Annotated in this window: 97 protein-coding genes, 2 tRNA genes, 6 pseudogenes and 1 riboswitch; of the genes and pseudogenes, 56 read left to right on the forward strand and 49 right to left on the reverse strand. The window is 69.6% G+C overall.

Features of this window, described 5'->3' with window-relative positions; genetic code table 11:
* Positions 1-78: 78 nt before the first annotated feature.
* Positions 79-2,214, reverse strand: coding sequence for an SPFH domain-containing protein (locus AB0C75_RS01005; RefSeq protein ID WP_362886145.1), 2,136 nt, complete (start codon positions 2,212-2,214; stop codon positions 79-81).
* A gap of 37 nt (positions 2,215-2,251) precedes the next feature.
* Entirely contained in the window at positions 2,252-3,541 is a 1,290-nt protein-coding gene (locus tag AB0C75_RS01010; RefSeq protein ID WP_362885783.1) for a peptidoglycan-binding protein, read from the reverse strand.
* 169 nt (positions 3,542-3,710) lie between these two features.
* On the opposite strand from AB0C75_RS01010, the gene AB0C75_RS01015 reads away from it, so the two are divergent.
* The 3 genes from AB0C75_RS01015 to AB0C75_RS01025 all read left to right on the forward strand — a co-directional run bounded on the left by AB0C75_RS01015 (position 3,711) and on the right by AB0C75_RS01025 (position 7,943).
* Positions 3,711-3,784, forward strand: a tRNA-Lys gene (locus AB0C75_RS01015).
* 317 nt (positions 3,785-4,101) lie between these two features.
* The gene (locus AB0C75_RS01020) at positions 4,102-6,012 is read left to right on the forward strand and encodes a cellulose synthase catalytic subunit (RefSeq protein ID WP_362885784.1); all 1,911 of its coding nucleotides are present in this window, start codon (positions 4,102-4,104) and stop codon (positions 6,010-6,012) included.
* Complete coding sequence (locus tag AB0C75_RS01025; protein ID WP_362885785.1) at positions 6,009-7,943, forward strand: galactose oxidase-like domain-containing protein; 1,935 nt, start codon at positions 6,009-6,011, stop codon at positions 7,941-7,943. The genes AB0C75_RS01020 and AB0C75_RS01025 overlap by 4 nt, the downstream gene beginning before the upstream one ends.
* Before the next feature lie 33 nt (positions 7,944-7,976).
* Here the strand turns inward: AB0C75_RS01025 and AB0C75_RS01030 are convergent, their stop codons facing one another.
* The 3 genes from AB0C75_RS01030 to AB0C75_RS01040 form a co-directional block, all read right to left on the reverse strand.
* Positions 7,977-8,999: a glycoside hydrolase family 6 protein gene (locus tag AB0C75_RS01030; RefSeq protein ID WP_362885786.1), complete on the reverse strand. Its 1,023-nt coding sequence runs from the start codon at positions 8,997-8,999 to the stop codon at positions 7,977-7,979.
* A 273-nt stretch (positions 9,000-9,272) separates the two neighbouring features.
* Complete coding sequence (locus AB0C75_RS01035) at positions 9,273-9,965, reverse strand: class F sortase (RefSeq protein WP_362885787.1); 693 nt, start codon at positions 9,963-9,965, stop codon at positions 9,273-9,275.
* A gap of 1 nt (position 9,966) precedes the next feature.
* Positions 9,967-10,533 carry a hypothetical protein gene (locus AB0C75_RS01040; RefSeq protein WP_362885788.1) on the reverse strand — a complete coding sequence of 189 codons (567 nt, stop codon included), beginning with the start codon at positions 10,531-10,533 and terminating at the stop codon, positions 9,967-9,969.
* Between the two features lie 185 nt (positions 10,534-10,718).
* On the opposite strand from AB0C75_RS01040, the gene AB0C75_RS01045 reads away from it, so the two are divergent.
* Complete coding sequence (locus AB0C75_RS01045; protein ID WP_362885789.1) at positions 10,719-11,498, forward strand: HAD-IIA family hydrolase; 780 nt, start codon at positions 10,719-10,721, stop codon at positions 11,496-11,498.
* A 1-nt stretch (position 11,499) separates the two neighbouring features.
* Here the strand turns inward: AB0C75_RS01045 and AB0C75_RS01050 are convergent, their stop codons facing one another.
* Positions 11,500-12,384 carry a hypothetical protein gene (locus AB0C75_RS01050; protein WP_362885791.1) on the reverse strand — a complete coding sequence of 295 codons (885 nt, stop codon included), beginning with the start codon at positions 12,382-12,384 and terminating at the stop codon, positions 11,500-11,502.
* Between the two features lie 234 nt (positions 12,385-12,618).
* Entirely contained in the window at positions 12,619-13,755 is a 1,137-nt protein-coding gene (locus AB0C75_RS01055) for an ROK family transcriptional regulator (protein WP_362885793.1), read from the reverse strand.
* Positions 13,756-13,811: 56 nt separating this feature from the next.
* Here AB0C75_RS01055 and AB0C75_RS01060 point away from each other — a divergent pair, with 56 nt between their 5' ends.
* A complete protein-coding gene (locus tag AB0C75_RS01060; RefSeq protein ID WP_362885794.1) occupies positions 13,812-14,930 on the forward strand; it encodes a Gfo/Idh/MocA family oxidoreductase in 1,119 nt (372 codons plus the stop codon).
* A complete protein-coding gene (locus tag AB0C75_RS01065; RefSeq protein WP_362885796.1) occupies positions 14,927-15,406 on the forward strand; it encodes a heme-degrading domain-containing protein in 480 nt (159 codons plus the stop codon). The genes AB0C75_RS01060 and AB0C75_RS01065 overlap by 4 nt, the downstream gene beginning before the upstream one ends.
* Positions 15,407-15,517: 111 nt before the next feature.
* On the opposite strand, the gene AB0C75_RS01070 is transcribed toward AB0C75_RS01065, so the two are convergent.
* Positions 15,518-16,378, reverse strand: coding sequence for a fumarylacetoacetate hydrolase family protein (locus tag AB0C75_RS01070; RefSeq protein WP_362885798.1), 861 nt, complete (start codon positions 16,376-16,378; stop codon positions 15,518-15,520).
* 267 nt (positions 16,379-16,645) lie between these two features.
* Here AB0C75_RS01070 and AB0C75_RS01075 point away from each other — a divergent pair, with 267 nt between their 5' ends.
* Positions 16,646-18,334 (forward strand): hypothetical protein, encoded by a 1,689-nt coding sequence (locus tag AB0C75_RS01075; RefSeq protein WP_362885799.1) that lies wholly within the window; start codon positions 16,646-16,648, stop codon positions 18,332-18,334.
* A gap of 21 nt (positions 18,335-18,355) precedes the next feature.
* Here AB0C75_RS01075 and AB0C75_RS01080 read toward each other — a convergent pair whose 3' ends face one another.
* The 3 genes from AB0C75_RS01080 to AB0C75_RS01090 form a co-directional block, all read right to left on the reverse strand.
* Positions 18,356-19,129, reverse strand: coding sequence for a YidC/Oxa1 family membrane protein insertase (locus AB0C75_RS01080; protein WP_362885801.1), 774 nt, complete (start codon positions 19,127-19,129; stop codon positions 18,356-18,358).
* A gap of 105 nt (positions 19,130-19,234) precedes the next feature.
* On the reverse strand, positions 19,235-19,567 hold the full coding sequence (locus AB0C75_RS01085; RefSeq protein ID WP_362885802.1) for a DUF6412 domain-containing protein: 333 nt from the start codon (positions 19,565-19,567) through the stop codon (positions 19,235-19,237).
* Between the two features lie 45 nt (positions 19,568-19,612).
* Positions 19,613-20,146: a helix-turn-helix domain-containing protein gene (locus tag AB0C75_RS01090; protein WP_362885804.1), complete on the reverse strand. Its 534-nt coding sequence runs from the start codon at positions 20,144-20,146 to the stop codon at positions 19,613-19,615.
* A 128-nt stretch (positions 20,147-20,274) separates the two neighbouring features.
* Between AB0C75_RS01090 and AB0C75_RS01095 the strand changes: the two genes are divergently transcribed.
* Together AB0C75_RS01095 and AB0C75_RS01100 are read left to right on the forward strand one after the other, a co-directional pair.
* On the forward strand, positions 20,275-21,678 hold the full coding sequence (locus tag AB0C75_RS01095; RefSeq protein ID WP_362885806.1) for an MFS transporter: 1,404 nt from the start codon (positions 20,275-20,277) through the stop codon (positions 21,676-21,678).
* A 121-nt stretch (positions 21,679-21,799) separates the two neighbouring features.
* Positions 21,800-22,807, forward strand: coding sequence for an SEC-C domain-containing protein (locus tag AB0C75_RS01100; protein ID WP_362885807.1), 1,008 nt, complete (start codon positions 21,800-21,802; stop codon positions 22,805-22,807).
* A 48-nt stretch (positions 22,808-22,855) separates the two neighbouring features.
* Here the strand turns inward: AB0C75_RS01100 and AB0C75_RS01105 are convergent, their stop codons facing one another.
* Genes AB0C75_RS01105 through AB0C75_RS01120 form a run of 4 tightly spaced genes read right to left on the reverse strand, consistent with a single transcriptional unit; the run spans position 22,856 to position 27,640 of the window.
* Positions 22,856-24,325 (reverse strand): extracellular solute-binding protein, encoded by a 1,470-nt coding sequence (locus tag AB0C75_RS01105; protein ID WP_362885809.1) that lies wholly within the window; start codon positions 24,323-24,325, stop codon positions 22,856-22,858.
* Entirely contained in the window at positions 24,322-26,457 is a 2,136-nt protein-coding gene (locus tag AB0C75_RS01110) for a VWA domain-containing protein (RefSeq protein ID WP_362885811.1), read from the reverse strand. The genes AB0C75_RS01105 and AB0C75_RS01110 overlap by 4 nt, the downstream gene beginning before the upstream one ends.
* A 59-nt stretch (positions 26,458-26,516) precedes the next feature.
* Entirely contained in the window at positions 26,517-27,134 is a 618-nt protein-coding gene (locus tag AB0C75_RS01115; RefSeq protein ID WP_362885813.1) for a caspase family protein, read from the reverse strand.
* 5 nt (positions 27,135-27,139) lie between these two features.
* Positions 27,140-27,640 (reverse strand): hypothetical protein, encoded by a 501-nt coding sequence (locus AB0C75_RS01120; protein ID WP_362885815.1) that lies wholly within the window; start codon positions 27,638-27,640, stop codon positions 27,140-27,142.
* A gap of 242 nt (positions 27,641-27,882) precedes the next feature.
* Here AB0C75_RS01120 and AB0C75_RS01125 point away from each other — a divergent pair, with 242 nt between their 5' ends.
* Positions 27,883-28,089, forward strand: coding sequence for a DUF4287 domain-containing protein (locus AB0C75_RS01125; RefSeq protein ID WP_362885817.1), 207 nt, complete (start codon positions 27,883-27,885; stop codon positions 28,087-28,089).
* 9 nt (positions 28,090-28,098) lie between these two features.
* Here AB0C75_RS01125 and AB0C75_RS01130 read toward each other — a convergent pair whose 3' ends face one another.
* On the reverse strand, positions 28,099-30,489 hold the full coding sequence (locus AB0C75_RS01130) for a SpoIIE family protein phosphatase (protein ID WP_362885819.1): 2,391 nt from the start codon (positions 30,487-30,489) through the stop codon (positions 28,099-28,101).
* 178 nt (positions 30,490-30,667) lie between these two features.
* On the opposite strand from AB0C75_RS01130, the gene AB0C75_RS01135 reads away from it, so the two are divergent.
* Positions 30,668-31,228 carry an SMI1/KNR4 family protein gene (locus AB0C75_RS01135; RefSeq protein ID WP_362885820.1) on the forward strand — a complete coding sequence of 187 codons (561 nt, stop codon included), beginning with the start codon at positions 30,668-30,670 and terminating at the stop codon, positions 31,226-31,228.
* Between the two features lie 69 nt (positions 31,229-31,297).
* On the opposite strand, the gene AB0C75_RS01140 is transcribed toward AB0C75_RS01135, so the two are convergent.
* On the reverse strand, positions 31,298-32,815 hold the full coding sequence (locus AB0C75_RS01140; RefSeq protein WP_362886147.1) for an MFS transporter: 1,518 nt from the start codon (positions 32,813-32,815) through the stop codon (positions 31,298-31,300).
* Positions 32,816-33,045: 230 nt separating this feature from the next.
* Here AB0C75_RS01140 and AB0C75_RS01145 point away from each other — a divergent pair, with 230 nt between their 5' ends.
* The 5 genes and pseudogenes from AB0C75_RS01145 (at position 33,046) to AB0C75_RS01165 (ending at position 40,470) form a co-directional block, all read left to right on the forward strand.
* Positions 33,046-34,011: a TetR/AcrR family transcriptional regulator C-terminal domain-containing protein gene (locus AB0C75_RS01145; protein ID WP_362885822.1), complete on the forward strand. Its 966-nt coding sequence runs from the start codon at positions 33,046-33,048 to the stop codon at positions 34,009-34,011.
* 104 nt (positions 34,012-34,115) lie between these two features.
* Entirely contained in the window at positions 34,116-35,645 is a 1,530-nt protein-coding gene (locus AB0C75_RS01150) for an ATP-binding protein (RefSeq protein WP_362885824.1), read from the forward strand.
* A gap of 60 nt (positions 35,646-35,705) precedes the next feature.
* Positions 35,706-38,624: pseudogene (locus tag AB0C75_RS01155) on the forward strand (Z1 domain-containing protein).
* 20 nt (positions 38,625-38,644) lie between these two features.
* Positions 38,645-39,169 (forward strand): very short patch repair endonuclease, encoded by a 525-nt coding sequence (locus AB0C75_RS01160; protein WP_362885826.1) that lies wholly within the window; start codon positions 38,645-38,647, stop codon positions 39,167-39,169.
* A gap of 83 nt (positions 39,170-39,252) precedes the next feature.
* Positions 39,253-40,470, forward strand: coding sequence for a DNA cytosine methyltransferase (locus AB0C75_RS01165; protein WP_362885828.1), 1,218 nt, complete (start codon positions 39,253-39,255; stop codon positions 40,468-40,470).
* On the opposite strand, the gene AB0C75_RS01170 is transcribed toward AB0C75_RS01165, so the two are convergent.
* The 4 genes and pseudogenes from AB0C75_RS01170 to AB0C75_RS01185 all read right to left on the reverse strand — a co-directional run.
* Positions 40,401-41,294, reverse strand: coding sequence for a DUF6339 family protein (locus AB0C75_RS01170; RefSeq protein ID WP_362885830.1), 894 nt, complete (start codon positions 41,292-41,294; stop codon positions 40,401-40,403). The genes AB0C75_RS01165 and AB0C75_RS01170 overlap by 70 nt on opposite strands.
* Positions 41,291-42,283 carry a hypothetical protein gene (locus AB0C75_RS01175; RefSeq protein WP_362885831.1) on the reverse strand — a complete coding sequence of 331 codons (993 nt, stop codon included), beginning with the start codon at positions 42,281-42,283 and terminating at the stop codon, positions 41,291-41,293. Before AB0C75_RS01175 ends, AB0C75_RS01170 begins: the two co-directional genes overlap by 4 nt.
* A complete protein-coding gene (locus tag AB0C75_RS01180) occupies positions 42,280-44,364 on the reverse strand; it encodes a transcriptional regulator (protein ID WP_362886149.1) in 2,085 nt (694 codons plus the stop codon). Before AB0C75_RS01180 ends, AB0C75_RS01175 begins: the two co-directional genes overlap by 4 nt.
* Before the next feature lie 246 nt (positions 44,365-44,610).
* Positions 44,611-45,807 (reverse strand): annotated as a pseudogene (locus AB0C75_RS01185) (sigma-70 family RNA polymerase sigma factor); the annotation flags it as partial.
* A gap of 85 nt (positions 45,808-45,892) precedes the next feature.
* Between AB0C75_RS01185 and AB0C75_RS01190 the strand changes: the two are divergent.
* From AB0C75_RS01190 to AB0C75_RS01210, 5 genes are all read left to right on the forward strand, one after another.
* Positions 45,893-47,518 (forward strand): NERD domain-containing protein, encoded by a 1,626-nt coding sequence (locus AB0C75_RS01190; RefSeq protein WP_362885833.1) that lies wholly within the window; start codon positions 45,893-45,895, stop codon positions 47,516-47,518.
* Positions 47,515-50,676 (forward strand): helicase-related protein, encoded by a 3,162-nt coding sequence (locus AB0C75_RS01195; protein ID WP_362885835.1) that lies wholly within the window; start codon positions 47,515-47,517, stop codon positions 50,674-50,676. The genes AB0C75_RS01190 and AB0C75_RS01195 overlap by 4 nt, the downstream gene beginning before the upstream one ends.
* 4 nt (positions 50,677-50,680) lie before the next feature.
* Positions 50,681-52,555, forward strand: a complete 1,875-nt coding sequence (locus tag AB0C75_RS01200) for a DUF1998 domain-containing protein (RefSeq protein WP_362885837.1) — start codon at positions 50,681-50,683, stop codon at positions 52,553-52,555.
* Positions 52,552-53,655: an AAA family ATPase gene (locus tag AB0C75_RS01205; protein ID WP_362885839.1), complete on the forward strand. Its 1,104-nt coding sequence runs from the start codon at positions 52,552-52,554 to the stop codon at positions 53,653-53,655. Before AB0C75_RS01200 ends, AB0C75_RS01205 begins: the two co-directional genes overlap by 4 nt.
* A 217-nt stretch (positions 53,656-53,872) precedes the next feature.
* Positions 53,873-54,127, forward strand: coding sequence for a hypothetical protein (locus AB0C75_RS01210; RefSeq protein WP_362885841.1), 255 nt, complete (start codon positions 53,873-53,875; stop codon positions 54,125-54,127).
* Between the two features lie 49 nt (positions 54,128-54,176).
* On the opposite strand, the gene AB0C75_RS01215 is transcribed toward AB0C75_RS01210, so the two are convergent.
* Together AB0C75_RS01215 and AB0C75_RS01220 are read right to left on the reverse strand one after the other, a co-directional pair.
* Positions 54,177-54,368 (reverse strand): DUF397 domain-containing protein, encoded by a 192-nt coding sequence (locus AB0C75_RS01215; protein WP_362885843.1) that lies wholly within the window; start codon positions 54,366-54,368, stop codon positions 54,177-54,179.
* Positions 54,365-55,222 carry a helix-turn-helix transcriptional regulator gene (locus AB0C75_RS01220; RefSeq protein ID WP_362885845.1) on the reverse strand — a complete coding sequence of 286 codons (858 nt, stop codon included), beginning with the start codon at positions 55,220-55,222 and terminating at the stop codon, positions 54,365-54,367. Before AB0C75_RS01220 ends, AB0C75_RS01215 begins: the two co-directional genes overlap by 4 nt.
* Before the next feature lie 197 nt (positions 55,223-55,419).
* On the opposite strand from AB0C75_RS01220, the gene AB0C75_RS01225 reads away from it, so the two are divergent.
* The 5 genes from AB0C75_RS01225 to AB0C75_RS01245 all read left to right on the forward strand — a co-directional run bounded on the left by AB0C75_RS01225 (position 55,420) and on the right by AB0C75_RS01245 (position 59,223).
* On the forward strand, positions 55,420-55,923 hold the full coding sequence (locus tag AB0C75_RS01225; RefSeq protein WP_362885847.1) for an ATP-binding protein: 504 nt from the start codon (positions 55,420-55,422) through the stop codon (positions 55,921-55,923).
* Positions 55,924-56,000: 77 nt separating this feature from the next.
* Entirely contained in the window at positions 56,001-56,261 is a 261-nt protein-coding gene (gene tgmA / locus AB0C75_RS01230; RefSeq protein ID WP_362885849.1) for a putative ATP-grasp-modified RiPP, read from the forward strand.
* Positions 56,262-56,315: 54 nt separating this feature from the next.
* Positions 56,316-57,275 carry an ATP-grasp ribosomal peptide maturase gene (gene tgmB / locus AB0C75_RS01235; protein ID WP_362885851.1) on the forward strand — a complete coding sequence of 320 codons (960 nt, stop codon included), beginning with the start codon at positions 56,316-56,318 and terminating at the stop codon, positions 57,273-57,275.
* Complete coding sequence (gene tgmC, locus AB0C75_RS01240; RefSeq protein ID WP_362885853.1) at positions 57,272-58,396, forward strand: ATP-grasp peptide maturase system methyltransferase; 1,125 nt, start codon at positions 57,272-57,274, stop codon at positions 58,394-58,396. Before tgmB ends, tgmC begins: the two co-directional genes overlap by 4 nt.
* Positions 58,397-58,491: 95 nt before the next feature.
* The gene (locus AB0C75_RS01245) at positions 58,492-59,223 is read left to right on the forward strand and encodes a hypothetical protein (protein ID WP_362885855.1); all 732 of its coding nucleotides are present in this window, start codon (positions 58,492-58,494) and stop codon (positions 59,221-59,223) included.
* A gap of 302 nt (positions 59,224-59,525) precedes the next feature.
* Here AB0C75_RS01245 and AB0C75_RS01250 read toward each other — a convergent pair whose 3' ends face one another.
* On the reverse strand, positions 59,526-59,828 hold the full coding sequence (locus AB0C75_RS01250) for a hypothetical protein (RefSeq protein WP_362885856.1): 303 nt from the start codon (positions 59,826-59,828) through the stop codon (positions 59,526-59,528).
* A gap of 204 nt (positions 59,829-60,032) precedes the next feature.
* Between AB0C75_RS01250 and AB0C75_RS01255 the strand changes: the two are divergent.
* Together AB0C75_RS01255 and AB0C75_RS01260 are read left to right on the forward strand one after the other, a co-directional pair.
* A pseudogene (locus AB0C75_RS01255) lies at positions 60,033-60,179 on the forward strand (ATP-binding protein); the annotation flags it as partial.
* 180 nt (positions 60,180-60,359) lie between these two features.
* Positions 60,360-60,920 carry a DinB family protein gene (locus AB0C75_RS01260; protein WP_362885858.1) on the forward strand — a complete coding sequence of 187 codons (561 nt, stop codon included), beginning with the start codon at positions 60,360-60,362 and terminating at the stop codon, positions 60,918-60,920.
* Positions 60,921-61,114: 194 nt separating this feature from the next.
* On the opposite strand, the gene AB0C75_RS01265 is transcribed toward AB0C75_RS01260, so the two are convergent.
* Entirely contained in the window at positions 61,115-61,846 is a 732-nt protein-coding gene (locus tag AB0C75_RS01265; protein ID WP_362885859.1) for an alpha/beta hydrolase, read from the reverse strand.
* A gap of 156 nt (positions 61,847-62,002) precedes the next feature.
* Here AB0C75_RS01265 and AB0C75_RS01270 point away from each other — a divergent pair.
* Positions 62,003-63,146, forward strand: a pseudogene (locus AB0C75_RS01270) (IS630 family transposase).
* A gap of 7 nt (positions 63,147-63,153) precedes the next feature.
* On the opposite strand, the gene AB0C75_RS01275 reads toward AB0C75_RS01270, so the two are convergent.
* Positions 63,154-63,744, reverse strand: coding sequence for a hypothetical protein (locus tag AB0C75_RS01275; protein WP_362885861.1), 591 nt, complete (start codon positions 63,742-63,744; stop codon positions 63,154-63,156).
* Positions 63,745-64,008: 264 nt separating this feature from the next.
* Here AB0C75_RS01275 and AB0C75_RS01280 point away from each other — a divergent pair, with 264 nt between their 5' ends.
* Complete coding sequence (locus AB0C75_RS01280) at positions 64,009-64,836, forward strand: M55 family metallopeptidase (protein ID WP_362885863.1); 828 nt, start codon at positions 64,009-64,011, stop codon at positions 64,834-64,836.
* 38 nt (positions 64,837-64,874) lie between these two features.
* Here the strand turns inward: AB0C75_RS01280 and AB0C75_RS01285 are convergent, their stop codons facing one another.
* Complete coding sequence (locus AB0C75_RS01285; protein WP_362885864.1) at positions 64,875-66,143, reverse strand: MFS transporter; 1,269 nt, start codon at positions 66,141-66,143, stop codon at positions 64,875-64,877.
* A gap of 333 nt (positions 66,144-66,476) precedes the next feature.
* Here AB0C75_RS01285 and AB0C75_RS01290 point away from each other — a divergent pair, with 333 nt between their 5' ends.
* Together AB0C75_RS01290 and AB0C75_RS01295 are read left to right on the forward strand one after the other, a co-directional pair.
* Positions 66,477-67,133: an RNA polymerase sigma factor gene (locus AB0C75_RS01290; RefSeq protein WP_362885866.1), complete on the forward strand. Its 657-nt coding sequence runs from the start codon at positions 66,477-66,479 to the stop codon at positions 67,131-67,133.
* Entirely contained in the window at positions 67,130-68,206 is a 1,077-nt protein-coding gene (locus AB0C75_RS01295; protein ID WP_362885868.1) for a CU044_5270 family protein, read from the forward strand. The genes AB0C75_RS01290 and AB0C75_RS01295 overlap by 4 nt, the downstream gene beginning before the upstream one ends.
* 169 nt (positions 68,207-68,375) lie before the next feature.
* Here the strand turns inward: AB0C75_RS01295 and AB0C75_RS01300 are convergent, their stop codons facing one another.
* Entirely contained in the window at positions 68,376-69,209 is an 834-nt protein-coding gene (locus tag AB0C75_RS01300) for an ABC transporter permease (protein WP_362885870.1), read from the reverse strand.
* On the reverse strand, positions 69,206-70,132 hold the full coding sequence (locus AB0C75_RS01305) for an ABC transporter ATP-binding protein (protein ID WP_362885871.1): 927 nt from the start codon (positions 70,130-70,132) through the stop codon (positions 69,206-69,208). Before AB0C75_RS01305 ends, AB0C75_RS01300 begins: the two co-directional genes overlap by 4 nt.
* Positions 70,133-70,432: 300 nt before the next feature.
* Here AB0C75_RS01305 and AB0C75_RS01310 point away from each other — a divergent pair, with 300 nt between their 5' ends.
* Complete coding sequence (locus AB0C75_RS01310; RefSeq protein ID WP_362886151.1) at positions 70,433-72,646, forward strand: helicase; 2,214 nt, start codon at positions 70,433-70,435, stop codon at positions 72,644-72,646.
* Between the two features lie 142 nt (positions 72,647-72,788).
* Complete coding sequence (locus AB0C75_RS01315; protein ID WP_362885873.1) at positions 72,789-74,192, forward strand: RICIN domain-containing protein; 1,404 nt, start codon at positions 72,789-72,791, stop codon at positions 74,190-74,192.
* Here the strand turns inward: AB0C75_RS01315 and AB0C75_RS01320 are convergent.
* Complete coding sequence (locus AB0C75_RS01320; RefSeq protein WP_362886153.1) at positions 74,173-74,592, reverse strand: beta-propeller fold lactonase family protein; 420 nt, start codon at positions 74,590-74,592, stop codon at positions 74,173-74,175. The two genes, AB0C75_RS01315 and AB0C75_RS01320, sit on opposite strands and share 20 nt — an antisense overlap.
* Here AB0C75_RS01320 and AB0C75_RS01325 point away from each other — a divergent pair.
* Positions 74,506-74,880: a VOC family protein gene (locus AB0C75_RS01325; RefSeq protein WP_362885874.1), complete on the forward strand. Its 375-nt coding sequence runs from the start codon at positions 74,506-74,508 to the stop codon at positions 74,878-74,880. The two genes, AB0C75_RS01320 and AB0C75_RS01325, sit on opposite strands and share 87 nt — an antisense overlap.
* Before the next feature lie 113 nt (positions 74,881-74,993).
* Here the strand turns inward: AB0C75_RS01325 and AB0C75_RS01330 are convergent, their stop codons facing one another.
* Positions 74,994-75,935: an SDR family oxidoreductase gene (locus AB0C75_RS01330; protein WP_362885876.1), complete on the reverse strand. Its 942-nt coding sequence runs from the start codon at positions 75,933-75,935 to the stop codon at positions 74,994-74,996.
* Between the two features lie 277 nt (positions 75,936-76,212).
* Between AB0C75_RS01330 and AB0C75_RS01335 the strand changes: the two genes are divergently transcribed.
* The 3 genes and pseudogenes from AB0C75_RS01335 to AB0C75_RS01345 form a co-directional block, all read left to right on the forward strand.
* Positions 76,213-77,061: a helix-turn-helix transcriptional regulator gene (locus tag AB0C75_RS01335; RefSeq protein ID WP_362885878.1), complete on the forward strand. Its 849-nt coding sequence runs from the start codon at positions 76,213-76,215 to the stop codon at positions 77,059-77,061.
* 182 nt (positions 77,062-77,243) lie between these two features.
* Positions 77,244-77,831, forward strand: a complete 588-nt coding sequence (locus AB0C75_RS01340) for a hypothetical protein (protein WP_362885879.1) — start codon at positions 77,244-77,246, stop codon at positions 77,829-77,831.
* A gap of 167 nt (positions 77,832-77,998) precedes the next feature.
* Positions 77,999-79,039: pseudogene (locus AB0C75_RS01345) on the forward strand (glycoside hydrolase family 5 protein); the annotation flags it as partial.
* Between the two features lie 297 nt (positions 79,040-79,336).
* On the opposite strand, the gene AB0C75_RS01350 reads toward AB0C75_RS01345, so the two are convergent.
* Positions 79,337-79,699 (reverse strand): hypothetical protein, encoded by a 363-nt coding sequence (locus AB0C75_RS01350; RefSeq protein WP_362885881.1) that lies wholly within the window; start codon positions 79,697-79,699, stop codon positions 79,337-79,339.
* 154 nt (positions 79,700-79,853) lie between these two features.
* Here AB0C75_RS01350 and AB0C75_RS01355 point away from each other — a divergent pair, with 154 nt between their 5' ends.
* Both AB0C75_RS01355 and ligD read left to right on the forward strand, forming a co-directional pair.
* Positions 79,854-80,447 (forward strand): dihydrofolate reductase family protein, encoded by a 594-nt coding sequence (locus AB0C75_RS01355; protein ID WP_362885883.1) that lies wholly within the window; start codon positions 79,854-79,856, stop codon positions 80,445-80,447.
* 46 nt (positions 80,448-80,493) lie between these two features.
* Positions 80,494-81,453, forward strand: a complete 960-nt coding sequence (ligD, locus tag AB0C75_RS01360) for a non-homologous end-joining DNA ligase (RefSeq protein ID WP_362885884.1) — start codon at positions 80,494-80,496, stop codon at positions 81,451-81,453.
* A gap of 132 nt (positions 81,454-81,585) precedes the next feature.
* Here ligD and AB0C75_RS01365 read toward each other — a convergent pair whose 3' ends face one another.
* Positions 81,586-82,551, reverse strand: a complete 966-nt coding sequence (locus tag AB0C75_RS01365; protein ID WP_362885886.1) for a Ku protein — start codon at positions 82,549-82,551, stop codon at positions 81,586-81,588.
* A gap of 235 nt (positions 82,552-82,786) precedes the next feature.
* Here AB0C75_RS01365 and AB0C75_RS01370 point away from each other — a divergent pair.
* Together AB0C75_RS01370 and AB0C75_RS01375 are read left to right on the forward strand one after the other, a co-directional pair.
* Positions 82,787-82,882: pseudogene (locus AB0C75_RS01370) on the forward strand (excalibur calcium-binding domain-containing protein); the annotation flags it as partial.
* Positions 82,883-83,032: 150 nt separating this feature from the next.
* Positions 83,033-83,875, forward strand: a complete 843-nt coding sequence (locus AB0C75_RS01375; protein ID WP_362885887.1) for a class II fructose-bisphosphate aldolase — start codon at positions 83,033-83,035, stop codon at positions 83,873-83,875.
* A 92-nt stretch (positions 83,876-83,967) separates the two neighbouring features.
* On the opposite strand, the gene AB0C75_RS01380 is transcribed toward AB0C75_RS01375, so the two are convergent.
* Entirely contained in the window at positions 83,968-84,861 is an 894-nt protein-coding gene (locus AB0C75_RS01380) for an alpha/beta hydrolase (protein WP_362885888.1), read from the reverse strand.
* 96 nt (positions 84,862-84,957) lie between these two features.
* Between AB0C75_RS01380 and AB0C75_RS01385 the strand changes: the two genes are divergently transcribed.
* Positions 84,958-85,434, forward strand: coding sequence for a MarR family transcriptional regulator (locus AB0C75_RS01385; protein ID WP_362885890.1), 477 nt, complete (start codon positions 84,958-84,960; stop codon positions 85,432-85,434).
* Between the two features lie 55 nt (positions 85,435-85,489).
* Positions 85,490-86,269, forward strand: coding sequence for a DeoR/GlpR family DNA-binding transcription regulator (locus AB0C75_RS01390; RefSeq protein ID WP_362885891.1), 780 nt, complete (start codon positions 85,490-85,492; stop codon positions 86,267-86,269).
* A gap of 11 nt (positions 86,270-86,280) precedes the next feature.
* On the opposite strand, the gene AB0C75_RS01395 is transcribed toward AB0C75_RS01390, so the two are convergent.
* Together AB0C75_RS01395 and AB0C75_RS01400 are read right to left on the reverse strand one after the other, a co-directional pair.
* Positions 86,281-86,874 carry a TetR family transcriptional regulator gene (locus tag AB0C75_RS01395; RefSeq protein ID WP_362885893.1) on the reverse strand — a complete coding sequence of 198 codons (594 nt, stop codon included), beginning with the start codon at positions 86,872-86,874 and terminating at the stop codon, positions 86,281-86,283.
* Complete coding sequence (locus AB0C75_RS01400) at positions 86,871-88,340, reverse strand: MFS transporter (protein ID WP_362885895.1); 1,470 nt, start codon at positions 88,338-88,340, stop codon at positions 86,871-86,873. Before AB0C75_RS01400 ends, AB0C75_RS01395 begins: the two co-directional genes overlap by 4 nt.
* A 149-nt stretch (positions 88,341-88,489) precedes the next feature.
* On the opposite strand from AB0C75_RS01400, the gene argG reads away from it, so the two are divergent.
* Complete coding sequence (gene argG / locus AB0C75_RS01405) at positions 88,490-89,938, forward strand: argininosuccinate synthase (protein ID WP_362885896.1); 1,449 nt, start codon at positions 88,490-88,492, stop codon at positions 89,936-89,938.
* 144 nt (positions 89,939-90,082) lie between these two features.
* A complete protein-coding gene (locus AB0C75_RS01410; protein WP_362885897.1) occupies positions 90,083-90,388 on the forward strand; it encodes a hypothetical protein in 306 nt (101 codons plus the stop codon).
* A 123-nt stretch (positions 90,389-90,511) separates the two neighbouring features.
* Here the strand turns inward: AB0C75_RS01410 and AB0C75_RS01415 are convergent, their stop codons facing one another.
* Entirely contained in the window at positions 90,512-91,843 is a 1,332-nt protein-coding gene (locus tag AB0C75_RS01415; RefSeq protein ID WP_362885899.1) for a DUF445 domain-containing protein, read from the reverse strand.
* Positions 91,844-92,008: 165 nt separating this feature from the next.
* Between AB0C75_RS01415 and AB0C75_RS01420 the strand changes: the two genes are divergently transcribed.
* Positions 92,009-93,271 carry an SGNH/GDSL hydrolase family protein gene (locus tag AB0C75_RS01420; RefSeq protein ID WP_362885901.1) on the forward strand — a complete coding sequence of 421 codons (1,263 nt, stop codon included), beginning with the start codon at positions 92,009-92,011 and terminating at the stop codon, positions 93,269-93,271.
* 52 nt (positions 93,272-93,323) lie between these two features.
* Here AB0C75_RS01420 and AB0C75_RS01425 read toward each other — a convergent pair whose 3' ends face one another.
* The 4 genes from AB0C75_RS01425 to AB0C75_RS01440 all read right to left on the reverse strand — a co-directional run bounded on the left by AB0C75_RS01425 (position 93,324) and on the right by AB0C75_RS01440 (position 96,732).
* Positions 93,324-94,016, reverse strand: coding sequence for a DUF1707 domain-containing protein (locus tag AB0C75_RS01425; RefSeq protein ID WP_362886154.1), 693 nt, complete (start codon positions 94,014-94,016; stop codon positions 93,324-93,326).
* A 66-nt stretch (positions 94,017-94,082) separates the two neighbouring features.
* The gene (locus tag AB0C75_RS01430) at positions 94,083-95,051 is read right to left on the reverse strand and encodes an ATP-binding cassette domain-containing protein (RefSeq protein ID WP_362886156.1); all 969 of its coding nucleotides are present in this window, start codon (positions 95,049-95,051) and stop codon (positions 94,083-94,085) included.
* Positions 95,052-95,069: 18 nt separating this feature from the next.
* Entirely contained in the window at positions 95,070-95,939 is an 870-nt protein-coding gene (locus AB0C75_RS01435) for an ABC transporter permease (RefSeq protein WP_362885902.1), read from the reverse strand.
* Positions 95,932-96,732: an ABC-2 family transporter protein gene (locus tag AB0C75_RS01440; protein ID WP_362885904.1), complete on the reverse strand. Its 801-nt coding sequence runs from the start codon at positions 96,730-96,732 to the stop codon at positions 95,932-95,934. The genes AB0C75_RS01435 and AB0C75_RS01440 overlap by 8 nt, the downstream gene beginning before the upstream one ends.
* A gap of 147 nt (positions 96,733-96,879) precedes the next feature.
* Between AB0C75_RS01440 and AB0C75_RS01445 the strand changes: the two genes are divergently transcribed.
* Positions 96,880-99,300 (forward strand): transglycosylase domain-containing protein, encoded by a 2,421-nt coding sequence (locus AB0C75_RS01445; RefSeq protein WP_362885906.1) that lies wholly within the window; start codon positions 96,880-96,882, stop codon positions 99,298-99,300.
* Between the two features lie 339 nt (positions 99,301-99,639).
* Positions 99,640-101,481, forward strand: coding sequence for an asparagine synthase (glutamine-hydrolyzing) (asnB, locus tag AB0C75_RS01450; RefSeq protein ID WP_362885908.1), 1,842 nt, complete (start codon positions 99,640-99,642; stop codon positions 101,479-101,481).
* A gap of 48 nt (positions 101,482-101,529) precedes the next feature.
* Here the strand turns inward: asnB and AB0C75_RS01455 are convergent, their stop codons facing one another.
* From AB0C75_RS01455 to AB0C75_RS01465, 3 genes are all read right to left on the reverse strand, one after another.
* Positions 101,530-101,850, reverse strand: coding sequence for a multidrug efflux SMR transporter (locus tag AB0C75_RS01455; RefSeq protein WP_104786197.1), 321 nt, complete (start codon positions 101,848-101,850; stop codon positions 101,530-101,532).
* Between the two features lie 36 nt (positions 101,851-101,886).
* Positions 101,887-101,952: riboswitch (guanidine-III (ykkC-III) riboswitch) on the reverse strand.
* Positions 101,953-102,011: 59 nt separating this feature from the next.
* Positions 102,012-102,347 carry a co-chaperone GroES gene (locus AB0C75_RS01460; RefSeq protein ID WP_362886158.1) on the reverse strand — a complete coding sequence of 112 codons (336 nt, stop codon included), beginning with the start codon at positions 102,345-102,347 and terminating at the stop codon, positions 102,012-102,014.
* 76 nt (positions 102,348-102,423) lie between these two features.
* Positions 102,424-102,771 carry a DUF3618 domain-containing protein gene (locus AB0C75_RS01465; RefSeq protein ID WP_362885910.1) on the reverse strand — a complete coding sequence of 116 codons (348 nt, stop codon included), beginning with the start codon at positions 102,769-102,771 and terminating at the stop codon, positions 102,424-102,426.
* A gap of 129 nt (positions 102,772-102,900) precedes the next feature.
* On the opposite strand from AB0C75_RS01465, the gene bcp reads away from it, so the two are divergent.
* The 4 genes from bcp (at position 102,901) to AB0C75_RS01485 (ending at position 106,700) form a co-directional block, all read left to right on the forward strand.
* The gene (gene bcp, locus AB0C75_RS01470; protein ID WP_362885911.1) at positions 102,901-103,368 is read left to right on the forward strand and encodes a thioredoxin-dependent thiol peroxidase; all 468 of its coding nucleotides are present in this window, start codon (positions 102,901-102,903) and stop codon (positions 103,366-103,368) included.
* A gap of 143 nt (positions 103,369-103,511) precedes the next feature.
* Complete coding sequence (gene proP, locus AB0C75_RS01475) at positions 103,512-105,008, forward strand: glycine betaine/L-proline transporter ProP (protein ID WP_362885913.1); 1,497 nt, start codon at positions 103,512-103,514, stop codon at positions 105,006-105,008.
* Positions 105,009-105,772: 764 nt separating this feature from the next.
* Positions 105,773-106,648 carry an HNH endonuclease gene (locus AB0C75_RS01480; RefSeq protein ID WP_362885915.1) on the forward strand — a complete coding sequence of 292 codons (876 nt, stop codon included), beginning with the start codon at positions 105,773-105,775 and terminating at the stop codon, positions 106,646-106,648.
* Positions 106,626-106,700: transfer RNA gene (locus AB0C75_RS01485), tRNA-Leu, on the forward strand. Before AB0C75_RS01480 ends, AB0C75_RS01485 begins: the two co-directional genes overlap by 23 nt.
* Positions 106,701-106,752: 52 nt before the next feature.
* On the opposite strand, the gene rdgB is transcribed toward AB0C75_RS01485, so the two are convergent.
* The 4 genes from rdgB to AB0C75_RS01505 all read right to left on the reverse strand — a co-directional run bounded on the left by rdgB (position 106,753) and on the right by AB0C75_RS01505 (position 109,018).
* The gene (rdgB, locus tag AB0C75_RS01490) at positions 106,753-107,355 is read right to left on the reverse strand and encodes an RdgB/HAM1 family non-canonical purine NTP pyrophosphatase (protein WP_362885917.1); all 603 of its coding nucleotides are present in this window, start codon (positions 107,353-107,355) and stop codon (positions 106,753-106,755) included.
* 21 nt (positions 107,356-107,376) lie between these two features.
* A complete protein-coding gene (locus AB0C75_RS01495; protein ID WP_362885919.1) occupies positions 107,377-107,763 on the reverse strand; it encodes a hypothetical protein in 387 nt (128 codons plus the stop codon).
* A gap of 101 nt (positions 107,764-107,864) precedes the next feature.
* The gene (gene rph / locus AB0C75_RS01500) at positions 107,865-108,602 is read right to left on the reverse strand and encodes a ribonuclease PH (protein ID WP_362885921.1); all 738 of its coding nucleotides are present in this window, start codon (positions 108,600-108,602) and stop codon (positions 107,865-107,867) included.
* A gap of 167 nt (positions 108,603-108,769) precedes the next feature.
* Positions 108,770-109,018, reverse strand: a complete 249-nt coding sequence (locus tag AB0C75_RS01505) for a PTS glucose/sucrose transporter subunit IIB (protein ID WP_362886159.1) — start codon at positions 109,016-109,018, stop codon at positions 108,770-108,772.
* Between the two features lie 204 nt (positions 109,019-109,222).
* Here AB0C75_RS01505 and AB0C75_RS01510 point away from each other — a divergent pair, with 204 nt between their 5' ends.
* Together AB0C75_RS01510 and AB0C75_RS01515 are read left to right on the forward strand one after the other, a co-directional pair.
* Positions 109,223-110,482 carry a PTS transporter subunit EIIC gene (locus AB0C75_RS01510; protein ID WP_362885923.1) on the forward strand — a complete coding sequence of 420 codons (1,260 nt, stop codon included), beginning with the start codon at positions 109,223-109,225 and terminating at the stop codon, positions 110,480-110,482.
* A 300-nt stretch (positions 110,483-110,782) separates the two neighbouring features.
* A complete protein-coding gene (locus AB0C75_RS01515; RefSeq protein ID WP_362885924.1) occupies positions 110,783-112,048 on the forward strand; it encodes a PTS transporter subunit EIIC in 1,266 nt (421 codons plus the stop codon).
* Between the two features lie 82 nt (positions 112,049-112,130).
* Here AB0C75_RS01515 and AB0C75_RS01520 read toward each other — a convergent pair whose 3' ends face one another.
* Positions 112,131-112,883: an MBL fold metallo-hydrolase gene (locus AB0C75_RS01520; RefSeq protein ID WP_362885926.1), complete on the reverse strand. Its 753-nt coding sequence runs from the start codon at positions 112,881-112,883 to the stop codon at positions 112,131-112,133.
* Positions 112,884-113,055: 172 nt separating this feature from the next.
* Between AB0C75_RS01520 and AB0C75_RS01525 the strand changes: the two genes are divergently transcribed.
* A complete protein-coding gene (locus AB0C75_RS01525; RefSeq protein ID WP_362885928.1) occupies positions 113,056-113,526 on the forward strand; it encodes a type II toxin-antitoxin system PemK/MazF family toxin in 471 nt (156 codons plus the stop codon).
* Positions 113,527-113,603: the final 77 nt, after the last annotated feature.

A 113,603-nucleotide genomic window follows, 5' to 3' on the forward strand; every position in this document is an offset into this window, starting at 1 on the left:
AGAACGCGTCAGACATGTCCATGTCCAGCCCCATGTGGATCAGGTTTTCGGCGCGTGCTCCGGTGCGCGGGGAGCCCGTCAGACACCGTCCGCGCCGCCCCGGCCGGTGTAGAAGGCCACGGTCAGATCCCTGACCAGCGCCTTGTGCTCGTAGGCGTCGAGCTCGACGATGCCGCGTGCCGTCAGCCGTCCGACGGTGTCGTCCACCGCGTCGACCACGGAGGTCAGCACCCCGTCGCGGTGCTTCGCGTCGATGGCCGCCACCCGGCACCTCTGCATCGCCGCCGCGACCTCGGGGGCGTACTCGATCCCGGTCGGCTGCGCGGAGTAGACCTCGATCCCGACGGGCACGCAGTCCGCCTTCACCATGCGCGTCAGCGCGTCGCCCACCGCCTCCGCGTCACGCAGGGTGCGGGTGGTCTCGTCGAAGGCGTCGGCGGGCAGCTGCGAGAGGACCCGGGCCAGCGCCGCCTCCACCTGGTCGCGCAGATACCATTCGTGGTCCGCGACGCCGAACGTGGCCCTCGCCGTGTCCCGCACCCGCCAGACGACGAGTACCACGGCCCGCAGCGCGGTACCGCTCGCGTCCACGGCGGACAGCGGCTCGCTCCGCCAGTGCCGCAGGCGTACGTCGACCCGGCGGCGCCGCAGCAGCGGCGAGATCCACAGGAGGCCGGTGCGCCGGACGCTGCCCCGGTAGTCACCGAAGAGCGTCAGCACCGAGGCGTGTCCCGACCGGCCCCGGCCGAGACCGCAGAGCGCGAACAGCACCACCGCCACCGCCAGGCCGAGCAGCGCCCAGCCCACGGTGCCGATGCCGTCGTAGGTGCGCGCCCCGAGTCCGAGCCGGCCGGTTACCGCGGCGGGCAGCGCGCCCTGCCATCCCAGCACCCCGAGTCCGGCGACCGCCGCGGTGGCCGCGGTGAACAGCGCGGCCCAGCCGGGCAGTTCGGGTCCCGGCCGCTCGGTGAGCCGGAGGTCGGCGAGAGGCGCGGGCCTGGTGGGCCGCTGCGGCGCCCGGCGGGAACGCGGCAGGGGCGGACGCCGCGCGGGTCCGGTGCCGGTGGCCGTGGCCGTGGTGCCGCCCGGGGTCCCCGGCCCGCCGGTGGGCGGCCCGTCCCGGTCGTCGTCGCGGAAGAGCAGATGCACGGGGATGGGCGCGGTGGTCTCGGTGGTGATGACGGGCTGTCTGCGCCCCGCTCCCCACCAGGCGACCGGGTCCGTGGCGCCGGCGGCGAGCGTCACCGGGGCGCTCTCCTCGCCATGGAGCGGCCGCGCTCCACCGGCGTCCGCCTTCCGGAGATCCGGCACCTCACCCCAGGCCCAGGCCCGCGGGCCGGCCAGGGGAGGCTCCACTTCCACGCCGTCCTCACCCGACACGGCAGGGACCTGCTCCTGCTCCAGCTCCAGGTCCGGCCCGAGCTCCAACGACTCGGGGCCGGGCCCCGGGTCCAGGTCCACCCGACCGGACTCCGGCACCGACGCCGCGGGCAGGTCCGAACCCAGCTCCACCGGACCGGCGAACCGCTCCGGCCCCAGCGACTCGGAGCCACGCAGCGGCTCCCGGCCCAGGCCGAGGCCCAGATCCGGGTCCAGGTCCCGATCCCCGTCCACCGGACCGGACTCCGGCACCGTCGGCAGGCCCAGGCCCAGATCAGCGGGGCCGGTGAGCTGCCCCGGCCCCAGCGGCTCCGGACCACGCGCAGGCTCCCGGCCGAGACCCAGGTCCAGGTCCAGGTCCACATCCAGTCCTCTGCCCGCCGGACCGGGCTCCGGCTCCGACGTCGCTGACAGGTCCGGGCCCAGCTCAGCCGGACCGAAGACCTGCTCCAGCCCCAGCGGTTCGGATCCACGCACCGGCTCCCGGTCCAGGCCCGGCCCCCGGTCCGCCGGGCCCGTCGTCGGCTCCGGCTCCCGCTCGCCACCCAGGCCCAGGCCCAGATCCGGGCCCGGGCCCGGGCCCGGGGCGGCGGCGGTTCTGCCCACCCCGGCCACGGCATCCAACGCCGGACCCAGATCCGCCGGAATGTCGTCCTCCACAGCAGCCGTACCCACCACCGGCGGCACAACCACCGGCACCACCTCGCCCGACGTCTCGCCCTGCGCGTTCCCCACGCCGGGGCCGGGCACGATCACCCGCGTGTCCCGTGCGTCCCCCGCCGCACGCTCGCCCAGCTCGTCCCACTCGCCCCGTACGTTCTCCGTTGACCGCATTGCCGCCTCCGTCATGTCCGTTCCGTCGCTTCACCCGTCACGCGAACAGCCGTCGCCATGTCTCGGGCCCCGGGTACCCGTCGGCCGCGCTGCCGCTCCAGCCCTGGGCCCGCTGGAACGCCTCGACGTTGCGGCGGTCCGCCTCCGTCCAGCGCGGTCCTGGCCCGGTCACGTAGTGGGTGCCGTATCCCTTCTTCACCAGCCGGCTGCCGAGCCGCTGGACCTGGCTGCTGGAGCGCCCCGGCTGGAAGAGGCTCCGCCCCGGGTACGCCTCGGCCTGGTTCGGGCCGCCGCCCGCTCCGGCGGCGGCGGGGATCTTGTGTCCGGTGCCCTTGATCAGCAGACTCCAGGTGTCGGGGCCCGGGATGCCGTCCGCCTCCTCGCCCTTCCAGCCCTGTGCCTGCTGGAACGCCTGCGTCGCCCGCTTGTCCGCGTCGCTCCAGCGCGGTCCCTCGCCCACCGTGTAGAAGCGCTTGCCGCCCTGCGCGATGAGCAGCTTCCCGAGCTGGGTCACGTACGCGTTGTCCGCACCGGGACCGAACTTCGCCGCCCCGGGGAACGCCGTGTTCGAGCCGCTGCCGCTCGCCCCGCTGACGATGCCGTTGTAGCGGTAGGCCACGTACTTCGACGAGTTGCTCCAGTACGCCATCGGCGTCGTCGCCTGCCGCGTGTTCGGGCGGGTCTGCTCGTAGGCCACGTAGTGGGTGTGCGCGCTGTCGGTCCAGCCGCCGAAGACCGTGACGTGCGAGCCCACCGCGGGGTCGGCCTGATTGTGGAAGAGGAGGATGTCGCCCGGCTCCAGGTCCGCCCTGGCGATCTTCGTCCCGAAGGCGGCGAGGCTGCCGGTCCACTCGTTGGTGCCGAGGTTCCACGCCATCGACACGAAGCCGGAGCAGTCCTGCCGGTAGCCGTCCGACCAGTACGCCGCCATGTTGTACGGGACCTTCGCGGCCACCCACTTCTTCGCGCGCTTGATGATGTCGGTCCTGGTCGTCGTGCGCGGCGCCGTGTCCGGGGCGGAGGGCGGCCCGGATGCTCCGTCGCTGTTCAGCGGCCCGACCTGCCCCTGCGGGTTGACCGGCTGCGGATCGACCGCCGTGGCGCCCCCGGTGGCCCGTCCGGCGGCGTGCGCGGCTGCCTGGGCCGCCCCGCAGGTCAGCACCATCCCCGCCGCGGTGGCCAGCACCAGCGCCCGCCGGGCACCGTGTGCGGCCGGGTGCCCGCCGTGGCGTACGGGCAGTGCGGCGGCCGTGCGGCGACGTTGCGCGCAGCCCCGGCATCCGCAGTCGGCGGCGGGTTCGTACTCCTCGAAGACCGGCACAGTCATGCGACTCCTCTTCCTCTGGACAGGCGCGCAAATCTTCCGTACATCAACTTTCCCGGCATATCTCATGGTGACGGACTAAAGAGAAAAAACGACCATCCGACAGGCCGTACCGGAGAGGAATTGGTCGGAAGCACTCCCCCACATCGGGTAAAGTTCTTCAGGTCAGCAGGCGCCGTTAGCTCAGTTGGTTAGAGCAGCTGACTCTTAATCAGCGGGTCCGGGGTTCGAGTCCCTGACGGCGCACGCAACAGCGAGGCCCCTTCACCACAGGTGAAGGGGCCTCGCTCGTGCTCCCCTGGGCGCCGTAGCGACCCCGGGCGCCTTCGCCGCCCCTGCGCGCCTCCTTCACGGTATTCCCTCAAATCGCACGTATGGCGGGTAAACAGCCTGTTTCGCCCTTGCGTTCACGCCGCGTATCGGACAACCTGACCTGGTGTCGTCCGGAGGTCCATGGGATCCCGGCCGGGGGAACACTGATCGGCTTTCTCGCGAGGTGGGGACCTCGCAGGCGTACGCAGGGACAGAATTCACGCAGAGTTGCTGCGTGCGGGGGGATGACCATGACGTCGACGCCGTCAGGCGACCGGCAGCACCACGACCCTGCTCACACGGTTCAGCTGCGGCTGCCTCCGCAGCCCCGTCCCGGCAGATCGAGACGGCAGCCGAAGAAGCCACTGCCGCGCTACGACTACGAGCACTACAGCCGGCTCGCCGGGCCTCTGACCCAGCCTGACCCCTCCCGGCCGTATACCGTGCGCTACCGCTCACTCCTCTCCCAGGAGACCCGCCGGATCCGCGCGGCCCTGCTGCTGGGTGCCGCGCCCCTCGTCTCGCTGGGTCTCTTCGTCTGGCTCATGCAGCCGGGACACTGGACGGAACGCGACCCGAACCTCAAGAACGACACGCTGCTCGTCCTCGACGTCGTGATGCTGGTGTCGATCGGCCTCATCGAGCTCTTCCGCACGATGAACGTCCTGTCGAACGCGCATGCCACCCTGGTGGCCCGCGACCCGGTCCCCGTCATACCGGAGAGCGGCACGAAGGTCGCCTTCCTCACCTCCTTCGTCCCGGGCAAGGAGCCCCTGGAGATGGTGACGAAGACGCTGGAGGCCGCCGTGCGGATCCGGCACCGCGGGCAGATGCACGTCTGGCTGCTCGACGAGGGCGACGACCCCGCCGTGAAGGAGGTCTGCGCCCGGCTCGGAGTGCACCACTTCTCCCGCAAGGGCGTCGCCCACTGGAACCAGGCCAAGGGCCCCCACCGGGCGAAGACGAAGCACGGCAACTACAACGCCTGGCTCGACGCGCACGGTGACGCGTACGACTTCTTCGCCTCCGTCGACACCGACCATGTGCCGCTGCCCAACTACCTGGAGCGGATGCTCGGTTACTTCCGCGACCCGGACATCGGCTTCGTCATCGGCCCGCAGGTCTACGGCAACTACGACACCTTCGTCACGAAGGCGGCCGAGTCCCAGCAGTTCCTCTTCCACGCGCTGATCCAGCGCGCGGGCAACCGCTACGGCGCCCCGATGTTCGTCGGCACGAGCAACGCCGTACGGATCTCGACCCTCAAGCAGATCGGCGGCCTCTACGACTCGATCACAGAGGACATGGCCACCGGCTTCGAGATCCACCGCCACCGCAACCCGCTCACCGGCCGTAAGTGGCGCTCGGTCTACACCCCCGACGTGCTGGCGGTCGGCGAGGGGCCGGCCGCGTGGACCGACTTCTTCACCCAGCAGCTGCGCTGGTCCCGGGGCACCTACGAGACGATCCTCAAGCAGTACTGGAAGGGCTGGTTCTCCCTCCCGGTGGGCAAGCTCTTCAACTACACGATGATGATCATCTTCTATCCGATGTCGGCCATGAACTGGATCCTCGCCGCCCTGAGCTGCGCCCTGTTCCTCGGCATGGGCGCATCCGGCGTCCAGATCGACCCGGTGATCTGGATGATGCTGTACGGCAACGCCACGGCCCTCCAGGTCGGCCTCTACGTCTGGAACCGCCGCCACAACGTCTCGCCGCACGAGCCCGAGGGGTCGGGCGGCCTCGCCGGTATGGCGATGTCCGCGCTCTCCGCGCCGATCTACGCCCGCTCCCTGCTGGACGCGGTGCTGCGCCGCAAGAGCTCCTTCGTGGTGACGCCCAAGGGCGACTCGTCCAGCCCGGACACCCTCTTCGGCACCTTCCGGATCCACCTCTTCTTCATCCTGGTCTTCGGCGGTTCGATCATCGCGTCCTACGTCCTCGGACACAGCCACCCGGCGATGCTCACCTGGGCCTCGTTGGCGCTGCTGATCACCGCCGCTCCCATCATCGGCTGGCGGTACACCGTCCGCGCCGAGCGGAAGAAGCGCCGCGCCGGACCACCCGCGCCGCCGCCCCAGCCCGTGCCGGGACCCGAGCCCGCCTCCTGGGCGGGCAACGAAGACACCATGCAGATCGCCCTTGGGGGACGTAACCGATGAAGTACCGTCCGAGCCGCCGTACCCGCCGCCTGGCGATCAGTACGGCGGTTGTTCTGGCGCTCGTGGGGGCGAACGGGCCCTGGGTGTACCGCTTCGCCACCGAGCGCTACCACACGTACGCCATCAACCGGCCGGACTACAAGGCGGAGAACGGCCACTGGGACTTCCTCGACGTCCCCTCCGAGTTCAAGATCAACACGATCCACGCCGCCCTGCTGCACACCGGCAAGGTGCTGCTCGTCGCGGGCTCGGGCAACAACCAGAAGAACTTCGACGCGAAGAGCTTCCGTTCGGTGCTGTGGGACCCGGACAAGAACACCTACAAGAACATCCCCACGCCCAAGGACATGTTCTGTGCCGGCCACACCCAACTGCCGGACGGGAAGCTCCTCATAGCCGGCGGCACGAAGCGGTACGAGAAGCTGGAGGGCGACGTCACCAAGGCCGGCGGCCTGATGATCGTCCACAACGAGAACCCGGACAAGCCGATCACCCTGCCCGCGGGCACCCGCTTCACCGGCAAGGCCAACGGAAAGTCCTTCGTCACGAAGGACCCGGTGCTCGTGGAGAAGGCCACCAAGGTCTTCGACAAGGAGACCGGCGCGTTCCTGCGCAACGACCCGGGGCTCGGCCGGATCTACGTCGAGGCGCAGAAGTCCGGGGCGAAGTACGAGACGGGCACCGAGGACAACTACCGGATATCGGGGCTCTCCGGCTCCGATGCCCACAACGTCTACGGGATCGCACAGAAGCTGGCCCTCGACAAGAAGGACTTCCAAGGCATCAAGGATGCCTACGAGTTCGACCCGGTGGCCGAGAAGTACATCAGCGTGGACCCGATGAACGAGGCCCGCTGGTATCCGACGCTCACCACCCTGGAGGACGGCAAGGTCCTCTCCCTGTCCGGTCTTGACGAGATCGGGCAGATCGTGCCGGGCAAGGACGAGATCTACGACCCGGAGACCAAGAAGTGGGACTACACCGGCATCGTCCGGAAGTTCCCCACCTATCCCGCCATCTTCCTCATGAACAACGGCAAGCTCTTCTACTCCGGCTCCAACGCCGGCTACGGGCCCGCCGACGTGGGCCGCGACCCGGGCGTCTGGGACCTGGACACCAACAAGTTCGAGAAGATCCCCGGGCTCAGCGACCCGGACAAGATGGAGACCTCGGCGACCGTACGGCTGCCCCCGGCCCAGGACGAGAAGTTCATGGTGATCGGCGGAGGCGGCGTCGGTGAGTCCGACAAGTCCAGCGAGAAGTCACGGCTGGTCGACCTCACGAAGGACGACCCGCGCTTCACGGACGGCGCCGGCCTCTCGGACGGCACCCGCTACCCGAGCGCCTCCCTCCTCCCGGACGACTCCCTGCTCGTCACCGGCGGCTCCAACGACTACCGGGGCCGCGGCGGTTCGAACATCCTGCAGGCCCGTCTCTACGACGCGAAGTCGGACACCTACAAGCGGGTCGCGGACCCGGCGGTGGGCCGCAACTACCACTCGGGCTCCGTGCTCCTGCCCGACGGCCGGGTCATGATCTTCGGCTCCGACTCCCTGTACTCCGACGCGGCGAACACACGGCCCGGCACGTTCGAGCAGCGCATCGAGATCTACACCCCGCCGTACCTCTACCGCGAAGGGCGCCCGGAGCTGACCGCGGGCCCCAAGCGCATCTCACGGGGCGGCACCGGGCTGTTCACGACGCAGCACGCCTCGTCGATCACCTCGGCGAAGCTGATGCGCCCCAGCGCGGTCACCCATGTCACGGACACGGACCAGCGGTCGATCGCGCTGGACCTGAAGAAGTCCGACGACAGCGTCAGCGTGACCGTCCCGAAGAACAAGGCCCTGGTCCCGTCCGGCTGGTACATGCTCTTCGTCACCGACGCCGACGGCACACCCTCCGAGGGCATGTGGGTGGAGATCCCCTGACACGGGGCTCTCCACCCCCTGGGGCCGGCCCGCCTACTTCATGGCGCGGGCCAGCCCCAGTGCGTACTCCGGCCACCAGTCCCCGGCCTTCGGCCCGCCCTTGCAGTCACCGTCCGACTCCCCCGGACGCTTGATCCACAGGTAGGCGTCGACCAGCTCGTCGCCCGTCTTCGTCGTCGGGGACTCGCCGAGCGCACGGCCCGGCGGGTTGCACCAGTTCTCCGCGGGGTCACCCCCGTCGTACGGGCCGTTGCCGTTACGACTGGTGTCGATCACGAAGGGCTTGCCGCCCACCTTCGCCGACAGCTGTTTGCCGAACTCCGTGCTGGCGGCCGTCGTCTGGAAGTTGGACACGTTCACCGCGAAGCCGTCCGCCTCCGCGATCCCCGCCCGCTGCAAGGGCTCGAACAGCGCGTCAGGCGACTGCCAGCCCGCGTTGCCCGCGTCCACGTACACCGTGGTCGCGGGCTGCTGCTTCAGGCGCTCGACGGCACCCTTCAGCAGGTCGTACCGCTCCTCGTGGAACTCCTGCGGCGTGCACCCGTCCACCAGGTGCAGCAGCGCGTCCGGCTCCAGGATCACCGTCGCCCGGCGGTCCCCGATGCCCTCGGCCACACCGTCCAGCCACGTCCGGTAGGCGTCGCCGTCCGCCGCCCCGCCCTTCGAGAACTGACCGCAGTCCCGGTGCGGGATGTTGTACAGGACCAGCAGCGCGTCCCGGTCGGCCTGCTCGGCCGCCTCGGTGAAGCCCTTCGCCGCCTCCTGCGGATTGTCCGGGCTGAGCCACTCCGCCACCGGCTGCTCCGCGATCTTCCGGATCAGCGCGGCGTTCTCCTTCTCGCCGTCCTTCGCGTAGGACGCGGCCTGACGCGCGGCGTTCCCGTCGGGGTTGACCCAGTACGGGTCGTCGCTCCTGGGCCGCTGCTCGACCTCGGCCGGCGCGCCCTTCCCCCCGCCGTCGCCGTCGCCGGACGACGAACACCCGGCCAACAGCAGCAGAACCGCCGCCGTACCGGCCGTGGCACCCGCCTTCAGTCCGGTGTAACTGCCGTACATCCACTCCCCCTTGGTACCGGTGCACTGCCGGTCGGAGCCATCCTGGCACAGCGATCCGGGCCCCGGACGCCCCGCCCGGATCCGGACATCCTGCCAAAATCCGTCCGGGGCACAGGCACCGTCCGCCTACAGTGTCGTCTCAGTACGAACGACCCGACCTCCCGCGTCGTGCCCGGGTCACTCCCGCGGCCAGGACACCGCGGTGGAGGACCGGTCCGGCCGGCGGCTCCGAGGGGGAGCGGGCGCCGGCCGGGCCAGGTGACACCGCCCGCTTCAGGCGCCGCTCCGCGCAGTGCTCCCGGCCTTCGTCGCGTCCTTTTCCGCCGTCAGGTACGCGGAGACCACGACATTGGCCGTGTACGCATGGGACGCGTGGTCGTACGTACCGCCGCAGGTGATCAGCCGGAGCTCGGCCCGCCCGTCCTCACGGGGCCCGTACGCCTTCTGCGCGTCGAAGCGTTCCCGGGTGAACACCTGGACGTCGTCGATGGTGAATTCGGCGACCTTCCCGTCGGACCTGTCCACCCGGATCTTCTCGCCCGGTCTCGCGGCGCTCAGCCCGTAGAAAACGGCCGGCTTCGTCTCGGTGTCCACATGGCCGACGAAGAGCGCGGCGCCCTTCGTGCCGGGCTCGGTGCCCTCGCCGTACCAGCCGACCGCACCCGGAGTGTCGAACGGCGGGGGCTCGATCGCCCCTTCGTCGTCAAGACCGCGCCGCACGATGTCCGCGTCGATCCCGACGGAGGGGATCTCGACCCGCTGCGGCGCGGCGCCGTCGAGCGGATCGTGCGCGGGGGGCAGGGGGACGCCCAGCGGGCGGCCGACCGCCGCGACATCACCGGTCGTCGGGGCCGAGTTGCCCGCGGTGGCCGCACGGCCCCAGAGCCACAGTCCCAGCAGCAGTACGGCCCACGCGACCCCGGTCAGCAGGCGTCCGGTTCCGGCGGGTCGGTCAGGGGCTGCCATGTCAGTGCTGCGCCGGGCGGCGGCGTCGGGCGCTGCGGAACGCGACGGCGACCGCCGCGACGGCGCCCAGAGCGAGGCCGAGCACCGCGTGCCGGGTGCCGGGGCCCTCACCGGCCGCGGCGTCCTCGGCGAGCGCCGCGGTCCCTCCGCCGCCGGCCCGTACGGGGGCGACGGGTGAGGGACGGCTGTGCCGGCTGACGGTGACCGTGCCGGTGGCCGACACGCGGCGGCCGTCCTTGCAGGTCACCTGGATCTCGTAGGTGTCGGGCGCGGCGTCCGAGCGGATCCGGGCCTCGGCGACGAGGCCCTTGCCGTCGGCCGGCTCGAAGCGCGCTTCGGAAGCGAAGGCCTCGGAGCTGCCCCGGGCCGACCTGCCCTTGCCGCAGGCGTCGGTCCGGAGCTCCACCTCCCCGCCGGGGGAGACACGGGACGGGCTGACCGAGACCGTGCCCGGGCGCTTCTCCTCCCTGGAGTCATCACCTTTGGAATCGGCCTGCGCGGCGGACGCGGGAAGGGCTATCGCCCCGGCCACCAGTGCGGCACAGAACGTGAGGGACAGTGAACGCATCGTAAACCTCCTGAGGGAAGGTTCACGCGTGGGGCGGCACCCCGCATCCGCTGTAGCCCGGTCGGGTCACGGCAGGGGTGGGTGGTCGGTACACACGATCACCCCTCGGCGCTCGAAACGCCGCGAGCGGTCAGTGAATAGCATGGGCCGTCCCTTCGAGTTCCCGTCCGGCAGGAGCCGCATCCATGACAGACCAGAAGCCCATCGAATCGTGGCTCACCGATATGGACGGGGTGCTGATGCACGAAGGTGTGCCGGTCCCTGGTGCGGATGCCTTCATCAACAGGCTCCGCGATTCGGGCAAGCCGTTCCTCGTCCTGACGAACAACTCGATCTACACGGCCCGGGATCTGCATGTGCGGCTCAACAGGATCGGTCTCGAGGTGCCGGTCGAGAACATCTGGACGTCCGCACTCGCCACCGCCGCGTTCCTGGACAACCAGCATCCCGGCGGTACCGCCTACGTGATCGGGGAGGCCGGGCTGACCACTGCCATGCACGAAGCCGGGTACGTACTGACCGACTCCGAGCCCGATTTCGTGGTCCTGGGCGAGACACGGACCTACTCGTTCGAGGCGCTGACCAAGGCGATCCGGCTGATCAACAACGGTGCGCGTTTCATTGCCACCAACCCTGACAACACCGGTCCCTCACCCGAGGGGGCACTGCCTGCCACCGGCTCCGTAGCCGCGTTGATCACGAAGGCGACCGGCAAGGAACCGTACTTCGTGGGCAAGCCCAACCCGCTGATGATGCGCAGTGCGCTGAACACCATCGGTGCCCACTCCGAGAGCAGCGCCATGATCGGCGACCGGATGGACACGGACGTGCTGGCTGGGCTGGAAGCGGGGATGGAGACCTTCCTGGTCCTCACCGGATTGACGGACAAGGACGACGTCGGCCGTTTCCCGTACCGGCCGACCCGGGTCGTGGACTCGATCGCCGACCTCGTCGAGCTCATCTGACTCAGCGGCGGCCCGCGCGCAGCCGCCGGCCGAGGAGCAGGGCGGCCGTTCCGCCGAGGACGAGAGCGCCGGAGGCCAGGCCGGTCCTGAGGGTGCGGGGGCGGCCGGTGCGGGCGAGTCCGGACACGGGGTCGCCCTCGGCGTCCATCGTGGTCCCCGCGCCCCCGGGTGCGTCGAGGCCGCCGTCGACGATGACGAAGGGGTACGCCGCCGACTCCCCCACCCACTCCCCGTCGGCGCCCTTGCCGGCCTGTCCGGCCTGGTCCTGGGCGCTGCGCCGCTGGACGATGGCGGCGTGGGCCGCGACCTTGCCCGGCCGGGTGTCGGAGGTGAACGCCATCCGGACCTCGACCGTGACGGTCTTGTTCGCGGGGACGGTGAAGCCGGGGAAGTCGTCGTCCTGCTCCCCGCTGCCGAACACGCCGATCTGTTCGTCGCGGTCGGTGGACTCCCAGCTCACCCGGTGTTCCTCGTCGGGGTGCGACCGCTCGGTGAACTGCAGCTGGATCTGCTCGGCCGTCAGCGTGCGGTCCTCGTCGGTGAGCACGAGGACGGGGTGGATGGAACGGCACGGCTCGGCGGTGGTGTTGGTGAGGTCGAGGTACCAGGTCCCGTAGCCGCCGCCGGACGCATAGGTGTCGGGGCCGCCGTGGATCCGCGTCTCGATGGGGAAGTCCTCACCGTCCGGGTCGCCGCAGGCGGGAAGGCCCTGGCCCGCGTCGGCCACGGTGCCGGCCGCGGCACCCGCCACCACAGGGGCGGTGACCGGGATGGCGATGGCGGCCGGGACACCGAGGAGGCCGGCCGGGACGACCAGCCCCGCGGCCAGTCCGAGGCGGGTCAGTGCACGGCCGTCGCGCAGCCGTGCGGGGGGTCTGGTCGGCATGGGGATCACCCTTCGCTACTCGCGAACGACCGGGAACGGAGGGGGCCGCCGGCTGGAGCCGCGCCGCCCCTGGAGTGCGGGTCGGTCTCAGTCCGAGACGCTGTCACGCGCGCGCGTGGGGCCGCCACCTGCCGGGGGCGTACACCGCCCGTTCGGGGGCGGTAATCCGCTCGATCGGCTGCGTGCGGTGGCCCCGGGACCGGTTCCGTGCGGCGCCGGTGGCGCGGGCCCCGCTCAGTCTCGTTCGCCGCCGGCCTCGCCCGCCCGGCCGAAGAGCGGGGCCAGGACCAGCTGGGCGGCCCCTTCGGCGACGGGACGGTCGCCGCCGGCCACGGTGACGGGGGCGGGGGCGTCGGCGCCCTCCCGCCGGGCACGCTCCTCGATGACGGCGCGTACCCCGCTGACGTAGGCGTCCTCGGCGGCGGCGACGGTACGGCCGCCGAGGACGACCCGGTCGATGTCGAGCAGTCCGACGAGGTTGGCGGCGCCCGCCCCGAGGATCCTGGCGGCCTCGGCGACGTCTCCGCGGGCGGCGGCGGCCAGGCACAGCGCCTCGATGCAGCCGCGCCCGCCGCAGTCGCACGGGGGACCGTCCAGCTGGAGGGTCTGGTGGCCGAACTCTCCGGCGGCCGTACGGGCACCGCGGTGCAGCGTCCCTCCGAGTACGAGACCTGCGCCGAGGCCGGTGCCCAGGTGGAGATAGGCGAAGTCGGTCCCGTGGGGCTCACGCAGGGCGAGGCCGAGTGCGGCGGCGTTGGTGTCCTTGTCGACGACGACGGGCAGTCCCGTCTGTGCGGCGAGTGCGTCGCGCAGCGGGTAGCCGTCCCACTGCGGGAAGCCGGTGACCCGGTGCAGCACCCCGTCGCGGTGGTCCAGCGGGCCCGGCAGGGCGGCGCCCACACCGAGGAGCCGCCGGGCCGGCGTCCGGGGGGCCCGGGGGTCCTGCGCCCGTACCGTCCGCACCGCGTGGGCCGCCATGGCGAGGACGTCGGCGGCCGGAGCGCCGAGGTCGAGCGGGAAGGTACGGGTGGCGACCGTGGTGCCGGCGAGGTCGGCGAGGACGGCGGTGAGCTCGTCGCGGTCCAGGTGCAGCCCGACGGCGTGTCCGGCGTCCGGGACCAGCCGCAGGACGGTGCGCGGCTTGCCGCCCGTGGAGGCGAGCCGGCCGGCTTCGGCTGCGAGGCCCTCGGTGCGGAGCCTGGCGGTGATCTTGCTGACGGCCTGCGGGGTGAGCCCGGTGCGCTCGGCGAGCGCCGACCGGCTGATGCCCCGCTCACCCGCGACGCGCAGCAGGTCGAGGACGAGCGACGCGTTGTGGTGGCGCAGGGCCGGCAGATTCGCTCCGCCGCTCCTGCTGTTGCTCCTGTTCACCACACCATTGTCCCCTTCGCTTGCACTTTGGCAACAGCGTTGCTTAAGTGGATCGCATGACTGCCAACACTCCTCTCCGCGTCGGGCTCGTCGGCTACGGCCTGGCGGGTTCCGTATTCCACGCCCCGCTGGTCTCCGCGACCGACGGCCTCGTCCTCGACACGGTCGTCACGTCGAACGAGGAGCGGCAGTCACAGGTCGGCGCCGAGTACCCCGGCGTGCGGGTGGCGGCCTCGCCCGACGAGCTGTGGACGCGCGCGGACGAGCTGGACCTGATCGTGATCGCCTCGCCGAACAAGACGCACGTCCCGCTCGCGAGGGCGGCGCTCGAAGCCGGTCTGCCGGTGGTCGTGGACAAGCCGCTCGCCGGTACGGCCGCTGAGGCCCGCGAGCTGGCCGCGCTGGCCGAGGAGCGCGGGCTGCTGCTCTCGGTCTTCCAGAACCGCCGCTGGGACAACGACTTCCTCACGCTGGCCGGTCTGATCGAGGACGGCGAGCTCGGTGAGGTGCAGCGCTTCGAGTCCCGCTTCGAGCGTTGGCGTCCGCAGCTGAAGGGCGGCTGGCGGGAGTCGGGCGCCCCGGAGGAGATCGGCGGGCTGCTGTACGACCTGGGCAGCCATGTCGTCGACCAGGCGCTCGCGCTGTTCGGTCCCGCGGTGCGGGTGTACGCGGAGTCCGACGTACGCCGCCCTGGTGCGGCGGCCGACGACGACACCTTCATCGCGATCACGCACGCCGGCGGGGTGCGCTCACACCTGTACGTGAGCGCGACCACGGCGCAGCTCGGCCCGCGTTTCCGGGTGCTCGGCTCGAAGGCGGGCTATGTGAAGTACGGCCTGGACCCGCAGGAGGCGGCGCTGCGTGAGGGTGCGCGTCCGGCGGCCGGCGTGTCGTGGGGCGAGGAGCCGGAGGAGCTGTGGGGCAGGATCGGTTCCGGTGAGTCCCCGCAGACCGGCGGGGGCGACCCGGTCCGTACGCTGCCGGGCGACTATCCCGCGTACTACGCCGCTGTGGCCTCCGCCCTGCGCGGCGAAGGCGGCAATCCGGTGACGGCGGCGCAGGCCGCCGCCGCGCTGGACGTCCTGGAGGCGGCGCGGCGCTCGGCCCGCGAGGGAGTGTCCGTGGCCCTCGACCCTCACCACGACACCCGTGACGACAAGGAGCCCCACGCATGAGCCCCAGCGCTCCGACCATCTCCGAGCTGATCGCGCAGGAGCGGCGTCTGACGCTGCCGCGCTTCGGCTACGACGACGCGTACGCGCTGGGCGGTGTGCTCGTCGCACTGGCCCGTGAGCGGCACGCCCCGGTGGCGATCGACATCCGGCGCGGCAGTCAGCAGCTGTTCCACGCCGCGCTGCCGGGTTCGAGCGCGGACAACGACGCCTGGATCGACCGTAAGCGCAAGGTGGTCGAGCGGTACGGGGAGAGCTCCTACCTGGTCGGCACGCGGTTCCGGGCGAAGGGCACCACGTTCGAGGAGTCCTCGCGGCTCGACCTGGACACCTATGCCGCGCACGGCGGCTCGTTCCCGATCGCGGTGGAGGGTGCCGGCGTGATCGGGTCGGTCACGGTGTCGGGTCTGCCGCAGGCCGAGGACCACGCGCTGGTGGTGGAGGCCCTGGAGCGGTTCACGGCAGGCCCGCAGGACTGACCGACGGCCGGTCACGGCCGCCGGATCGCCGGTCACGGCCACGGCCGCCGGATCGGACCCCGGCGGCCGTGGCCGTACGTCCTCAGGCGCTCCCCTGCGCCTCAGGCACCCTCAGGCGTCCTTGAGCTCCTGGCGCTGGCGCCCCAGTCCCTCCACCTCCAGCTCCACCACGTCTCCGGCCCGGAGGTACGGCTTCGGCTCGGGTCGGCCCATGGCCACGCCCGCGGGGGTGCCGGTGTTGATGACGTCGCCCGGGTAGAGCGTCATGAAGTGGCTCAGATAGCGCACGACCTCGCCGACCGGGAAGATCTGCTCGGCCGTGGTGCCGTCCTGCTTCAGCTCCCCGTTGACCCAGAGCTTCAGCGGCAGCGCCTGCGGGTCGGGCACCTCGTCCGCCGTGACGAGCCAGGGGCCCAGCGGGTTGAACGTCTCGCAGTTCTTGCCCTTGTCCCACGTGCCGCCGCGCTCGATCTGGAACTCTCGCTCGGAGACGTCGTGCGAGGTCGTGTATCCGGCGACGTGTCCGAGTGCCTCATCGGCGGATTCCAGATAGCGGGCGGTGCGGCCGATCACGACGGCGAGCTCGACCTCCCAGTCCGTCTTCCGGCTGCCGCGTGGCACCAGCACCGTGTCCTCGGGGCCGACGACGGTGTCGGGGGCCTTGAAGAACAGGATCGGCTCGTCGGGGATCGCCGCCCCGGTCTCGGCGGCGTGGTCGTGGTAGTTCAGCCCGATGCACACGATCTTGCCGATGCGCCCGAGCGGCGGCCCGATGCGCAGGCCCTCCGCATCGAGCGGGGGCAGGACGTCGGGCGTCTGGGCCGCCTGCCGCACCCGCGACAGGGCCGAGGCATCGGCGAGGAGCTCGCCGTCGATCTCGGTGACGAGGCCCGAAAGGTCCCGCAAGGTCCCGTTCCGGTCAAGCAGTGCGGGGCGTTCGGAGCCCGCCGTACCCACGCGAAGAAGCTTCAACGGTCCATCTCTCCTTGGTCGAGATCGAGCCCGTCGGTGGGTTGCGGCCAGCGAAAGGCTCGGTTGATCCTCCAAGACATCGGATCACTACGCAAGACCCACCCCGGCAGCACCCGGCCGGGAACCGGTCCCAGGCGCGGGATTTGGGCCCCTCTATGGGCCTGCGGACCCTGGGAGTGGGCCCGGGTCGGGCCGTTATCGTGCAGGTCCCGGCAGGCGTACGGCCCCGGGACCCCGAACGGGCCACGGCGAGCGGCGAGGTGACGCGTGAAGCACAGCGACCGGATACTCCGAGGCTTACGCACGGGCACGGGGCTGGCATCGACCGAGTACCTGGGCGTACTGGGAGTCGTCGGCCTCGTGGTCACAGCGCTGCTCGCCACCGGCATCGGCGGCGACATCGCCACCTCCACCTCCCAGCAGATCTGCCGCGTCGTGAAGATGGGCGAGGGCACCGACGGCAGCGAGTGCGTCGATGACAACGATGCCGGGGACGACTCCGATGACTCGTCCGGTTCGGACGGGTCCGACGACACGGGCGACGACGACACCGAGAGCACGTCCGCATCGGACGACGACTCCGGCGACGACTCGGACGACGGGTCCGACGACTCGGAGGACACCTCGGGCACGCACGACGGGAACGCGCTTCCCAGCCTGTGCTTCGAGCCCCGGGAGCGCGTCTCGTCCGTGGACGGCCAGTCGCAGCTCCTGACGAACGACGGTCTGGACCAGCTGGGGCGCGGCGAGGCCGCCGGGATCGGTGCTGTCGCGGCGATCAACTGGGGGTTCGACTATCTGGTCGACTTCATCGCCACGAAGATCAGCAACGAGAAGAACAAGGAGAAGCGGGTCAAGGCGGCGCTGGACGACCTCGCCTACTGCCTTCCGGACTACAACATCGTCATCGCGCAGCCGCATGAGGGAAACCTCCAGCAGATGGACGGTGCGGCGATGATCGAGACGATCGAGATCAGCGGCACGACGTACCGTGTCTACGCGTTCAAGACCGGCAAGTTCACCTGGGCGGACGACGCGGACCTCGGCTGGAAGAACCGGGCGTTCCACGGCTATTACGACATCAGCGACGACAAGCGAACGGTCACGTTCAACGAGCCTCCCCGCCCCAAGCGCAAGAAGGACTGGAAGCCCGGCGACGAGGGCTGCCAGATCGAGGGGGCGGAGCTGCCCGACCGGGACCGGTACTACAACACGTACTCCCCCCTGGACTCGGACGGCTCGACCACGGCGGTCCGGATGCTGGTCAACGACCTGCGGCGCTGCTACCCCGACTACAACGTGGTCGCGATGCACTCGGAGCAGAAGTCGCACTGGGTCGACAAGCCGGACACCATGGTCCACGAGGGCAGGTACCGGCTGAACTCCAACGAGTACTACGAGGACGAGGAAGGCGACGACATCGCCTCGGGCCGGGCCGTGTTCGACGTGTACGTCTTCGACAAGGGCACCTTCAAGAACGACGGCGACGGCGGTTTCACCAACTGGGCCCTCTACGGCGACCTCACCCGCGACGGGATGGAGGCGTCCTTCGAGAAGCCGGAACCCGCGGACCTGGACGCCGATTCCATCTCCAACGGCACGGAGTCGGTCGACTTCAACGACGGGGCGCCGAAGTACACGGACGGGACGTATCCCGGCACCGACTTCTCCGGCAAGAAGCCGAAGGACAAGGCCGAGCTGACCCATTCACTGCTCGACGAGTACGGCAAGGCCTTCCCCGGCAAGAACATCATCACGGCCAAGTCCTTCAACGAGCTCTCCTTCGCAGGGGTGTCCGGCCTGGAGCACCTCGCGGAGGTGGACGGTGTCGACGTGTTCTCCATCGAGGACGGGACCATCGCCAACAACGGTGACGGCGGCTGGAAGAACTGGGGCTTCACCGGCAACTTCAACTACGACGAGGACGGCAAGAAGGTCACCTTCAGCAGCAAGTGAGCCGCCGCGCTCCCCCGGCGCCTACGGGGTGGCCGCCAGGGCCGGCTCCTTCGCCGGGGCGGTCTCCCGGTAGAGGCAGGCGCGTTCGACGGCGGTCCAGGTGGTGCTGGTGACGATGTACAGAGCGGCCGCGAGCGGCACGTAGGCGACGGATACGAGGGTCAGGAAGGACATCAGCGGCATGACCTTCGTCATCGCGCCCATGCCGGGGACGGGCTGTCCGTCAGGGCCCGTGGCCGGTGTCACCGGGTTCGCGGCCATCTGGCGCTTGGTGCGGCCGTAGTTGAACGTGGCGACGGCGGCGACGATCACGAAGAGCGCGAGGTAGACAAGCCCCTGCTCGCCGAAGGGGCCGCCCTCGGCGAGCGCGTCGCGCCAGCGTTCGCCGAGCGGGGCCCCGAAGAGTTCGTGACCGAGCAGCGAATTGGGGTCGCCGCCGATCCTCTGGCTGGAGAAGAGGTGGTAGAGCAGGAAGAAGGCCGGCATCTGGAGCAGGCTCGGCAGGCAGCCGGAGAGCGGTGAGACCTTCTCCTTCGCGTGGAGCTCCATGAGCGCCTTCTGCATCCGGTCAGGGTTCTTGGCGTGCTTCTTGCGCAGTTCGGCGATCTGCGGCTGGAGCTTGGTGCGGGCCTTCTGCCCACGGGCCGCCGCCCGCGAGAGCGGATGGACCGCGAGGCGTACGAGGGCGGTGAACAGGACGATCGCGGCGGCGGTGGACGCGGTCTGGAAGAGGGGGTGGAGCGCGTCGGCGAATGCGCCGACCAGGCTCGCGAAAGCGGACATGAACGCGGACATGGGTGAGCCCTCCGGGGGTCTCGTCGTGCCGGGGAGTGACGACCGGTGCGGTCGTGGTGAACTCGGCAGGACGACCCGCGCAGGGGGTCGTGGAAGGTGCGCCCTCTACGCGGCCGTCAGGAGGGCGGCCCCGGGTGCTCGGGGCCTGGTGCGGCCCCGGGCGTCGGGGTCCCGCTGCGGGAGGAAGGCGGTGCGCTTCTCCCGGTCGCGGATGGCTGTGCGCACTCTCGTACGGGGTACGGGGCAGGCGCAGCGCGCGCTGATGACGGAGCAGACGAGGAGCGCCGAGCCGGCGGCCGCGGTGGCGGCGAGCGCGACGGCGGCGGAGAGGCTGCCGCCCTCGGCGAGGAGGATCTCGGCGAGGAACAGGACGACGAAGGCGGCGGGGCGGAAGAGGCGGGCGACCGCACGGCGTAGACGGTTCATTTCGTCGTTCATCGGCCCTCCTTCTCGCTCCGCGTTCCCGATGGTGTCCTTCAGCCGTTATACACGATCGGTGTCCAGCGGCTGAAGGAGCCGGCGGGGAGCGAGCAGCGCACGGCTGACGGGGTCGTCGGGGTCCGGGTCCAGTCCCGCACCCGGCCGCATCTCCACGTCCTCGGGTGGTACTCCGATGTTGCCGCAGGCCGGGCACTGTCCGAACTCGCCCAGTTCGGTGCCGCACGTGGCGTGGACGAAGTGGCGCAGGGGGAGCGCGTCCCGGATGTGCTCGCGGCCCCAGAAGCCGAGGGAGCGCAGGACGGGCCAGAGGTCCTTGCCCCTGTCGGTGAGGACGTACGCGTCGCGCGGGGGTGACTCCTGGTAGCGCTCCTTGGTCAGGACCCCGGCCTCGGTGAGCGCCTGGAGGCGGGCGGCCAGGACGGCGCGCGGGATGCCGAGGTGGCTGAGGAAGTCGTTGTACCGGCGTACGCCGTAGAAGGCATCGCGCACGACGAGGAGGGTCCAGCGCTCGCCGACCACTTCGAGTGCGCGGGCCATCGAGCACTGCTGGGCCGCGTAATCCTTGCCGAGAGCCATGGGAATCACTTTACTCCCTAGGTTCGGTGAATGAACTCACCCGTGCTAGCGTGCTGCGCCTCAGTAGGTTCATTCACCGAACCTTGGCCATGGCCTGGACCCCAGGCGGGCCGAACCGGAGGGACGTCATGACCCAGCAGTCCGCACGGACCGGCACAGCGCCCGCACCGCCCCCCGACCTCCACAGCCCGCCGCACCGGCCAGGCGCGACCCTCGCCGTCACCAGCGCGGCCACCGCCGTCGCGCTGATGAACTACACCGCGCCGATGACGACGCTCCCCACGCTCTCCGCCGCCTTCTCCACCCCGCCCGCCGCCCAGGCCTGGCTGCTCAACGGGACCCCGCTCGGTCTCGCCGTACTGTTGCTGATCGCCGGCAGCCTCGCCGACGACTTCGGCCGCCGCAGGCTCTTCCTGATCGGCACCCTCGGCCTCGGCGTCACCGCGGCGCTCGGCACCCTCACCACGAGCACCCTCGGCTTCACCCTCGCCAGGGCCGGCCAGGGCGCAGCCGGCGCGGCGATCCTGGCCACCAGCCTCGGGCTGCTGGTCAGCGCCTATCCGGTCGGCCCCGCGCGGATCAGGGCGATGGGGGTGTGGGGAGCGTCCGTGAGCGCCGGGATCGCGCTCGGCCCGCTGCTCGCGAGCTCGCTCGACACGGTCGACTGGCGACTGACGTATCTCGCCCTGGGCCTCGGCTCCCTCGTCACGGCCGCCTTCGCCTCCCGGGTGCTCACGGAGTTCCGCGCACCCCGCGCCGGCCGCCCCGATCTGGCCGGCGCCGTCGTGCTCGGCCTGGCGATGACCGCACTGCTGACGGCTCTGACGCTCGGCAGGGACGGCTGGCTGCGCGCACCGGTCGGCCTGCTGCTGCTCGCGGCACTGGCGCTGACCGCCGCGTTCACCGCCGTGGAGCGCCGGGCATCGGCCCCACTGATCGCCCTGTCGCTGCTGCGCAGCCGCGCCTTCCTGGCGTCGGCGGTGGGCGCCCTGTTCAGCGGGCTCGCGGTGGTCGGCCTGTTCAGCTATCTGCCGACCCTGCTCCAGCACGCACTCTCGCTGTCGGCGCTCGACGCGGCCTGGCTGTTCCTGCTCTGGTCAGGTACGTCGTTCTTCGTGGCCCTGCAGTCGCGGCGGCTGACCGACCGGGTCACGGCCCGGCACCAGCTGGCGGCCGGCTTCGTGCTCCACGCGGTGGCGGTGCTGCCGATGCTGGGGCTCCTGACCGGCGCACCGGGCGACGCGGGGGCATCGGTGTGGGCTCGCCTCGTCCCGACCCTGATCGTGGCCGGCGCGGGCAGCGGCCTGATCAACACGGCGCTGCCCCGCCTCGCGGTCGAGTCGGTGCCGCCGGAGCGGGCCGCCACGGGTTCCGGCGCCAACAACACGGCCCGCTACCTCGGATCGTCGGCCGGCGTCGCCGTGACGATCGCGGTGGCGACGACCTCGGCCGGCGTCGACGGTGCCGTGCTGCTGTCGGCCGCCATGGCGCTCGCGGCCGCGGCGGGCGTCCTGTTCCTGCGGGAGCGCTGAGTGTCCCCCTCGCCGCTTCCTGCGGGAGCGCCGAGTGTTCTCCTCGCCGTCCTCCCGCCTTCATCAGCACTCCGGTCCGCTCCCTCTCACCTCACCCCTGTCCCGCAGTACCGTGTGGTCCATGCGCCCCGACACGCCTGCCGACCACATCACCGAAGCCGAGCGCCTGCTGCGCACCGCGGCGCAGTATCCCGAGGACCACGAACCGCTGTTCCTCCAGGCCGCGGCCCATCTGGAGCTCGCCGGTGAGCGTGCTCGCGCGAGCACGCTCTATGACGAACTGCTCGGATCAACCGAACTCCCCATCGAGCACCCGCATCTGGTCAAAGCACTCAAAGCGGCCAACTTGTGGGAGTACGGCCACGAGGCGGAGGCCCGCGCGATCATCGACGGGATCGGCGCCGCCGGTCCGCTCGACGCCGCTCCGTGGGAGATCGCCGCGGAGACCCTCGAAGCGCACGACGAGCTGGAGGCGGCCCACGACTTCTTCTCGACCGCGCTGACGCTGCTGCTCTCGCCCGGCGAGGAAGTCCCGTACTCCGTCCAGTCGCTGGTGACCGGGCGGCACCGGGTGCGCAGGCTGATGGGCGTCGCCCACGACGCGTGGGACGAGCTGGCCGACACGCTGCACACGGCCGCCGTCCCCCTCGACGAGCTGCACGACCCGAAGCGCCTGTGGTCCCTCGGCTCCTCGGACCCGGGCGAACTCCAGGCGGAGATCAACCGGCTCCGCGCCGAACTGGGCACCTATCGCAGCGCGTTGTCCCGCCCGTTCCCCGTCGCGGTGCTGCGCTGGCCCGAGGACGAGCTGCGCGAACTCCTCGCCGCCTACCCCGGGCTGGCCCAGGAGTACCTCTCGCACCAGGACCATCTGGCGCGCCTGGAAGCGGCGTTGCGGGACCTGCATGCCACGGGCACCCCGAATCTCGGCATCGTGACGGGCACGGTCCCCTCCTACGAGGCGTTCGCCGCGTCGGAGGCCGCGTCCCCCTCCGACCCCGACCTGCTCCCCCAGTACGCCACGACGCTGGCGGCCCGTGGCCGCGCCGTCCCGTGGCCCCCGGCGCGCAGCGCGGCGTGCTGGTGCGGCTCGGAGCGTGCGTACCGCGAGTGCCACGGAGCGGGCTGAGGCCGGGGTCGGGGCACGTCCGCCCCGGCTCACCGTCCGCCCCGGCTCTCACCTGCCCGCGAACACGTCCCGCAGCTCCTTGTCGAGGCCCTGGGCGGCCTCGGCGGTGTCGGGTCGCTCCTCGGTCAGCAGCGCGTGCACACGGGACTGCAGCACCTGCGTGAACGCGCCGTAGTAGGGGGTGCGCGGCCGCTGCACCGCTTCGGTCAGTGCCGCGCCCAGTATCCGGATGTACGTGGCGCGGGCCTGGGCCCCCTGCCCCTTCGGGCCGCCTTCCCCGGTGGTGGCCGCCGCCTTCGGCGCGTCCTCCCCGGCCGGGCGGAGCGCGGCGGCGACGCGGGGCCAGCAGGGTTTCGCGGCGCTGCCGTACACGGAGGCCCGGGTCGCGGCGAAGCCCGCGTCGAGCAGGCAGCGTTCGCTCTCCCGCGAGGTGAGGAAGGTGATCAGCGCGCGGGCGTTCGCGGCGCGAGGCGAGTCGGCGGTGACGGCGAGATCCTGCCCGCCGAGCACGGCCTTCCCCGGCAGCGGGTTCACTGCGTAGGCCTTCGGGTCCATCAGGCTCCCCAGGGCCCCGTACGCGTACGGCCAGTGACGCAGGAAGACGGCGCGGCCCTCGGCGAAGTCGGTGAGGGCCGCGGTCTCGTCGGAGCTGAGCGCCGCGGGCTGCACCCTGCCCCGGTCGACGCGGTCCAGGAGCGAGTCGAGCCCCTTCTTCAGCTCGCCCGGGCTGGAGCTGTACTTCCCCTCGCTGTCGGTGAGTTCGACGCCCGCGTCGGCGAACGCCTCGACGGTGTTGACGGTCAGCCCCTCGTACTGCTTCAACTGTGTTGTCCAGCCCGCGAGTTCGTCACCGCGGACCGGGTTGAGCCCGAGGGTCTTGACGGAGGCGTAGAGCTGGTCCCACGTCCAGTGGGCGTTGGGCTGCTTGTCGACCGCGATGTCGGCCTTCGTCAGGAGGTCGGGCCGGTAGTAGAGGAGCCCCACATCGGTGTTGAACGGCCGGGCGTAGGAACGGTCCTTCCAGACGGTGGTGGCGTGGACCCGCCGGATGAAGTCGCGGTCGTCGTCGGCGGCGGGGCCCGACTCCTCGACGGGCATCGGCCGGATCAGCCCGGCCTCGGCGAATTCCGGGATCCAGGTGATGTCGAGGTTCACCACGTCGTAGCGTGCGCTGCCCGACTGGAGGGCGCCGAGGAGCTGGCTGCGCTGCTGGTCGGCGCCGCCGGGCAGCTCGACGAGCTTGGCCTGCTGGGCCTTCGAGCCGGCGTGCCTGCGGTTCCACTCCTCTATGAGCTGCTGGCGCACGCTCCCGGAGCCGGTGACGTCGAGCCCGCTGGCGACGACGATGGGCCCTTCGGCCGCCGGCTTCCCGTCTCCGGACTCCTGTGCGTCGCCCCCGGGCCCTCCCGTACAGCCGGCGGAGACCAGCGTGAGCAGGCAGCCGAGGGCGAGCGCCGCCCTGACACGGCGGGTACGGGCACGGGTGCGGGCGTGCGTGCGGTGGTCTCCGTAGGTCATTCCGCGTCCCCCGTACCGGTCTTGGCGACCTCCGCCGCCAGCTCGGCCGCGATGTCGTCGGCCGGGTCGAGGCAGCGTCCACCGCTCGCCCCCGCGAGCCGCTCGCCGAATCTGCCGGGTGTGCACGCCCCGTCCTGGAGGGAGACCGTCACGATCCTGACCAGCGGTGTCTCCGCCGCCTCCCGGACCAGCCGCTTCTGGTCCTTGTCCCCGACGGCTTCGAAGTCCTCGCCGTCGGTGACCAGGACGAGGAGCCGTGGTTGTTCCACCCCGGTGGAGCCGCCGCGCAGGGTGCCGAGCGCCGTGTCCAGGCCCGGCGCGATGCGGGCGTCGTAAGCGGCGGTACGCGCGTCGGCGACGGCCTTCTGCGCACCGGCCCTGGTGTTCGGCCCGAACGGGACGAGTTCCGCGGCGGGTTTCCCTTCGCCGACGGCCGCCGTCAGCACCCCGTACGAGTCCCCGGCGCCCAGGGAGCTCATCGAGCGGGCCATCAGTTCCTTGGCGCCGCCGGTGCCGTCCCAGACCCGTTTGTCCTCCATCGAGGTCGAGTTGTCGAGGAGATACAGCACCCTGCCCGGCCCGAGGGCCCCCCGGTAACGGCTCAGGGTCTCGCTCAGCGACCCGGAGACGTCGGCGCCAGGGGCGGTCGTCGGGATCTGTTCGCGCACGGCCGTCGTGTTGTCCTCGCTCCGCAGCACCGAGTCGTCGGCGGGCGGCGCGGGGGCACCCACGTCGACGCCCCGGAAACCGTCGTCGGTGAAGCACCTCTGCGCGTCGGGGTCCGTGGCCAGCCAGTCGTAGAAGTCCTCGACGGCCGCCTTGCGCGCGTCGGCGTCCCGGTCGGCCCCGGCCCAGGTGACCCGGACGAAGGGGAGGTCAAGCATCGGCACGTCGGAGGGGTAGTGGGCCACCCGGTGCGCCAGCGCCTCGGTCGCACAGCCGGGCCGGCCCGGCTCCCCCGCCGACAGGTTGAACTGCGCGAGGGTCTGCTCCGGCACGAGTACGGCCGCCCGGTCCTCCAGGCTGTTGTGCGCACCGTCGGCCAGTACGCACATGAGTTCCCGCGCGGTGGAGGGCATCGGCCGCAGCGCCTGCGCCATGCCCTGCTCGACCGTGGCCGCGCGCCCGGAGCCGGACGATGCGTAGAGCGCGTCGGTCGCCAGCAGAGCGCCCTCGGTGTCCTCGGGGTCGGGGCGCAGGATCTCGACCTTCTGCGCGGCTTCGAGCCCGGAGACGATCGCGTCGAGCGGATCGTCGGTCTGGAGGGACTGCGCCAGGGCCATGGTGTCCGGCACTCCGAGGACCATGGGGGTGTAGGCGACGGAGCCCAGCCGGTCGAGGCGCACCACGCTCCTGCCCGCGCCCCCGCCAGGCCCATCGGCTTCGGCCGATACCCCTTGGGTGGAGGCTCCTTCGGCCGAGGCGCTGCCGCCGCTCGCCCCGTCGGCCGTCGCCCGCTGCCACGCACTGCCCGCCGCCGGGATCCAGATGTCCGGCTGTGCGCCGACGTCCCGCTGGGGCCGAGGACAGTCGCCGGACTCGGGACAGGTCGCGGGCGGTTCCTGCCAGAGCGAGGAGGACCGCAGGGCCGCGACGGCGTCGGTGGCCTTGGCGTCGTACACATTGATGCCGACGGTCCGGCAGCCTTCACCGTCCCGCTTGGGGTAGGCGTCTGCGGCCTTCTGCACGGTCGGCCGCAGATCGGGGTCGGTGAGCACCCGCAGCTCCAGGGGCGACGCGCAGGCGCCGCCCGAGGAGGAACCCAGGACGTACCAGGTGCCCGCCCCGGCGAGTGCGACGACGCCGGCCAGGGCGGCGGCGGTCGTACGCGTCATACGGCGCGCCAGGACGGGAAGCAGGCCGCGCGGTAAGTCAGGGGCGGGCAGCCGCGACCACCACGCGGCGACCCGCGTCCGCCAGGTGCCCTCCGGTACGGGCTCCGGCAGCGGCGGTGGGGGTGCCGGCTCCGGGTCCGGCAGCAGCGGTGCGGGCACGGGCTCCGGCTCCGGGTCCGGCGGCGACGGTGCGGGTGCCGGCTCCGGGTCCGCCGCGTGGGCGAGCACCACGTCGTCGCCGTGCCGGCGCTCCTCCGGGATCCACGGGTGTCCGTCGACGGCCTTCAGCGGCGCCATCGCCTCGCGTATCCCGACGACGATCCGGGTGAAGGTGACCGGCTCGCCCTCGCCCGTGGTCAGCAGCCGGTGGAGGGCCGCCGTGAACTCCGTACCCGTACGGGGTCACCGGGCGGGATCTCCACGCCCGGCTCAGCCGCGGTGAGCAGCGCGAAGTTCTGCCCGGCGGCCGGGCTGAAGGCCCAGAGCGCGTTGCCTGCGAAGCAGCAGTCGAGGATGACGACGACCCAGTCGGCGCGGGACTTGCGCAGGTCCGGCATGACGTCGCCGCGCCAGGACAGGGTGTCCACGAAGGGGTGCTCGGTGTCCCGGGTGACCCCCGAGTCGGTGAACATCAGGTTGAGGTCGCTGCCGTCGGGGCGCACGATGCCGTGCCCGGCGAAGTAGACGACCAGCAGGCCCGTCACGTCCTTGCGGGCGGCGGTGAGCGCCGCCCGCACCTGGAGCGGGTCGACGGTGGCGTCCGGGCCGCCCTTGCCGTCCGCGGGAATCACGACGAGGTCCTCCGCGGCGAGCACCCCGGTGTGTTCGGCGGTCAGGGCCTCGCGCATGAGGCGGAGGTTGGTGGCGACGGCCGGAAGGTCGTTCCGCGTGCCGGTGTAGTGCTCCACCCCGATGAGTACGGCCCTGTGCCGTTTCGCTCCGTTCTCCTCGCCGCGCGTGTCGTACGGCGGCACGGCCGTTAGACCTCTCCGGGCTCGTCGTCGCCGCGCGTCCGGTTCGGGCCACCGCCTTCGGGCGCCGCGCCGCCGTCCCCGCCGGGGGCGTGGTGGGCGTCGTCGTCGGTGTCGCGGCTCAGGCCGGCACCCGGCCCCTGGGACGGCCCGTCCAGGGTGACGCGTGGGGCCTCCTCCGGGTCGGCGAACCGGCGGCGGTTGCGCAGCCAGGTCCCCACCGACCGCCATGCGTTCTCGGCCACGGAGCGCGCCACCTCGGCGGAGACGACCAGGATGATGTCCTGGATCAGCTCCCCGCCCATCGCCTCGGACTGCGTGGGCGAGTCCGCGCGGACCAGGGTGACTTCGCCCCGCTCCAGCGCGTCCTCGATGACCGGCGCGTTCCTCAGCCAGGTGTCCAGGGCTTCGAGGTCGTCGCGCCGGGTGTGCGTACCGCTGAGGCCGATCCGTAGCTCGACCCCCTCCTGCCCCTGTTCCCGCCCGCCGGTGTCCGCCCCGTCCGCCATGCTGCCCCCATCGCCCCCATCGGCCCCGTCGCCCCCGCCCACAAGGGAAGGGTCACTGAACACGGGAGTATTTCACGGGCGTTGACACGGGGCACCCCTCTGTTCCGCCTCATCTGGCGGTCGTTGCGCGCCGACCGATCAGTTACGCCCCCGTCGGCAGTCATAAGAGCTGACAGACACCGGACCACCCGGGAAACACCGGCCGCCGCCCATCCGGCCACCGACGACAGGACGCGAGAGACATGACCGAAGCAGTGAAAGGCCCCGCGAGCTACTTCCCCGCGATCGAGAAGAAGTACGGCCGCCCGGTCACGGAGTGGAAGGGCCTCATCCGGTCCTCCCCCCTGACCAGGCACATGGAGCTGGTCTCCTGGCTCAAGGCCGAGCACGGCATGGGCCACGGCCACGCCAACGCCTTGGTCGCCCACACCCTCGCGGAAGACAAGTAAGTCCCCGTCTCAGGCCTCTTCCGCCCCTTCCGCCCCTTCCGACCCTTCCGCCGGCATCGCCTGCTCCGACCAGACGGTCTTGCCGTCGGGGGCGTACCGGGTGCCCCACACCGAGGCGAGCTGGGAAATGATGAACAGGCCCCGCCCGCCCTCGTCGACCGCTCCGGCGTACTTCATGTACGGGGCTGTGGTGCTGCCGTCCCGGATCTCGCAGGTCAGGCCCCGGTCGAGGATGAGGCGCAGCTCCACCGGCGGGCTCCCGTAGCGCACGGCGTTGGTCACCAGCTCGCTGACGATCAGCTCGGTCGCGTCCCCGGTCTCGCCGGCGACGTGCCAGCCGGCCAGCGTGCTGGACGTCAGCCGGCGCGCGGTGGAGGGCGCCGACCTGTCGTACGGGAGCTCCCAGGCGGCGTACCGGTCCTCGGGCATGGCATGGATCCTGGCCAGGAGCAGTGCGGCGCCCCGGAGTTCGGCGGAGTCGGGCAGGGCGTAGGCCACCGCGTCGCAGAGTTCCCGCAGCGACCGCTCCGGGCGGGCGAGCACCTGGCGCAGCACGCCTGTCGGGATCTCGGCGTGGCTGCGCAACGCACCGCTGTGCAGCGCGAGCAGGCTGCCGTCCAGGACCGGGAAGGAGGCCGCCGCGACGGGACCACGGGCGACGGCGCCGAGCGGCGGCCCCTGCGGCACGCTCGCCACGGCACCAGTGCCGTCAGGTCCGACGAGCAGGGGCGCGGGGTGCCCGGCGGAGGCCACGGTGCATGTCCTGGCGAAGGGGTCGTACACGGCGTACGCGCAGGTCGCGCTCAGTGGTTCCCGGTGCAGCGGGTCGCTCTTCGGCAGTTGCGCCCGCTCCTGCGCCAGCCGGGCGGCGGTGTCGTACAGGCGCGCGAGCAGCTCGTCCGGTTCCAGGTCGAGGGCGGCGAGTGCGTGGACGACGGTGCGCAGCTGCCCCATGGTGGTGGCCCCGTGGATGCCTTCCTCGGCCACTTCCCCGACGACGAGGGCGGTACGTGCCCCGGGCAGCGCGATCGTGTCGAACCAGTTGCCCGCGCTGCCGCCCGGGAGCAGCAGATGGTTCGTCTCGACGGCGGGCTGGGGCACCGGGTGCTGGGGCAGCAGCCGGCGCTGGAGGGCGCTGGCGATGGTGTACTCGCGCACGTACCGGCGGGCGTTGTCGATGGCCAGAGCGGCGCGGGAGCCCACCGCAGCCGCCACGCGCATGTCCTCATCGGTGAAGGATTCGGAGTCGCCGCAGCGGTAGAGGCTCACCAGCCCGAGGACGGCTCCGCGCAGCGCCACGGGCACCAGCAGGAGCGAGTGGGCGCCGGTCTCCTTGATGGAGCGCGCACGCGCGGGGTCGGCGTCGGCCCAGGGCGCGTCCTCGACCGGGACGACGCGGGCCCGCAGGTCGGAAAGACCGCGCTGGAAGGGCGTCCCCGGCGGCACCGCCCGCACATCGCCGACCGGGTGCGCGGACAGGCTGCCGCCGCCGTACGCGGCGCGGCGCAGCGGTACGTCGCGGCCGAGCGGCGCCGGCTGCGGGGGCTCACCGCGCAGGACCGCGTCGACGACCTCGACGACGCCGACGTCCGCGTAGAGCGGGACCAGCGCCTCGACGAGGTCCCGGCAGGTGGCCTCGATGTCCAGCGTGCGGCCGGCACTGTCGCGTACCGCGGCGAGCGCCTGGCTCCGGACGCGGCGCCTCACCCGCTCGGTGACGTCCTCCACGGAGACGGCGACACCCAGCACGGAGCCATGGGCGCTCTGCCGCGCCCCGTGCCCCTCCTGGAGCCGGAACACCGTGAGGGAGAGGGTGCGCCGCCCGCCGGGTACATCGCCGGGGCGGGCCCGGAACGAGCGCTCGACGCCGGGCACCCCGGTGCGCAGGACCTCCCGTACGTAGCTCTCCACCCGCTCGGGGTCCTCGAAGGCGCACACCTCGCGGAACGGGCGCCCGCGCAGCCGCTCGGTCTCGTCCGTGTCGGGGTCCGGGGAGGGATCGCTGACCCTCAGGAGACGGAGTTCCGGATCGAGCACAAGGACCCGTACGTGCCCCTGCGTGAACATCACGTCCAGCAGCGCCTGCCCGACGGGGTCCGCCCCGTCCCCCGCGCCCGCATCGCCCTCCCGCACGGCCCAACGCGCCCCGGCGAGGGGCTCCAGCCGCAGCCCTGCGCCCGCGGCCGTGTCCCCCGCGCTCCCCCCGCCATCGGCGCCGTCGCCACCACCGCCGTCGCCGTCGGCCTCGCCGACCGCGCGCCGGGTGTCACGGGCGAGTACGTCCATCAGGTGCATGCCCAGCGCATCGGCGGTGGCGGGCCCGAAGCGCTCCTCGGCCGCCCGGCTCCACCCGGTGACCAGCCCGGCGCCGTCCACGACCATCAGGGGCGCGTCAGCCATGAGCCCAGCTCCTTCGCCCACCGTCGCGGGGCCCGGTGCGGGCACCCGGACGAGCAGGCCTCCGCACACGTGGACACGTACGCAACCAGCATCGGCCCCGGGCTCACCGGCCGCTACCGGAGCGGGCGGCGGCTTCTCGCGGGTCCGTGCTGTCGGTGGGGCCGCATAGCCTGCGTCCATGAACGACGACATGGGCGGGACCGACCGCACCTTCCCGGCAGCCCTGGCCGAGGTGGCCGGGGTCGACTTCCACGACGACCGCTACCTCGCCGTCGACGCGGCCGGGTACGAGTACCTCCGCTTCGACTTCGAGCCGAGGGCGGACTTCGAGTCCGCCGAGTGGACGACCGGTCTCCTTCGGAGCTGGACGGGAAACAACGACACTGACGGCGACGCCTACCTCGTCTTCGGCCAGGACGGCACGGGCGGCCAGGCCATGATCTGGCGTGTCCGGCCGGGCCGCCCCCTCGCCGACCAGCCGATCGTGTTCCTGGGCTCGGAGGGCGAGCGCGGCGTGATCGCGGGCAGCCTCTCCGACTTCCTCTGGGTCCTGGCCGACGGCTACGGTCCGATGGAGGCAGCCGAGGGCGACGACTTCGAATCCGAGCCCGACGAGCTCCTGATCCGCATCGCCGAGCGCCACGCGACGACGCCGCGCCGTACGGCGCAGGAGATCGTCACCGAGGCCCGGGCGGAATTCCCGGCCTTCTCGGATGACCTCGACGCGCTCTGCCGCTGAACAGGCGGTCGAACAGCACGGCTCCGCCTAGCGACACGCTGCCTGCCGCGGCAGCCCGGGCCCCGTCGATCAGCGTGCCACAGCCGTCGGACGGCTGTCCCCGTCGTGCTCCGAGGCCGGTGGCACGACCCCTGCCGGCCTGCCCAGGCCCCGCAGGAAGCCGGCCGACAGGACACCCGCCCCCGCCATGACCACGGCCGCGCCGATCGCCGCGATGCCCAGCCCGTGCGTGAACGCCTCACGCGCGGCCGACAGCACGGTGTCCGCCGTCGCCGCCGGCAGTTCGGCCGCGACCGCTGCCGCGCCGCCCAGGGTCTCGCGTACCGCGTCGGCGTGCGGTGTCCCGGCCGGCAGGGCGTCGGCCATGTCCCGGCTGTAGACCGCGGCGCCGATGGAGCCCAGGATCGCCATGCCCAGGGCGCCACCCAGCTCCTGGCCCGATTCGAGCACGGCCGCCGCCGAACCCGCGCGCTCCGGCGGGGCAGCGCCCAGCGCGAGTTCGTTGGCCAGGGTCATGGCGGCGACCAGCCCACCCGCGTACACGGCGCCGCCGGCCAGGGCGAACCACAGCGGCGAGTCGGTACGCACCTGCGACAGCCAGAGGAACCCGCAGGCAGCGAGCAGGAACCCGCCGCCCATCACGTACGCGCGATCGGTCCGCTGCGCGAGCGCGGCCCCGGTCGGCGCCATGAGGGCCACACCCGCGGCCGGCACCAGGCTCCACAGGGCCGCGGTGAGGGGGCTCTGACCGAGCACGGACTGCAGGTACTGGGTGAAGAAGACGGCCATACCCACCGTGGCGAACATCGCGAGCAGGTTGGCGAACACCGGCCCGCCGAACGCACGCCGTCCGAGCAGACCGAGGTCGATCATCGGGTGGGCGAGACGCCGCTGCCGGCGTACGAAGACGGCGCCGAACACCAGCCCCGCGACGACGCAGAGCGCGGGCAGCGGTTCGTAACCGTGCCTGGCCCACTCCTTGATGCCGTAGATGACCGCGAGCAGGGCCCCGAGCGAGAGCAGGGCACTGAGCAGGTCGAAACGACCGCCGCGGGTGGTGGTCGCGGTCTCCGGCACCAGGAAGGGGACCAGCAGGAGCAGCAGCACCATGGCGGGCAGATTGATGAGGAAGACCGAGCCCCACCAGAAGTGTTCGAGCAGCAGCCCGCTGACGACGGGCCCCAGCGAGATGCCGGTGGTCATGACACCGGTCCAGAGGGTCACCGCCTTCGCGCGCTGCCTCGCGTCGAGGAAGAGGTTGCGGATCAGGGCGAGGGTCGAGGGCATGAGGGCGGCCCCGCCGAGCCCCAGCAGCGCGCGTACGCCGATGAGCACTTCGGCGGAGTGCGCGTAGGCGGCAGCCACCGAGGCCGCACCGAAGACGGCGGCACCGGCCAGCACGAGCGTGCGCCGCCCGATGCGGTCACCGAGGTCGCCCATGACGATGAGCAGACCGGCGAGGACGAAGCCGTACATGTCCAGGATCCACAACTGCTGTGTGGCGCTGGGCTCCAGGTCCTGGCTGATGTAGGGGATCGCGAAGTAGAGGACGGACACGTCCATCGAGACGAGGAGCAGCGGCAGCATCAGGACGCCGAGGGCGGTCCATTCCTTGCGTCCGGCGAGGGGACCGGGCGCGTCCTCAGCATTCTCGGTGTTCTGAGAGCTCTGGGTTCTCTGGGTGTTCTGGGTGTTCTCCATACACAGCACGGAAGCGCCCCGCCACGTACACCACAAACGGCTACCTAGTGCACTCCGCAGTATCCCCCAGCTGGCAGGGGTGGAGGCCCCTCAGGTGCACTAGTACGGTAGCCCTCATGAGCACGGAACCGCCCTACCTCCGCATCGCGGGCGAGATCCGCCGCCGCATCGCCTCGGGCGAGCTCCGCCCGGGAGACCCGGTGCCCTCCACGCGCCGGATCACCCAGGACTGGGGCGTCGCGATGGCCACGGCGACGAAGGCACTGGGCGCGCTGAACCAGGAAGGGCTGGTGCGCCCCGTACCCGGCGTCGGCACGGTGGTCGCGGAGACCGGCCGGGAACGCGCGACGGCTCCAGGACGACAGCTCAGCCGGGAGCGCATCATCCGCACGGCGATCGTGCTGGCCGACGAGGAGGGCCTCGCCGCACTCTCGATGCGGCGCCTGGCAACGGAGTTCGGCACCTCCACCATGGCGCTCTACCGCCACGTCCCGAACAAGGGCGAGCTGGTCCGGCTGATGTCGGAAGCGGTGTTCGGCAGCGGCCCACCCGGCCCGCAGCCGACGGGCTGGCGTCCCCTGCTGGAGCGGGAGGCGCGCTGGCTGTGGAGGCAGTACGAGCAACACCCGTGGCTGGCACGGGCCATGGCCGGCATCACCCGCCCCATGGCCTCCCCGAACGCCATGCACTACCTGGAACGGGTCCTGAGCGCACTGACGGGCCTCGGCCTCACCCCGGAACAGATGCTGCACACCCACCTCACGGTGCTCGGATACGCCCAGGGCATCGCCATGGCGGTGGAGCTGGAATCCCAGGCGCGGCAGGACAGCGGCATGACGGCGGACGAGTGGATGACGGCGATCGAACCGCGGATGAACGCGATCCAGACGACGACGGCCTACCCGGTCCTGTCCACACTCTTCGACGACGCCCCCGACGGCTTCGAACTGAACCTGGACGCCCTCTTCGAGTTCGGGCTGGGGCGCGTGCTGGACGGCGTGGAGGCGCTGGTGGCGGGGGCGCGAGGGGCGTCAGGTCAAAGTCCCGGTGGCCACAATCGCATCAGCCACTGGCCGAATTAACCAAGGATTCCCCTATGTCGCACCTTTGCAATACGATCACATTCAACAATTAGCTTCGGGCCACTCCCCCACGCAGGCCCCGTACCGTCTGTGCGAGGAAGCCCATGCCGCCCTATCAGCCGTCCTCGGACTGGCAGTACGAGATCCCGACGACCGGCAGCAAGCGGCTGCCGCCCGCCGCCCGCTATGTCGAGTCGCTGGCGCACCAGGGGTACGGTTTCGAAGCTGCGATAGCCGACCTCGTCGACAACTCCATAGACGCCGGTGCGCACAACGTCGTCATCAGCTTCCTGCGGGATGAGGACCGCCTGGTCAGCCTCCTGGTCGTCGACGACGGGCAGGGCATGAACGACGAAGCACTCGACACCGCGATGACGGTGGGCGGACGTCAGGGCTATGAGAAGAATTCGCTCGGACACTTCGGCGCGGGCCTTAAGGCCGCGTCTCTCTCGCACGCCGATTCGCTCACGGTGATCAGCCGGACCAAACGCAGCCCGTCCACCGGCCGCCGGTGGCTGACAGCTCGCGCCCAGGCCGATTTCACCTGCGACATCGTGGACCCCGGCTACTGCCAGGACCTCGTCGACCGTTACGACGGCCTGATCGAATGGCAAGGCACAATCGTCCGCTGGGACAAGGTCCGCGCCTTCGACACGGTCACCAAGGGACAGGCCGACCGCTATCTCGACGACGCGATCGAGAAGCTAGAGACCCATCTCGGGCTCCACCTGCACCGTTTCCTGGCAGATGACAGCTTCAACGTCGACATCGTGGTCGAGGACGTCGCCACCACAGAGGAACTGGACCACCGGGGTGTCGAACCGATCGACCCCTTCGGCTACCGCGTCCCCGGCCGGGCCGGTTACCCGCGTACGTACACCGCCCCCGTCGAGGGCGTCGGGGACGTGGCGCTGACCGCGCACATCTGGCAGCCTAAGTCGCCGCTGGTCAGCTTCCGCGGGATCGGACCACTCGCCGAGCGGCAGGGCTTCTACATCTACCGCAACAACAGACTCGTGCAGGCCGGTGGCTGGAACAGCACCCGCAGCGCCGAGGGGCACCTCGCGCTGGCCCGTATCGCGATCGACCTGCCGGCCGAGTCGAACGACGTCTTCAGCCTCACGGTCAAGAAGGACGGCGTAACGGTTACCCCCGCCTTCGCGCGCGGGCTCGAACGGGCGACGGACGTGTCGGGGAACGGTTTCGCCGATTACGTCCTGGAGGCGCAGACGACGTACCGGGAGGCTGCCAAGCGGACCACCGAAGTGACCCGTGACGCGGTCATCCCCGCCGGCAAGGGTCTCGATCCGAAGCTTCGGCGGGCTCTCCGGGACGAGCTGCCGGAGCTGAAGGGAGAGGACCCGATCGCGTTCCGCTGGACCTCCCTGACTCCGGACCTGTTCTTCGAACTCGACCGCGAAGAACGCGAGATCAAGCTGAACAAGGTGTACCGGCCGGCCTTCAACGGCGGGCGCAGAGGCGGCCTCAACGACGCCCCGGTCGTCAAGAGCATGCTCTACCTCATGGTCGAGGAGATCTTCCAGAAATCACGGGTCAGGGCCGTGCGCGCGGACAAGATCGCCCTGTGGAACGCCGTCCTGGTGACGGCGGCCCGCTGCGAACTGTCCCGCTGAGACCACCTTTCCGCCTGTACTTCTGGCATCTCCTGATCACCCGAGGAAGCACACACCGTCATGACCGACCACCTGTTCAACCTGCACGGCGACGTCCTGGCTGCCATGCGCCGGGGCCCGAAGGCGTTCGCGAAGCTGGCCTTCGCGCTCTCCGACGCTGGCGAACCGGCCGATACCGACGTCGGCCACTTCCGCGACCGGATCGTCGGGGCGGGCCCCGGCGACGAGTTCACCGCGCTCTGGCACCGCACACTCACCGCCTGGGACCTCGCCGAACAGGCGGACTGGTCCGCCTCCCCCGCGCGTACGGACTCCCGGCGCTCCGACGCGTACAACCGCCTCGGCTTCCGCGTCGACCTGCGGAAGGCCCTCGACCAGGCGGTCCCGGTGTTCAAGGGGCCGGGTGCCACGGTCATCAGCAAGGAGTTCACGTCCTGGTACTCCAGGGACATGGCGGCGGCACGCGCCTTCTACTGGAACTCGTACGAGCAGACGCTGCGCCGCAAGGGCTGGTCGGACGCTGCCGTGTCGAGCCTGGACGAAGCCAGCCACGCCGTGGTCGAGCGTCTCTCCGATCCCACCCGCACGGAGGCATAAGGGGCCCGGGGCCTGGTCGTCGGCTACGTCCAGTCGGGAAAGACGGCCAACTTCGCAGGTGTCACCGCGAAGGCCGTCGACGCGGGCTACCGCCTGGTCATCATCCTGGGTGGCACCCTGAATCTCCTGCGGGGCCAAACCCAGCGCCGACTGGACATGGAGCTGATAGGACAGGAGAACATCCTGCGCGGCGCCGACCCGGCCGATACGGACGCGCTCGTCGGTGTCGACTACCAGGACGACGAGGACTGGCCGGCGAAGTTCGTCAGCCACGGCGGCCGTCCGTCCACCCTGGGTGCGTTCGACATCGAGCGCCTCACGACTCGCGACGACGACTACAAGAGCCTGCTGAACGGCATTCGCACGCTCGAATTCGAGAAGCAGGCCCGCACGCAGCCCCTGTACGACCCGGCCAATCTGCACCATGCCGCCGCACGCGTGATGGTCGTGAAGAAGAACGCGGACGTGCTGGACAAGCTGCTCAGGGACCTCAAGAAGATCGGCCAGATCCTCTCCGAGATCCCGGCACTGATCATCGACGACGAGTCGGACCAGGCGTCGGTGAACACGACGGACCCGAAGAAGCGGGAGAACGGCAAGGTCGCCCGCAAGGCGATCAACGGCCAGATCACGCAGCTTCTCGGTCTGCTTCCGCGCGCCCAGTACGTCGGCTACACGGCGACGCCGTTCGCCAACGTCTTCGTCGACCCGGGCGACGAGGAGGACATCTTCCCCCGCGACTTCCTGATCTCGCTGCCCCGGCCGACCGGTTACATGGGCGTGCAGGACTTCCACGACCTCGAAGGCGAGGGCTCGGCGGAGGAGACGCACGTACGCGGCATCTACGACGACACCGGGGACCGGCTCCAAGAAGCCATGGACGCCTTCGTCCTCACCGGAGCACTGAAGCTGTACCGGGCGGCAAACGGCGTTCCCGAAGGGCCGTTCCGCCACCACACGATGCTCGTCCACGAGTCCGTGCAACAACGGGAACACGCGGCCCTCGCCCTGCGGATCAACTCGATGTGGCACCGGTCGGCGTACACGGGCCAGGAGGGACACGCACGCCTCGCCACCCTGCTGACCACTGATTTCCAGCGCTTCGGGGACGACGGCCTGCCGGCCCCCACGTCGTACGACGACCTGAAGCCGTACGTCTCCCGGGCCCGCCAGCTCATCAACTCGGGCGGCGAACCGGTGATCATCGTCAACGGGGCCACCGAACGCGACTACGAGCAAGCGGAGCTCGACTTCGACCGGACACCGCACGTGTGGAAGATCCTGGTCGGCGGCACGAAGCTCTCCCGCGGCTTCACGATCGAGGGCCTCACGGTTACGTACTACCGCCGCAGGGCCCAGCAGGCCGACACCCTCATGCAGATGGGCCGCTGGTTCGGCTTCCGGCCCGGATACCGCGACCTGGTACGCCTCTACATCGGCCGCGAAGTGCCAATGGGTAAGAAGAAGACCGTCGACCTCTACGAGGCCTTCGAGGCGATCTGCCGCGACGAGGAAACCTTCCGCGCCCAGCTCACCCGCTACGCCTCCCTGATCGACGGCAAATCCCAGGTCACCCCGGCACAGATCCCGCCGCTGGTCTCGCAACACCTCTCCTGGCTCAAGCCGGCGGCCCGGAACAAGATGTTCAACGCGGAGCTGGTGGAGATCCGCTCGCCAGGGCAATGGGTGGAGCCGACGGCGTACCCGACGGGCGCAGCGGACCTGCGGCACAACACAGAGGCATGGCGCCCCGTCCTCGACGCTCTGGATCCGTCCACTGTGACTCTGGAGTTCTCATCCCTCGCGAACGGTCGTGCCGACAGCTACGAAGTGGTGCTCGGGTCCATCGAGCACGGTGCGCTGCTGGGCATTCTGCGCGACTTGAAGTGGTCGACTCCCACGCAGTTCTCACCGCACCTGGAATACCTCGCTGCGTCCGCCGAGGCCGGACACGAAATAGCCGACTGGCTGGTGATCGTCCCGCAACAGACGTCCGCGCGGCGGGTCGATGCGAGCATCCTGGGATCCCGTCCACTCTCGCTGGCGAGCCGTACCCGGCGTCGCGGTGACCTGTTCGGCGCTGTCAGCGAACCCGGACACCGCGGCATCGCCCTCCGCGTGGCCGGCGCGCTCAAGGACTCCGGGGGCTCTCTCGTCGAGTCACTCGTGCAGGAACGGCGAGGCGTCCTGGTCCTCTACCCCATGGTCGAGAAAGAGCCCCGGCTCTCCTCGGCCGGCAAGATCGATCCTGGAGACGTCGTTATGGCGTTCTGCTTGGTCGCCCCGACCTCGCCGAACGGCGGGCAGCGAAGCCTGGTGCGCTTCCGGGCCATCGATTCGAGCAGGAGTAATTTCGCCGTCATTGATCGCGAAGTTGGCTGAGCGTAGGAAAATGGGCAGTGATGAGCACCGCCAAACCGTCCTCTCCTGCCGTCTCGGCCCGGATGAGCCGCCAAGCCCGCCGTGACACCGCCCCCGAGGTGGCGGTTCGGAAGCTACTGCATGCCTCCGGTTACCGCTATCGCCTCAACGAGCGCGTGCCGCACATGGCCCGGCGCACGATCGACATCGCCTTCACACGGGCCAGGGTCGCTGTGTTCCTGGACGGGTGCTTCTGGCACGGCTGCCCCGAGCACGCCACGCAACCGAAGTCGAACGCGGAGTGGTGGCGGCAGAAGCTCGATCGCAATATGACGCGGGACGCGGAGACAACGGCGCATCTGGTGACCGAGGGGTGGACGGTGCTGCGCTTCTGGGAACACGAGAATCCGAGCTCGGTCGCGAAGCAGGTGGCGGAGGCCATCGAACAGGAGCGGCCTGGGCGGCGGACACAACACGGGGACAAGGATCTGCGAGCGACGTCGCGCGGTGCGGCAGAGAGCGATGTCGCCGGAGGACCCCGCTCGTCACCGCTGGCGGCGGGATGACTGGAACCGGGTGATCGCGGGCGTTTCCGTTGTGATCACGCACTGATCTCCGGAACATTCCTCGCCGGCTACACTTCAACCCCATGACCAACACATCCCAGAATCCGCTCCGCCCTGCGGATGTGCGCATTGTCGACCTTTTCGCCGGGCCAGGCGGTCTGGATGTGGCGGCTCACGCGCTGGGGGCCGCATCCATCGGAATCGAGTGGGACGCGAGCGCTTGCGAGACCCGCCGAGAGGCGGGCTTGCCCACCGAGCAGGGTGATGTCCGCGCCTTCGACGCGGCCAAGTTCCCGGAAGCCAATGTCCTGGCTGGCGGTCCGCCGTGCCAGACCTACACCGTCGCCGGGAAGGGCGCCGGTCGTCGAGCCCTCGACGAGGTACTGGGTTTCGTGGAGCGCCTGGCGAACGGTGAGGCCTGGCCATACATAGAGGCCGATCTGGCTGTATTGGAGGACGAGCGCACCGGGCTCGTCCTCCAACCTCTCCACTGGGCGCTGGACGCGCTCCTGAACGGCAGCCCCTACGAAGCCATCGTTCTGGAGCAGGTCCCTGCGGTCCTGCCTGTGTGGAGAGCGTTCCGTGACGTACTCCACGAAAAGGGCTACTCGGCCGAGTGTGGCATCCTCCGAACCGAGGAATTCGGCGTTCCTCAGACACGGCGAAGGGCTGTCCTCATTGCCCGATACGGGAAGAAGAACAAGGTCGCGTTGCCGAGTCCGACCCATCAGCCCTACCGCAAGGACATACGGCCGACGCTCACTCCGACTCCGACCGATCCCTGTCTGTGGCAGGAGCAGACGGACGGCAGGGACGGCCCACCGCTCCCCTGGGTCTCCATGGGGGAGGCACTCGCGGATCACCGCACCGGACCGTTCACCGTGATCTCGAACTATGGCACGGGGGGGGATCCCAAGGCACGTGGCCGCCGAAGCTCTCGCGCCCCCTCCGCGACGGTCACGGGAAAGGTGTCCCGGAACAGAATCGTCGCCGGGGAAAGCGGCCCCGATCTTCCCCGCTTCAGCTTCCGGGAAGCAGGCATGCTGCAGTCCTTCCCGGAAAAATACCCCTGGTCCGGGAAGGACGTATCTCAGCAGATCGGCAACGCCGTTCCACCGCTCCTGGGCCTGCACATCCTGAGCGCGACTCTGGGGCTGGGCAAGCCTTCCGAAGAAGCCCTCAAGCGTCTCAAGCAGTGGCAGCCCCCGAAGAGGGAGCGGGGCGCCGAGACTCAGTCGTCATCCGACGCCTTGTCAACCCGCCCGCGGACGCGGGCGTCTTCGAAGAGCTCCGAGAAGTAGTCGACGAGACGATCCACTGATTCCTCTGGCGCGGGCACTTCATCCGGACCCTCCGGAAGGATGTCGCGTGTCACCGGACCAGCCCACTCCGCCGCCTCGATCCACTGACGCAATGGCTCCCCTTCCCGCTCCGCGTCCGGGGCGATGACGTCATACATCAGAGTGGCGGCGGATGTGTTCACCACGCTGGCCAGGGCGTTGATCTCGCGGCCGGTTCTGACCGTGCCGCGCTCGATGAGGCGCACCATCGCCTGGGCCGTCGGTCGGTGGTCGATGACGTCCAGCCGCAGCACAGTGTTGAGCATGTCCTGGTGGGCGCAGGCGGTGACAACCGGTCCGTAGTCGGGACCGTTCCGAAATAGCTCGGCCGCCCACCACAACCGAGCGAAGGCCTGGGTGTAGTGGGCGCCGCGAAATCGGTTGGCCGTGACCATCGGTGCCTTCCCGTCCTGCTTGGGCTCAGGCATGTGACGCCAGGTGACGTAGTCGGGAGCAACACCCAGGGCGAGATGATTCCACCTCCCGCGGTCGGCGGCCTCGCGACGATCGAACCGCACAGTGGCATGAAGCCGAGGGGCGAGCCAGGCATCGGCCTTGGTCGGCTTGTCAGCTCGACACCGGTACATCGCTTCGTCGAAGAGGTCGCGCACCGGCCCGAGCGCCAGGCGTGCTTCGTCGCCAGGAAGGGGCTCGGCGATTCTGCCGAGCGCTATGGCCGGTGCGTTCTCCTTGCCTGCGAGCAGCCCTTCGGTGAGGTATGAGGCAGCGTTGAGATCGGAGAGCACGGCAAGTCGCTCGGGCAGGTGAACGGGCTTGTCGGTCATGCGTGGATCCCCTGGTGGAGTCGGTCCAGGCCACGGATGGCTGTGGCCAGGGCTCTGGGCACCTCGGCCCTGCGGGTGGCGGCAAATTGGATACGGGGTTGGAGGTCGATCCAGCCGAAGGTTCCGGTACGCCGCCGATGAACCTCGCGCAGAGCCTCCTCGACGGGGCGGCCAGGTACGACGTCCGGGAGCATCTCGCGTAGCACCTCTCCTCGCCAGTCGTGCGGGAAGAGTGGCGTACCGTCTTCCTCGACCTCCAGATCTCCGATGGCGGTGTGGAACACGGCGGTCCACACATCTGTGCACATCTGGGCAATCAGAAGGTCTCGGACCAGAATCTCGGCTGCAGAACCGTCGCCACCGACGAGGTCGGTGATTCCTTCGAAGTCGGTGTTCACGTGCACAGCCGGCAGTTCACCGGAGGTATCGACGATCCACGGCACATCCCGGAAGGGGCGCAGCCATTCCGGGCCCTCGCGGAAGCCAACCTCGAGAACGTCGAGTTCACGCTGACGCAGCGGGGTATCTGCCGTCAGATCAATGACCCATTCCTTCTCCGAAGTGGCGATCACGCGACCCGGCACCCCGTCGACGGTCGCCACGACGTGGACAGATAGAGCGGCACGGTCGAGATGATCGGCACGCCACAGTTCGACGGAGCCGATCCAATCCCGACCGCCCTCGGTCTCGGGCTCCAGCTGGACGGTGATCCGTGTGTTGGTGATCTTCTCTGCAAGCACCGCGACAACCGTCACGTCGGACCAGTAGCCGTTGGGTTCGGTCGCCCTGGCCGGAACCGTGGCTGACAGCTTGATCCGAGCGCTCTCCCAGTCAACGCGCTCCGCCCGCCCCAGAGCCACCACCTGCTCGACTACCGAGTACGCCTTGGTGTCGAGCGATTCACGGCTGTCCCCAGGCCCTTTCAGACCCACCGCCGTCACGCGCAGTGAGACGACGCCGGGGAGCCGCTTGTACGGATATGCCCTCACGGCTTCTCTCCCTGTTCTGTGCGGAGTTCGACGACCAGGCCGGTAAGCGCAGTACGTACCGGGTGCGTTGACACGTCGGTGACACCGCGGAAAGTCGCGTTCCGCGCGCCGGGCTCGAACCGCAGCACACCGCTCACCAATTCACAGTTGCGCACGGCGACGAGTTCGGCCCAGGCCACCGTCGGCCTAGGACCGGATCGCACGTCCAGCTTGGCCACCGGGGTCAGGTGCACGGCTTCGCCCCCTGCGGGAACTTTCACCTCGGCAGTGACGCACCATGCACCATCGGCGCCGATCTGGGCATCAAGCTCGTCGAGGATCGGTACCCCGGCCTTGCCGGATGTCCGAGACACCCCCTTGCCCGATACCGTGAGCCGCTTGCGCAGCCTGTCGGTCGCGCCGCGACGCTTCGCCTTGGGCAGCGTCACGAGTTCGCGCACCGCCCTGTTCGTGTCGCGGGTAAGCGTGGCAATCCTCCGGTAGGCGGACGGCGAGTACCGCATGCGCAGCTCCTCGGTCTGCCCCCATTTGTTGTGTTCGGGCGGCTCCGAGGTGCGAAGAAACGCCTCGGCCTCGTCGGCGAAGGGCTGTTCGTCGCCCGCGGCGTGCCCAACGAGAAGCACCGCCTGGAAGGGGTTGGTGCCCAGAGCGAGGTCCGGCACACGGCTCGTCCTGACCGTCATGCGGTTACCTCGCATCGCCACCACTGTGTTCGGTCGCCCGTCGGCGTCGTCGGCCTCGGTCACTAGGAGCACCGCTCGGTGCTCACCACCGTTCTTCTGCCCCCCGAGACCTGGCACGTTCAGCGGTACGGTCGCCATGGCCACCTGGCCGGACTCGGTCAGACGCTCTACGGTCGTGCCGTTCAGGAACGCCTGGAGCGCACGGCTCCGCGAGGGTTGGGTGACCCGGGGATCGACACTCTCCTCCTCGATGATCTCGACACCGTTGCGCAACGTGCGGACGGAGGCCTCCAGCAACGGCTGTCCGTCATCACCTGCGGTCATGGCGGCCCAAAAATTCCGTCCGAGCGCATCGAGGAGACGCTTGTGCATGCGATGCACGCTCTCCTCGTCCTCACCAGCGTCGCCTTCAGCCGACGCGGCGTCGGCGAGGCTCGCCACGTCGTGTGCGCCGACAATGAGGAACGAGGTACCGGGATCGTTACTTTCCCGCGTGAGATGGAGCCGCTCGACACTCTCCTCGTCGGCCCACCACGAGCGCGCGACGTCGGGTCTGTCGGCATCGGGATCGGGCCGGCCGAACCAGGCGGGGCCGGCCCAGGGCGTGCCTTCGACCTCGCGCCACGGCAGATCGAGTCGGCCGATGAGTCGCCTCTCGGCACGCCCCTCATGCGGTTCGGACAGCGTGGAATTCATGAGCACCAGACCGAGCCGGCTGGTCGCCCACAGGGTCGCCTTGCCGAGGCCGTATGAACCACCGGCACCGGCGCCGGACTTGTGACTGTCCAGCTGGCGCCGGACGACGGCAGCGAACCGACCCGTCTCGTAGTCATCGCCGGTGAGGCCTGAGGCGTTGTAGTCGTCGACCCGCAGCAGAACAAGCCGGTCACGCTCGCGCATCTCCCGCAGCCCGGCGTCGATGACTCGGCCGACCTTCTGATCCTGAGCCGCCGCGACCTCGTAGTGCGGGGCGAGTTCGTCCCAGTGGATCGCTTCGCGAAAGCTTGCCAGAGCATCACCCGTGAGCTCGTGCAGCGTGTACCGGACACGGACCGGCCGGGTGCCGTCATGACACTCGTCGAGGCTGTTCTGGGTGGCCTCACGTGCCAGGACCTCCACGTCCGCCTCGAAAGCAAAGGCTGCCGCATTTCCGAAGTCCCGCCCGCCATCGGTGTACGCGGGGCGGTGATACCAGGCAGGACTCCCGATCAACTCGGACAATTCCTCGCCGGTCTCCTCGGGAAGTCCCGACACATCACTCAACTCCGGAATGGATCGGATCACCATCCGCATTCCCTCATCCGGCGATGATCGCCCGCCAGCCCATTCCGCGACGAGTCCGACCGACACACCCAGACGGCCCGCAAGCTCGATATCCTTCATTCCACTTTCCTGCATTCGGTCACTCAGCCAGCTACTGAATGATCCCTCGATCGATGCCACCGCTCCCTCTTTCTTGTCCGAGCGACCACCCGTGGTAGCGCCGAGATTTCCCGGCGCGGGTGCCGGCCCACCTGCCGCTGCGGCCCTTCGGCGAAGCCTTCCCAACTTCTCGCGGCTCCGCCTCAGCCTTTCTCTCACGTCCTGCTGTCGGCGCTCGGTCGCGACCGCAGGGTCCGACTCCAGGTCAAGAGCGATGCGGAGGTCCTGCATCCCCCGACGCTCGAGCTGGCGAATCCGCTCACGCGTAACTCCGAACCGGTTCCCCAGCGCCTCGAGCGTCCAGCGCTCGCCGTCCACGACCCCGTGACGGTGGAGGATCACAAGCAGGGTTCGCTCCGGCAGGATGCCCAACAGCGGCCTGAGCTCCTCCACAGCGAAGTACCCTCTCAACGCCTGGTAGGGATCAGGTGCACCACTATGTGCCCAACGGATCGCTTCATTCGACGCCGGACTTTCGACGAGGCCTTCGAGCGACTGGACACCGCGCATTAGCTTGAGATACTCGACGACCTTTTTGTAATCCATGTCGCACTCGGCCGCCAGATCCACCTCATCCGGCTCCCTTCCCAGACTCTGGAACTTCCGCTGGGCCTTCCGAACCTTCCTTATAGCCTCTCGCACGTAGACCGGATAGCGGATCACGGACCCATGGTCCGCTACTCCGCGGTCGGCAGATTGCCTGATCCACCATGTCGCATAGGTAGAGAATTTCAACCCCCTTGTGACGTCGAACTTCTCCACGGCGCGAATCAGTCCGAATTCGCCGAACTGGATGACTTCCTCACGGTCCAATCCCTCCCCGTCAGGAACCTTGTCCTTCACCGTCGCGTAAATAAGCCCTTGATTGTGCATCACCAAAGCCTCGTAGGCACGACGCGCTTCGCTTCCGTCCCCCAAACCACGCAGGTAACCCTCCGGAAGGTCTCCGGTCAACGGGAGGTCGGATCTCAGAAGCCAGAAGAGGCCGGCCTCCTCCTCAGCAGTCAGGATCCGCTTCTGCGGCCTGCTGTCCCATCTGTCGTTCTCCAGAACCCGCCTGGCCGCCGCGACGGCAGAGTCGAAAGCTCCTGCCGTTCGCGCAACCCCGGCGAACCCGGCAGCACCCGGCGCATCGAGCGGAGGATCACCGACAACCTCCGCCGGAACGGTAGACACGGACTGCCAACTTGCGCTCGGTACGCCAAGGTCCGCCCGATCGGCTGTCCATCCTTCGGCCTCCATCACGGAAGTCAGCACACGACGGGCATCGGGGTCGAGAAGCGCTGCGGCCGCCACCTGCGAAACGGCGAAGCCGCGGTCGATCCCCTCGGCCCGGAATCGACGCAACAACCGCTCGACCCGGGCCGAATCGGCCGGATACGCACGCTGACTGGCTGTAAGTCGATGCTCCGAGCTCATGGCTCTCCCCTGCGCACTTTCTCCGTGACTGTTCCCAGGTCATATCGCTATCTTGACCTTGTTGATGCGACCGCGGGGAGAGTTGATGAGGATCGTTCCGAGCGAAATCTCGAGCAGGACCAGGAGTGTCGCCGAGCGAAGCGTCTTCGCTGCACTCAAGGCGATCCCCGACAAGGAGAGCGTCGCCTTGCACTCCGTGCATCTACCGGCGCACCGTTACAAGCGGGTCGGGGAGGTCGACTTCGTCGTCATCACACCCCAGCTGATCCTGTTCATCGAGGTGAAGGGAGGTGGAGTCGCCTTCCGTGACGGCAGGTGGCAGTACGGTCGGGGTGACGGGCACATGGACACGCGGGCAGAAGGCCCCTTCGAACAGGCCAGCAGCGGCATGCACGAACTGGAACGGGAGTTCCAAACAGCGGTCGACGGTCTCCGTGGTCGCAGCGCGGTGGGTGGATACCTGGTCATCACCCCGAATGTCGATCTCCCCCCCATGACGACATACGAACCCGAACAGTATCTCGGCCAGACTGCGTACGCCGGTGGGAAGGGGCTCGAAGCAGCGATCCGGCGGGCTGGCCGTTACTGGCCCAGCAAGGGCAGAAACAAGTCGGCCATCACACCAATCTCCGCCCAGCTGCGCGGGGACATCCTGAGGGCCGTACGCCCGGAATTTGATCTGGTCCCCAACCTCCAGTCCAGGATCACCGATCTCGAGGCGACCTTCGAGCGCCTGACCACTGAGCAGTTGGAACGCATCGACGAGCTGGAGGACAACCCGAGGCTGATCTGGACAGGGGGGGCGGGAACGGGCAAGACATTCCTCGCGGCAGAGGCTGCCCGTCGTAAGTCTGCCCGCGGCACGATCCTCCTTACGTGTGCAAGTCGCACGCTGGCAGCACATCTCTCCAGCATCTTGTCGGGGGAGTCCGTCGTCGTGCTCCCCTTCGATCGCCTCGACGAGATACGAGGGCGATCCTTCGACCACCTGATCGTCGACGAGGCTCAGGACTTGATGAGCTTCGAGCACCTGGGAAGACTCGATGAACTCGTCCGAGGCGGATTGGGCAAGGGTCAGTGGATCTTCATGCTTGACCAGAACAACCAGGTTCTCTCTCCCGAGGGCTACGACCCCGAAGCGTGGAAGTACCTTCGCGAACTGGGCGCGATGACGGCCTCCCTGAGGCGCAACTGCCGCAACACCAAACAGATCGTGAAGCAGGTACAGCGCTACACAGGTGCCGATCTGGGAGTCGCGATGGCCGGGCAAGGAGAGCAGGTAGCCTTCGCGAAGGTCACATCCAGGGAGGACGAGGCGGTGGCTCTGGACTCACATCTGAAGCGCCTCCTGGATGACGGAGTGGCTCCTCGGGACATCACTCTGGTGTCCGCCTCGGGCAATTGGGAGAAGACCTCCGCCCGGCTCTCGAACCGCTTCTCCAAGATTGAGCGATACGCGGACACTGTCGGCACCGGCCGCTCGAGAAATCGCATCACCTGGTCCTCGGTGGTGGACTTCAAGGGCCTTGAGAACCAGGTCGTGTGCCTCATCGACCTTGATATCGAAGTGCTCGAAGGTCGACTCGACGCAATTTACGTCGCCTGGACCCGCGCCCGTGCACACCTGTGGATCGCCACTCTGCCCGGCGTCAACCGTGTGCTGAGAGAAATTGGCGCTGCCGGACTCGAGCGGGAGGGTGAGACGGGATGACTGCCTCCGAGCAGGAACTCGCGGCGCACCGGGAAGAATTCGTCGAGTATCTGCACAGGCAGCTCGTCGGACCGCATCCGGACGCGGAGGAGACACTCGTCGACCCACCGGATCGACGCTATCTCATGGGCACTCTCTACCCGCGTGGCACGGACTTCCACGACCGCACATCAGCTGCCGGTGAGCAGGAGCTGTCCGAAAACGTCGCAGGGGTCGGCGAGGAGGACGGGTTCGCCGACGATCCCGTGGCCGAGGCGAACGCGTGGATGCCGTCATCACTCGGGTTCTCGTTCTTCACCGATGCCACGACCATCACAGTGACCGGTTCTGCTGCGCGGTACGAAACAGTGCGTGAGGGCGGGCGCAGGATCTGGATCCGACGGCCGAGCCGTTCCCAGACGGTCCCGGTCACCCAGGGTTCGACCAGCAGTGAACTCGTCCTGGACGGGCACGCGCGTCTCTACGTCCGGTGGCGTCGGCATGGCGTGGGCCGTCTTGTCACGTGCGTGCTCGCGAACGCTCACCACGAGGACGAAGACCCCCGGAACTCGTGGAACCTCATGCTCTTTCAAGCCGGGCTCGAGGTCACGGTGCTGGACGGGAGGGTACTTGAGTACCCGAGTACTCGCCTAAACAGCCGGGACCCAGAGGAAGAGGAGCTCCGGGTTCAGTACCGGCACATCGCGACGCGGGCCGTCGGACACGGTTGTGCAGTCGAGTGGAAGGAGTCGGACGAGCAGGTCACTACGCTTCGCGCGGAGGTCATGCCGCAGCAAGTGGTCGACCACATCCGTCCGGACGGCCCCACAGATCTGCCGGTGCTCAACCTCGCTCGCCTGTACCGGCGGGATCTTCCCGTGGATAGGTTCCGCGCTGACCTCGAAGCGTTCGTCGCGGGCTATCGCACCTGGTACGAGTCCCGCGTGGTCGAGGCGACCACCAAGCTACCAAAGTGGAGCCAGCCACCCGCTTCACGCATCCTCGAACGTGTTGAGACCGCCGTCAGGCGCATGGAGTCCGGTGTCGAGATCCTCAGCGCGGAAGGCGTCGGAGGGGACCACGCGCGGGAGGCGTTCCGGCTGGCCAACCGAGCCATGGCCCTGCAGATGCTGCACAGCCGGAGTGAACTTGCCGGTACCCGACGCCGTAGGACCGACGACGTCGTCGAAATCTCCGAGCCCGACGCAGAGGCGGCATGGCACCCCTTCCAGCTCGCCTTCTTCCTGCTGGTGGTCGAGGGGCTCATGAACCCCGGCCACGAGGACCGTGACACGGTCGACCTCATCTGGTTTCCCACAGGCGGCGGTAAGACCGAGGCGTACCTACTCACCGCGTGTTTCGAGATCGCCTGGCGTCGGCTGCACCACGGGACCGCAGGTGGTGGTACGGCAGTCATCAGTCGGTACACGCTCAGCCTTCTCACCACCCAACAATTCCAGCGGACAGCGACGGCCATCTGCGCTCTCGAGTACATGCGTCTTGGGCACGACGGACCAGAAGCGCGACAGCTAGGGGATGAAGCGATCACCGTTGGCCTGTGGGTGGGCAGGGACACCACACCGAACTCGTACGCCGAGGCCGAGACCGCCCTCGGCGAGCTCAAGCAGATGAACGAACCTGACGATCGGTTCCTCCTGGAACGTTGCCCCTGGTGCGGGACCGAGATCGTCCCCCAGCGCCACACCCGCGACGGTGACTTCGGGATCTCCGCGGACTCTGTCAGCTTTTCGTTCCTCTGTCCTCGGGACACATGCCACTTCCACGACCGTCTACCAGTCTCCGTGGTCGACCAGCACATCTACGAGCAGCCGCCCACCTTTCTGCTCGGCACCGTGGACAAGTTCGCGCGACTGGCCTGGGAGCCGAAGGCCGGCCGCATCTTCGGGGGCAGGGGCAAGCGCAGGCCGTCACTGGTGATTCAGGACGAGCTGCATCTGCTGGCAGGTCCGCTGGGCACGACGGTCGGCCTCTACGAGGCTGCAGTCCTGGAACTCTGTGCATGGGACGGCATCAGGCCGAAGGTAATCGCGTCGACGGCAACGATCCGCCGGTCACAGGAACAGATCCAGAGCCTCTACGGTCGTCGAACGCAGCTCTTCCCACCGGCAGGGACCGACGCCCGCTATTCCTACTTCGCCTCCCCCGACCATGACCGCCCGGGGCGGCTCTACGTCGGTGTCATGGCTCAGGGACACACGTCCTCCACTGGGACGGTCCACGTCGGGGCAGCGGCCCTCCAAGCCCCCAACGACGTCTGCCGGGACGACGAGCTCCGTGATGCCTACTGGACCGTCGTTGCCTATCACAACAGCCTCCGTGAACTCGGGCGCACTGTCACGATCGCCAGAGACGACATCCCGGCCAGGCTTGAACACCTCACACAGGACGAGTCCATGCGCCGTGAACTCCCCGACCACGCAGTCGTTGAACTCACGAGCAACATTCCGCGCGCCTCACAGCCCAGACTGCTCGATCGGCTCGGCCGGCCGTTCACGGACAAGGAGAGCGTCTCCTTTCTGGCGACAACCAACATGTTGTCCGTAGGCGTCGACGTGCCGCGCCTGGGTCTGATGCTGATGAACGGGCAGCCCAAGACAACCTCCGAGTACATCCAAGCGACCAGTCGGGTCGGTCGCCGCAAGGTCCCCGGATTGATCGTCACTCTCTTCCGATCGAGCAAACCCCGTGACCGTTCTCACTATGAGTCCTTCGGGGTCTACCACTCCTCGCTCTATCGGCACGTGGAGCCCACGAGTGTCACGCCGTGGTCGCCACCGTCCCGGGATCGGGCGCTGCATGCAGCACTCACCATCCTCGTACGCCATGGCGTGGGACTGAGCTCCGAGGACAGTGCCGGGGACGTGCCCGATCATAAGGAGGAGGTCCAGCGCGTGCGGGACAGAATCGTGGCGCACGTGCAGAGATCCGATCCGGACGAGAGCGAAGCAGCCGGTGAGCAGTTGGACGAGCTCATCGCGAGCTGGATGCAGGAAGCCGCCATCGCCCGCGGAGAGGGCAGTCGCCTCTACTACCGGCCACAGGGACTCGGGCATGCCTCTCTGTTGACCGACTTCGGCAAGGGACAAGGGCTGTGGGAGACCGCACAGTCCATGAGAAATGTCGACCGGGAATGCCTGGTCGCGGTCAGGGGGGCATGACCGGATGAAGGACATCAGGCGGAAGGTCCGCAGGGCACAAACCGTCTCGCCGTTCGGCGTCGGCGGCATCATCGATTTGCAAGGTGAGTCGTTCGTTGCCGCCGACATCCGAAGTTGGGGCAACCTGGGCGATCCGGTGAACTCCCCACGGCTGGCACGGAAGCTGGGGGTAAGGGGATTCCGCGCGGCTGCGGTGATCCCGTCCGGCAAGGCCCAGTACGTGTCCCGTCGCGGTCCTGGCTATGTGCGTTTCCCTCGTTGGCTGTTCTGCCCGAAGTGCAGGATGATGACCCTTTGGCGTCCCGAGGCGGAGCAAAGGGACAAGACCCCAAAATGCGGCCGGTGCTCGAACGCCCCCCAGTTGGCCCCCATGCGTTTCATTCAGGTCTGCAGGGCCGGCCACATGGCCGATGTCGACTGGCAGCGATGGGCACATTCACGCGCCGAAAGCCACGATCAACGTCAGTGCCGGATGAAGAGCCTCAAGTTCATCGCCACCCCCGACTCCTCCGGCCTCGACGCCCTGAAGGTGTCGTGTATTACCTGCGACTCATATCGGACACTCGAAGGAATCAGCCAGAAGTACATACTGAAGAAGGTGGGCGCACGTTGCTCGGGGAGCCAGCCCTGGCAGACCTCCGACGATGAGCGCGACGACTGCGAGGAGACGCCACGTGCAGTCCAACGCGGCGCGTCCAATGTGTATTTTCCACTGATTCATTCTGCTATTGAGATCCCCTCCCCACCGGACCCTGAAGCGGATAATGAATCAGCCCAGCGAGTCATGAATCATGGGTTGTGGGAAGAGCTGATCGAGACGGGAGACGCACCCGCCACGGAGGTGATCGTCAAGCACATCGCAAGGAAATGCGACGTACCCGTAGAGTTCGTCGACGGATTGCGCCGGGCGCACACGCCTGATGCCTCGGCGAGTCCAGTCGTCGATGCCGCAGTAGAAGATCTCAGCATCGCCGAATGGGCGGCCTTCTCCTCATCGGAATCCGAGGAGGACTCCACGACCGACTTCAGCATCAGGCAGGTGGGAGTGGGGGCACAGGTGGACGCCCCGACCTCCCTCGTGCTGCTCCACCGTCGCGTCCACCAAATTGTGGTAGCGGACAGAATTCGTGAAGTCAGGGCGCTCGAAGGATTTTCCCGTTACGAGTCGGAGGGCCGCGAACGTCTCGTTTCGGTCAATCCCGTTGCCCGAGCGCAGTGGTTGCCCGCCGTGGAGTCGTACGGCGAAGGAATTTTCATCTCGTTCAACGAGGACGCGCTCAGCGAATGGGAATCCTCGCCGGCGGTGCTGCGCTGGGTCGAGGGGATTGAGGGGAACCTTGAGGCTTCTTTCCAGATCGAACGCCTGCGGGAGAAGACAGGTCCCCGACTGCTGCCCAGATTCGTCATGCTGCACACACTGGCGCATCAGTTCATCCGCCAGCTCTCGTACGACAGCGGATACAACGCGGCGTCTCTCCGTGAACGGGTCTACGCCAGAAGCCATCCGGTCGGGAGTCGAAATCCGCCGCAGGCCGGGGTATTCATTTACACAGCAGCCGGGGACTCGGAGGGGACCCTGGGCGGCCTGGTCCGCCAAGGGTTGCCCCCACACCTGACGGACACACTGGTTCGACTTCTCGAGTCGGCCCAGTGGTGTTCACAGGATCCGCTGTGCGCCGACTCCACCGGCCGCTCCCTCGCAAACCTCAACAGGGCGGCCTGCCATGCGTGCACATTGCTCCCCGAGACGTGCTGCGAGATCGGGAACACGCTGCTCGATCGCACTCTTCTAATCGGTGACGGCCAAGTAAGTGGGTTCTTCCAATCGGTGATTCAGGCCGCGTTCGAGGAATCAGCAGCAGCTGTCGAGGCGCAATGAACCTTCCCGGCCTGCTCGCGTTGACGCCAGATCAGTACGAGGTCATCAAACTGCCCTTTGACGGAAACCACTTGATCACCGGCCCCCCGGGTTCCGGCAAGACCGTCATGGCCGTCTACAGGGCATGGATGCAGGCCACCGCTGGCCGAAGCACCGCTCTCATCACTCGTTCGAATCTCCTCAGTCAGTACACAGCACAGCTCTCAGACCGCTTGTCCGGTGGGTTCCGCATCACCACCTTCCATCGGTGGCTGAGCGACTTCTGGAACAAGAGCTTTCAGGAGGACCCACCGAACGACGGCACAGACGAGTGGAGTTACGACTGGCACCGGATGCAGATCGCGTGCCTGCGAAACCCACCGGAGCCGCTCGAAAGTCTGGTCATCGATGAGGGACAGAATCTTCCGAGCCAGTTCTACGAGCTATGCGCCATCCTAGAGAATAATGTCACTGTGTTCGCTGACGGAAGCCGCAGCATCGAAGAGAGACAGACTACCCTCGTCGACATCGAAAATGAGCTTGACATCGACGAGAAAACTCTTCTGTTGCGCACGAATCACCGCACCTCACGCGAGATCGCTCTTCTCGCGGATCGGTTCCGAGTGGACGCGAAGACTGCGAACGGTGAATTTCCGAACCGTCACGGCGAAATTCCCCACCTGATGCACTGTTCCTCGGAGCGCCCTTTTGTCACGCAACTCGCTCAGTACATCACCAGTCGCCCTGAATGCAGCATCGGTATCATCTGCAGGACCACTGAGCTTCAGCGCGAAATCCACCGCCAGCTGTCCGGGTTGGGCCTCCATTCCTCGGTTCAGTCCTACGTCTCCGATGACATGAACCGCCGAACTGTCGACTTTTCAACACACAGGACTCATGTAGTAAACATCGCCAGCATGAAGGGGATCGAATTCGACATCGTCTTCGTACCGGACCTGGACAGCTACGCAGACGACCCCACAAGCGCGGTAGCCCGCGAGCAGTTCCACGTCCTGTGCATGCGAGCTCGAACTGAGTTGCATTTCTGCTACCACGGAAATCGCGAACCCGAGATCGTCACGGACATACCACCGACCCTGCTTGGCAGGCGAACCATTTGAGACGGCACCCTTTCCCAGCTCGCCCAAGTGACCCCGCGCATCGCATAGGACCCTGACGAGGCCGCGGAGCGTGGCATCAACCGAGTCATGCCGCCTCCGCTTCGAAATGCATCTGAGCCCTGTCCAGCAGGTCGTCCGGGTCTCCACCACGCACAGCGACCCAGTGCAGAGGGTCCGCGATGAGATCCGTGGCGGGTTCCTCGAGCATCCTGCCGGAGTGGCCTTCCAGCAATGGAATCGTCCCCGCATCCCGGCGGTACGTCGCCAGTACGGCTTCGGCTCTCAGCAGCCTTCGACAGGGTGCTTCGGAATCGGCCGACAGCTCGCACCAGACGGCTTTCCGCTCGCGGCCAGCACCGCACCCCAGCCGACACCGACCGCCAGCGGCGAGAACGAATTCTGCATCGTGATGCAGGACATCGAGGGCAACGAATTCTACCTCGACTGCGGATCCTCCGAATCGGTGAGGTAGGGAGCCGTCTCCCATGGTCACCGAGTGAACCTGCGCCCTCCTCCGCCCCTCAGAGGTGCGAGCTGGCAGCGAGGACCGCGAATGCCGACCAGGCGCCCGGAGACACCGTCAGCCCGCGCCTCAGCGCGTCCTTCGAGTCCCGGACAAGCACGGCGTCGGGGCATATGGCGATCTCCACGCAGTTGCCGCCGCCACCACCGCTGTAGCTGCTCTTGAACCAGTGGGGTTCGGTAGTGCTCATAGCGCTCCTCGCATCTGCTCCAGCAGACTCGTGGTGGCTTGATGGCTCATAGCCTGCGAGCGCATCTTGCCATAGCGCTGAAGCATTGCGCTTGCGGCTTTGGGGTCGGTGATCAGCATGCTGGTGTCGTGAGCTTCGACGTATCCCACCCATCGGTTCTCCGCCGTCTCAGCCAGAGAGAGGGGGCCTTCGAAGCCTGAGTGATCCTCCTGGATCAGTGGCATGGCCTGGATCTCCACGTTTCTCAGACGACCTACTGCGAGGAGATGGTCAATGAGTGCCCGCGTGACCTCGACACCAGCCATGCGGCGCTCCAGCAGCGCCTGTTCGATGATGAAGCTGAAGGTCGTGTTCGGCCGCTCCTCCAAGAGACGCTGCCGCTCCATTCGGGCAGCGACCTGATACTCGAACTGCTCCTCCGCAAGGGGCGGCAGGCGTCGGTCGAAGAGCGCACGGATATACGGCTCGGGTTGCAGGAGGCCCGGAATCACGCTGGACTCGTATGACAGGAGCGAGACTGCGTCTTCCTCGATCCCCGCCCACTGCTGGAACCAAGAAGCCAGCCCCACCTTCCGCGTCAGGCTCCGCGCCGCAGCCGCCAGTACCCGTGCCGCCCCCGCCCCCAGCACTTCCTCCGAACGCTCCAGCAAGTCCCTCGGCGGGAAGCGCTTGCCCTGCTCGATCTTGGCGATGTACGCCGCCGAATACTGCACCAGCGGTGCGAACTGCTCCTGCGTCAGGCGCGCCTCCTCGCGCAGGGCCTTGAGCACCGCCCCGAACGTCTTGAGGCTGTCCGACAGCTCCGGCTCGCCGCAGTTCGCGCCGCCCCCGCCACCGCCATGGTCCGAAGCCATGCGTAGCCGCCTCTCTCTGTGCCGGGCCCGCTCACGGGCCCACCCATGCCGTGCGTCGTCCGCGCTGAGCCACGCGCCTGACTGAATCCATCGTCACTTACGGTGACCCTCCCAGTCCAGCGCGTGAACAAGTACAAGCCGATCTGTATCGGTTCCGTGCCTGCCGTGAGGACAGACGCCCGACCAGGCTGGCTCCCATGCCAACCCCCCGCAGCCAACCCGTCATCGGGGCCCGCGTGTTCACCCAGCGCTTCTCCGCCACCCGACGCGGAGCCCGGCTCGCGCGCTTGCTTGCCGCGCTTCAGCTCGTCGAGTGGGGGCACCCTCGCGGAACGGGTGACCATGACGCGGTGGCGCTCGTCGTAGCCGAGCTCGCCGCGAATGCCGCGCTGCACGGCCGCGTGTCCGGTCGGGACTTCGCCCTGCTTCTTGCGTACGACGCAAACCGGGGCGTCATCCGTATCGAGGTGTCCGACACCCACCCCGCGCAGCCGGCCCATGTCGCGGCTGCCCTCGACGAGGACCACGGTCGCGGCCTGGTACTCGTCGATGCCCTCACCACCCGCTGGGGCGTACGCGACCGTGTCGGCCCAGGGAAGACGGTCTGGGCTGAGTACGTACTGCCCACGGAACCCTGCCCTCCCACGTGCGGGCAAGCCGCCGCAGAGAACGGGCCTCGCTGCCACGCCGCGCACATGTGAGCCAAGATCCCGGCTCACGGCACCAGTACCCGTCGCGAGGGACCACCCCGCGTCGGCAACCACCAGAAGGAGAAACGATGTTGGAAACCACACCTGCCACGTCCGCCCCCTGGGGCATGAGCCGCATGACACCTCTGCGTAACGCCGAACCGTCGCCCTGGCAGTACGAGGGCATCGACCACGAGTCCCAGACCGGGCGCTGGACCGGTGGGGACGGCGTCATGACGCCCGTCGAGCTGGGCAAGCACGGCACGTCCGTGAACACCTACCCGCCCACGCAGGTCGGCAAGGACGGCAGGTTCGACGCCGACAGCGGCCACGACGCAACCCAGGACTGAGAACAGGACAGTGCAGACAGGACAGGGCAGGACAGAGAGGCGGAGGACAGAGTGATGCGAGGGCACACGGTGCTGGTCGCGACCGAGGACGAGGACGCCACAGCGGATCTGGTGATCGCCGAGTTGAACCGGCGCCGTGTGCCCGTCCTGCGGTTCGATCCCGGCCGGGATCTCCCGGCGGCGGCTGGACTCGCCGCACACCTCGGTCAGTCCGGGTGGGAGGGCACCCTGACCGTGCGCGACAGAACCGCGGACCTGTCCGAGGTCCGGTCGCTGTACCACCGTCGGCCCAGCCCGTTCGGCCTGGCGACAGGCGGTGACCAGTCGGCACGGTTCGCGGCGGGCGAGAACCGGCGTGGACTCGGCGGAGTGCTGGCCGCGCTGCCCAAGTGCCGCTATCTGAGCCACCCGTCGGCCATCGCCCGTGCCGAGTACAAGCCGGCGCAGCTCGCGGTCGCGCTCACCGCCGGGCTGCTCGTCCCCCGTACGCTCATCACCAATGATCCGCTGGAGGCGCAGGCGTTCACCGCTGCCCGGCCCACGATCTACAAGCCGCTGCACGCCGGTGCGTACGAGGTGGACGGTGAGCCGGCCGGTATCTGGGCAGCCTCCGTAGGGGCCCGTCAGCTCGACGACACCGTCGGCCGCTGCGCGCACCTCTTCCAGGCGCAGGTCGACAAGGTGGCGGACATTCGGGCCGTCGTCGTCGGCCGGGAGACGTTCTGCGTGCGCATCACCGCTCCGCCCGGCGTCGTCGACTGGCGGGCGGAGTACAAGAACCTCTCCTACGCGCCCGTCGACTGCCCGCCGAGCATGCGGCACGCCCTCCTCCGGTTTCTCGACACCTTCGATCTGGCCTACGGCGCCTTCGACTTCGCCGTGTCCGATGACGGTGCATGGTGGTTCTTGGAGTGCAACCCGAACGGGCAGTGGGCCTGGCTCGAGGCCGCCACCGGCCTGCCCCTCACCCGTGCCATCGCTGACCTGCTCGAACAAGGGGAAGAACGACGGTGAACGAGTACAACGCTTCCACACACCACCGGGCCGCTCTGGCCCGCGAGCTTGCCGGGGCCGGGGTGCTGCGCAGCGCCCGATGGGACGCGGCTGTCCGGGCCGTGCCGCGTGAGGCGTTCCTCGGCGGAGGCTGGTTCGAATACGAGGACGGCGGCTGGTACCGGCCCGCGTTTCTCGACGGCGCGAGAGGCCTGGACCGCGTCTACGAGGACGACACGCTGGTGACCCAGCTCGCGGCGGCCGTCGTGCCGCGCGAGGTCGAGGGCAGGATCGCCCAACGCCCCACGTCCTCCTCGACCCTGCCGAGCCTGGTGGTGCGGATGCTGGAGGACCTGGAGGCAACCGAAGGAACGAGTGTTCTGGAGATCGGCACCGGAACCGGGTACTCCACGGCCCTGCTCAGCCAGGCGCTCGGCGAGGAACGCGTCACCTCGGTCGAGGTGGACGCCGATGTGTCCTCACGCGCCGCGGTGGCCCTCGACAGCCTGGGCCTGCGGCCGGACCTGATCGTCGGCGACGGGCTCGCCGGACTTCCCGCCGGAGGAGCCCCGTACGACCGGATCATCGCGACCTGCGCCGTGCGCACCGTGCCCGGCGCCTGGATCACCGGGAGCCGGCCGGGCGGAACGATCCTCGCGACTGTGGCGGGGTGGATGGGCGCCTCCGAACTGGTCCGGCTCACCGTCGCCGCTGACGGGACGGCGAGCGGACCGGTCCTGGGCGGACACGTCTCGTTCATGCTCGCCCGGCCCCACCAGCCGCCGCCGCTCGGACTGCTGCCCGACCTGGACGACGCCGAGCCGGAGCCGACGGACCTCGGAGGGGACATGCTGGACGAGTGGACGCCCCGATTCGTCACCCAGTTCACGGTGGAGCGCGCCCAGCGGTTCTGGCTACCGCGCAACGGGCGAACCGAACAGGTCATCGTGGACATCGAAGCGGGCGCCTGGGCTGCGGTGTACGAGCAGCGCGGCAGGTGGCTGGCCCGCCAGGGCGGCCCACGCCGGCTGTGGGACGCCATCACCGAGGAGTACACCCGCTGGCACCGAGCGGGGCGGCCACCGGCCGAGCGCATGCGCCTCCATGTCGGGCCGGGGGGCCAACGTCTGACGTGGGTCTGAGAGGTTGGTGTCCTGGCCGGGTGTGATCGTCAGGTTACAGCTGGCCAGGCGTGAAGTCGCGTGCTCTGTCGTAGAGATGACACACCGTGTCCTCCGTGGTGGAGGCGCCGGACGCGGTCGACGATCCGCTCGCTCCTCGGGGAGAATCAGCCGCCATGTGGAACAAGAGACCCCTCGTGCTCGCCCTCCTGGCGTCAAATGTCGTCCTGCTGGCGCTGTTGATCGCTACGAATCTGCCGTCCGACGGTGATGTCGCGATAGGCAAGGCAGCCCCCCGAGACGCGACCGCCAACCTTCCTGAAGTCAAGGAGGGCACGGTCCTGGCCGCGAATCGGTGGCCGGACGCGTGCTCGCTCGTGAACCAGGAGGAGGTCGAGGCGATCCTCCCTGACGCCAAGGAGATCAAACAGGAGAGCCGCCGGATCAGCGCTTTGTCGGCCAAGGAGTTCGCCGCGGATTCCTCGTGGAAGGAAAGTGACAGCTCCGAGTTCGGCCAGTGCCTCTACAGCATGCGTCTTCCGGGCGAGACCTACGCCGCTACCCAGTTCTGGGTCCGCATCGAGGCAGTGGCCGACCCCAAGTTGATTGCCGGCTACCAGGATCGCGTTGCGGCAGGAATCAAGGCCCAGGGTGCGAGCGGCGCGGATCACTGCGTCATCACCGGCCTCAGCGAAGGAAGTTGGAACTGCCGAAAGGGTCCGCTGCTGTTCACGGTGGGCGGGCAGAGCAGCGCGGTCTTCAAGGGCGTTTCGGCCCCAGCACCTTTCATCTGGCGGGACGACGTGCTCCCCGAGTTCGTCCGGACCATCGCCGCGAAGATCAAATAGCGCCCACAGGAGCGGCAGAAGCGCGGCAAAAACCATGTTCACAGAGCTCGTGCCGGACCCCTGACCTCTCCGTCGACGACACCGGCCCCGGAGGATGTACTACGCCGGCACTGAGCCCGGGCCGATGCGTCTGGTGGCGCACCACTGGGCTCGCACCCCGCACCCCGCATCCCGCATCCCGCATCCCACATCCCGCACCCCGTCTACGCGGCGACCAGCCGAGATGTGGATAGGGACGGGTTCGAGGATCTGTAGCTACACCGCGAGCCGGCACTGCCCCACGCCCACGCCCACGGGGACCGTCACCGGCATGTGGCGTCTCGTCCGCCGGTCGTCGCCTCGGTCCGGGTCCTGGGGACCTTCCGCAGGGAGTGGCCCGCAGGGGTCTTGGCCTCGTCGGACGAGCCGCTGTCCTCGTCGGAGTTCGTGGCCGCGGACACCATCGGGGTGACAGCGGCCGCGACCACTACCGCGCCTGCGGTGCCGAGCACACCGCGCCGTGAGAAGCGGGACTTGAGGCAGTGCGACGTGGACCTGGGTCCACCGGCCTCCTCACCTGCGGGCGACATCGGGTGCGGAGAGGAAGGGGCGGTGGGGTGAGACATACGGGCTTCCTTCATGAGATGCCGAGGGGGCATGTCCTGCCCGCCGGGACAGGCGCCGACCCTGACGACCCGTCAACTGCCGCCGTGAGCAGTGCCCGTACCCCTGCGGGGGACTCCGGCCGCCGACGCCGAAACCGCCTGCCCGCCACGACGACCTGGTCGGCCGACGTCCCCCGCCACCGTTGCCCGAAGCCTACGCGGCACGGCCGAGGCCTGGCACTCGTCGACGCCCTGGCCCACCGCTGGGGCTGGGGCGTCCGCGACCGCGTCGGCCCGGGCAAGAGGGTCTGGGCGGAGTGCGCACTGTCCGCGAGGGTCGGACGGCCCGCGTACGGGCCTTCCGAAGCGTGAAGTTGCGGACGGAGATCAGTCCGTTCTGCGGCATTCCACCGTCCGTAACACCCCACGCGCACTACGCCGCGCGGGGGTGGGACGGGGCGTCCGTCAATCAGGTCGGGAACTGACCTGTATGGCTCCTAACGTGTTCCTTGGCCGGTGGAACAGGAACGACAGAAGGCAGAGATAGAGATCATGACTGTCAGTGGCACGACCATCCGCGACACCTCCGATGCCCCGGCGGCCGTCACCGGCGAGCGCGCCGACCTGCTGGAGATGCTGGCCGAGCACCGGCGTTTCCTCCGCTTCACCACCCGGGACCTCACCGACGAGCAGGCCGCGTTGCGCCCCACGGCGAGCGACCTGTGTCTGGGGGGACTCGTCAAACACCTGACCTCGGGTGAACGAAGCTGGGCCGCCTTCATCGTGGACGGTCCGTCGGCCATGGGGGACTTCACCGAGATGACTGAGGCGGACCTGGCCCGGCGGGTCGACGAGTACCGGATGTTCCCCGGCGAGACGCTGGAAGGCCTGCTGGCCGACTACGCCGAGGCGGCCCGCAGGACCGACGAACTGGTCACCACCCTGCCCGACCTGGACGCCACCCAGCCGCTGCCCAAGGCCCCATGGTTCGAGGGCGACGTGCGGTGGTCGGCGCGCCGGGTGCTGATGCACATCATGACCGAGACCGCTCAGCACGCAGGCCACGCCGACATCATCCGGGAGTCGATCGACGGCGCCAAGACCATGGGCTGACGTGGGCCGACATGGGCGGGCAGGCGTGGGTGGGCCGGCGTGGGTGGCCGCTGGACCGCCACAACGCCCGGACGCCCAGGTCGGACCGGACGCCCAGGTCGGTCTCGGGTGAAGTTACGGACCGCCCTGAGTCTGAATTGTCGCAATTAGTCGTCCGTAACCTCCCCGACGCCGACCCCGACCCCGACCCGCGCTCAGCTACGAACAGGTAGCTGCCGGGCGAAGCGACGGACAGCATCGGTGAAGGCATCTGGATCGTCGAAGTTCGCGAGATGTCCTGCCCGCGGGATCAATTCGACGCGGGCGTGCGGATGCGCGTGGGCGAAGTCCATCTCGCCGGACCGGAAGACGGTGTCCTTCTCGCCGTTCAAGATGAGCACGGGAGCCGCCACATGACGCATCGCACCCGCGTCAAAGCGGCCCAGCACCTCGCTCCAGGCGGCTGGCAGGGTGTGGAAGGCGTAGCCAGAGAGGATGGTCGCCTCCACCACCTCGGGAGGATAGAGCCGACGCAGCAACCGGTCATTCCACCGGGCCAGCCGGTTCGCCGGTATGCGAGGGACGAGCCCGGCGACCCACCGATAGGGCGTTGCCCAAGGGCCACGAGTTGAGGCGCTGGCCCCAGCAAGGACCAGCCCCCGCAGCTGCTCGGGGCAGCGCCGGGCGAACTCCAGCGAGGCGTATCCGCCGAGCGAGTGCCCGACGACCAGAGCCGGTCCACAGCCGAGCGAGTCCACCGCGGAAGCAATGATCTCCGTCGCCGCGTTCAGGCTCCAGGGTTGAGCAGAGCGGGCACCGTGGCCTGGTAGGTCGACAGCGGCTACCCGGAAGTCCTCGTCGAGTGCGGCGAGCTGTGGGCTCCACTGTCCCGCGCTGAACCGCGTCCCGTGCACGAAGATGATGGGCGGTGCACCCGCTGCAGTCATAAGCCCCCCAGATCAGCACTCTCCTCGAACCGACTCTACCGGCGGGCCATCTCACCGTTGAGACGCGGAGATGCTGGCCGGCGAGGACGCTCAGTCACAGTGTGACGCGCCGCCCGGGAGCTGTGCCGGGCGGCACGGGGCCGTCATCCTGTCCGGGTGGCGGAACGAGTGCGGCTTCGAGAGATCGATGACGACGAGGGGCAACGGCTGCTGCGGATCATCCGCAGGGGCACCGGGTCGGTGGTGACCTGGCGGCGGGCCCAGATGGTTCTGCTGTCCGCGCAGGGCATGCCGGTGGCGAGGATCGCCGAGGTGTCGTTCACCAGCGACGACCGGGTCGGAGACGTCATCCACAACTTCAACACGGACGGCTTCGACTCGCTGTATCCGAAGTACTCCGGCGGTCGGCCGAGGACGTTCACGGACGTTCACGCTGCCGGAGCGCCGTGAGATCAAGAAGATCGCCAAGTCCGAGCCCACTGAGCACGATCTGCCGTTCTCGACCCGGAGTCTGACCATGCTGGCGGACTTCCTGGTCGCAGAGGGGGTGGTCGACGACATCAGCCACGAGGGCCTGCGCATTCTGCTCCGCGAGGAAGGCGTCTCCTTTCAACGCCTGAAGACCTGGAAGACCTCCCGTGATCCGGACTACGCGGCCAAGAAGACCCGCGTCGAGCGTCTTTGTGCGATCGCCGACGGAGAGGTCACACCCGAGGACGGCGAACCCGAAGTCATCTTCTGCATGGACGAGTTCGGCCCCCTCAATCTGATGCCGCACCCGGGCCGGCAGTGGGCCGAACGCGGAGGTAAGCACAAGGATCCCGACCGTGAGCCCCGCCGGCGGCGCCGGGCGACCTACAACCGCTATGGCGGGGTGCGGCACCTGTTCGCCGCCCTGGGCCTGGCCAAGGACAAGCTCTACGGCCACATCAAGCCGGTCAAGAGGCGGACGCAGTTCCTGGAGTTCTGCCGCTACCTGCGAAGCCTCTACTCGCCAGAGGTCCGGATCGCGATTATCAGTGACAACTTCTCTCCGCACCTGACCACGAAGAAGTGCCGGCGAGTCGGCACCTGGGCTGCGGCCAACAACGTCGAGATGGCCTACACCCCGACCAACAGCTCCTGGCTCAACCGCATCGAGGCCCAGTTCACAGCCCTGCGCTACTTCACCCTCGACGGCACGGACCACGCCGACCACATAGAGCAGGGCAGCATGATCCGCCGCTACATCGTCTGGCGAAACCGCCACGCCGACGACCGGCGCCTACGCGCCATCGTCGACAGGGCGAACGTTGCCTGATCCGGCACTAGTTCCGCTGTGCATGCCCGAGGGTCGGCGGCCACAGATCGTCCCCGGAGAGGCCGGGGTCGCCGTCCTGCCACCCGGGGTCGTAGGCGCAGGGGCCGGTGGCGCCGCCCATGAAGTACTCACGGTCCGGAAACCAGGTGAAGGACATCCGCTCGTCCCCGTCGTCCCGCTGGACGAACAGATCCCAATTGCCCTTCTCGCCGTCGCTGTAGGACGTGATCTCCCAGCCTTCGTCCTTGAGTTGCTGGTGCAGCCTGCGGAGTCCGGGGACGGCCTGGCTCGCGGGTACGTGGTTCAGCGCCCAGCGGTGGCTCATCCGGTAGGCGCCGTCGACGGTCTCGTCGAGGCTCAGCAGCCCTCCGCTGTAGCAGTAGCCGGAGGCGAGCGTGTTCTCCGTGCTGACGCCGATGTCCTCGACTCCCGGTCGCACGGTGCGCGTGAACCCCATGACGTCGTACGCCTCCTGGGACCGCTGGAAGGCTCGGTCCGCCATGTCCTCGGGCGCGACGCGGGAGAAGTCCGAGGACCCCCACGCGAGCTGGACGAGCAGGACGAGTACGACGACGAGCGCGGCGCAGCCGCTCCCCACGACCCCGAGGACTAAAGCGCGGGGCCTGCCCCGGGACCGGGAGGGAGCCGAGGGCACGGGTCCGGGTCCGGGCGGGGGCGGGGTGGCTGTTGCGGTCTCGGGCATACGGGGGACGGTATGCCCGAGGAGAGCTGGGCGAATGGGCTCGGCTACCGCCCATGGAGTAGGTAGCCGTACTCAGCCGCCCCCGCCCCCGCCGCAGTCTGAGTGCGGCTGTACGGACTCCGACCGGGCGGGCGCTCGCACGCGTAGGCTCCCCGTTCCATGAAGGTACTCATATCCGTCGACATGGAGGGTGTCTCGGGGATCGTGCACACCTCCGAGACGAATCCCGACCGCTACGACTACGAGCGCGGCCGGGCGTTGATGACCGCCGAGGCGAACGCCGTCATCGCCGGTGTCCTGGACGCCGAGCCCGGCGCCGACGTCAGGGTCGCCGATGCGCACGGGCCGTTCCGTAACCTCCTGCCGGAGGAGATGGACCGGCGGGCGCGTCTGGTGCGTGGCAAGCCGCGGCCCCTGGGCATGCTCGGAGGGCTCGACGAGGACACCGACGCCGTCCTGCTCGTGGGCTACCACGCCCGTGCGGGGGCAGGTCCCGGCGTGATCGCGCACACCATGAGCGGGGACATCCTGGACGTGCGCGTGGCAGGGCGTTCGCTCGGGGAGATCGGTCTCAACACCGCGATGGCCGGGCACTTGGGCGTACCGGTCCTGCTGCTCAGCGGCGACGACGCCGCCTGCGCCGAGTTCGGTGAGCTGGCCCCTTCCGCGGTCACCGTCGCGGTCAAGGAGGCCATCGCGGCGGCCGCCGCCGTCACCCTGCACCCTGAGGTGGCGCGGGAGCGGCTGCGCGCCGGTGCGGCCGAAGCCATCGGGCGGCGTGCTCTGGTCCCACCGCTGGACATCGCCGGGCCGCTCGCTGTCGAGGTGGACCTCGTCGGTGCGGCCGCCGTCGACCTGGCGACGCTGGTGCCCGGCGTCTCACGCGCCGATGGCGGCCGTACGGTCGCGTTCACGGCAGCCGACTTCGGCGAGGCCTACCGCCTGGTGCAGCTACTCGTACAGCTCGCCTCGATCAAGCCCGGGTGAGCGGGGCGGCGGGGGTGGCGGTCGGTGGTGGGGGGAGGTTACGGACGGGGGGTTGTCTGGTTTGAGGTGGTATGCGGGTCCGTAACTTCCCCCGGCGCCGGTGCCGGCGCCGGCGGGGCGGCCGGTGCCGCCGGGCGGCGGGGGCCGATGGCTGGGGCGAGGAACACGGCTACGGCTACGGACGCGAGGACCACGGTCATCGCGGCCCGCAGCCCGTAGTGGTCGCCGAGGAAGCCGAGCGAGGGCGGGCCCACCAGGAACGCGATGTAGCCGATCATCGCGACCAGGCTGACGCGGGCCGCCGCGTCGGGGCCCGAGTCGCCGGCGGCCGAGAGGGCGACGGGGAAGCCGAGCGAGGCGCCCAGGCCCCAGAAGAGGACCGCCGCGCCGGCCAGGACCGGCGAGTCGGCGAAGATGACGAGGGCAAGGCCGAGGGACGCCGACAGTGCGCTGGCCCGGACGACGGGCGCGCGGCCGAAGCGGTCGATGAAGAAGCCTCCACCGAAGCGGCCGAGCGTCATGGCGGCGGCGAAGCCCGCGTAGACGGCCGAGCCCAGGGCGGGGTCGACGCCGTGGCCGTCGACCATGAGCAGGGGCAGCCAGTCGTTGGCGGCGCCCTCGGCCAGCGCCATCGCGAGGATGATGCCGCCGATCAGCAGCAGGCGCCGGTCCTTCCAGACCGCGGGGCGGGCGGGGGCGGGACCACCGTCGGCCGGGGCGGTTCCGGTCCTGCCGACGTCGGCGGGGATGGCGCGGAAGGCGTACACGAACATTCCGGCCGCGACGACGGCCATGGCGGTCAGGTGCCACTGCACCGGGAACTCGACGGCGGTGCACAGGATGCCGATCCCGGCTCCCACGACGGTGCCGAGACTGAAGAAGCCGTGCAGGGTGGGCAGCACCGTGCGGCCGGTGAGCCGTTCGACCTCGGCGCCGTCGATGTTGACCGCCACCTCTCCGCCGCCCATCCCGGCACCGAAGAGGAACAGCCCGGCGGTGACGGTGGGGGCCGAGGAGAGCGGGGCGCCGCAGCCGATGGCCACCGCGCCCGCGATGGTCAGGGACGTGCCCACGCCCATGACCGGCCGGGTGCCGAACCGCGCGACCAGCGCCCCCGAGCTGAGGATGCCGGCCATGGAGCCGACGGACAGGCCGAAGAGCACGAGGCCCATCTGCGCGGTCGACGCGCCCAGTTGGTCCCTGATGTCGGGCGTGCGCGTCACCCAGGAGGAGATCGACAGGCCCGGTACGAGGAAGAAGAAGCACAGTGCCGTTCGGCGGCGACGTGTCTGTGTGGCCAGGTCCATCAGTGACGCGCTCTTTCAGGAGTGCACGGCCGGGCGGACGCCGCCCCCGGATGAGTATGTACAAACGTACACTCCTCCGGGAAGGTCCTCCAGGGCGCGAGCCCCCGCACGATCACCGCGATGCGCGCGACCCGCCCCACCCGGGACAACGGCTTCGAGGCCGCCGTGGAACCGTGGACGTCGGACGGGCCCGCGACCCTGCGGGCGCTTCCCCGGATCGGTTCGAGTCCGGCTTCAGCACACCCTCATCGCCTTCATCGCCTTCATCGCCTTCATTCAGCATCCGTGACACACGTCACGGGAACCCGTCAGGGCGGTCGGACAGTACTCCACGTGACTCACTCAACCCACAGCCGTCTCCGCGAAGGCGACCCGGCCGCGCTCGCCGAGGCTTTCCGGGAGCACGCGAACGCCGTGTACCGCCATGCCCTGTGGTCCACGGGAAACTGGGCCACGGCCGAGGACGTCGTCTCCCTCACCTATCTGGAGGCGTGGCGCTCACGTGAGCGGCTGCGCCCTGAGGAGACCGGCAGTCTGCGCCCGTGGCTTCTGGGCATCGCCACCAACGTCCTGCGCAACACGGCCCGTTCGGCCCGGCGGCACCGGAGGGCCCTGGCCCGGATGCCACGCTCGGACACCGTCCCGGACTTCGCCGAAGAGGTGACCGGGCGACTGGCGGACGCCGAACAGCTGGTGGCGGCCAAGGCGGCGCTGGAGAGGCTGCGGCGCGCCGAGCGCGAGGTGCTCACCCTGTGCGTCTGGGGCGGTCTTGACTACGCGTCCGCCGCAGAGGCCCTGGGCATACCCGTCGGCACCGTGCGCTCCCGGCTGTCCCGCGCCCGCGCCAAGCTGCGCGACTCCGTAGGGCACCCGGCCACCCCGCGCGAGGACACATGGAGCGGACCCGGTCGGGAACTCCCCGGAGGCAGCGGACAGATACAGCGTGTGAACAGCATTCCGGCTCGAACCACCCAGGAGAACCCCGCATGAACGCCCTGTTCCGGAACCGCTCCGGCGCCGCCACCCCGTCCTCCCGTCCGGCGGGCCCCGCCCACGAGGAGGGGAACCAGGAGTGGCAGGAGGCCCGCGACCGCACCGAGCTGGCCGCACTGCGTGAGATGCTCCCGCCGCCCGCCACCCCCGGGCTTCCGCCCACCCGTCACGCGGAGCTCGAAGCACACCTGATGAGCGAGGTCGACGACACGGCCGCCACGTCCGACGCCGCGAAGTCCGCCAAGTCCCGATCCGGCGCCCGTCACCCCTCGGCCTTCGGCTGGCTGACGCCCGGCCGGTCGATGTCCCTCGGAGCGGCTGCCGCCGTCGTCGCGGCGATCATGGCGGGGTTCGCCGTCACCGGCAGCAGCGGCCAGACGGCTGTCGCCGCGCCCGCCCCGCTCAAGGTGGAGAGCTCCCGGGCCACCGTGCCCCTCGCCACGGTCGCGCAGCGGGCCGCCGCCCTCGCCGGTTCCCACGGCGCCGCGCACCGCGGGACCCACCGCCGGGAGTGGGCACTGGGAATGTGGGACGACGGCAAGCACGAGCCGGAGCAGATGCCGGTGATCGAGACCCGCGAGCGCTTCGACGCCGACGGCAGCGGTGAGGTGCAGGACATCAAGGACGGCCGGGTCGTCGACCGCACGCACCTGCCGGCAGGCTCATGGGAAAGGACCGCCGGCTACCGGAGCACGCCCCCGACCACCGTGGGCGGGCTCGCCGACTACCTGGCGGAGGACAACCCCGACACCCGTGGCAGCACGTACTGGACGATGAACTCCTTGGAGGGGCTGCTGCGTGACTGGACGCCCGGCCCCGCCGAGACGGCCGCGATCGACGGTCTGCTCGCCAAGCAGTCCGGCCTGCGTGCCATCGGTCCGGTCACGGACCGTGCGGGACGCCAAGGCCAGGCGTACGCGGTCGACTTCAAGGGGACGGTGCGGTGGACGATCATCCTCGACGAACACACCGGACGCATCCTGGGCATGGAGCTCTCCAGCATCAGGACCGACCCGAAGATGCGGCTCGAGCCCGGTGACGTCGAGCAGTACGACGCCTACCTGGACTGAGCCCGCACGCCTGGTCACAGCGAGGCCCCCCGGGTCCCGCACGTCACGCCACGGAGCCCGGGGGCTTCCCGCCGCCGGGCTCCGTGCGTACGTACCGGCACGGAGCCCGGCTCCGTGGCGTACGTACCGGCACGCCGACGCGGCTTCTCCCGTGTGCTCCATGGCGCTGTCAACCGCGCGGGCCCCAGCGGAACCAGCGGCGCACGCCCAGGGTGGCCGCCGTCGTCCAGGCCGCGGTGACCAGCAGCAGGCGGACCTGGTCCATGCCGCCGAGATCGCCCGTCCAGCCGCCTCGCAGGAGGTCCATCACCGGGGAGAACGGCAGCCAGGCGCTGATGTCGGCCGCAGCGCCCGGCAGCACCTCGCGCGGCAGGAAGAGCCCGGAGCCGGCCATGGTCACCAGCATGAACGGCAGGAACGTCAGCTGCGCGCTCTCCGCCGTCCGCGTGAAGGCGGCCGTCAGCGCGGACAGGGCGACGAGCATCACGACGCCGCCCAGCAGCCCGAGGAGCACCAGGTGCGGGGCGGCGGGCGCCGGGGCGTCCAGGACCATCGTCAGTCCGACGGCCAGCAGCAGGCACTGGACGAGTGCCAGCACGACCGCCGGGAGCGCGCCGCCGGCGAGGATCTCGGCGTCGCGCACCTCGCCGGTGCGCAGCCTCTTGAGCACCAGGCTCTCGCGGCGGGTGACGTACACGCCGACCAGATTCGTGTAGACGGAGAAGAACAGGGCCATGGCCAGGGTCCCCGGCAGCAGGACGGTCGCGATCGACAGGCCGGTGCCGGCCAGGTCGAGGCCCTTGACCAGGCCGCGCATCGAGAAGGCCATGGTGGCGGGCAGGACGAGCGCGGTGAACAGGGCTGCCCTGCTGCGGAGCAGCAGTGTCAGCTCCGCGCGGCCGAGAGCCGCCATCCGGGACACGGGGCCACTGCGGACCGGTGCGGCGGCGGGCAACGGGCCGGCGGGGACGGACAACGTGCGGGTGGGGGTGGGGGGTGTCATCGTGACTCCTCCTTGTCCAGGGTCCTGGCGATCTCCATGAAGGCCTCTTCCAGCGAGGCGGACCGGGCGTCGAGGGCGTGCAGTGCGATGCCTGTGCGGTCGGCCCAGGTGAGCAGTTCGGTGGCCGTGCGCTGGAGGTCCCGGGTCTCCAGCCGTACGGTCCCGCCCTCGGTCGTGTGCCGGGTCACGCCCATCGGCGCGAGCGGCGGCAGTTCCCCGAGGAAGCGGTCCTGGGGCAGCCGGAACGTGATCCGGGAGGGCCGTTCGGCCACCACGTCGGCCACCCGCCCGGTGGTGGCGATCCGCCCCTGATGCATGATCGCCAGCCGGTCGGCGAGCTGTTCGGCTTCTTCCAGGTAGTGCGTGGTCAGCAGGACGGTCGTGCCCTGGAGCTTGAGTTCGCGGATCAGCTCCCAGGTGTCCCGGCGTGACTGGGCGTCCAGGCCCGTCGTCGGCTCGTCGAGGAACAGCACCTCGGGCCGCCCGAGCAGGGCCAGCGCGAGATCGAGGCGGCGGCGTTCGCCGCCGGACAGCTGCTTGACCCGCACGGCGCGCCGGTCGGACAGGTTGGTCAGGGCGAGGGCCTCGTCGGCGGGACGGGCGCCGGTCGTGCAGCCGGCCCACATCCGTACGGTCTCCAGGACCGTCAGCTCCGGCGGGAACCCGCCCTCCTGGAGCATCACCCCGATGCGGTGCCGCACCGCCGACCGCTCGCGGAACGGGTCGTGGCCCAGGACGCGGACGCTTCCGCCGCTGGGGGTGTCCTGGCCCTCCAGGAGTTCCAGGGTGGAGGTCTTGCCCGCCCCGTTGGTTCCCAGCAGGGCGAAGAGCTCACCTCGGGCCACCGTGAAGTCGATGCCGCGTACGGCTTCGAAGTCCTGGTAGCTCCGTTTCAGTCCGATGGTTTCGATGACTGCGTTCATGTCATCCAGCCTCCCGGCGGGACGGGGCGGAGGGCAGTGCCGCCTGTCATCGGACGTCATGACGGGTGTCATGCCGGTCCGTGACACCCGTCATGCGGGTGCGTGTACCGCCCGTGACACCCGCATGGGAGGTGCGTGCGCCGAGCGCAGGAAATCCCCGCCCCTGAATTGCGGAGCGGGGATTTCCTCGCGTATATTGGATGGTTCTGTGTGCCCACAGAAAAAGGCCCCTCACTGGGGGCCACTAAGAAACACCATATCCGGCAGGGAGCGATTTTGTCAACTCGCGAAAACGTCGAATTGCAACAGGAACAGGAATTCATCGACCGGCTCTACGACCGTGTCGACGCGCTGCGCGGGGTCACCGCACGCCGTGTCGAGGACGCGTTGACCCCGGTGGGGAACAACCTGCAGGCCCGGCTCGAACGGGATGTGCTCGTCTCCGAGCGTTCCGGCCTGCTGGCCGCCCTGAATGCGGTGGACGGTTCGCTGTGCTTCGGCCGTATCGATCTCAGCGACGGCGCCGCGCACCATATCGGCCGTATCGGAATTCGTGAGGACGACGCCGAGCACACGCCCCTTCTGATCGACTGGCGGGCACCGGTCGCCCGGCCCTTCTACCTCGCCACCGGGCATACGCCCATGGGGCTGCGGCGGCGCAGACACCTCACCACCGAGGGCCGCGCGGTGACCGAGCTGCACGACGAGATCCTCGACCTGGGCGACCGCGAACGCACCGGCTTCGAGGATCCCAGCGGTGACGCCGTGCTGCTCGCCGCGCTGAGCTCCGCCCGTACCGGCCGCATGGGCGACATCGTGCGGACCATCCAGGCCGAGCAGGACCGCATCATCCGCGCCCCGCACCGTGGCATCCTCGTCGTCGAGGGCGGTCCCGGTACCGGAAAGACGGCGGTCGCGCTGCACCGGGCCGCGTTCCTGCTGTACGAGCACCGTGAGCTGCTGGCCAAGCGCGCGGTCCTGGTCGTGGGCCCCAACCCGGCCTTCCTGCGCTACATCGGCGAGGTGCTGCCCGCGCTCGGCGAGACCGGCGTCATGCTCGCCACCCAGGCCGAGCTCTTCCCGGGTGTCCACGCCCGCGCCACCGACACGCCCCGCGCCGCGGCCGTGAAGGGCGGCGCGGGGATGGCCGAGGCCCTCGCCCTCGCCGTACGCGACCGGCAGCAACTGCCCGAGCCCGGCGCACCCGTCGTCGTCCCGCACGACGACGGGGACCTCGTCCTGGACTGGGAGATCGCCTACGAGGCCAGGCAGGCGGCCCGCGAGACGCGTCTGCCGCACAACCTCGCCCGCCCGTACTTCACCTTCCACATCATCGACGCCCTGACCGAGCAGCTCACCGAACGCATCGGCGCGGATCCGTACGGCGGCCCCAACTTCCTCGGCCCGGACGATGTCGCCCAGCTCGGCAAGGGCGTCGCCGCGAGCGAGGAGGTGCACGCCGCTGTCGGAGAGCTGTGGCCACTGCTCACCCCCGAGGACTTCCTCGCCGGCTATCTGGCCGAGCCCGTGTACGTACCCGACGAGGACGCCGAGGCCATCCGGCGCGCCCCCGGCGACCGGGAGTGGACGCCGGCCGATGTGCCGCTCCTGGACGAGGCGGCCGAGCTGCTCGGCTCCGACGACAGCGCCGAACGGGCCGCCGCCGAGGCGGAGCGCCAGGAGCGGGTCGCCTACGCGCAGGGGGTCCTGGATCTGTCCCGGGGCTCGGAGACGTACGAGTTCGAGGACGAGGAGGACTCGGAGGTCCTGGCCGCCCACGACGTCATCGACGCCGAGCGGATGGCGGAGCGCCAGGAGGAAGCCGATCACCGCAGCGCGGCCGAACGGGCCGCCGCCGACCGGACCTGGGCGTTCGGGCACATCATCGTCGACGAGGCGCAGGAGCTGTCGCCGATGGCCTGGCGGCTGCTGATGCGCCGTTCGCCGACCCGCTCGCTGACCCTGGTCGGGGACCCGGCGCAGACGTCCGAGGAGGCGGGCATCGGTTCGTGGGAGAGGATCCTGGAGCCGTATGTCGGTGACCGCTTCGAGCATGTACGGCTGGGGGTCAACTACCGTACGCCCGCCGAGATCATGGAGCTGGCGGCCAAGGTCGTACGGGCCGAGGACCCGTCCTTCGAGCCGCCGGGTTCGGTGCGCTCCACCGGCGAGACCCCGTGGACCCGGGACTCCGGCGAGGATCTGGCGGGCGCGGTGGCACGGGCCGTCGACGAGCTGACGCCCGATGAGGGCCGGCTCGCCGTGATCGCGCCGCGTGAGCTGCACGAGGAGATCGCGGCCCCGCTCGACGGGCTCACCCCTGGCGCCGAACCCGACCTCACCCGCCCCGTCGTGCTGCTGGGTCCGCGCGAGGCGAAGGGGCTCGAATTCGACCACGTCCTGGTCGTGGAGCCCGGGAGGTTCGGGACGAGCGACCTGTACGTGGCACTGACCCGCGCCACCCAGCGCCTCGGCATCGTGCACCGCGAGGAGCTGCCCGCGTCCCTGCGCTGACAGGGTGGCGATCGGCCGAGCCGCGCTCGCGGCGTTCCTGCACCGCCGCAGGTAGCTGCTGCGAGCAGCGGCGTCCTCCGGGGCAACCAGGTGTGCCCCGGACGCCCCTGACAGGGCGTGGCCGAGGGCATAGCCTCGCGTGGTGACCCTTTGGACCTCCCTGGAGCCCGCGTCCGCCACCGTCGACCCGGGCAGCCGCACGCGCGTGCGGCTGCGGGTGCGTAATACCGGTGATGTCGTCGACGAATACCGCTTCGAGCCGTTCGGGGATGTGGCTCCCTGGATGACGGTCGAGCCGCAGACCCTGCGCCTGTATCCGGGTACGACGGGGGCGGTGGAGTTGGCGTTCGCACCGCCGCGTTCGCCGGACGCGGTGGCGGGTCCGAATCCGTATGCGGTGCGGATCACGCCGACGGAGCACCCGGATGCGGTGACGGTGCCTGAAGGGAATCTGACGATCACCCCGTTCTCCGAGGTGCGGGCGGAGTTGGTGCCGCCAACGGTGAAGGGGCGGTTCCGGGGCCGGCCGAGGCTGGCGGTGGACAACCTCGGTAACACGAAGGTGACGGCGTCGATCGCGGGTAGCGACAACGGTGATCATCTGTCGTACGAACTGCGTCCTGGGAATGTGCAGATCGAGCCGGGCCGTGCGGCGTTCGTGGGGACGACGCTCAAGCCCAAGAAGATCATCTGGTTCGGGACGAAGGAGGAGCGGCCGTACTCGCTGGCGGTGCGGCGGTCCGGGGTCGATCCGACGAAGGTCGAGGGCACGTATGTGCAGCGTGGGTTTCTGCCGCGCTGGCTGGCCACCTTCTTCGGTGTTCTCGTCGCTCTCGCGATCGCGTTCGTGATGATCTGGATCGCGTACAAGCCGCAGGTCGGGACGACTGCGACCGAGCAGACGCAGCAGGCGGGCGCCACGATCGCGCCCAGTCCCAGCGCGACCCCGGAGACCCCGCCGAGCGCGGCCGATTCGCCTCCGGCCCAATCCGAGCAGCCGGCCGCCGATGAGTCCAAGAAGGGTGACGGGGGCGGCGGGGACACCAAGGCCCCGAAGAAGCCCGGCGTGGTTCCCGCCAGGAACGTCATGCTGCGCAACGCCACCACGCATATGTGCGCCGACATCCCCGGGTTGGGCAAGGGCAAGGTCGGTGGGGTCGTCCAGCAGGCCAACTGCCACGAAAAGGGCGACAACGAGTACTGGCACCTCGATGTGAAGTACCCGAAGGGCGGCCCCGGCGCGGTTCCCCTCTTCCAGATCCAGAACGCCACGGACGGGCTCTGCATGAACCTGGAGGGATTCGGAGCCCGCCCCCTCGGATCTCCGGTCAACGAGCGCGGCTGCGACGGCACGACGGCGGAGAACCAGCTCTGGTGGGTCGACAAGCAGGAGAGCGGTCACTACTGGATCCGCAACTTCGCCAGCAACAGCGCGTGCCTGGACGTGAAGGGCCATAACGGCGGCACCGAGACTCCGTTGACCATCGCCGAATGCACCAACACCGACGACCAGGAGTGGGAGATCATCAAGCCGAAGAAGGAGTGAAGGCAGGTACGGGGGCACGGGAGTCCTCGCCCCGGCTGGACACGTACAGGAAATTGCCGCAAGGGCTCAGGGTCATCTCTGCCGCGCTTCTGGTCCCCGTGAAGTCCTGGGAGTCGACGGACAGCGTCTGCCGCCGGGTGAGCGTTCCCGCTCGGGGGTCCCACCTCAGAGTGTGTATGTCTGCGGTCAACTCGTTGAGCAGGTAGGCCGTACGGCCGTCCCGGTGGAAGGTGAGGCGCCTAGGGCCCGAGCCGGCCTCGGTCCCGTACGACAGCGGGCCCTCGGGGCCGATGGAGAGGGCAAGGTGAGAGGTATGACGACCACACTCGGTGCCTTTGTTCTCGGGACGCCCGATCCTCCCGCGCTGGCCGACTTCTACCGGGCCCTGCTGGGCTGGCAGGAGGTCGACCGTGAGCCGGAGTGGGTCCGCCTGAGGGATCCCGAACGCGAACGCCCCGGCCTCAGCTTCCAGCTGGAGACGGATCACGTTCCTCCGGAGTGGCCGCAGCGCCCCGGCAGCCAGCAGATGCAGGCGCACGTGGACATCCTGGTCGACGATCTGGAGGCGGAGACCGAGCGGGCCTGCGCCCTGGGCGCGACGGTGCAGGAGTACCAGCCCGAGGACGACGTACGGGTGCTGCGAGACCCTCACGGTCACCCGTTCTGCCTCTTCCTCCCGGGCGCCTGAGGGCCGACTGCCGGGCCCCGTAGCGGGAGGAGCGGGGCAGGGAGAGGGACAGGAGCAAGGCGGGGGCGGAGCGGGGCGGGGGCGGAGCGGGGCCGCGAAGGTCCTGGTCCGTCCTATCCCCAGGAGCCGGTCCCCACGAGTTCCTCGGAGATCCGCCAGACACGCTGAGCTTCCTCGGCGCTGCGCAGGCGGCTGTACAGCTTCTGCCCCGCAGGGCGGCCGCCCAGATGCCCGGCCCCGCTCGGCCCGTAGAACCCGCCGCCCTCGGCCTCGGGGGAAGTGGCGGCGTAGAGGGCGGGCAGCTGTGCCGTGCGCACCGTTCCCACGATGATGCCGCGGGCGGACAGGGCGCGGATCAGGCGCACACCCAGCGTGTCCTTGGCGCGGCCGACTTCGGGGCGGGCGGCGAGCAGGCTCGTCGGCGCGACCCCCGGGTGGGCGATGTTGCTCGTGATGCCCCAGCCCGCCGCTCTGCTGCGCCGGTCGAGTTCGAGGCCGAAGAGGCCGAAGGCGATCTTCGACTGGCTGTAGGCGCGCATGCCGTTGTAGGAACGCCCCCAGTTCAGGTCGTCCCAGTTGATGGCGTTGCTGTTCGCCGCGACGCTGATCTGGGACGTCACGCGCGCCTGACCGGCTCGCAGCAGGGGCAGCAGGTGGTTGACGAGGGCGAAGTGGCCCAGATGGTTGGTGCCGAACTGCAGCTCGAAGCCGTCGGCCGTTGTCTGCCGGTCGGGCGGGGTCATGACGCCGGCGTTGTTGATGAGCAGATGGACGGGGCGGTCCTCGCCCAGCAGGGTCTCACCGAGCTCGGCGACGGATGCGAGCGAGGAGAGGTCGAGGGCCCGCAGCGAGACGCTCGCTTCCGGATGCCGCTCGCGGATCCTGGCGACCGCCCCCTCGCCCTTACGCGGATTACGGACCGGCATGATGACCTCCGCTCCGGCGGCGGCCAGGCGCGTCGCGATGCCCAGCCCGATCCCGTCACTCGCTCCGGTGACGACAGCGCGCTTCCCGGTCAGGTCGGGAACGGTGATGTCGATGTCCTGGCGTGGCATGTCTGCACTCCCTCACGATGTCGTTGCCCCCACCGTGACCCGACGCCCCGGCCCCATCCAGGGACTGCCGATCCACTGATACGCGCGGCCAGGCTACGGACGACCCTTACGGACAGCGCCGGGACACGCCTGCCGCAGAGGGGGATCGACGCTCCGTGGATGAGCGGCGGCACTCGCGTTAGAAAGGATGAGAAAAGATCGGTACGAGAGGCAGAGCCGCAGGCCGCAGCAAGCGATCCGGGAAGCGGTCCGGGGACAAGCGCCAGGGAGAAAGCCCATGGAGATCGACCGGCCGGCGCTCGCGGCGTTCCTGCGCCGCCGCAGGGAGCTGCTGCAACCCGAGGACGTCGGCCTCCCGCGCGGACAGCGGCGCAGAACCAGCGGGCTGCGCCGCGAGGAGGTCGCCGAGCTCTGCCACATGTCGACCGACTACTACGCCCGGCTGGAGCGCGAGCGCGGCCCGCAGCCGTCCCAGCCGATGATCGCCTCGATCGCCCAGGGCCTGCACCTCTCCCTCGACGAGCGGAACCATCTGTTCCGGCTCGCCGGCCACACCCCGCCCGTCCGGGGCACCGGCACCTTCAGCGAGCACATCAGCCCCGGTCTGCTGCGCATCCTCGACCGGCTGGACGACACACCCGCCGAGGTCGTCACCGAGCTCGGGGAGACGCTGCGGCAGACCCCGCTCGGCACGGCCCTCACCGGCGACGCGACCCGCTACACGGGCCCGGCGCGCAGCATCGGCTACCGCTGGTTCACCGATCCGGCCACCCGTGAGCTCTACGCACCGGAGGATCACGCGTTCCTCTCCCGGATGTTCGCGTCCGGCCTGCGCGAAGCGTCCGCTCTACGGGGCCCCGGCTCCCGGGCCGCTCACTACGCCGAGCTGCTCCTCGCCCGGAGCGACGAATTCCGGGGCCTGTGGGAGAAGCAGGAGGTCGGCATCCGTCCCCATCACGTCAAGCGCTTCATCCACCCCGAGGTCGGCGCCCTCGAACTGCACTGCCAGAACCTCCTCGACCCCGACCAGTCGCACCGCCTGCTCGTCTACACCGCCGTTCCGGGCAGCGAGAGCCACGACAGGCTGCGCCTGCTCTCGGTCATCGGCCCGCAGGCGCTGCGCTGACCCGCGACCCGCCGACCCGCTGCCCCACTGCCCCTCCGCCCCGCGCACCGGTTCCGCGGTGGCGCACAGCGCTCGGCGCAGTCCGGGAACCGTCCGGTGCCGTTCCGCCGTCCTCACGCGCGAACTGCCGCGCGGCGCACAGTGGTTGCCGCTCGGACCACACCACGTACCCGAGGAGCAGCATGACCGTTCTCCAGGACTGCGCGAAGGGCGTCCTGATGCTCACGCTCGTGCTCGGCGCCGCCACGGCGTGCACCCAGTCGTCGGACGGCGGCGGGTCGTCGAAGGGCGGCAGCCAGAAGTCCAGGGACTGGAAGGCCGGCGACTGCGCGGGGCCGGACACGAGCGAGTCGAAGGACGGCTTCCAGGGGCTCGACTGCGACGACCCGAAGGCGACGATCAAGGCACTGGAGGTCAAGGACGGCGAGGTCTTCGCGGGAGCCGTCGAATGTCCGGCCGGCACCGACGAGATCATCTCGGTGAAGGTGTCCTTCGGCGGGAGCTCCGGTGGCGGCATCCCCAGCAAGACCATCTGCGGCCGTAATCTCTCCGGCGACCACCCCGGAGACGCGGGCGCGGGCGGCGGCCAGCTGGTGGTGGGCGACTGCGTGAGCGACGAGGCGAAGGAGGTGGCCTGCGAGAGCGGCGGGAGCAAGGTCATCGCCCTGACCAAGACCGCCGACGAGTGCCCGGCGGAAGCGGACGACCCCATCGAACTCTTCCCGAGCCCGGGCCGTCCGTACGACGCGATCTGCGTCAGCAGTACCTGACACGGGCCGCAGTCCCTCGCGGAGTCAGCCGAAGTCCGTCGAAGCGCGTCGAAGCGCGTCGAAGCATGCACGAAGTCTTGACGTGACCCTGTCGAGATGGGTTTATGGGAGCGCTCCCACATCATCCGATGTTTGCGTCACCCGGCGCCCACCCCACTGGAGTCGCAGTGAGATCAGCAACGAGTACGGCACGCAAGAGCCCCCTGCCCGCCCTGCTGAAGGGCCTGGCCGCCCTTCTCGGTGTCGTCCTGCTGGGCGCGCTCGGCCCCGCCGCGGCGCAGGCCAGGCCCACGCAGGTGGACGCCGCGGCCACCGGTCTGCACATCAGCGAAGGCCGTCTGCTGGAGGGCAACGGCAACGACTTCGTCATGCGCGGCGTCAACCACGCGCACACCTGGTACCCGGGCGAGACGCAGTCGCTTGCCGACATCAAGGCCTTCGGCGCGAACACCGTCCGCGTCGTACTCTCCGACGGCCACCGCTGGACGGAGAACGGCCCCGAGGAAGTCGCGGGGATCGTCGACGACTGCAAGACCAACCGGCTGATCTGCGTCCTCGAAGTGCACGACACCACTGGTTACGGCGAGGACACCGAGGCGGGCACCCTCGACCAGGCGGCCGACTACTGGGTCGGCCTCAAGGACGTACTCGCGGGTCAAGAGGACTACGTCATCATCAACATCGGCAACGAGCCCTGGGGCAATACCGACCCGGCCGGCTGGACCGCGCCCACGACCGCCGCCGTCCAGAAGCTGCGTGACGCGGGATTCGCCCACACGATCATGGTGGACGCGCCCAACTGGGGCCAGGACTGGGAGGGCGTCATGCGCGCCAACGCCCAGGCCGTGTACGACGCCGACACCACAGGCAACCTGATCTTCTCGATCCACATGTACAGCGTCTACAACACGGCCGATGCGGTCACCGACTACCTGAACGCGTTCGTGGACGCCGGACTGCCCCTGCTCATCGGCGAGTTCGGCGGACCCGCCGACCAGTACGGCGACCCGGACGAGGACACCATGATGGCCACCGCCGAACAGCTCGGCCTCGGCTATCTGGCGTGGTCCTGGAGCGGCAACACCGACCCGATCCTCGACCTGGCCATCGACTTCGACCCGAATCGGCTGAGCTCCTGGGGCGAGCGCGTCCTCAACGGCGCGAACGGCATCACCCAGACCTCACAGGAGGCAACCGTCTTCGGCGGCAGCGGAAGCGGCAACAGCAACAGCGCGAACTGACCGCGCCCGCCCCGTCGACCGGCAGGGGCCTCCTGCCGGCCGACGGGCTTTCCGATGCGAGGACGACTGAGCCCGCATCGACGAAAGTCTTCGAAGCTTTCGGACCATTGCCCGAAATCTGCCGGAGCGGCTGGCCTGCCGCTCGAATCCCCCGGACGCCGCCCAAGTCGCCCCGCACATCCCCGGGTTCACCCTTGCTTCCCCCACCCGGACGACGCGGCGACACGGCACGGTGCGGTGACACATACGCGGCGTCGGCGGAGCTCATCCGCCTGCGTCGAGCATGCTGACGATACGCCGGAGCTCACGTGCCCCGCGCGGCGACAGCGCCCCCATCACCGTGTCGAGGAGCTCCCGCGCCTCCAGCGGGTCGCCGCAGCAGTCCCAGTGGGAGTTGCCGAGCTCGTCGTCGCGCCACAGCGCGCCCAGGGGCTGCCGCGTGTGCCGCTTCCAGCTGCGCACGGCCGCGCCGACGTCGCCGGGCGTGAGGTAGTTGCGGCTCAGCTCCAGGCGGGCGATCTCGGCGAGCGTGCGAGAGGAGACGCCGTCGATGACGGTGTTTGCGCGGTGCGGCCGACGGTCGTGCGGCCGGCCTCTGCGGAGGTGCCCTGCGCGGTTACGCGGCATGGACCTTTCGGTTGGTCGTCATGCCGCACATGGTGCCATGCGTACGGGCGTTCGTCCCGAGGATTTCGTCCGGAGGACTCCCCCGCACCGATGACTTGCCCGGTGTGCGGCAGTCTCACAGTCGTACATCCGGATCGGACCAAGGAGCGAAGCAGTGCGCATCGTCATCAGCGAGTTCATGAGCCTGGACGGGGTCGTGCAGGCGCCCGGAGGGCCCGAGGAGGACACCGAGGGCGGCTTCACACAGGGCGGCTGGACACACCCGTACTTCGACGAGGTGGTGGGCGGCGCGTTCGACTCCGCGCTGCGCGACGCCGACGCACTGCTCTTCGGCCGGCGTACGTGGCAGAACATGGCAGCGGCGTGGCCCGAGCGGGCGGGCGACCCCTTCGCCGACCGGATGAACTCCATCCCGAAGTACGTCGTTTCCAGCACCCTCGGCGACGACAAGCTGACCTGGTCCCACAGCACGCGCATCCCCGGCGACGGGGCCGCCGCCCGCATCCGGGAGCTGCGGGCGGCCGAGGGCCGCGACCTGCTGGTCATGGGCAGCCCCACGCTCGCCCGCACTCTTCTGCACGAGGGACTGGCCGACGAGCTCCGCCTCATGATCATGCCGGTGGTCGTCGGAGGCGGTAAGACGATCTTCCCCGGTGACGGCGCCCTGCGCCCGCTGGAACTGGTGTCCACGGCGATCAGCGGCACGGGCGTACATGTCTGCACCTACCGGGCCGCCGACCAGGCGTAGGGGGTGTCCGCGCGCTCGGCGGCCCGACTGCTGAGAGGCTGCCGCCATGGCCTCTCTGCCCCGTTTCGCCCCCATGCTCGCCACCCCGGGCCGCCTGCCGCCCGCCGCCACCGACGAGCAGTGGGCGTACGAGGTGAAGCAGGACGGCCAGCGCGCCATGGCCTATCTGCCGGGAGACGGCTCGCTCCGGCTGCTGGCCAGGTCCGGGGCCGACATCACCCCCGCGTATCCGGATCTGGCGGCGCTCGGTCCCGCGCTCGGCGGCGTCCCTGCGGTGCTGGACGGCGAGATCGTCGCGCTGGACGACCAGGGGCGCAGCGACTTCGAGCGGCTGCAGTCGCGGATGGGACTCTCCGGTTCACCCGGGAAGGCAGCCCGCGCGGCGCAGCGGGTGCCGGCCCACCTGGTGCTGTTCGACGCGGTGTTCCTGCGCGGCCGGAGCCTGGCGCCCCTGCCGTACACCGAGCGCCGCGCCGCGCTGGAGGAGCTCGGGCTGAACGGGCCGCGCTGGTCGACGCCCGCGGTGGTCGTGGGGCACGGCGAGGAGGCCCTGACCATGACGCGCGAGGCGGGCCTGGAGGGCGTGATCGCGAAGCGGCTGAGCTCGGTGTACGAGCCCGGGGTCCGCGCCCGTACGTGGATCAAGATCCGCCATGCCCGCACGGTGGACGTCGTCGTCGGCGGCTGGGTGCCCGGACGCGGCCGGCTGGGCGGACTGCCGGGTGCGCTGCTGGTCGGCGAGCGGCATCCGGACGGCCTGCGCTACGCGGGCAGTGTCGGCACGGGGTGGAGCGACGCCGAGCGGACCAGGCTCGCGGACCTGCTCCGCGTCGCCGCGGTCGACACCTGCCCCTTCGACGAGACGCCACCGGTCGCCGGGGCCCACTGGGTGCTGCCCCGGCTGGTCGGCGAGGTGCGGTACTCGACGCGTACGAAGGCGGGACGGCTGCGGCAGCCGTCCTGGCACCGGCTGCGGCCTGACCTGGCACCGGACGACCTCGAATGACGGAGGGGGACACACGCCGCCCTCGCCCCCTGGCCCTGCCCGCTGGCCCGGCCCGGCGCACGCGCCCGCTGCCTCCGCCCGGTGCACACGGCCCGGGGGCCACGGCTGGTGCACGCAGGCCGGGGGCACGGCTCAGGAGGCGGCCCGCTTCTTCGCCGCCGCAGTCTTCTTCGAGGCCGTCTTCTTCCCTGCCGTCTTCTTCGCGGCGGTCTTCCTCCCCGCCGTCTTCTTCGCGCCCTGCTCCGTCGCCGGGGCGGTCTTCTTCCGGGTGCGGGGCTTGCCGCCCGGTGTCATCTCGTGCACGGTCGCGTCCTCGCCCCGCGTCTCCTTGGCCGCCTTCACCGACGCGTTCAGGGCGGCCATCAGGTCCATGACCTTGCCCGGTTCCTCCTCCTCTTCCCCCTCAGCCGCCGGAGGGGCCTTGCCCTCGGACTTGGCCGCGAGCAGCTCCTCCAGGGCCTCCCGGTAGCGGTCGCGGAAGCCGGAGATGTCGTCCAGGGCCATGCTGTCGGTGAGCTGCACGGCGCGGTCGATCTCGTCCTCGTCCAGCTCCGTCTCCCGGGGTGCGAGGGATTCCGGGCTGCGGATCTCGTCGGGCCAGCGCATCGAGTGCAGCACGATCGCGTCCTCCCGCACCCTCAGCAGTCCCAGCCGCTCCCGGTTGTGCCAGGCGAACTTCGCCACGGCGACCTTGTCGCTGCGCTCCAGCGCCTTACGCAGCAGGGCGTAGGGCTTGGCCGCGACCTGGCCGTCGACCGCCAGGTAGTAGCTGTCGCTGATCCGCACGGGGTCGATGCTGTCGGCCTCGACGAACGCGACGATCTCGATGGCCTTCGCCGTCGGCAGCGGCATCCGGTCGAGCTCCTCGTCCGTGACGGGCACGGTCCGGTCCTTGGCGACCTCGTACCCCTTGCCGATCTCGTCCTGAGAAAGGACCTTGCCGTCGAGCTCGCACACCTTGCGGGTGCGGATCCGGCCCATGTCCTCCTGGTGGTACTGGTGGAAGGAGATCGAGTGGTTCTCCGTCGCGGAGACCACCTTGATGGGGATCGTGACCAGCCCGAAGCTGATCGCTCCTGTCCACAGGGGGCGCGGCATCCGGTACCTCCAGCACCCCCCGGGCGGCTTGGGCCGGGAGGCGGACCGGAGCGCCTGGAAGGGAGAACCTGGCCCGAGAGGGCCTTGGCGCGGCCGGACCACCGCCCGTAACCCGATCCTCGCGCCCCTGCCCCAGGACCGCATGTGGATCACCGGGGGCCGGGCCGGTCACCCGCGCCGGGGCGCCGGAACAGCGGGGTCACCAGGCCGCGGGGCCGGCCTCGTCGAAGAGGCCGCCGTACGCGACGCCGGCGCAGCGCCCATCCACCGCGGTGACCCCGGATACGGATCCCACCTCGACCGCGACGGCGACGGGGTGGGCTGCGAGTAGCTCCAACCTCCCCGCCACCACCTCAGCAGCCGCCTCCGGCCTTACCGGAGGCGGCTGCTCTTTTCCAATCTGCTTCAAGCACGCTATAAATGAGCAAATTCGAGCATCAATCGCCTGGGTTCACGCAACCCGCATCCTCGAAGGAAGCCCATGCCGCTCATATCCACCGGCGAGATCGCTCACGGCGCCCGGGCCGACGCCACCGGCGTCGGGGCCTTCAACGTCGTGCAGATCGAACACGCGCAGGCCATCGCGAGCGGAGCGGAAGCCGCCGGACTTCCGGTGATCCTCCAGATCAGCGAGAACACCGCCCGCTACCACGGCGGCCTCGAACCCATCGGGCTCGCCTCCCTCGCCGTCGCGCGGACGGCGCGCGTGCCGGTCGCCGTGCACCTCGACCACGCCGAGTCGGCGGAGCTGGTGCGTGAGGCCGTCCGACTCGGTTTCACCTCCGTCATGTTCGACGCGTCGGTGCTCCCGTATGCCGACAACGTCGAGGCCACCCGCGAGATCACCGCCTACTGCCACAGCCATGGCGTCTGGGTGGAGGCGGAGCTCGGCGAGATCGGGGGCAAGGACGGGGCGCACGCCCCCGGCGTGCGTACCGATCCGGACGAGGCGCGGGCGTTCGTGGAGGCCACGGGCGTCGACGCGCTCGCGGTGGCCGTCGGCAGTTCGCACGCGATGCTGACCCGCGACGCCGTTCTGGACTTCGCGCTGATCTCCCGGCTGCGTGACGCGGTGGGTGTCCCCCTCGTCCTGCACGGTTCCTCGGGGGTCGGGGACACCGGGCTCGCGGCGGCGGTCGGTGCCGGCATGACGAAGGTCAACATCTCCACGCACCTGAACAAGCTGTTCACCCGGGCCGTCCGCGCCCATCTGGACGCCCACGCCGAGGTCGCCGACCCTCGCGCGTATCTCGGCCCGGCCCGTGACGCGGTCGCCGCCGAGGTGGCGCGTCTGCTGGCAGTGCTGGCGCGGCCCGGACGGTAGCGGGGGCGCCCGGACGGAAGCGGGGGCCGGACGGAAGCGGGCGCGCCCCCTCACCCGCGACAGGCCGTAGGAACCAAGGCAGTTCGCCACCCTCAGACGGTGTCGACCTTCCCGGTGAACTCCAGAAGGGCCGCCGCGAGCGCTTCGGGCGCCTCCTGTGCGATGAGGTGGCCGACCCCCTCGATGCGCACCGCGGTGACCTCGCCGGCGGCCACCTGACGGAAGGTCGCCTCGGTCATCCCGCCGTGGCCGGCACGCTCAACGGTGAGTACCGGCACGGCGATCGGCCGCGACTCGGCCAGCGCCCTGGTCGCGCCCCTGTCGGAGAAGAGGCCCCCGTAAAGGCCCTCCGTACCCCGCCAGGCGTTCGGGCGGGCGTAGCTCCGGACGAACTCGTCGATGTCGCTCTCACCGATGGATCCCTCCGTCCCGTTCATCAGCGGGAAGGCCCAGCCGGCCAGGAGTTCGCGCTCATGGCCGGGAAGGAGCATTCCGGGGATGCCCGGAGCGCCGAGGAAGCCGACATGCCAGGAGCCGCGGTTGTTCACATCGGCGAGAGCCTCGAACCCGAAGCCGGCCAGGGACGTTTCGACCCCGGTGAAGCTGAGGACGTCATCGGGGCGCGTCGCCGCGAAGCGGAAGCCCGTGCCGCCGCTGATGTCCTGGACGAGGACGTGAACGGGGCCCGCGCCGATGTGCTCGACGAGGTGGTGCAGGTCCTCGGCCGTGACCGCCTCGCCGTACTCGGTGTCGGCGTTGCCTGAGTCGCCGAAGCCGCGGAGGTCGAGGGCGAAGACCCGGTGGGTCCGCGCGAGCAGCGGAATCAGCTTGCGGAACGCCCACCAGGTCTCCGGCCAGCCGTGCACCAGCAGGATCGGAGAGCCGTGGGTGCCGGCCGAGACGTAGTGCAGTCGCGTTCCGTTGATGTCGGCGAGGTGATGCGTGACGCCGGGAAGGGTCGCACCGGGGGGCGTGATCGTGGGCATGGGAAGCTCCCGAAATAGGCAACTTGGTTGCCAACCAAGGTAGGCAACCTGGTTGCCATTGTCAAAGGGTGTCTTGGGTCCTCTTATGCTGGCCGCATGTCCAGATCAGGCGCCGATCTCGCCCTGCTCCTGCTCGCCGGCTTCCGCACCCTGGCCGATCGCGCCGCCGCCGAGCTCGCCGAGCGCGGGTACGAGGACGTACGGCCGGTGCACGACTTCGCCCTCCACTCGATCCTGTCCGGCGCCGACAGCGCCTCCGAGCTCGCCCGCAGGATGTCGGTGACGAGACAAGCGGCCGCGAAGACGATCGCGACCCTTGAGGAACGCGGTTACGTGGCGCGCCGGTCCGACCCGGCCGACCGCCGGCGGACGCGGCTCCAGGTCACCGAGCGCGGACTCGCACTGCTGCGGGAGGGCGAGACGGTCTTCGACGAGCTGCGTGAGCAGTGGGAGAAGCAGGTGGGTGCGGCGTCGGTCTCAGCACTCGAGGAGACACTCAGGCCGCTCGTCGGGGACAGCACCATCCGGCTCGACTCACCGGGCTGGATCGCGCGCGACCCGGACGCGCCGTAGGCCCACGCGGCCGGGACCGTAAGGTTTGCGGGGAGCGGGAAACGAGGAGGACCAGGTGGCGGCGCACACACGATGGACCAGGCTGCTGGAGATCCTCAGCGACCAGGGCCATCTCGACGTACTCGACGCCGCCGAGCGGCTCGGCTGTTCCGCCGCCACCGTACGCCGCGACCTCGACGAGCTCGCCCGGCAGAATCTGCTGACCCGCACCCGGGGCGGCGCGGTGGTGAGCACCGTCGCCTACGACCTGCCGCTGCGCTACAAGGCGGCCCGCAGGGCGGACGAGAAGCAGCGCATCGCGCAGGCGGCGGCCGAGCTGATCCCCACGGGCTCCACCGTCGGGCTCAACGGCGGCACGACGACCTCCGAGGTGGCCAGGGAGCTGGCTCTGCGGCCGGAGCCGTCGGGCGGGGGCGTGGCGCTGACCGTGGTGACCAACGCGATCAACATCGCGAACGAGCTGGCGGTCCGCCCCCAGGTGAAGATCGTCGTCACCGGCGGGGTGGCCAGGCCGAATTCGTACGAACTCGTCGGCCCCCTGCTCGACACGGTCCTGCGCGGCCTCGCGCTGGACTGCACGATCCTCGGGGTCGACGCCGTGCACGCCCGCTTCGGCGCGGCCACGCACGACGAGTCCGAGGCCGGCGCCAACCGCGCCCTCGCCGAGTGCGCGGGCACGGTGATCGTGGTCGCCGACTCCTCCAAGCTGGGGCGCCGGGCCTTCGCGCAGGTCTGCGAGACCGGCGCGGTGTCGGTCCTGGTCACGGACCGGGACGCCCCGGATGACGTCGTCGAGGAGTTCACCGGCCTGGGCGTCGAGGTCCTGCGGGTCTGATCCGGAGCGCGTCAGCCTTCCACCAGACGCTGCAACGCCGGGGCGTACAGGTCAGCGAGCCGCTCGGCCGTCGCACGGGAGCCCGCACCCTCGCGGTGGAGGCTCAGGGTGGCGCCGAGGCCGATGAGGTGGCCCGCGATCAGCTCGGCGCGCAGGGCGCGTTCCCGGCCGGGGAGCCGGGTCGTCAGGCGCGCGGTGACCTGTTCGCGGAAGCGGTCACGGAGCAGGGAGCGTTCGTCGTGGTTGCCGAGGGAGAAGACGACCCTCAGGAACGGGTCGCCCCGCTGCTCCCTGCGCCGGCGTACGAGCGTCAGCACCATATGGCGGCCGAGCTCGTCGAGCGGGGCGTCGAAGAGCTCATCGGCGGCCGGCCCGAAGTCGGCGACCGTGTTGAAGAGCTGCTCCTTGCGGCCGAAGTGCTTCACCACGAGGGAGGCGCTGACGCCCGCGTCGGCCGCGATGCCCCGGATCGTCACCTCCGCGTACGGGCGCAGGGAGAACGCCCGGCGGGCGGCGAGCAGGATCGCGTCCTTGCCCGTGGCCGCCGCATCGGCGGCGGTGGCGGCCACTTCGGGGTCAGCGGCTGCGGTGACTCGGGCGGTCATGCGCCTCCCTGGATCGGCATCGCCCGCGTACGGCCGCTGCTCCGGCTTTTCCTCCCGACCGTACCCTCGGCCGCGCCGCCGCCCGGAAGGCACAGCGTCACCGCGAGAGCCAGCAGCGCCGCGCCCGCGGCTATCAGGAAGACCAGCTGGTAGGCCCCGAGCGTGGGCGCGGGGCGCCCGGCCGCCAGGAACGTCATGTTGGCGAGTACGGCGGCCACCGTGGCACTGCAGAACGCCTGTCCGACGGATCGCATCAGTGTGTTCAGGCCGTTGGCAGCGCCCGTCTCACTCACCGGGACACCTCTCATCACCAGCGCCGGCAGCGCGGAGTAGGCGATCGCGGTACCGGCCGCGACGACCGTGGCGCCCGCGATGATCGTCCAGAGGGTGTGACTGGTGAAGTACCGCACCACATAGCCGATGGCGATGATCACGGCGGCCAGCGCCAGGCTGGTCTTCGGACCGTGCTTGGCGGAGATCCGGGCGGACACGGGCGACAGCGCCACCATCGCCACACCGCTGGGCAGCAGGCACAGTCCGCTGACGATGAGCGAGGCGCCGAGCCCGTAGCCCGTGGCCTTCGGCTCCTGCACCATCTGCCCGGTGACCAGGGAGTTGGCGTAGAACGCGAAGCCGATCAGCAGCGCGGCGATATTGGTCAGCAGCACGGCGGGGCGCGCCGAGACCCGCAGGTCGACCATGGGGGTGCGCACCCGGAGTTCGTACGCCCCCCAGACCAGCCCGATCACGACGGCGGCGGCGAACAGGCCGAGCGTGCGCGCCGACGTCCACCCCCAGCCGCCGCCCTGGGTGACGGCCAGCAGCAGACAGACCAGGGCGCCGGTCAGCCCGAGCGCGCCGAGCGCGTCGAACCGGCCGCGGGAGCGGAACGGCGACTCCGGCACCCAACGGAACACCAGGACGATGTCGAGCAGGCCGATGACGGCGGAGACCCAGAACATGGCGTGCCACTCGAAGTTCTCGATGACCACCGCGGCGACGGGCAGCCCCACGGCGGCGCCGATGCCCAGCGTCGAGCTCATCAGGGCCACGGCCGACAGCACCCGCTCGGGCGGGAGCTCGTCGCGCAGGATGCTGATGCCCAGCGGTACGACGGCGATGGCCGCCCCCTGAAGGGCACGCCCGGCGATCAGTACGCCGATGTGGGAGCTGACCGCGCACAGCACGGACCCGACGACGAGGACGCCCAGCGAGGCGACGAGCACCCGGCGCTTGCCGTACATGTCGCCGACCCGGCCGAGCACCGGGGTGAACACCGCGCCGGTGAGCAGGGTCACGGTGACCAGCCAGCTCGCGGCCGCGGGGGTGGCGCCGGTGAGCTCCGGTATGTGCGGGAGCAGCGGGACCACGATCGTCTGCATGATCGCGACCACGACGCCGCAGAAGGCCAGGACGCCGACGGCGAAGCGAGGGTGGTCCGCGGCGGCGGGCGCGGATGCGGTCATCGGGTCTCCGTACGCAGAGGGGTGCACAAGCGTTCACCCCCCAGGGTAAACGCTTGTGCACCCCTCCGGTGGTGCGAGGCTCAAGTCCGGCCTGACCAGGCACCCCACCGTCATTTGCATATACATACAATCGAGTGCATACTCTTCCTATGTCTAAGGTTCTCACCTCCCTGCCCACCGGCGAGCGCGTCGGCATCGCTTTCTCGGGCGGCCTCGACACCTCCGTCGCGGTCGCGTGGATGCGCGACAAGGGTGCCGTCCCGTGCACCTACACCGCCGACATCGGCCAGTACGACGAGCCCGACATCGCGTCGGTGCCCGGCCGCGCGAAGGCCTACGGCGCCGAGATCGCGCGCCTGGTCGACTGCCGGGCGGCACTGGTCGAGGAGGGCCTGGCCGCGCTGGCCTGCGGCGCGTTCCACATCCGCTCGGGCGGCCGTGCGTACTTCAACACCACGCCGCTCGGCCGCGCCGTCACGGGCACCCTGCTGGTCCGGGCGATGCTCGAGGACAACGTGCAGATCTGGGGCGACGGCTCCACCTTCAAGGGCAACGACATCGAGCGGTTCTACCGCTACGGCCTCCTCGCCAACCCCCACCTGCGCATCTACAAGCCGTGGCTCGACGCCGACTTCGTCACCGAGCTGGGCGGCCGCAAGGAGATGTCGGAGTGGCTGGTCGCCCACGGCCTGCCCTACCGCGACAGCACCGAGAAGGCGTACTCCACCGACGCCAACATCTGGGGCGCCACCCACGAGGCGAAGACGCTGGAGCACCTCGACACGGGCGTGGAGACCGTCGACCCGATCATGGGAGTCCGGTTCTGGGACCCCTCGGTCGAGATCGCCACCGAGGACGTCACCATCGGCTTCGACCAGGGCCGCCCGGTGACGATCAACGGCAAGACGTTCGCCACCCCGGTCGACCTGGTGATGGAGGCCAACGCGGTCGGAGGCCGGCACGGCCTCGGCATGTCGGACCAGATCGAGAACCGCATCATCGAGGCGAAGAGCCGCGGCATCTACGAGGCGCCGGGGCTGGCACTCCTGCACGCCGCCTACGAGCGCCTCGTCAACGCCATCCACAACGAGGACACCCTCGCGCACTACCACAACGAGGGCCGGCGCCTCGGCCGGCTGATGTACGAGGGCCGCTGGCTCGACCCGCAGGCACTGATGGTCCGCGAGTCGCTCCAGCGCTGGGTCGGCTCGGCCGTCACCGGCGAGGTCACGCTGCGGCTGCGGCGCGGTGAGGACTACTCGATCCTGAACACCACGGGCCCCGCCTTCAGCTACCACCCGGACAAGCTGTCGATGGAGCGCACCGAGGACTCGGCGTTCGGCCCCGTGGACCGCATCGGCCAGCTCACCATGCGCAACCTCGACATCGCGGACTCGCGCGCCAGGCTCGAACAGTTCGCGGGCCTCGGCCTCGTCGGCACCACCCAGCCCTCGCTGATCGGCGCCGCGCAGGCGGCGGCGACCGGGCTGATCGGCGCCATGCCCGAGGGCGGCGCCCAGGCCATCGCCTCGCGCGGCGAGGTCTCCGCCGACGACGAGCTGCTGGACCGCGCCGCGATGGAGTCCGGCACCGACTGACGGGCCGACCAGCCGCCCGGCCGACCGGCTGACGGGTCGGCCGGCTGACGGGTCGACCGGCTGACGGGTCGGCCGGCGGGGCCCCTTATCCTCGGGTTCACGGCGGATACGCCGGCGGACACGCAGGAAGCGAAGGTGGCGGCAATGGCGAAGATCCCGGCAGCGGCAGTGGCGGCGGGCGGACTCGTCGGCGGGTACGGAATCGCCCGCTGGACCAGGAAGCGCCCGCTGGGCGGCGTCGCACTCGCCGCCGCCGGGTCGGTGGCGGCGTACGAATGGAACCGGCAGGCCGGGGCCCGCGCGGCCACCGGACTGACCGTCGCCTATGTCGCGGCCTTCGCCGGCTCGCACCCGCTGGCCAAGAAGGTCGGCGCCTGGCCCGCGGTGTTCACCGTGGCGGGCGGCGTCGCAGCCGCCTCGTGGGCGGTCACCCGGATGAGCGCCCGCTGAACGACGCGTGCAGAAAGTCCGGCCCGGGGGATTGAACACCGGGGCCGCGCGGGTGCGTACTGAAGTGCAACTCCCCGCGTGACCCGGGGGCGTGCCCGTGGAGAAGGACGGGCACGTCTCCGGTCAGCCTCCCAGCGCGTGTGACACGGAGAAGATCGCCAGGCCCGCCAGCGCACCCACCACGGTGCCGTTGATCCGGATGAACTGAAGGTCACGGCCGATGTGCGCCTCGATCTTCTTCGACGTCTGGTCCGCGTCCCAGCCGGCCACCGTGTCGCTGATCAGCGAGGTGATCTCCGTGCGGTACGTCGTGACGACATACGCCGCCGCGTCCTCCAGCCAGCCCTCCAGCTTCGCCTGGAGCCGCTCGTCCGTGGACAGCCTGGCGCCCAGGGACATCAGCGAGGCCCTGGCCCGCATCCGCAGCTCGCTCCGCTCGTCCTCGGCCGCCGCGATGATCATCGCGCGGACCGAGGACCAGGCGGAGGCGATGACGTCCTGGACCTCACCGCGCCCCAGGATCTCCGACTTCAGCCGCTCCACCCTGGCACGGGTGTCCGTGTCCGACTGGAGGTCGGCTGCGAAGTCCGTCAGGAACGTGTCGATCGAACCGCGCGCCGGATGGTCCGGCATGTCCCGCATCTCCGTGATGAAGCGCAGCAGCTCCTTGTAGACCCGCTCCCCCACCCGCTTGTCGACGAACCGCGGCGTCCAGCCGGGCGCCCCGCCCTGCACCGCGTCCATCACGGACTCACCGTGCAGGACCAGCCAGTCGTGCGCCCGTACGCAGACGAGGTCGACGACCCTGCGGTGTCCGCCGTCCGAAACGATCTTGTCCAGCATCTTGCCTATCCCCGGGCCCACTTCCGCCGCGTCGGCCCGCCGGGTGATGGCCTCCCCGACGACCGCCTGCACATCGGAGTCCCGCAGCACCTTCAGCGCACCGCGCAGCGCGGTGGCCAGCTCGGCGGTGACCCGGTCCGCGTGTTCCGGGTCCGCCAGCCACGTACCGAGCCGCGAACCGACACCCAGAGCGTGAATTCGGTCACGAACGACGTCCCCGGAGAGAAAATTCTCGCCCACGAAGGAACCGAGTGACGTCCCCAACTGGTCCTTCTTGGTGGGGATGATGGCGGTGTGGGGAATGGGGAGACCGAGCGGGCGCCGGAAGAGCGCCGTGACGGCGAACCAGTCCGCCAGCGCACCGACCATCCCCGCCTCGGCAGCCGCTGCGACGTAGCCCGGCCAGCCGCCCACACCCGAGTTCTTCGCCCAGGTGGCGAGGACGTACACGAGCGCGACGAGCAGGAGCAGACCTGTGGCGGTGGTCTTCATACGGCGCACACCGCGCTGTTTCTCCTCATCGGCGGCGGTGTACGCGAACCCGCCAAGCCCCGGCCCGGCCCCCGGCTCCTGGGGCCCTGATGCCGTTGCCTGTCCCGCGTCCTGTTCCATCCGCTCCACCTGTCCCCGTACGCATCACTCCGTGCCGTACACATTGTCCCTGCCTCACCTACTCCCGGGCCGCACATCGAGTTCCCCGGTGGGTGCCTCATCATGAGAGCGACCCGAACACCGCGACGCACACCGCGACGAACGCCGCAAGGAGACTCACCACCGATGCCCAGGCGCCAGGGGTATGCCCTGCTCATCGCCCTCGTAGCAGGCACCGCCGCGCTCTGCGCCGCCATCGCGTTCGGGACGTCCCTGATCGCCGAGCAGCCGCAGGCGCCGCTCGGCGGGTCCAGGCCTCACGCGGCGGCCCGCAACCCCGCCGCGGCGGCCAACTCCACCGACGCCTGGGTCGCCACCTGGACCGCTGCACCCGTCAGCGCGGAGCCGGATGCCGGACAGGGCTACCCCGGCAGCACCGTCCGTAACGTCGTGCACACCAGCGTCGGCGGGGACGCCGCCCGCATCACCCTGTCCAACCTCTTCGGCTCCGTACCGCTCGTCATCGACCAGGCCACCGTCAACACCCGCCCGGTCACCTTCGGCGGCCGGCCCACCGTCACCGTCGCCGCGGGACTCCAGGTCGTCAGCGACCCGGTCGTGGTGCCCGTCGTCCCCGACGCCGACCTGGAGGTGGCCTTCCGCACCCCGGGGGCCACCGGAGCCGTCACCCAGCACCCCGGCACCCACCAGACCTCCTACCTGGCCGACGACCGGGGCACCTGGAGCACCACCCGGTGGCGCTACCTGACGGCCGTCGACGTACGCAACGAGGCCTCACCCGGCGCGATCGTCGTGATCGGCGACTCCCTCACGGCGGGCAGCGGCTCCACGACCGACGCCAACACCCGCTGGACGGACGTGCTCTCCGACCGGCTGCGGCACACCTACGGGATAGCCAACCAGGGCATAGCGGGCAACCGCCTGCTGCTCGACAGCCCCCTCACCGTGAGCGGCGTGAAGAACTTCGGCGGCCGGAGCGCCACCCACCGCTTCGAGCGCGACGTCCTGACCGTCGCCGGGGCGAAGACCGTGATCATCGCGCTCGGCATCAACGACGTGCAGCAGTCCCCCCAGGAGCCCGACCCCCGGCGCATCACGGCCGGGCTGCGTGCCCTCACCGAGCGCGCGCACGAGAAGGGACTGCGGGTCGTCGGAGCGACGCTGACGCCGTTCCAGGGCTACGCCACCTGGACACCCGAACGCAACGACGTGCGGCTGGCGGTCAACAAGGAGATCCGCTCCGGCCGGGTCTTCGACGGGTTCATCGACTTCGACCGGGCCGTACGCGACCCCTACGCGCCCAACCGGATCCTGCCCGAGTACGACTCGGGCGACCGGCTGCACTTCAACGACGCCGGCTACCGCGTGCTGGGCCGGACCATCGACCTCGGCGCGGTGGACGGCTCCCCCAAGGCCGACGCCTTCTGACCCACCGCACGCACGGCCGGACCGGCACGGCGGGCAGGACGCATGCCCCCGCTCAGCCGAGCTCCTTGCGCCCGTCCCCCGTGTCCGGCTTCCGCAGCCGCAGCCGCTCCTCCTGCTGCTCCCGCAGCCGCCGCTTCTCCGCCTTGCTCCGCTTCCGCTCCACACCGACCCCGCCCATCAGCGCGAACCCGGTGACCTTCACCCGCGGGGAGCCCGGAGCGGGCTCCGGCTCGTCGTCGAGCTTGGAGTGCTCACCGAAACCACCCATGATGCCGAGACCGCTGACCTGGACATCGAGGTCCGGCGGCACCGTCACCTGCATACCGCCCATGATCGTGAAGCAGCGGATCACGACCTCGCGCTCCGCGAAGTGGGCCTCGCGCAGATCGATCTCGCCACCGCCCCACATCGCGAACGCGGTGAACCTCGACGCCACCGTCCAGCGGCCCTTGCGGCTGAAGCCGCCCCAGAAGGCGAACGCACCCGACGAGGTGGCCTCGCCCCCGATCCGCGCCGGCCAGTTCGCGGACGCCCCCTTCCGCGGGGCCACCGCACCGGTCACCGGCCGGGCGGCCTCACCGGGCGCCGGAAGATCCCGTACGAGCGGCACCAACTCCCCGTGGGTGCGCGCCTTGTATGTCGCATCGAGCCGCTGCTCGAACTCGTCCATCTCCAACCGGCCCTCGGCCACGGCCTCCCGCAGGGTCTCCGCGACCCGCTCACGTTCCGCGTCGGAGGCACGCATGTCCGGGCTTTCACTTGTCATACCGGCACCCTATAGAGCAACACCGGGACCGGCCCAGGGCCTCGCCTAGGCAACAGAATCCGACGCGTACATCTTCGCGATCACGGACTCGATGTCCGGCTCCCGCACCGACAGGTCCACCAACGGATAGTCCGCCGCGACCCGCGCCACCAGCGGCGCCGCCGACGCCGCCGCCGGGAACGCCAGCCACTGCCGGGGCCCCTCCACCTTCACCACCCGCACCGAGGGCTCCGAGCCCAGCTCGATCGGCGGCAGCTCACGCTCCAGGTCCACGACGAGCGTGCGTTCGCTCTCCCCCACCTCGTGCAGACCGGAGAGATCGCCGTCGTACACCAGCCGGCCGTGGTCGATCACCATCACCCGTTTGCACAGCTGCTCGATGTCGGTCAGATCGTGCGTGGTGAGCAGCACCGTCGTGGACCGCTCGGCGTTCAGGTCCCGCAGGAACTCCCGCACCTTCGCCTTGGAGATCACATCGAGCCCGATCGTCGGCTCGTCCAGATACAGCACCTCGGGGTCGTGCAGCAGCGCCGCCGCGATGTCACCCCGCATCCGCTGCCCCAGCGACAGCTGACGCACCGGCACGTCCAACAGCGCTCCCAGGTCCAGGAGTTCGACGCAGCGGTCCAGATTCTCCCGGTAGCGGCGGTCGGGGATCCGGTACATCCGGTGCATCAACCGGTACGAGTCCCGCAACGGCAGGTCCCACCACAGCGTCGTCCGCTGCCCGAACACCACACCGATCCGGTGCGCCAGCTTCGTACGCTCCCGGGAAGGGTCGATGCCCGCGACCCGCAGCCGGCCACCGCTCGGGGTGAGAATGCCCGTCAGCATCTTGATCGTCGTCGACTTGCCCGCCCCGTTCGGGCCGATGTAGCCGACCATCTCGCCGCGCGGCACCCGGAAGCTGATGCCGTCCACCGCGCGCACCTCCCGCCGCTCACGGCGCAGCAGGCCCGTCCTCCGGCGCACGTCGAAGACCTTCTCGACGCCGTCGAGCTCGATGAAGTCCATCCCGTCCACGCCCACTCCTCAGTTTCCCGTACTGCGGTAAGCCCGCAGCCCCGTCCGCCACGCCAGCCCCGCGAGCACCCAGCAGCCCACGGCCACCACCGGCGGCAGGAACGCCACCCACCGGGGCAGATCGACCGGATAGTCCCGGTCCAGCAGATACAGGGCCGGCAGCCAGCTCACGAAAGCCAGCGGCACCACGAACGTCACCCCGCGCACCAGGTCCTTCGCGAAGATCCCCGGCGGGTACTGCAACAACGTCGTCCCCCCGTACGTGAACGCGCTCTGCACCTCCGACGCGTCCTGGGCGTAGAACTGGAACGCCGCGCCCACCACGAACACCGCCCCGAAGATGGCCGCCCCGCTCAGCACCATCATCGGCAGCATCAGCACCTTGACCGGAGTCCACGCGATGTCCACCGTCGTCAGCGCGTAGCCCAGGACCAGCACGCCCTGCGTGATCCGCCCGAGCCTGCGGAGCGCGAACCGGTCCGCCGCCACCTGCGCCAGGACCGGGACGGGCCGCACCAGCAGCGTGTCCAGCGTCCCGTCGCGCACCCGCCGTCCCAGCCGGTCCATCGAACCCAGCACCAGATCGGTCAGCCCGAACGCGACCGTCGACGTCCCGTACAGCAACGCGACCTCCGGCAGGGTGAACCCGCCGAGCGCGTCGACGTGCGAGAACATCAGCATGATCGTGACGAAGTCGAACCCCGTCGCCACGAAGTTCCCGACGGCCGTCATCACGAACGACGCGCGGTACGCCATCGTCGAGCGCAGCCACATCGCCACGATCAGCCCGTACGCCCGCACCCCCTCGACCAGCCGCGACCGCTCGGCGAACACGATCGCCTGCGGCTCCCGCGTCCGCCCTGTCCGGACCTCAGCCACCCTGGACCACCACCCTCCTGGTCGCCACCGACTGCAGCAGCCGGCCCGCGAGCAGCAGCACCACCGCCCAGCCGGCCTGGAACGCGTACGCCTGAAGCAGCTCCCAGCCCTCATACCTGCCGAGGAACACATCGGCGGGCACCTGGAGCAGCGACGACCACGGCAGGGCCCGCGCCACCTGCCCCAGCAGCCCGGGGAAGAGCGTCAGCGGCAGCAGCATCCCGGAGAAGAACAGCCCGGCCAGCCAGGCGATCTGCATCGCCCCCGCCCCGTCCAGCAGCCAGAAGGCCGACAGCGACACCAGGAAGCGCACCGCGAAACTCACCACGACCCCGAGCCCCACCGACACCAGGAACGCCAGCCATCGCCAGGGTGAACCCGGCATCGCCAGATCGAAGGCGAGGCCCCCCAGCACCATCGGCACGATCCCACGCCCCAGCAGATGGAACGCGGCCCGGCCCAGGTCCCCGGCCAGCCACCACAGCTGCAGGTCCACGGGCCGGTACAGGTCGACCGCGATGTCACCCGTACGGATGCGCTCCATCAGCTCGTCCTCGAAGCCGCCGCCCATCATCGCGCAGGTCATCAGCAGGGCCTGACCCAGCCACACATAGGTCAGCGCCTGCGACATGTCGTAGCCGCCGAGCTGCGGACGCTCGTCCCACAGGGCTATGTAGGTGTAGGCCAGGATGAATCCGAAGACGGTGTTGGTGAACACCCCCGCGAGCGTCGCCATCCGGTAGGTGGCATACCGCCGGAACCCACCGGCCGCCACCACGGCATAGAGCCGCACCTCGCTCCCCCTTTTCCGCCAAAGCGCACGACTCTAATCGACCGCGTTCCGCCGCCGCGACCCCATTTCCGTGGAGGGATCCGAGGGTTATCCGCCCGAAAAGTGCACTATAGGAAAATCATCCGCAGTCGAGGAGCCTCCACAGCCATGAGCGACGAGACACCGCAGCACGACGGAGCCCCTGCTCAGCCCAGCTCCGAGGGCTGGGCCCCCCGAGACGCCTCGGCCGCGGCCCCCGCCTCCGAACCCGGTCACCCGAACAGCGCAGAAAACGCCAAGGGGCGCAAAAAACGCCCCAAGCGGCCCAAGCGCACCGGCTGGCGCCGAGCCGTCCCCACCTGGCGCATGTCCCTCGGCGGCATGCTCCTCTTCGCCCTGCTCCTCGTCGGCGGATTCATCGCCGGCTACCAGATCGTCGACATCCCCGCGGCCAACGCCACCGCGACCGCCCAGTCCAACGTCTATCTGTACGAGGACGGGACCGTCATCGCCCGCGACGGCGAGATCAACCGCGAGAACATCCCCCTCAGCCGCATCCCCCGCACCATCCAGCACGCCGTACTCGCCGCCGAGGACCGGGACTTCTACTCCGAGGACGCCATCGACATCAAGGCGACCCTCCGCGCCGGCTGGAACACCGCCACCGGCAAGGGACGGCAGGGCGGCTCCACCATCACCCAGCAGTACGTCAAGAACTACTACCTCGGCCAGGAGCAGACCGTCGTCCGCAAGGCCAAGGAATTCTTCATCTCCATCAAGCTCGACCGCGAGCAGAGCAAGGACGAGATCCTTGAGGGCTACCTCAACACCAGCTACTTCGGCCGCAACGCCTACGGCATCCAGGCCGCCTCGCACGCCTACTACGACAAGGACGTCGACGACCTGGACGCCGGTGAGGGCGCCTATCTCGCCTCCCTGCTCAACGCCCCCAGCTCCTACGACGTCGTCGCCCACCCCGAGAACAAGAAGGCCGTCCTCGCCCGCTGGAACTACGTACTCGACGGCATGGTCGCCCACCACTGGCTCAGCGACACCGACCGCGACACCATGACCTTCCCCGTCCCCGGCAAGGCCAAGCCCGCCACCGCACTCTCCGGCCAGCGCGGCTACATCGTCCAGGCCGTCGACTCCTACCTCGCCGCCAACAAGATCCTCGACGAGAAGACCCTCTCCACCGGCGGCTACCGCATCACCACCACACTCCAGAAGAAGAAGCAGGACGCGCTCGTCGAAGCCGTCAAGGACAACGTCATGTCCAAGACCAGCGACGACCGCGACGCCGACCGCAACGTCCGCGCCGGCGGCGCCTCCGTCGACCCCGCCACCGGCCACGTCGTCGCCCTCTACGGCGGGATCGACTACACGAAGCAGTACGTCAACAACGCCACCCGCCGCGACTACCAGGTCGGATCCACCTTCAAGCCGTTCGTGCTCGCCGCCGCCCTGGCCAACGGGTCCACCACCCAGAAGGACAAGGCGATCACCCCCAACACCCGCTACGACGGCACCAACAAACGCACCGTCCAGAGCGCCACAGGATCCACCGGCTACGCCCCCGCCAACGAGGACGACGTCGACTACAAGTCCATCACCGTCCGCGAAGCCACCGACAAGTCCGTCAACGCCGTCTACGCACAGATGGCCCAGGACGTCGGCCCCCAGGAGGTCAAGGACACCGCGGTCGCCCTCGGCATCCCCCAGGACACCCCGGACCTCACCGCCACCCCCTCCATCGCGCTCGGCCCCGCCACCGCCAGCGTCGTCGACATGGCATCGGCCTACGCCACCCTCGCCGACCACGGCAGACAGCGCCCCCACAGCCTCGTGTCCAAGATCAGCAAGAACGCCGAGGAGCTCGACCTCCCCACCAGGAACACCCACCGGGCCATCAGCCGCGAGGCCGCCGACACCACCACCTCCGTCCTGCGCAGCGTCGTCGACGGCGGCACCGGTACCGCGGCGAAGGCCGCGGGCCGCCCGGCGGCGGGCAAGACAGGCACCGCGGAGGAGGACCAGGCCGCCTGGTTCGCCGGCTACACCCCCGACCTCGCCACCGTCATCGCCGTCATGGGCCAGGACCCGAAGACCGGCATGCACAAGCCCCTGTACGGCGCACTGGGCCTGGCCCGTACGAACGGCGGCGGCGCGCCCGCCGAGACCTGGGCCGCCTACACCAGGGCCGCACTCCAGGGCAGCAAGGTGCAGGACTTCGACCTGGAGGCCGACGAAGGCCCCGAGGAGCCCGACCCGGAGGGGAGCGACGAGCCCGAGGACACCGAGCGGGCCGGAGGCACCAAGTCGCCGAGGGACGGCGGAGCCGGCAAGAAGCCCGGCACCGGCGATTCCAGCAGGAAGCCGGACGGCAACCGCTCCCGCGCGCCGGAAGTCCCCTCCGAGGCCTCACCCGCCGCGGGGGCACCCCGCACCGCCACCCCCGCCGCGTCCTCGCACGGCCCGGCCGCCGCCGCGCCCTCGCACACCCCGGCCGCCCGCGAAACCGCGGACGGACGCCCGCTCGACCGACGCGACACGGACGCCAGGGACAGCACGGGCGGCACGGTGCGCTGACCGATCGCATACGGCCCGGCCCGATTGGTCAAAGCTTTGCCCGTGGCTGGATCCTTGCCTGTCCCCGCGCCCCCCGGAGCCCACTCCCGGGCGGGGGTGGGCCCCGCGTGGGCATGTGTTCGCAAAGGACCGCACCGTGTGCGTCCGAAAATCGCGGGCCGCTCTCCCCCTGCGTGTCACGGCCTGGTTGACCCGGGCCGCGCCATGTCACAGGCTCATGACATAGGTGCTGGATACAACTGGTTCTGTTCCGGCCCGCCTGCCCGCCCTGCCCCGGCACTCACGCCGGGAGCGACGGTCCGGGGGCCGGACGGCGACCGGAAGCAGGAGGAATACCGGATGTGCGGCATCACCGGCTGGATCTCCTTCGACCGTGACCTGCGGGCCTCGGCCGAGACACTCGACGCGATGACAGAGACGATGTCCTGCCGCGGCCCGGACGACCGCGGAACCTGGATCAGCGGACCCGCCGGACTCGGCCACCGCAGGCTGGCCATCATCGACCTGCCGGGCGGACAGCAGCCCATGACCGTCGACACCCCTCAGGGTGCCGTGGCCATGGTCTACTCCGGCGAGACGTACAACTACACCGAACTCCGGCAGGAACTCGCACGACGAGGCCACCGGTTCCGCACCGACTCCGACACGGAGGTCGTGCTGCGCGGCTACGTGGAATGGGGCGAGGCCGTCGCCGAACGCCTCAACGGCATGTACGCCTTCGCCGTCTGGGACGCCCGTCACGACAAGCTCGTGATGATCCGCGACCGCATGGGCATCAAGCCCTTCTACTACTACGAGACACCCGACGGAGTCGTCTTCGGGTCCGAACCCAAGGCCATACTCGCCAACCCCCTCGCCAAACCCCGCGTCACCCTCGACGGCCTCCGCGAACTGTTCACTTTCGTGAAGACTCCCGGCCATGCGGTGTGGGACGGCATGCACGAGGTCGAACCCGGCACCGTCGTCACCGTCGACCGCGGCGGTCTGCGCCGCCACGTGTACTGGCAGTTGGAGACCCGGCCGCACACGGACGACCGCGAAACCACCATCGCCACCGTCCGCTCACTCCTCGACGACATCGTGCGCCGCCAGCTCGTCTCGGACGTACCCCGCTGCACCCTGCTCTCGGGAGGACTCGACTCCTCCGCGATGACCGCACTGGCCGCCCGTCAGCTCGGCGAAACCGGCGAGACCGTCCGCAGCTTCGCCGTCGACTTCGTCGGACAGACCGAGAACTTCCTCGCCGACGAACTCCGCGGCACCCCGGACACACCCTTCGTCCATGACGTGGCACGCACAGCCGGCACCGACCACCGCGACATAGTCCTCGACTCGAACTCCCTCGCCGACCCCGAAGTGCGCTCCAAGGTGATCCGCGCCCGCGACATCCCCGCGGGCTTCGGCGACATGGACGCCTCGCTCTACCTGCTCTTCAAGTCGATCCGCGAACAATCCACGGTCGCACTGTCGGGCGAGTCCGCCGACGAGGTCTTCGGCGGCTACCTCCAGTTCTTCGACGAGGAGGCCCGCAAGTCCCGGACCTTCCCCTGGCTGGCCCAGCTCAGCCGGCACTTCGGCGAGGACGCCGACGTACTCCGCCCGGACCTCACCACCGGCCTCGACCTCACCTCGTACGTCGCGGACAGCTACCGCGACGCGGTCTCCGGCATCCAACGGCTCGACGGCGAGAGCGACTTCGAGTACACGATGCGCAAGATCAGCCACCAGCACCTCACCCGCTTCGTGCGCGTACTGCTGGACCGCAAGGACCGGGCGAGCATGGCCGTCGGCCTCGAAGTGCGCGTGCCGTTCTGCGACCACCGGCTCGTCGAGTACGTCTACAACACGCCCTGGGCGCTGAAGTCCTTCGACGGCCGCGAGAAGAGCCTGCTGCGCGAAGCCACCGCCGACGTCCTGCCACGCTCGGTGTACGACAGGGTCAAGAGCCCCTACCCCTCCACCCAGGACCCCAAGTACGCCCTGGCGCTCCAGGACCACGCCAAGGACCTGCTGTCCCGGCCCTCGCACCGGGTCTTCGAGATCGTGGACCCCGCACGCGTCGAACAGGCCGCGAACCGGGACACCCCGCAGATCACCCAGGCGTCGCGACGCGGCCTGGAACGCACCCTGGACCTCGCCATCTGGCTCGACATGTACTCCCCCGAGCTGGTCCTGTCCTGACGGGCCCGCCCGGCCCGACCACGCCCGCCCGGGACAGCCCTCGATCCCTCAGTGCCCGGACGTAGCCTTCAGCCCCACCACGGCCACCAGCAGCAGACAGACGAAGAAGATGCGGGCGGCGGTCACCGGCTCGTGCAGCACCACCATGCCGAGGACCGCCGCCCCGGCCGCACCGATACCCACCCACACGCCGTACGCCGTACCGATCGGCAGCGTCTTCGCCGCCTGCGACAGCAGCATCATGCTGGCCACGATCCCCAGGCCGGTGAACACACTCGGCCACAAGCGGGTGAACCCCTCGGTGTACTTCATCCCGATCGACCAGCCCACTTCCAGCAGACCGGCGACGACCAGCAGAACCCACGCCATGACGGCACCTCCACGACGAAACACGCGAACAACACGGGTGCGTCGTCTTTGCGGAACCCGGTACGGCGCGTCTCGTCGGGGTCACACCAGCCTAGCAACGAACAGCCGAAAGGCCTGGTGACAACGGTCACCAGGCCCACTCACCCACACCTGCCCGCTGCCTACAGATACAGCCCGGTCGAATCCACCGACCCCTCGAACCGGTCCGCGGCCACCGCGTGCAGATCCCGCTCGCGCATCAGCACGTACCCCACACCCCGCACCTCGACCTCGGCACGGTCCTCGGGGTCGTACAGCACCCGGTCCCCCGGCTCCACGGTGCGCACGTTCTGCCCGACCGCGACCACCTCGGCCCACGCCAGGCGCCGGCCGACCGCCGCCGTCGCGGGAATCAGGATGCCGCCGCCCGAGCGCCTCTCGCCCTCGGGCGAATCGGACCGGACCAGCACACGGTCGTGCAGCATCCGGATCGGCAGCTTGTCGTCGGTGGTGCTCATACCGTTGTCGCTCACGCGCAGAAACCTACCTGCCCCGAGCCGCTCCCCACGCCCCAGGGCCGCCCGGAACCGGGCCTCAGCGCCTCTTGCGCCGCCCTGACCTGGAAGACCGCGAGGACCGCGAGGACACCGTCAGCAACGCCACCGCACCGGCCAGCACCAGCGCCGCCGGAATCACCCGCTCCAGCCGCGGCGAACCGTCCTCCGCCACGAACTGCGCCTTCACATCCGAAACCGAACGGTTCACCGCGACGAACGCGCGTCCGGCCGTCCGGTCCACCGTCGACGCGACCTTCGCCTTCGCGTCACCGATCATCGTCTTCGGGTGCACCCGCACCCCGATCTCGTCCAGCACCACCGCAAGCTGCTCACGCCTGCTGATGATGTCCGCCTCGATCTGCGCAGGGGTCCTGATATCCGACACTGCGCCGCCTCCGTGGTCGTCGTCGGGTAAGCCGTCATCGACAGTCTGTCAGCTCAGGCGCCCCCGCACCCGGCGGCACCCCCTATTACGCTCGGTGCCACACAGCCCGCGTGCCACTCGAGGAGAAACATGAGCGAGCGACTGCAGACCGGCGACACCGCCCCCGCCTTCACCCTTCCGGACGCCGACGGCAACGAGGTCTCGCTCGCGGACCACAAGGGCCGCAAGGTCATCGTCTACTTCTACCCCGCCGCGCTCACCCCCGGCTGCACCAAGCAGGCCTGCGACTTCACGGACAACCTGGACCTCCTCGCGGAAGCCGGGTACGACGTCATCGGCGTGTCGCCCGACAGGCCCGAGAAACTCGCGAAGTTCCGCGAGAAGGAGAACCTCAAGGTCACTCTGGTCGGCGACCCCTCCAAGGAGACCCTCGAGGCGTACGGCGCGTTCGGAGAGAAGAAGCTCTACGGCAAAGTGGTGACGGGAGTGATCCGTTCCACGATTGTGGTCGACGAAGAGGGCAAGGTGGAGAAGGCCCTCTACAACGTCAAGGCGACCGGCCACGTCGCCAAGATCATCAAGGACCTCGGCATCTGACCTCCGCTTCGTGGGGGTCTCGGCCGAAAAAGATGTGACCGAGATCGCATTCCTGTGCCGATTCGGTTTGCAACCGCCATGACTGCGCAGAAGCCCTTCCTGGAACACCGTTCGACACCACCGTTCGACGAAAGGAACCGGCTATGGCGGCCCCCGACCCCCACCAGGCGGCCGACCCTGATGCGGTCAAACGCCACCCCGCGCTCTTCCGCGCCATCCGGAAGCGCCAGAACCCCCGGCTCCGTCGGACCGACATCACCATCACCGACGACCAGGCGGTCAAGCGGGCGGTGAAGGCGGCGTCGCTCGGTAACGCCATGGAGTGGTTCGACTTCGGTATCTACTCCTACCTGGCCGTCACCATCGGGCATGTCTTCTTCCCCTCGGGAAACGACACCACCCAGCTCCTCTCGTCGTTCGCGACCTTCGCCGTGGCCTTCCTGGTCCGGCCGCTCGGCGGCATGTTCTTCGGCCCGATGGGTGACAAGATCGGCCGTAAGAAGGTCCTGGCCCTCACCATGATCCTCATGGCGGTCGGCACCTTCGCGATCGGACTCATCCCCTCCCACGGCACCATCGGCGTCTGGGCAGCGGTCCTGCTGATCTTCTTCCGGATGCTCCAGGGCTTCTCCACCGGCGGCGAGTACGGCGGCGCCTCGACCTTCATCGCCGAGTACGCCCCCGACAAGCGCCGCGGCTTCTTCGGCAGCTTCCTGGAATTCGGCACCCTGGCCGGCTACGTCGGCGCCGCCGGACTCGTCACCCTGCTGTACGCCCTCCTGGACACCGGCCAGATGGAGTCCTGGGGCTGGCGCATCCCGTTCCTCGTCGCGGGCCCGCTCGGCCTCGTAGGCCTCTACCTGCGACTGCGCCTGGACGAGACGCCCGCCTTCCAGAAGCTGGAGGGCGGCACGGCCCACGCCTCGGAGGCCGCCGACCACGTCGAGTCCACCGCCAAGGGCGACCTCGCCAAGATCTTCCGTCAGTACTGGCCGACGCTGATCCTCTGCATCGCCCTGGTCGGCGCGTACAACATCACCGACTACATGCTGCTGTCGTACATGCCGACGTACCTCTCGGACGAGCTCGGCTACAGCGAGACGCACGGGCTGCTCATCCTGCTCGCCGTCATGGTGTTCCTGATGCTGATCATCAGCCAGTTCGGCAAGCTCTCCGACCGCTTCGGCCGCAAGCCGATACTGATGACCGGCATGGTGGGCTTCCTCGTCCTCTCGCTCCCGGCCTTCCTCCTGATCCGCCAGGGCAGCATCCCGGCGATCACGATCGGCATGCTGATGCTGGGTCTCTCCCTGGTCTGCATGCTGGGCACGATGTCCGCCGCCCTCCCGGCGCTGTTCCCGACCAACGTCCGCTACGGCTCCCTGTCGGTCGGCTACAACCTCTCGGCCTCGATCTTCGGCGGCACGACCCCGCTGGTGATCACCGCCCTGATCAGCTGGAGCGGCACGAACCTCATGCCGGCGTACTACGCGATGGCGGCGGCCCTGGTCGGCGTGATCGCGGTGGCCTGCATGAAGGAGACCGCCAACCAGCCCCTGGCCGGCTCCCCGCCCTCGGTCGAGACGGAAGAAGAAGCCGCCGAACTGGTCCAGGCCCAGAGCCCGGACCCCAAGTTCTGACGCACCCCGCCCGAAGGGCCCGTACCGCCACAAAGCGGTACGGGCCCTTCCGCATCTCATCGCATGACGGACGTGACCATCCGATAAACGGTTCGTTGCTCCGTACGAGGCCGCGAACACGCGGCCGGATGCGGAGAGGCCATGGCGGTGAGGTACACCCGCGAGTTGCTCGAAGAGGCAGCGCGCGAGACGGCCAATTGCAACGACGCGGTGCGGTGGTGCGGCGGTACACCGACGCCGGGGAGCAGGAGCTACCTGCGGTCCAAAATGTCCGAGGCGGAGATCGACATCTCGCACTTCGTCGACACAAGGGTGCGCCACACTGAGGAGAGGCTGCGCGAGTTGGTCGATCGCTCCAAGAGCGTGGCGGAAGTTGTCCGCCGACTGGGCATCAATCCGGTTGGAGGTAACCAGGCGCACATCGGCCGCCGGCTAGCCACCCTCGGCATCGACACGTCGCACTTCTTGCGCGCCCCCCGAGGGCGGCCAAAGGGCACCTTGGGCAGCCTCCTGGCTCTGCGCACCCCGTCGGACGGCAGGATTTCGGGCGAGCGGCTAAGCCGGGCCCTGCTCCTAACAGGTGTCCCCGAGTCGTGCGCCATGTGTGGCAACGGCACGGAGTGGAACGGTAGGCCGCTACGGCTCGAGGTCGACCACGCCAGTGGTGAATGGTGGGACAACCGCCCAGCCAATTTGCGCCTCCTCTGCCCCAACTGCCACGCGGTCACCGACACTTATCGTGGACGCACACGGCGGCGGATCACATGAACAATCAGAACAAATACCCCCGCGATTTGCTGGCCCGGACCGCAGCCGTTTCCGCCAGCCTCGTCGACCTGCTCGATCGATTGGGCACCCCGCTGGGCAGCAGGCCTCTCCGCTACGTGCGCGATCGGCTGAAGCACTATGGCATCGACACCTCCCACTTCGTGGACACCCCTCTTCCGCAACGAGAGAAGCGGTCGTACACGAAGGAACTCCTCGAGGAAGCCGCGAGCCGTTCGCACAGCATCCGAGAAGTGTTGGAGTACATGGGAATCCCGCCCGATGACGGCCCCTACGGTTACATCAGGAAGAGGCTCGACCGCCTTGGGATCGACACGTCGCACTTCACCAGCGGCCGCAGGTACGGCTCACCTGCCATGCCCTCCCACGAACTGGCCTCTGCCGTCGCTGAGTCCAAGAGCATGGCCGGGGTACTGAAACTTCTCGGCCATGCAGACAACGGCGCCGCGCGAACTCGCCTGAAACGGAGCCTCGACACATACGGCCTCTCGACTGCCCACTTCACCGGGCAGGGCCACACGCGGGGCGCCGCCTCGCCTCACCGCAGAGCCGTATCAGAGATCCTCCAGCGCATGGAGTCCGGCTCCGCGCGAACCCGGACCACTCTCCTGCGCCGCGCACTCGACGACTTGGGTGTTCCGCGCGCATGTACCGCGTGTGGCATCGGTGACACCTGGCAGGGCAGGCGCCTAGTGCTGGAGATCGATCACGTCAATGGTGACCATCTAGACAATCGCCGCGAGAATCTGCGCTACCTGTGTCCGTCATGCCATAGCCAGACCAAAACCTTTTCCAAGCGGCGCAGCCGCACCCAGTACAGTAGTGACGCGCGGGCCCGTACCCCAGCAGGCTAGAGGGCGCCGGCTTAGAACCGGTGTGTCGTGGGTTCAAATCCCACCGGGCCCACAGGTCAAACGAGGCCTTCACCTTCATATCGAAGGTGAAGGCCTCATCCCTGTCACCCCACCAGCTCCCGCACCACCGGCACCAGCGCGCGGAACGCCTTGCCCCGGTGGCTGATCGCGTTCTTCTCCGCCGGGGTCAGCTCCGCGCAGGTGCGGGTCTCGCCGGCCGGTTCGAGGATCGGGTCGTAGCCGAAGCCGTGCTCGCCGGCCGGGGCGTGGCGCAGGGTGCCCGTGAGGCGGCCCTCGACCACGCGTTCCGTGCCGTCCGGGAGGGCCAGCGCCGCGGCGCAGGCGAAGTGGGCGCCGCGGTGGGGGGCGGAGATGTCGCCGAGCTGGGCGAGGAGCAGGTCCAGGTTGGCCCGGTCGTCGCCGTGGGTGCCGGCCCAGCGGGCCGAGAAGATGCCGGGGGCTCCGCCGAGTACATCGACGCACAGGCCGCTGTCGTCGGCGATGGCCGGGTGGCCGGTGGCCCGGGCCAGGGCGTGCGCCTTGAGAAGGGCGTTCTCGGCGAAGGTGACGCCGGTTTCCTTGACGTCGGGGATGTCGGGGTGGGCGTCCGCGCCGACGAGGTCGTGAGGCAGCCCCGCGTCGGCGAGGATCGCGTGGAGTTCGGTGATTTTCCCGGCGTTGCGGGTGGCGAGGATCAGGCGCGTCATGCGTCGATTATCGCCGCCGGGTCACGGGCTGCAGACCTTGCCGATCTCGGTGGCGGCGTCGGTCACCGGCGTGATGTCGGGGGTGGCGTCGCCCTTGTCGATGGAGTCGCGGACGTTGGTGACGCCTGCCTGGAGGCCGTCGACGGCCTTGTCGAGGTCCGCGTTGTCCGTGGTGTCGCCGAGGTCCTTGAGCTCCTCGTCGATCTGGTCCAGGGACTCGGAGGCCTGTGTCGGGTCGTTGGAGGCGTCGGATATCGCCTGCTGGAGGCTGTTGACGCTGGTGGCGATGGCGTCGGCGGTGCGGACGCAGTCCAGGGCCTTGTCGACGGCGCCGCAGCCGACGGCGGCGGTGAGTGTCAGCAGGGTGGTCGTGACGACGAGTGCGGTGCTGTGGCGGCGCGAGGCCATGGCGCGGTCCCTCCCCGGGGCGGATACGTGGACGGGCGCACGGTTCGACCCGTGCGCCCGTACTCGTCACGACGCTGTGCGCTGCGCATTTGGTTGCTTCTTTACTCGCCGAGCGTGCGGGCGAGTGCCTCCTCCTGGAGTTTGGCCAGGTCGGTGCAGCCGGCGGTGGCGAGGTCGAGCAGGGCGTTCAGTTCGGCGCGGTCGAAGGGTTCGGCTTCGGCGGTGCCCTGGACCTCGACGAAGCGGCCGTCGCCGGTGCAGACGACGTTCATGTCGGTGTCGGCGCGGACGTCCTCCTCGTAACAGAGGTCGAGGAGGGGGAGGCCGTCGACGATGCCGACGCTGACCGCGGCGACGGTGCCGGTGAGGGGCTTGCGGCCGTGCTTGACGATCTTCTTGCCCTGGGCCCAGGCGATGGCGTCGGCGAGGGCGACGTAGGCGCCGGTGATGGCGGCGGTGCGGGTGCCGCCGTCGGCCTGGAGGACGTCGCAGTCCAGGACGATGGTGTTCTCGCCGAGGGCCTTGTAGTCGATCACGGCGCGCAGGGAGCGGCCGATGAGGCGGCTGATCTCGTGGGTGCGGCCGCCGATCTTGCCGCGTACGGATTCGCGGTCGCCGCGGGTGTTGGTGGAGCGGGGCAGCATGGAGTATTCGGCGGTGACCCAGCCTTCGCCGCTGCCCTTGCGCCAGCGCGGGACGCCTTCGGTGACGGAGGCGGTGCAGAAGACCTTGGTGTCACCGAAGGAGATGAGTACGGAGCCTTCGGCGTGCTTGCTCCATCCGCGTTCGATGGTGACGGGGCGGAGCTGTTCGGGGGTGCGGCCGTCGATACGAGACATGGCGTCGAGCCTATCGGCTGGGGCGGCCGGGTCCGTTCGGGTGTCCCCGGGGGCCTCGGGAGGCTTCGAGCGACGCAGGCCCCGCTCCTGGCCGGGGAGGCGCGGGGAGCGGGGCCTGCGGGCGGACCCGGGTGGGGCGGGTCAGCCGGCCACGGTCACGGTCGACGTCACATCATGTCTTCGATGTCGGCGGCGATGGGGTCGGCATCGGTGCCGATGACGACCTGGATCGCGGAGCCCATCTTGACGACGCCGTGCGCTCCGGCGGCCTTGAGTGCGGCTTCGTCGACCTTGCTGGGGTCGTGGACCTCGGTGCGAAGGCGGGTGATGCAGCCTTCGATCTCGTCGATGTTCTCGATACCGCCGAGCCCGGCGACGATCTTCTCAGCCTTGCTGGCCATGTCCTTCTCCCTGATCTGTGCGTGCGTGGGCGGCCCACCGTGGGTCCGTTTCGTCACGGTAACGCACGGTTGGCCCAACTTCACGGGCGAGTAACCGTGCAGTCCCCAATGATGACGATCACCGGCGCCCTGCCTTCTGCGGGGTTCCGCACCGTACCGCGACTGGTCTACACCAGTTTGCAACGACCGCCAACCCAGGCGTGTTCCGGGAGGATGCCGATGAGCGCGAACGCGGCCACGCAGCCCCAGCGGAAGTGGTGGAACGGACCGGTCCAGGGCCTGCAGAAGGTCGGACGCAGTCTGCAGCTACCGGTGGCCGTACTGCCCGCGGCGGGCCTCCTCGTCAGCCTCGGCAACCTCTTCGACTCCTACCTGGGCGGCGCCTTCTGGAACAAGACGTCCAAGGTCCTGCTCAACGGCGGGAACGCCATCCTGGACGGCACCGTAGGACTACCCCTGTTGTTCTGCATCGGCGTCGCGATCGGATTCGCGAAGAAGGCGGACGGCTCGACGGCGCTGGCCGCCGTCGTCGGCTTCCTCGTCTACCGGGGGGTGCTGACGGCGTTCCCCGTCGACGGCACCGTGACGGAGGCCGTCCCCGACGGTGAGCCGCAGAACCCGGGCGTCCTGGGCGGCATCCTCATCGGCCTGCTCACCGCGATCGTGTGGCAGCGGTTCCACCGCACGAAACTGGTGGACTGGCTGGGCTTCTTCAACGGGCGCCGGCTGGTGCCGATCCTGATGGCGTTCCTCTGCGTGATCCTGGGCGTGCTGTTCGGCCTGCTGTGGCAGCCCGTCGGCGACGCGCTGACCTGGTTCTCGAAGCATCTGATCGACCTCGGCGCGTGGGGCGCCGCCATCTTCGGCTTCGCGAACCGACTGCTGATCCCGATCGGCATGCATCAGTTCCTGAACACGTTCTTCTGGTTCCAGGCGGGCGACTTCACCGGTGGCGACGGCAAGACCGTGCAGGGCGACATCTCCCGCTTCTTCGCGGAGGACCCGTCGGCGGGGCAGTTCACCTCGGGTTTCTTCCCCATCATGATGTTCGGTCTGCCCGCCGCGGCCCTGGCCATCGCTCACACCGCGCGGCCGGAGCGGCGCAAGGAGGTGACGGGCCTGATGGTGTCCGTGGCGCTGACTTCCTTCGTGACGGGTGTGACGGAGCCGCTGGAGTTCTCGTTCATGTTCGTCGCTCCGCTGCTGTACGGCGTGCACGCGATCCTGACCGGCGTCTCGATGGGGGTCACCTGGGCGCTGGGCGTGCACGCGGGGTTCAGCTTCTCGGCGGGGCTGATCGACTACGTCGTCAACTGGCATCTGGACACGAAACCTTGGCTGATCATCCCGATCGGGCTGTGCTTCGCCGTGGTGTATTACGTGATCTTCCGGTTCGCGATCACCAAGTTCAACCTCCAGACTCCCGGGCGCGAGCCCGTGGAGGAAGAGGAGAAGACCGAGGAGGACCTCACCAGGTAGGCCCCCCCTCCCGCAGGGTCTCCCGGCCCCCTGCCGACCCCTCCGCCAGCCCCTCCCGGCCCCGCGCACGGCCCTCGGACCCCACGGTCCGGGGGCCTTCGCCGTGTCACCCAGGGTGGTTGCGGAACTACATCGCAAACAGGGCGGGATCGCAGGTTCCTTATCCCACCCACACCGTGCTAAAACTGGTCTACACCACTCAGTGGTCCAGACCACGCGGCCGTTCCTGCCGCCGCGTTCCTCGAGTCGCCGCCCCCCATCACCTGTCCCCGGCGGCGCCTTGCCAACTGGAGGAAGTTGATGAGTACGGACACCGCTCCGGCGGCCCCCGCAAAGAGGCGGGGCGCCGGCGTGATGGCTGTCATGCAGCGCATCGGCCGCAGCCTCATGCTGCCGGTCGCGGTCCTGCCCGCGGCCGCACTGCTGGTCCGGCTCGGCAATGCCGACATGCTCGGCCGCGAGTCGTTCCCCACCGTGATCACGAAGCTGGCCGGCTACATGGCGGCCGGCGGTGGCGCCATCCTCGACAACATGGCCCTGCTGTTCGCCGTCGGTATCGCCATCGGCTTCGCCAAGAAGTCGGACGGCTCGACGGCACTCGCCGCGGTCACCGGCTACCTGGTCTTCCAGCAGGTGCTCGCCACCTTCACCGACGGCAACCTGCCGCAGGTCGCGAGCGTCGTCGACGGCAAGATAGTCATGAGCGACGCCCCGGTCGACGCGGGTGTGCTCGGCGGTGTCGTGATGGGCGTGGTCGTGGCCCTGCTGTACCAGCGGTTCTACCGGACGAAGCTGCCCGACTGGGCGGGCTTCTTCAGCGGCCGTCGCCTGGTCCCGATCCTCTCCGCCTTCTCGGGCCTGGTCATCGGTATCGTCTTCGGTCTCATCTGGCCGGTGCTCGGCACCGGCCTGCACAACTTCGGTGAGTGGCTGGTCGGTTCAGGCGCCTTCGGCGCGGGCATCTTCGGCGTCGCCAACCGTGCGCTGATCCCGGTCGGCATGCACCACCTCCTGAACTCCTTCCCGTGGTTCCAGGCGGGCGACTTCGACGGCGCCCACGGTGACATCGCCCGCTTCCTGGCCGGCGACCCGAACGCCGGCCAGTTCATGACCGGCTTCTTCCCGATCATGATGTTCGCCCTCCCGGCGGCCTGCCTCGCGATCGTCCACTGCGCCCGTCCGGAGCGCCGCAAGGTCATCGGCGGCATGATGTTCTCGCTCGCGCTGACCTCGTTCGTCACGGGTGTGACCGAGCCGATCGAGTTCACGTTCATGTTCATCGCCCCGGTGCTGTACGCGATCCACGCGGTGCTGACGGGTGTCTCGATGGCCCTGACCTGGGCGCTGGGCATGAAGGACGGCTTCGGGTTCTCCGCAGGCCTGGTGGACTTCCTGCTGAACCTGGGCATCGCGTCGAAGCCATGGCTGCTGGTGCTGATCGGCCTGTGCTTCGCAGTGGTCTACTACGTGGTCTTCCGCTTCGCGATCACCAAGTTCAATCTGCCGACGCCGGGCCGCGAGTCCGACGAGGAGCTCGCCGAGCTCCTGAAGGCCGAGGCCAAGTAGCACGGCCCGGCTTCACCCGACACACGAAAGCCCCATCCCCCTCACGGCGAATCCCAGGGGGGTGGGGCTTTCGAAACACGTCCTAGATCTCGTACACCCTGCCGGGTACCGCGAGCTCGACCGGGCCGTCGTAGACCTCGCGTGCGTCGGCGAGGTTGCGTTCGGCGTCCGTCCACGGCGGGATGTGGGTGAGCACGAGGCGTCCGGCTCCGGCGCGGGCGGCGTACTCGCCTGCCTCGCGTCCGTTGAGGTGGAGGTCCGGAATGTCCTCCTTGCCATGGATGAACGATGCTTCACAGAGGAACAGGTCGGCGCCTTCGGCGAGTTCGTCCAGCGCGTCGCAGGTACCGGTGTCGCCGGAGTACGTGAGGGCGCGGCCGCCGTGTTCGACTCTGATGCCGAAGGTTTCGACGGGGTGGCAGACCTTCTCCGTGCGGACCGAGAAGGGGCCGATGTCGAACGATCCGGACTTCAGCGTGTGGAAGTCGAAGACCTCACCCATCGCGTGTTCGGACGGGGTGTCGGCGTGGGCCGTGGTGAGCCGCTGCTCGGTGCCCTCGGGGCCGTACACGGGGATCGCGGCGGGGCGACCGCCGTCGAAGCGGTAGTAGCGGACGACGAAGTACGCGCACATGTCGATGCAGTGATCGGCATGGAGGTGGCTGAGGAAGATGGCGTCGAGGTCGTAGAGACCTACATGGCGCTGCAGCTCGCCCAGGGCGCCGTTGCCCATGTCGAGGAGCAGCCGGAAGCCGTCGGCCTCTACGAGGTAGCTCGAGCATGCCGAACCCGTGGAGGGGAACGAGCCGGAGCAGCCGACGACGGTGAGCTTCATGGAGCGTGAACCTCCGAGGCGTGGGAACGGGGAGGGTTCGTGCGGTCCGTCGAGCGTAAGGTGCGAAACAGCTGGTCGCTCCTCCATGGCCTGCCGTTGTGGGGGAACTCACCTGTGCTGTCACCGGTTCGATGGAAGGCCGGGTGTCGGCGGGCGCCGGTACGGTCTGGATATGAACTCGTGGTGGTGGCTCGCACTGGCCGGCGTCGTCCTGCTGGCGCTCGTGGCGACGGTTTCCGATGCGCGGGGCCGGGGCGGGCGTGGCCCTCGGCGGCCGGGTGGGCGGACGCGTCCCCCGGGGCGTGCTCCGGAGCGGAAGAAGGGGCGCCCGCGCGGTGCTCCCCTGCCCGGGGAGATCTGGTGGGCGGACGTGCCGTTCGAGGACGGGCCCGGGTCGAAGGACCGGCCGTGTCTCGTGCTGTCGGTGCGGGGTGGCACGGCGGTCGTCGCCAAGATCACCAGCAAGCATCATGAGGAGCGGCCGGGGGTGATCGCTCTGCCGCCGGGTTCGGTGGGGGACACGAGGGACCGGCAGAGCTTCCTGGAGACGGACGAGCTGCGGGATGTGGCGGTGTCCAGGTTCCGCAGGAAGGCCGGCGAGGCGGACCCGGCGCTGTGGGAGCGGGTGCGCGGCCTGGGGTGAACGGACGGGAGGCGCGGGCGGGATGTTCTCCCGTCCCGCGCCTCCCGTCACGGGCTTCCCGTGGCGCGCCCGCCGTC

The sequence above is a fragment of the Streptomyces sp. NPDC048565 genome (genome assembly GCF_040650935.1).
In the GTDB taxonomy this organism is placed as follows: Bacteria; Actinomycetota; Actinomycetes; order Streptomycetales; family Streptomycetaceae; genus Streptomyces.

Coding starts and splice junctions, on each gene's coding strand:
- tgmA (WP_362885849.1), top strand. CDS start 56,001: ATGTTGGAAACCACACCTGCCACGTCCGCCCCCTGGGGCATGAGCCGC.
- AB0C75_RS01220 (WP_362885845.1), bottom strand. CDS start 55,222: ATGGCTTCGGACCATGGCGGTGGCGGGGGCGGCGCGAACTGCGGCGAG.
- AB0C75_RS01060 (WP_362885794.1), top strand. CDS start 13,812: ATGACTGCCAACACTCCTCTCCGCGTCGGGCTCGTCGGCTACGGCCTG.
- AB0C75_RS01025 (WP_362885785.1), top strand. CDS start 6,009: ATGAAGTACCGTCCGAGCCGCCGTACCCGCCGCCTGGCGATCAGTACG.
- AB0C75_RS01120 (WP_362885815.1), bottom strand. CDS start 27,640: ATGGCGGACGGGGCGGACACCGGCGGGCGGGAACAGGGGCAGGAGGGG.
- AB0C75_RS01180 (WP_362886149.1), bottom strand. CDS start 44,364: ATGCAGGAAAGTGGAATGAAGGATATCGAGCTTGCGGGCCGTCTGGGT.
- AB0C75_RS01445 (WP_362885906.1), top strand. CDS start 96,880: ATGAGCGACGAGACACCGCAGCACGACGGAGCCCCTGCTCAGCCCAGC.
- ligD (WP_362885884.1), top strand. CDS start 80,494: ATGGCCTCTCTGCCCCGTTTCGCCCCCATGCTCGCCACCCCGGGCCGC.
- AB0C75_RS01380 (WP_362885888.1), bottom strand. CDS start 84,861: ATGCCCACGATCACGCCCCCCGGTGCGACCCTTCCCGGCGTCACGCAT.
- AB0C75_RS01460 (WP_362886158.1), bottom strand. CDS start 102,347: ATGAGCACCACCGACGACAAGCTGCCGATCCGGATGCTGCACGACCGT.
- AB0C75_RS01300 (WP_362885870.1), bottom strand. CDS start 69,209: ATGACACCCCCCACCCCCACCCGCACGTTGTCCGTCCCCGCCGGCCCG.
- AB0C75_RS01330 (WP_362885876.1), bottom strand. CDS start 75,935: ATGCCACGCCAGGACATCGACATCACCGTTCCCGACCTGACCGGGAAG.
- AB0C75_RS01080 (WP_362885801.1), bottom strand. CDS start 19,129: ATGTCCGCGTTCATGTCCGCTTTCGCGAGCCTGGTCGGCGCATTCGCC.
- asnB (WP_362885908.1), top strand. CDS start 99,640: ATGTGCGGCATCACCGGCTGGATCTCCTTCGACCGTGACCTGCGGGCC.
- AB0C75_RS01520 (WP_362885926.1), bottom strand. CDS start 112,883: ATGAAGCTCACCGTCGTCGGCTGCTCCGGCTCGTTCCCCTCCACGGGT.
- AB0C75_RS01200 (WP_362885837.1), top strand. CDS start 50,681: ATGAAGGACATCAGGCGGAAGGTCCGCAGGGCACAAACCGTCTCGCCG.
- AB0C75_RS01020 (WP_362885784.1), top strand. CDS start 4,102: ATGACGTCGACGCCGTCAGGCGACCGGCAGCACCACGACCCTGCTCAC.
- AB0C75_RS01375 (WP_362885887.1), top strand. CDS start 83,033: ATGCCGCTCATATCCACCGGCGAGATCGCTCACGGCGCCCGGGCCGAC.
- AB0C75_RS01495 (WP_362885919.1), bottom strand. CDS start 107,763: ATGGCCTCGCGCCGCCACAGCACCGCACTCGTCGTCACGACCACCCTG.
- AB0C75_RS01105 (WP_362885809.1), bottom strand. CDS start 24,325: ATGACCTACGGAGACCACCGCACGCACGCCCGCACCCGTGCCCGTACC.
- AB0C75_RS01190 (WP_362885833.1), top strand. CDS start 45,893: ATGAGGATCGTTCCGAGCGAAATCTCGAGCAGGACCAGGAGTGTCGCC.
- AB0C75_RS01130 (WP_362885819.1), bottom strand. CDS start 30,489: ATGGCTGACGCGCCCCTGATGGTCGTGGACGGCGCCGGGCTGGTCACC.
- AB0C75_RS01195 (WP_362885835.1), top strand. CDS start 47,515: ATGACTGCCTCCGAGCAGGAACTCGCGGCGCACCGGGAAGAATTCGTC.
- AB0C75_RS01110 (WP_362885811.1), bottom strand. CDS start 26,457: ATGGCGCCGCTGAAGGCCGTCGACGGACACCCGTGGATCCCGGAGGAG.
- AB0C75_RS01325 (WP_362885874.1), top strand. CDS start 74,506: ATGACGACCACACTCGGTGCCTTTGTTCTCGGGACGCCCGATCCTCCC.
- AB0C75_RS01340 (WP_362885879.1), top strand. CDS start 77,244: ATGACCGTTCTCCAGGACTGCGCGAAGGGCGTCCTGATGCTCACGCTC.
- AB0C75_RS01335 (WP_362885878.1), top strand. CDS start 76,213: ATGGAGATCGACCGGCCGGCGCTCGCGGCGTTCCTGCGCCGCCGCAGG.
- AB0C75_RS01295 (WP_362885868.1), top strand. CDS start 67,130: ATGAACGCCCTGTTCCGGAACCGCTCCGGCGCCGCCACCCCGTCCTCC.
- AB0C75_RS01280 (WP_362885863.1), top strand. CDS start 64,009: ATGAAGGTACTCATATCCGTCGACATGGAGGGTGTCTCGGGGATCGTG.
- rdgB (WP_362885917.1), bottom strand. CDS start 107,355: ATGACGCGCCTGATCCTCGCCACCCGCAACGCCGGGAAAATCACCGAA.
- AB0C75_RS01030 (WP_362885786.1), bottom strand. CDS start 8,999: ATGTACGGCAGTTACACCGGACTGAAGGCGGGTGCCACGGCCGGTACG.
- AB0C75_RS01515 (WP_362885924.1), top strand. CDS start 110,783: ATGAGTACGGACACCGCTCCGGCGGCCCCCGCAAAGAGGCGGGGCGCC.
- AB0C75_RS01250 (WP_362885856.1), bottom strand. CDS start 59,828: ATGTCTCACCCCACCGCCCCTTCCTCTCCGCACCCGATGTCGCCCGCA.
- argG (WP_362885896.1), top strand. CDS start 88,490: ATGTCTAAGGTTCTCACCTCCCTGCCCACCGGCGAGCGCGTCGGCATC.
- AB0C75_RS01090 (WP_362885804.1), bottom strand. CDS start 20,146: ATGGCTCTCGGCAAGGATTACGCGGCCCAGCAGTGCTCGATGGCCCGC.
- AB0C75_RS01265 (WP_362885859.1), bottom strand. CDS start 61,846: ATGACTGCAGCGGGTGCACCGCCCATCATCTTCGTGCACGGGACGCGG.
- AB0C75_RS01455 (WP_104786197.1), bottom strand. CDS start 101,850: ATGGCGTGGGTTCTGCTGGTCGTCGCCGGTCTGCTGGAAGTGGGCTGG.
- AB0C75_RS01305 (WP_362885871.1), bottom strand. CDS start 70,132: ATGAACGCAGTCATCGAAACCATCGGACTGAAACGGAGCTACCAGGAC.
- tgmB (WP_362885851.1), top strand. CDS start 56,316: ATGCGAGGGCACACGGTGCTGGTCGCGACCGAGGACGAGGACGCCACA.
- AB0C75_RS01285 (WP_362885864.1), bottom strand. CDS start 66,143: ATGGACCTGGCCACACAGACACGTCGCCGCCGAACGGCACTGTGCTTC.
- AB0C75_RS01395 (WP_362885893.1), bottom strand. CDS start 86,874: ATGACCGCCCGAGTCACCGCAGCCGCTGACCCCGAAGTGGCCGCCACC.
- AB0C75_RS01005 (WP_362886145.1), bottom strand. CDS start 2,214: ATGCGGTCAACGGAGAACGTACGGGGCGAGTGGGACGAGCTGGGCGAG.
- AB0C75_RS01135 (WP_362885820.1), top strand. CDS start 30,668: ATGAACGACGACATGGGCGGGACCGACCGCACCTTCCCGGCAGCCCTG.
- rph (WP_362885921.1), bottom strand. CDS start 108,602: ATGTCTCGTATCGACGGCCGCACCCCCGAACAGCTCCGCCCCGTCACC.
- AB0C75_RS01145 (WP_362885822.1), top strand. CDS start 33,046: ATGAGCACGGAACCGCCCTACCTCCGCATCGCGGGCGAGATCCGCCGC.
- proP (WP_362885913.1), top strand. CDS start 103,512: ATGGCGGCCCCCGACCCCCACCAGGCGGCCGACCCTGATGCGGTCAAA.
- AB0C75_RS01480 (WP_362885915.1), top strand. CDS start 105,773: ATGAACAATCAGAACAAATACCCCCGCGATTTGCTGGCCCGGACCGCA.
- AB0C75_RS01400 (WP_362885895.1), bottom strand. CDS start 88,340: ATGACCGCATCCGCGCCCGCCGCCGCGGACCACCCTCGCTTCGCCGTC.
- AB0C75_RS01035 (WP_362885787.1), bottom strand. CDS start 9,965: ATGGCAGCCCCTGACCGACCCGCCGGAACCGGACGCCTGCTGACCGGG.
- AB0C75_RS01365 (WP_362885886.1), bottom strand. CDS start 82,551: ATGCCGCGCCCCCTGTGGACAGGAGCGATCAGCTTCGGGCTGGTCACG.
- AB0C75_RS01430 (WP_362886156.1), bottom strand. CDS start 95,051: ATGGACTTCATCGAGCTCGACGGCGTCGAGAAGGTCTTCGACGTGCGC.
- AB0C75_RS01425 (WP_362886154.1), bottom strand. CDS start 94,016: ATGCGTGCCTCCGACGCGGAACGTGAGCGGGTCGCGGAGACCCTGCGG.
- AB0C75_RS01150 (WP_362885824.1), top strand. CDS start 34,116: ATGCCGCCCTATCAGCCGTCCTCGGACTGGCAGTACGAGATCCCGACG.
- AB0C75_RS01215 (WP_362885843.1), bottom strand. CDS start 54,368: ATGAGCACTACCGAACCCCACTGGTTCAAGAGCAGCTACAGCGGTGGT.
- AB0C75_RS01050 (WP_362885791.1), bottom strand. CDS start 12,384: ATGCCGACCAGACCCCCCGCACGGCTGCGCGACGGCCGTGCACTGACC.
- AB0C75_RS01525 (WP_362885928.1), top strand. CDS start 113,056: ATGAACTCGTGGTGGTGGCTCGCACTGGCCGGCGTCGTCCTGCTGGCG.
- AB0C75_RS01225 (WP_362885847.1), top strand. CDS start 55,420: ATGCCAACCCCCCGCAGCCAACCCGTCATCGGGGCCCGCGTGTTCACC.
- AB0C75_RS01040 (WP_362885788.1), bottom strand. CDS start 10,533: ATGCGTTCACTGTCCCTCACGTTCTGTGCCGCACTGGTGGCCGGGGCG.
- AB0C75_RS01510 (WP_362885923.1), top strand. CDS start 109,223: ATGAGCGCGAACGCGGCCACGCAGCCCCAGCGGAAGTGGTGGAACGGA.
- AB0C75_RS01350 (WP_362885881.1), bottom strand. CDS start 79,699: ATGCCGCGTAACCGCGCAGGGCACCTCCGCAGAGGCCGGCCGCACGAC.
- AB0C75_RS01420 (WP_362885901.1), top strand. CDS start 92,009: ATGCCCAGGCGCCAGGGGTATGCCCTGCTCATCGCCCTCGTAGCAGGC.
- AB0C75_RS01065 (WP_362885796.1), top strand. CDS start 14,927: ATGAGCCCCAGCGCTCCGACCATCTCCGAGCTGATCGCGCAGGAGCGG.
- AB0C75_RS01100 (WP_362885807.1), top strand. CDS start 21,800: ATGCGCCCCGACACGCCTGCCGACCACATCACCGAAGCCGAGCGCCTG.
- AB0C75_RS01385 (WP_362885890.1), top strand. CDS start 84,958: ATGTCCAGATCAGGCGCCGATCTCGCCCTGCTCCTGCTCGCCGGCTTC.
- AB0C75_RS01415 (WP_362885899.1), bottom strand. CDS start 91,843: ATGGAACAGGACGCGGGACAGGCAACGGCATCAGGGCCCCAGGAGCCG.
- AB0C75_RS01125 (WP_362885817.1), top strand. CDS start 27,883: ATGACCGAAGCAGTGAAAGGCCCCGCGAGCTACTTCCCCGCGATCGAG.
- AB0C75_RS01140 (WP_362886147.1), bottom strand. CDS start 32,815: ATGCTGCCGCTGCTCCTCGTCTCGATGGACGTGTCCGTCCTCTACTTC.
- AB0C75_RS01410 (WP_362885897.1), top strand. CDS start 90,083: ATGGCGAAGATCCCGGCAGCGGCAGTGGCGGCGGGCGGACTCGTCGGC.
- AB0C75_RS01045 (WP_362885789.1), top strand. CDS start 10,719: ATGACAGACCAGAAGCCCATCGAATCGTGGCTCACCGATATGGACGGG.
- AB0C75_RS01095 (WP_362885806.1), top strand. CDS start 20,275: ATGACCCAGCAGTCCGCACGGACCGGCACAGCGCCCGCACCGCCCCCC.
- AB0C75_RS01260 (WP_362885858.1), top strand. CDS start 60,360: ATGACTGTCAGTGGCACGACCATCCGCGACACCTCCGATGCCCCGGCG.
- bcp (WP_362885911.1), top strand. CDS start 102,901: ATGAGCGAGCGACTGCAGACCGGCGACACCGCCCCCGCCTTCACCCTT.
- AB0C75_RS01165 (WP_362885828.1), top strand. CDS start 39,253: ATGACCAACACATCCCAGAATCCGCTCCGCCCTGCGGATGTGCGCATT.
- AB0C75_RS01085 (WP_362885802.1), bottom strand. CDS start 19,567: ATGAACGACGAAATGAACCGTCTACGCCGTGCGGTCGCCCGCCTCTTC.
- AB0C75_RS01160 (WP_362885826.1), top strand. CDS start 38,645: ATGAGCACCGCCAAACCGTCCTCTCCTGCCGTCTCGGCCCGGATGAGC.
- AB0C75_RS01170 (WP_362885830.1), bottom strand. CDS start 41,294: ATGACCGACAAGCCCGTTCACCTGCCCGAGCGACTTGCCGTGCTCTCC.
- AB0C75_RS01010 (WP_362885783.1), bottom strand. CDS start 3,541: ATGACTGTGCCGGTCTTCGAGGAGTACGAACCCGCCGCCGACTGCGGA.
- AB0C75_RS01205 (WP_362885839.1), top strand. CDS start 52,552: ATGAACCTTCCCGGCCTGCTCGCGTTGACGCCAGATCAGTACGAGGTC.